This window comes from Fusibacillus kribbianus (assembly GCF_030053595.1).
In the GTDB taxonomy this organism is placed as follows: Bacteria; Bacillota; Clostridia; order Lachnospirales; family Lachnospiraceae; genus Lientehia; species Lientehia kribbiana.
On sequence record NZ_JASGBQ010000004.1, the window covers coordinates 1 to 113,973 of the forward strand.

Here is a 113,973-nt window from a genome sequence, read left to right on the forward strand (position 1 = left end):
TTTAAGGGCAGCTGAGAATGTGGTGCAGTTGGCAGACTTTCAGTGCGCCTTCCGGGCGCAAGCAGGCAACAGCCCCTTATAGGGGCAGAACAAGCCACCGGCTAAGCCGGTGGTCTTGACTTACAGATTATGAATATGGGTTTCGATCTCTCTTATTATCTCAATAAATACTTCATCGCTTTGACCCGTTGGATCCTGAAGGCCCCAGTTCTCATCAAAAGCTCTACCGATATATGGACAGCCGACATCACACCCCATTGATACTGCAATATCCGGAACCGGAATTTTATCAATCGTTTTGCTGTACTGTGTCTGCTCCATATCAATGCCGTACAGCTGTTTCATCAATCGAACCGCATCCTGATTGATCTGCGGCTTGGTTTCCGTCCCGGCAGAGTAAAAATCAAAGTCATTTCCTCTCAAATGCCTTCCGAGGGCTTCCGCAATCTGACTGCGGCAGGAATTATGGACACAGATAAAGGCAATCTTTTTCTTAGCCATTGTTGAACCATCCTTTCGTTCTGTTTGCCACCTTTCCAGGATTCAGAAGCCTAATTTACGCAGCAGTTTTTCTACCTCAGAAGCTTTCAGCACTTTACCCATAGACACAACTTTTTCATTGACTACAAGGGCCGGCATACTCATAACACCATATTCCATAACCTTTTGCATATCTGTGATGTATTCCACTTCCACCGACAACCCCATTGTATTTACAGCTTCTTTTGCATACTCATACTGCTCGTGACAGGACTTGCACCCTGCACCTAACACCTTGATACAGCAAATACCGTCTTTTGCTTCAGAGCAGCAATCACTTGTAATTTCGCTGACTTCACCTGAAGGGCAGCCGCAATTGCAGGCACAGGCAGGGGCTTTTTTTTCTTCTTCCTTCTTCTTACCAAAATGAAATAATGACATTGATTAATCCTCCTTTTTTATATAATCATTGGCTGGATCAGATTAAATAAGTATCCTATAATGATAATTCCTATTGTGCAGATTGCAATGAAGATGCCGAGCAGCTTTGGTTTTACCGCTTTGCGCAGCATAATCATCGATGGCAGAGACAGAGTCGTTACGCCCATCATAAAAGATAGAACCACGCCAAGCAATGCACCTTTTGCAAGCAAAGCTTCCGCAATCGGAATCGTGCCGAATATATCCGCGTACATAGGAATACCTGCAGCAGTCGCCAGAATCACACCAAACGGATTGTTATCGCCAAGTACGCTGACAATAAAATCTTCGGGAATCCAGTTGTGGATAATTGCTCCGATCCCTACACCGATCAAAACATACGGAGCGACCTTTTTTGCAGTTGAAACCACCTGCTCCCACGCATAGTGCAAGCGGTCTTTGAAATGCAGTTCATCCTGCAAAACATCCATGGACCGCCCATGACGGATATATTCTTCCACCTGATTTTCAAGGTGCAGGTTCTCAATGAGCGTACCGCCGGCAACGGCAATGACAAGGCCAAGCACAACATAGATAACCGCTACCTTCCACCCGAAAATGCTCATTAACAGAACGAGACTTCCAAGGTCAACCATCGGTGAGGAAATAAGAAATGAGAAGGTTACTCCAAGAGGAAGTCCTGCGCTTGTAAATCCAATAAACAACGGAATCGATGAGCAGGAACAAAACGGGGTTATGGTTCCAAGGAGGGCAGCAAGTATATTTGCCCATAACCCGTGAAATCTGCCAAGTATCTTTTTTGTTCTCTCTGGTGGAAAGTAGCTTTGAATATATGAGATAATCAAAATCAAAACACCCAGGAGAACCATGATTTTAATAGTGTCATAGATAAAAAACTGAATGCTGCCGCCAATCCTGCCTGTTGTGTCTAAGCCGCAGGCATTTAGCCCCGTACTTATAAGCCGGTTCAGCCACCCCATGCCGAGGATTTCATTTTGAAAGAATTCCCATGCTGTTTTTATTACTTCCATAAAAGCCCCTCTTTTATAGATATATTTAAATATATCTATATTATGTTTTTGGAAAAAGTCGTGCGGAAAAGTTTTGATTTCCCTTACTTTTCACAACACGACTTGTTTTCCTCTTTCCACTCGACAGTCGTCAGTTCTTTTAAACAAATCACCGCAGCCTCTGCTCCCCTGGCTGAAATCGAATAGTGCATCCATTTTCCTTCCTTGCGGCCGACCACAATGCCGGAATCACAAAGAATCTTCATATGGTGGGACAGAGTAGGCTGTGTTACATTCAATTCTTCCAGAAGTCTGCAGGCACACTTCTCTCCGCTTCGAAGCATTTTTATGATACGGATACGATTTTCATCACAAAAGGCTTTGAAGATCAACGCTGTTTTATTTTCATCCATCTGCCCGCCTCCCATAGACGTTTATCTATGTATCATTATATGCAACACATAGATATTTGTCAATAGGTTTTATTTGATACTTCGGTCGGTCGGCCGTTTCCTTTAAAAGATCGATGAGGGTAATAAATCTTGGATCGTTGGTATTTCTGTATTCCACGCGCCGTTCCTTTCCCTCCTCCTCCCAGGTCAGGGCAAAGGAAAAGCTGTCCCCTCCATCCAGCATAATGATATCCGAAACCTCTGAAAGTTTCGATACTCCGGAAGTAGCTTCCTCAAGGACCGGCAGAAACTCCGATACCGTTCTTTCCAGTTCTTTCCACTGCGCCTCTTCCAGAGGCTCCTGTTCCAGTAACACATAATCCATCTGCTCTTCAGAGAAGAATCTGGCGGAAACGATCTGCTGCGGCGTCACGTCAATAGAAAAATCACAGCCGTAAGCAGTGCCGGAGCTTACTGCATATTTGATCCGTATCAGCTTTCCGGGAGCCGCCTCAGTTGCGGTAATTTCCGTCCCGGAGGTTTCTGTCCCGGAATTTTCCGCCCCGGCAGTCTCTTTCCCGAAGGTTTCGTTTCCGGTAGCTTCCGTCTTTTCCACCGTCTCCTTCATAGGCTTCTCCTTTCCGCCGCACCCGGATAAGGCAGCGCAGCCAACCAGCAATATGACAAAAATCAGCCTTTTCCAATAATCCATCCTCACTCCCCCGCTTTCTTCTTTCCGGTACTGGCGCAGGACCCCTTAAAACCAGTAAAAGGATTTTTTCAACATGTCTCTAACCAAAGGCTCTGGTCATAAAACAGAACGGCGTCTCCTCAACCAGGAACGGATGCATCATGCCTTCGTCAAGTCCCTGATAAATCAAAAGCTCCATTCCGGTTTCGTCGATATAGATCGGAAACTGATTGGCGACCCGCTCCCCGTCTTCGGTGCAAAGCTCCAGACACAGATGGGTTAAGTCTTCCTCCGCTTCCAGATACCACCAGCCCTGATAGTATTCCTGCGATCCATCCTCGTACAGACAGGAAAAATTGGCCTCCCCATCATAGTAGTAGTAAGTGCCGTCATACAGATCCAGGAAATATTCTGCACCGGTTCCGTCCGCCCTATAGCCCTTCGTACACCAGCAGCTATCCTTCAGATCTTCCGCAGCGGGCCGGTCATATTCCATGGAATCGACGTTGAGAAGTCCTGTGGATTCATTCGAATAACAGGTAAAATCTAGGGCAAGCATCTCTCCCGCTTCAATTTCACGGCCATCCGCATCCTCTTCTGTGATCAACTGGCTCACAGTTATTTTCGCGTTTTTATCCTGCGGAACGATACAGTAAAAATCTCACAGATTCCCGACGGTCTGTTCCGTCCGGATCTCCTTCAGGAAAGAATAGGTTTCCGGAAGCTGCGGAAACAGATCTCCGATCCAGGCAGTCAGATCTGTTTCCGATTCTCCCACATACCCCAGATATGCCACCGCAAACCTTTCGTTAAGGAATATGCTTTTTCGGCCGGGCGGCATAAACGCCTCCCGGCCGAAACATACAGTTTTCCTATATCCTGTCTGTTATCCTTATTTCTTAGTCAGATTCTCATAATCTGCCGCCAGCTGGTCGGTTGCTGTAAGGTTCAAGCTTTTTCCAGAAATCGAGAAGTCATAAACCACTTCATTGTCCCAGAGTTCTAACTTGATGGTAACCTGTTCTCCGTCGATGGTATAGGTTCCTTCACCCTGGAAAAAATCGTTCTCCATCTCGCATTTGCCCTTTCCGTCAAACTTCCAGGTAACCGTTCCATAATCAGAATGGGTTCCGCTCCAGGTACCCTTTAAAGCATCGCCGCTTTCTCCTCCGCATGCGGCCAGGGTAAGAACCATAATGATACATAAAATTGCTGCTGTTAATTTTTTCATAGTATTCCTTCCTTTCTTGTAAACCCTTTTATTTTACCGGAACTGCCGGAACGCCTCCGTCAGCTCCGAAGGATCCTGTAAAAACTCTGTCTTTTAGTTTGCAAGAGTTCCGCCCAGTGCACCGATTCCTGCTTTCCTAAGTCCCATAGCTGCTGCTTCTTTCTTGTTTTATTTTTCAAAAATGTTTTATTTATTTTTCAAATACTCTGTATTTCTTTTTCAACCAGAGGACCATACACCCGCCGGCTGCGAGGAACAGAAGCATCCAGAGAACAGGATTCGTATGATCTCCCGTTACCGGAATATTCGTGGATGTGGATTTTGACGGCTCTGCTGCCTTATTATAGCTGTTAACAAACCGAAGCTCATTTAACGGGATCTGGGTGCTGATCCGGTAACCGCCCTCGGGATCTTCATCCGCGTCAAAGAAGCAAGTCTCTTCATATTCTTCCCCTTCTTGTAATTTGATTTTCCCTATGAGAATGAATACTCAGCTATCGAACAGGTTAAACAATACTCTGTACAAAAAAGACACTTGGATTTGTAACCGCGTGCCTTCAACTTACATCCTGCAACTGGCTACCATACTGTATTTCAGGTCCTATAGCTTTGCGTCATACTCTTTCGGGTATTTTGCCCAATCTCATTTTTCATCTTTCATTAATACGAAATCATGGCCAGCTCACTGCAAAAAGCAGGCCATGTACAAGGTCCCATATTATATTATATCACCTACCCACAAAAAATCAAGCTATGAACAATAATTAATGTCTGCCGATTAACAGAAATAATCTGAAAATACTGAGCTTCTGTTCCCTGTAGAGCAAACAATATGACCGACATTTCTGCCGGCCATTCTTGTAACCCAATCCTTCAAATTTCCAGCACCGACGATATCAGAAGCTTTGTATAATCATTTTCAGGATTATGAAGCACGTCGCCGCTTTTCCCTTCTTCAACGATCACGCCGTCATGCATGACCATGATCCTGTCACAAAGCCCCTGTACCAGCGCCAGATCATGGGAAATGAACAGGACAGACAGGTCCATTTCTTCTTTCAGTTCCTGTAAAAGCTCCACGATCTGAGACTGAACGCTCACGTCCAGCGCGCTGGTGGGTTCGTCCGCAAGATCAGAGATATTTCTTTTCCCCGCAGACGGCGCATTTCCTCTTCAGAAAGCTTCAAAAGCTCCCTGTCCTCATAATGGATGCTTCCACCTGTTACGCGGCCGCCTTTTCCGAGGATTCCGAGGGAGGCATAAATCGTCGTACTCTTTCCGCTGCCCGACTCGCCCACGATTCCGAGAATTTCCCCTTTATCCACCGACATGGAGCCCCCCGTAAAACGGGGGAGTCTCCGTAACAGACATCCATATTTTCGATAGTGAATAATTCCTTCATTGTTTATCAAACTTCCAAAGAATAAAGTTATTGGCATTGTCGCTGCCGAACATGGGAGTGATACCTGTAATTCCCTTGCGGACTACATTGTATCTCTGGATATGAAATGACCGTTTTCATGTGTAGCAGTTATGGTGCCGTTCCCTGATACCATATCCAGGGCATAGGGATATAAATAAAGAACAAAACAGGGAAAACCCTGAGAAACCACACAAAAATATTATGAAAAAAATATCCCGGGGGGCGGCTTGCAGACTCCGGAAACCTTCGTTAGAATTACTATGAACATTAATATTTCTCCAATCGATGAATCAGAAAATCCGAAAGCATCGGCGTCAGGTGTTTTCGGATTTTTCGCCAAAGAAGGATGGACAGGAGGAAGCAGTATGTATGTGAATCTGATCTTATACGATGATTTTGAGGAAATGGATGCCTTTGTACCGGTCAGCATTTTCGGATGCCTTCGGGATGAATTTTCTATCCGGTATCTGTCTATGACAGGAGATGTGGTGAATGGCAGCCAGGGGGCTAAAATATGGACAGATTATCTTATTCCGGAGGAAATCAGTGGGATCGTGCTGATACCGGGCGGGAAAGGCGCCAGACGCCTGCTTGCCAGGGATCAGAGATTTCTGGAATGCCTGAAACGTACCATGGAGAAAGCGGAAACCTGTCTGATGGTGGGGAACAGTTCCACACTCCTTGCACAGACGGGGCTGCTTTATCGGAGGCTGGTTGCAGAGTGCCCTCTGGACGAAAACTGGAAACGGATGTTCACGGCAGAAGTCCGGTGGATACAAAAGGTGCCCTGGATTTCTGACGGGAAATACTACTCCTGCGCTTCCAGTGCGTCAGCGGTGAAGATGACCCTTGGGTATATCGCAGATACGCTGGATGTGGATCTGGCGGAGATGGCGGCGAAAAAGCTGGGATTTTTCTGGAATCCGGAAGAAGGAGAATAAAATACAGAAAGGAGCATGTAATATGCATATGGTAACAGACGAACACGGAAATGTGATCCATGGACATCATGATCACGATGGACATGGACACACTCATACCCACGAACACGCTCATGAACATTCTCATGGAGAAGGGGACGCTGTGGAAGAGACGAGGGCCCTGGTAGGTTATATGGCGGATCACAACAAGCATCATGCCATGGAACTGGCGGAACTGGCCGGGAAACTGAAGGAGCTTGGAAAAAATGAGGCGGCAGAGCTTCTGGAAAAGAGTGTTGCGGAGTTTGACAAAGGGAACCGGTATTTAGAGGCAGCATTGGCAGTACTGCCAGGAAAAAAATTATAGAAAGCTTCTGGGTACAAAAAATAGCGATAGCCTCGTTGAAAAATGAGCTGTCGTTATTTTTTACACTCTGGGTTATGAAAAGTGTGACAACCGTTCCGGAATGACAGTGAAGGTTTTTACCGGCAATTGAAAGCTTATTCAGATAAATATATGGGATTGCCCTCCTTTGCATGATGGAGTCAAACCTGATAAGTATCAAAGCATATGACCGGCATTCCTGCCGGCCATATGCTTTGATGTAGTATTTTATTTTTAAGGTTATATAATGGGCTTCTCTTGATGACATAAGACTATCAGTTTTTTGAGAGGTCCACAAGCCTCCCCCAAGGTTATTTTTTCAAAAAAAATACAATCTGTTTCTCCGGGGATTTTCTGCTGAATTATCTTCCCTCAATCCCCATGCCCCGGATTGATTTCGGTTTTTCCGCCCGGATCATAAACATGGGAGTATTACCGTAAAGAAGGATTTCTTTCTCATCCCACATTTCTTCGATAATGCTCCTTTCAGCGCTTATATTCCAGTAACCCAATCCCTCCAGAAGCCCCATATCCCAGTCAGGGCGGCGCTTGTCCCCCAAAACATGGCTGCCTTCCATATCCTGCTTTCTTCTTTCCTTTTTATTCTTTGTCTTTTTATCAAAGGCATCTCCATAACGCTCCACACATTCGCGGTAACGCCGCATACTGTCTTCCCGCAGGGCCTCGTCCACCTTTACCAGGTGCCAGTTTGCATCAAAAATCAAAAGGACGCCGCCGGGTTTCAATACCCTGAGCCATTCCCCGTATACTGTTTTATGCTCTCTCAGCGTATGGGTCACATTGCGGCTGACTACCAGATCAAAGGTGTTGTCAGGAAAATCCAGATGATGACAGTCCATGTTTAGGAACACAGGCTTTACTCCGAAACATTCCGCTTTCTCTATTGCTTCGCTGAGCATTGCCTCTGCTCCATCCACGCCGACGACCTCATGTCCTTCGGCGGATAAGAGAATGGAGAAAAATCCGGGCCCGCAGCCAGCGTCCAGAATTTTCAGCTGCCCTCCCGCCGGCGCATTTTTCAGGATTTTTTCCCGCCATCTGTCCGGCCGGAAGCTTTTAAGCTCCTGATTGATAATATCACTGTAATTTTCCGCTCTTTCCGACCAGCGCTCGTTAATTTCTTTTTGTGTAGCCATCTCTTCCTCTTCCTTCTTTAAATCTCCAGCACCGACGATATCAGAAGCTTCGTATAATCATTCTGAGGATTATGAAGCACGTCGCCGCTTTTCCCTTCTTCAACGATCACGCCGTCGTGCATGACCAGAATCCGGTCACAAAGCCCCTGTACCAGCGCCAGATCATGGGAAATGAACAGGACAGACAGGCCCATTTCTTCTTTCAGTTCCTGTAAAAGCTCCACGATCTGAGCCTGAACGCTCACGTCCAGCGCGCTGGTAATTTCATCACAGATCAGGATCTTCGGCTGCACTGCGATGGCTCTTGCAATAGCCGCCCGTTGACATTCTCCGCCACTCATCTGATGAGGATATTTTTTTACAAATTCTCTGCCAAGCCCGGTTCTTTCCAGATACTGTACCGTCTTTTCCCGGGCCTGATCCCTGTTTCCTCCAAAATTCACCTGAATGTCGGTGATACAGCTTCCGATGGTCCTTCTGGGGTCAAAGGAATCCCGAGGCATCTGGAAGATCATCTGTACCGTTTTATAGATCTGCCTGGAAAACGGATAGGAATATTCTTTTCCATCATACAGAATCTGTCCTCCATCCGGTTTTATGAGGCCGGACAGAATCCGGGCAATGGTACTTTTCCCGCAGCCGCTCTCTCCGACCAGACCGAGAAATTCCCCCTCTTCCAGATAAAAGGAAACGTCATTCACTGCATGGACGATTCTTTCTGCCTTTCCCGAAAAAAAACTGATATCCAGGTTTTTTGCTTCCATCAGCCTCACCGTTATACTCCTCCAGTTAAATATAATACCAAACACTTCCAAAGCAATCAGACAAAAAAGCAGCGGACAAAATGCCCCGGTTCCGCTTCTTGCAGCCCCGGCATCAGTTCTTCACACTGTTCTTTTTTGCAGGAACATCCATTCCGGTAAGGACAGCCGGGCGCGCTTCTGTCGCAGGCCGCAGAGAGCACTCCCTTCGGCGCCGGTTTATCCATGGAAGGAACTGCCTGGATCAGATTCTTCGTATAGGGATGAAGGGCATTTCGGATCACCAGATCCTTTTTTCCATACTCCAGAACCATTCCCCCATACATGACTGCCACCGTGTCTGCCATATGAGAGATAACTCCCATATTATGGGAAACAAGGAAGACCGCTGTTCCAAAATCCTCACGGAGCTTTAAAAGCTCGCCGACTACCTGCTTCTGGACCGTCACATCCAGCGCACTGGTGGGTTCGTCTGCAAACAGCAGCATGGGAGAAAGCACCATGGCCATGGCAATGGAAACTCTCTGACACATTCCTCCGCTCATTTCAAAGGCATAACTGTTAAGGATCCGTTTTCCGTCCTTCAGATTGATCTTTTCCATGATGGCAAGCATCTGTTCCTCTGCTTCCTGAAAGGACAGTCCTCCGTGACATTTGATCAGTTCCTTTAACTGACTTCTGATTTTCCGGATCGGATGGAAGGATTCCACCGGGTTCTGGGCGATCAGAGATATCTCTTTTCCCCGCAGACGGCGCATTTCCTCTTCGGAAAGCTTCAAAAGCTCCCTGTCCTCATAACGGATGCTTCCGCCTGTTACGCGGCCGCCTTTTCCGAGGATTCCGAGGGAGGCATAAATTGTCGTACTCTTTCCGCTACCCGACTCGCCCACGATTCCGAGAATTTCCCCTTTATCCACCGACATGGAGACCCCCCGTAAAACGGGGGAGTCTCCGTAACAGACATCCATATTTTCGATACTGAATAATTTTTTCATTGTTTATCAAACTTCCAAAAAATAAAGTTATTGGCATTGTCGCTGCCGAACATGGGAGTGATACCTGTAATTCCCTTGCGGACTACATTGTATCTCTGGATATGAAGCAGGAACAGATGCTGATCCGCTTCATAGACCTTTTCCTGGATCTTTTTTGCCAGCTCCGCCCTCTTTGCCGTATCGGATGTTACCTTCATCTCATCCAGCATCGCGTCGACCTCCGGATCCGAGAAACCGGTAAAGTTGGAGGTTCCATCTGTATGGAATACGGGATTCAGATAATTGTAGCAGTCACCAAGGGTCAACGTGTTATAGGCATAGGTTGCAATGTTATATTCCCCTTTATTCAGATCGTCGACAATGGCATCGGAAACAACAATATCCGATTCGATTCCGATCTCCTTTAACATGGACTGAAGCACCTCGCTTAAAACGGGAAAACTGTTCCCGGAGTAGCAGGTGATATTCAAATGAACCTTCTCGCCATCCTTCTCAATAAAACCATCATTATCGGTATCTTCATAGCCGGCATCGGCAAGGATCTTCTTTGCCTGCTCCAGATTGTAACCCACCTGTCCCAGGCTGCTGTCATAAAATTCAGAGAAATCCGGGAAAATGGAAGTGGTGACGGTTCCCCGTCCGCCGTATACGCCCTGAAGGATCGCGTCGCGGTCAAAGGCACAGGTCAATGCCTCACGGACTGCCGGATCTTCCGTAAAGGTATAGCCGGGGTTCAGATACAGATAATACACACGTCCGGGATTATAGGTCAGCACCTCATAATCGGGATTATTTTCAAACAGAGGCAGATCGGAGGTCTGGATCCCCGCCCAGTCCAGTTCCCCGGACTGAAGCGCCAGGGTCTGGGCTGCCGCATCCAGATTTGCCTTCGTATGGATTTTTGCCGCCACAGGAGTTCCCTGCCAGTAATTGTCATTTCTTACAAGCTCGCAGTTGCCATCTCCATCTACGCTTTTCAGGATATAAGGGCCTGTGCCGATCACGCCGCCGCTGTAATCGTCGGAGGCCTCCGTATCAAAAATGATCGCGTTCACTTCTGTCAGAATTCTCGGCATGATTGCAACGATCCCGTTTGTCTTTAAGGTCAGGATCTGGCCGTCTGCCTCGATGGAAGCAATATCTGCCATGGTGCCGAGACGTGTATTGTTTGCAAAAATATATTCCAGCGCACTCTTGCAGGCTGCTGCATCCAGCGCTTTGCCGTTGCTGAAGGTCACGCCGTCGCGGATCGTAATGACCCAGGTCAGATCGTCAGTCTGTTCATATCCGGTCGCCAGATGAGGCTCCACCGCTTTTGTGTCATCGTTTAAGACAAACAGGGTTTCTGCGATTCCCGTGGTCACAGATTTCTGGCTCAGATAATCCACAGCCGGATCAAAGGAAAAACCGGAAGTCGTATTGCTGTTGCCAACACTCATGGTAAATTCAATATCCTTCCCGCCCTCTTCTTTTTTGCTTCCACAGCCCACCAAGGCACTGCACAGCATTGCCATGCAAAGAAGGACTGCAAGCATTTTTTTTCTTTTCATTTTACGTTTCTCCTTTCCAGAGTCTTTATATCATATTTTATTGCTCTACATTTTTTTTCAGATTCAGAAGCTCATTGATACTGTCGCCGAACATTCCCATGATCATAACCACGATCAAAATGGCGAGACCCGGGAAAATAACGGTCCAGGGCGCCGTCTGAAGCGTCGCCTTTCCGTCATTCAGCATATTTCCCCATTCAGGGAATGGCGGAGCGGTTCCCAGTCCCAGAAAGGACAGGCCGGAAAACCCCAGGATCGCGCTTCCCACGTGCATACTGGCCGACACCACCAGAGGTGTCAGGCTATTGGGAAGAATCGTTTTAAACAGAATCGCGGTCCGGCTCATTCCCGATATCCTTGCGGCGCTTACAAAGGTCTTTTCCTTTAATGTCAGCACCTGGCTTCTTGCAAGTCTGGCATAGCCGGTCCATCCAACGGCTGTCATGGCAATAATACAGTTCAAAAGCCCGCTTCCCAGCATGGCCGCCACGGAGATGGTAAAGACCATGGATGGGAATGCCTGTACCGCATCCACAAAACGCATGACTACCGTATCGAAAGCGCCTCCGATATATCCGCAGAGGCAGCCGATGGCAGTCCCGATTACAAAGGTGATCGCTACCACCGCACAGGCGGCAAAAATGGATCTGGATGCGCCCTTCACCAGACGACAGAAAATACACCTGCCGATATAATCGGTTCCCATGATATATTCCTTGCTGGGAGCCTTCGTCACCTGCAAAAGATTGACTTCCAGCGGATCATGCCGGATAAACAGAGGAGCCGCCAGTGCAAACACGGCCAGAAGTCCCACGACCGCCAGCCAAAACAGAAATCTGGCCTTCGGCGTTCTAAAGAATCCTCTTCTTTTTGGCATAACGCCGTCCACCCCCATTCTCCGCAATCAGCCTCTTTTTCACCCGCGGGTCCGCATAGGCATGTAAAATATCCACTGCCAGATTTACAAGCACATAAATCCCTGCCATCAACAGAACAAACCCCTGCATTAAAGGATAATCCCGGTTGGTGATGGAGTTTACGGCCAGACGTCCCAGCCCCTGGTAGGTACATACGATTTCAATGATCGCAGTCCCTCCAAGCAAATGTCCCACATTCATACCGATAATCGTAAACAGGGACGGAAGCACGCTCTTTAAAGCTCCGTGATACAGGATCATCCGTTCCCGGATTCCCCTTGCTTTTGCCATCCGTATATAATTTTCTTCCAGTTCCTGGATAATAGCCGCACGGATCTGGCGGATATAAGCAGGCGCCATGGTAAGAGTCAACGTCAGTGCCGGCATCCAGATTCCCTTTGCGGATCCGCTGCTTACCGTAGGGAGCCACCGGAGCTTTACTCCCAGGAAATAGATCAGCATCAGCGCCGCAAAAAAACCGGGAAGAGATCCGAAAAAGAAATTGATCACCCGGACGATGTTATCAAGGATCCCGTTTTCCCGTACTGCGCAGATAATTCCTAACGGAATAGAAAGAAGCAGGGTCATCACCGTCGCCAGCAGAGTCAGTCGGATTGTATTGGGAAAATATGCCGCAATTTCATGGGCGACCGCGTTTCCGGTGTAAATAGAAGTTCCAAGATCGCCATGGAACAGATTTACCAGCCAACGGCCGTATTGTACCCACATGGAATCATTAAGACCCAGTTCCTGTCTCAGATTGGCAACCGCCTCCGCGCTGGGAGCGTCCCCGCCCTGGGACAGATAGATCGTGGCCGGATCCCCCGGCGACAGATACATCAGAAAAAAGGCGATAAACGAAATCATAAGCATGACCGGTATCAGCCACAGCAGCCTTTTTGCAATATAACGTTTCATAACTGACAATCACTCATTTCACAGGTTTGCCGTTTCTGGCGGCAATAAAAAAGTTGGTATAGCTTCCTTCTATGATTCCGTATTTCAAAAGCACCTGAGGTCTTTCTATCTCCTCTGCAAAAATATCAAATCCAAGCTTCGGAAGTACCCGTTCGTCCCATTCTCCCGGCCGGTTCATTTTTGACAGGGGCAGCTCCAGCGCCGTATTATCGCACAGGCTGTAGTCTACAGGATCTGCATGTCCGTTTCCATGGGCACTCCCGGCCAGTTCTTCCAGCTTCTTTCGGTATCCTTCCGCTTCCTTGTCAAACAGATACAGATAATGGTTTCCATCCCAGTAAGCCAGAATCCCACCCGGCTTTAAGACCCGCTGCCACTGTAAAAGTACCGCCTCCGGATCAGGAAGGGCCCACAAAAGATTTCTGGAAATCACCACGTCAAAGGTATTTTCCTCAAAGGGCAGCTCCCCCGCCGGCGTACAGACAAAGTCCACGGACAGTCCCAGTGCCTGTGTATTTTCTCTGGCCTTTTCGATCATATTGGAACAGAGATCGATTCCTGTCACCTCATGACCAAGAAGCGCCATGGCTGCAGCCACGACACCTGTTCCGGTCCCGGCATCCAGCACCTTATGGGTGCCCTCCGGCAGATATCGCCCCGCCTGTTCTCCCAGCTCCTTAAGGATCGATCCGTTTCTTCCGAATCCAAAGCTCCTGGCCCGTTCCTGCCAGTAGGTCTTCATATTCTGCTCTGCCTGACATTTTTCCGGCTTTACTGCACAGATCTCAAAAAGAGGCGATTCCCCGTAGAGTTCCTTTTCCCACTGTTCGTAAACCTCTTTTCCGACATCTTCATGAACAGTCACCTCCATACCGAGCCGGTCCCCAAGCACCTTCACATCCCAGTCCGGCCGGATGATTCTGGTGAGCGGTGCCGACGCAAAATACGCCAGATCACCGCCGGAAACGACCTCTCTCGTACCATACTTTTCCAGATGGCGCCGCTCCCTTTCCCGGACCCGCTTCATCCGCTCTGGATCATAAAAATGCAGATGCCAGTTGGCGTCATAGATTAACAGCATTCCCTGCGGCTTTAATATCCGTTTTAATTCCGTATAAACCATCTCCGGATGCTCCAGCGTCCAGGTTACGTTTCTTGTAACAATAACGTCAAAGGTATCGTCTGCAAACTCCAGATTTCCGATATCCATTTTCAGGAAATCCGGCGAAACTCCCAGCCGCCCGGCATTTTCTGCCGCATGGCCGAGCATTCCCTCCGAGCTGTCAATGGCTGTCACATGATGGCCTTCCTCCGACAGAATGCAGGCAAAAAATCCGGGGCCGGTTCCCAGATCCAGGATCTCAAGTCCGGTGCGCCCCTTAAAATGGCTGCAGATCTGTTTTTTCCAGGCGTCCTTCCGAAAGGACGAAAGCTCCTTTGTGATATAGCTGTTGTAGCTGTCCCCATTTGCCCAGCGTTTTTCCCGTTCTTCTTTCTTCATCTTTCCTGTTTCTCCTCTTTTCTCAGTTTCCTATGGAATTTCATATAGTATACGGTCATACAGACTGCTGTCAGCGCCCAGGTGATCGGATAAGTAACGGCTACTCCTCGTACATTCCTCACCCGGGGTGCAATGAGAAACAAAAGGCAGGTCCGGATCATGCAGATGTTGACCATAATAATATACATGGGCTGTTTCACCTTCCCGGCTCCTCGCAGGCTGTCTCCCAGTATCTGCAGAATGGAATAAATAAAATAAAAAGGAAAGGTAATTCCGATGATCCGGCAGCCGGTTTCAATGACCGACGCTTCTTTATTGAAAATACGGAACAGCTGCGGACCAAACAAGAGTGCCAATACGCTGGTCACGGCAGCCAGAGCCATACTCATCGCCAGGCAGATCCACGTTCCCTCTCGCATTCTTCTGTAATTTTTTGCCCCCATATTCTGGCCGGAAAAAGCCATGATGGCCTGTCCGAAGGCCACGATGGGCAGATAGATGATCAGTTCCACCTTGAAATAAGCCGTGAAAGCGGCAATTGCATCTTCCCCGAAGGAATTGATATGATACTGGGCCATCACATTGGACAGGGTAATGACAAGAGATTGGGTACCAGCGGGAATACCGATCCGGATAACTTCTTTTAAAACAGGCCTGTCAAAGGCAACTTTTCGAAGCTTCAGGGAATAGGCCGGATCCAGTCTCATCAAATGATAAAGCGTAAAACCGGCGGCCACGGTCTGAGAAACAACCGTCGCCCAGGCAACGCCATCGACCCCGTTTTCAAACAGCCGGATAAACAGATAATCCATGATCACGTTCGCCAGTCCGCCTGCGGCCTGGGCATACAAAGGCGATCTGGAATCTCCCAGTGCCCGCAGCACACCGGAGCCAAGATTGTAAAGGAACATGGAAATCAGAGAAAGAAAATAGATTCTCAGATAGCTGACCGCACTGACCTTAAGCTCTGCCGGTGTATTTACCAGCCGCAGATATACCGGAGCAAAAAAGTACCCGATCACAAGAAGCAGGATTCCGCCTGCAATGCTTAAGGCTGCCGTATTATGTACGGCCCTGCTTAATTTTTCTTTTTCTTTTGCTCCGAAAATATGGGAGATCACCACACCGGAGCCCACACTCATTCCACCGAAAAATCCCACCAGGCAGGTGATCAGAAGACTGCTGGCCCCGATGGCCGCCGACGCGGATTTATTGATCATATTTCCCACAAAGATCAGATCCACGGTATTGTAAAGCTGCTGTACCAGGCTGGAAAGAAGCAGCGGAATCGCAAAAAACAAAAGTCGTTTCCATATGGTTCCTGTTGTCAGGTCAGTCGTCCTTGCCATAATTATCCTTCATCCTCCGCAGTCCTTTAATTTCCTGTCATTTTCCTGCTTTTATGCCGTCAGGAAAACCGATATCCAAGGGCCGCTTATTTCATGGCTATTATCATAATAAAAGTCAAATTCCTCCACAAGCCTCCCCTGAGGTTATTTTTTTTCTTTATTTTTCCACCGTTTTTCCGCCGTTTTCCACCCTCGTGAGCGAAGGAATATCCCTATGCCCCGGTTATTTATTCGTATTCTTCCCCAAAAGCAAAAAATCGGCAAAGCTTTCACACTCTGCCGAATCCTGTTTCATCTAATTTCCTGTTTTATTTTGAACTCCTATGACCCAGACAGCACCGGGGCCATCAATAAAGCTCCGGTCTTCTGTGTTTCAGAAGAGGAAGCTGTTCCCGCACCTCAGCCACCTGGGAAAGGTCCAGTTCCTCTGTAAGAATCGTTTCCTGTTCTCCTGCCTGGGAAAGGATTTCTCCCCAGGGGGAAACAATAATGGAATGTCCATAAGAAATGTAGGAAGCCGTTTCATCCGCCGCCGGTGCTGCCCCTACCATGAAGATCTGATTATCCACAGCCCGGCTCCGGAAGAGAAGCTCCCAGTGTTTAGGTCCGGTAGTCCTGTTGAAAGCCGCCGGGCAGAATACGACAAGAGCCCCCTGATCCACCATGACTCGGAAAAGCTCCGGAAAACGAATGTCATAGCAGATGCAAAGGCCCATCGGTCCAAATTCTGTGGGAAACACCGTGGCAGAATCTCCGGCTGTCAGAACAGCCGATTCTTTAAAAAACTGGCCGCCTTTGATATCAATATCAAAAAGATGAGCCTTCCGGTGTCTGGCGAGAAGCCCGCCATCTCTTCCGAACAAAAAGGAGGTATTATAAATTCTCCCTTCCTTATCGCACTCCGGAATGCTTCCTCCCACAAGATAGATCTGATGCTTCTTCGCTGCAGCCGAAAGTCTTAAAACGCTCTCCCCATCCTCCGCCTCGGCATAAAGGGGAAACCCGGAGGTCTCATAAGGACAGGCGAACATTTCCGGAAGGACTGCAAAATCTGCTCCTGCATCCGCAGCCTGCCTGATTCCGTTCTCCGCCGCAAGCAGGCTTTCCTCCTTCGTTTTCTGTACCTTCATCTGGATCAGCGAAACCTTCATTCCCTTATGCTCCTTTATTTTCACGTTGAAAACCCTCACAAACAATGTTATAATCGCCTTGACTTTCAGACAGGAGAGATTGATTCATGAAAAATCAGACGAAAAAAAACATCATTACCGTTGTCATTGATCATATTTCCAGCTGCATGGCTCCTATCATTCCCATCGTCATTGCAGGCGGGCTGGTGAAGCTCATTGTTGTCATTCTGACCATGACCGGCCTTCTTACCGAAGGAACCACCACAGAGGCCGTCCTCTCGCTCATCGGAGACGCACCTCTTTATTTCCTTCCGTTTTTCCTGGCGTATACAGCCTCCGTTCACTTTAAGGTCAATACGATTCTGGCCATCGGCGCCGTGGGTGCCATGATGAGTCCTTCCTTTGTGGAGCTTTCAGGCTCCGCGGACCAGCTGTTCTTTGCCGGAATCCCGCTCATTAAGGCCACTTATTCCTACAGCACCATTCCCGTTATCCTGCTGATCGCGGCCATGGTATGGATTGAAAAGGCTGTACATAAAATCATGCCAAAGGCCATTGACGATATCCTGTCTCCGCTGGTGATCCTGCTGGTATCGTCTCTCGTCGGCCTCCTTGCTGTGGGCCCTCTGGGCACCCTCATCGGGAATGCTCTTTCCGGCTCCATTGCCTGGCTTCAGATCCATGCCCCCTCAGCTGCCTGGACCGTCTTTGCCGCTACGACACCGCTTCAGATCATCACCGGGACCCATTGGGTCTTTGTGGCGACAGCTATCAACCAGCTGGGAAGCGTCGGAGTCGAAAACGGCATCATGGCCGGTTATTTTATCCTGGCCATTGCTCTGGGAGGAGTGGCCTTCGCAGCCTTCATCAAGGCAAAAACTCCGGAATTAAAGAAGCTTTCCTTAAGCTGCGGTCTTACGGTTCTCCTGGCCGGTGTCTCGGAGCCGACTATTTTCGGAATCTGTCTCCGCTACAAAAGGCCTCTGGTCACTGCCATCCTTGGCTGTGCCATTGCAGGCCTGTATCAGGGAATCGTGACGGTAAACTGCTATGTCTATGCCTTTCCGGCGATTCCGTCCTGCCTGATGTTTGCCAATGGGTCTGAGCCCGGCAATCTGGCAAAGGCACTGATTGCCGGAGCTATTGCCTTTGCCGCTTCCTTCCTTCTGACCATGCTTTTCGGAGGACGGTTCGACGCCGATGAAAAAGCGGCTTAATAGCCCAGGCTCTCCCCCACCAGAATCACCTTGATCCTTCCTGCAGGCCTGCAGTTTCTTGTGGTAAGGATCTGATTGCAGATACAATCCGGAGACTTGCAGTCTCCGCATACGCCGGTGACCGTGCAGGGAGTCTTTCCTTTGAATCTCTGCTGATTGAAGGGTGCGGCAACTGTCCGCGCCCGCACAAGGGCATCCTCTGCCGTCCTGACCACCTTGTTCATTCCCGCAACTACGATCACATATTTTGGTCCGAATACAATGGCTGCCACCCGGTTGCCGTTTCCGTCCACATTGACCAGCTATCCGTCCTCGCTGACTGCATTGGCACTGGTCAGGAAGTAATCGGCATGAAGCGCATCCATGGCTGCCTGTCTCTTCTCCTCCTGATTTTCCGCTTTATCCCGGTCGATCACCTTGAACTCCCCATCACTGACCGCCTTTGTAAGTCCGATATCCCGGATCGTCATGGAGCCTCCCCAGGATACAACTGTTCCCTTCTCCATCCACTCCAGAGCCTTTTCTCTTGCTTCGTCCCCAGTCCTGCAGTAGCATGCGTCAAAGCCACGGCTTTTCAGGTTTTCAACAACCGTGTTCCCTCTCTTCTCGTCAAACAGTTCTTTTGGTGTCATATTATGCTTCCTCCTCATGATAATCTTTTCCCTGCCAGAGCTCCTGCTCTTTCATATCCCTGTGAAGCCGGTTAAATACCTGCTTTTTATCTCCGCTCCAGAGCGGCGCAAGCAAAAGCTTCTTTGGCCCGTCGCCGGTGATGCGGTGTACCACCGTTTCCGGTCTGAGGCGGGCCAGCGCCGCAAACAGAAGCGATTCGTACTCTTCAAAGGAAAGTCCCCGGACTTCCCCCTTTTCATAAAGCTCCGTAAGTCCTGTTTCCTTCAGAATATGCAAAAGCTGCAGCTTGATGCCCTCCAGCTTTTGTCTGTTGATATAATCAATGGTCTCCAGAAGTTCTCCTTTCCCCTCTCCGGGAAGGCCAATGATTACATGGGCAATGACCGGAATACCGGCTCTTTCCAGCCTTTTTCTCGCTTCCGTAAAACAGGAAAGCCCGTAGCCCCGCCGGATCAGACGGGCCGTCTCCTCCTTCGCTGTCTGTAGTCCCAGCTCCACCCACACCGGCTTTTTCCGGTTGAGCTCCGAAAGAAGAGCGACGACCTTTTCCGGAAGACAGTCAGGTCTGGTGGCAATGGAAAGTACCTCCACCTCCTCGTCCTCCATCGCTTCTGTGAACAGACTTCGGAGATATTCCACCGGACCGTATGTGTTTGTGTATGCCTGAAAATAGGCAATATAACCATAAGGTATATTCTTCGGCAGCTTTCTTTCGATCCGTTTTCTGGCGTTTCTTAACTGTTCTGTCACAGAAAGGCGGCTTTCCTCGGCAAAATCTCCGGATCCCCCTTCGCTGCAGAAGATGCAGCCCCCGTAACCGATCGTACCGTCCCGGTTAGGACAGCTCATGCCGCCGTTTAAGGACAGTCGATACAGCTTTTTCCCAAAACAGTGTTTCACTTCGTAATCCAGGGAATGATAGGGCTTCCCGTCCCAGTCCTTTTTTAAAGCACCGCTCATAGCTTCAAAAGAAGCTTTTCCAGCTCCTCAACGGAATCCACGATCCTGTCGGCTCCTGCCCCGGACAGCTCGTCTAGGCCGCCGAAGCCATAGGTAACTCCTACGGAAACGATGCCTGCCTCCTGAGCCCCGAGAATGTCATGCTTCCTGTCTCCTACCATGACTGCCTGACTCGTTCTCTGTTCCCCGCCGACTCCAAACCGGTTCAGGGCTTCCTCAATGACCTCGCCCTTTTTCACCCGTTCGCCGGAAAGCTCACTACCCACGATGTGTTCAAAATATCCGTCAATGTGAAAATGACGAAGGATCGGCACCGCAAATACCTCCGGTTTGGAGGTTGCCACGCCAAGCCTCTTGCCCGCAGCCCTGAGCCTTGCAAGCATACCGGCAATTCCGTCATAGATCTCGTTTTCATACATTCCCTTCGTGCGGAACCGTTCCCTGTATTTTTCTACAGCAAATGCTGCCTGTTCTCTGGTAAAACCGCAGTATTCCATGTACATATCAAGAAGCGGAGGTCCGATAAAAGGAACCAGCTTTTCCCGGTCCGGTTCATATATTCCCAGCGCCTCCATTCCGTACTGGACACATCGTGTGATCCCTTCCTTCGGATCCGTCAGCGTCCCGTCCAAATCAAACAATAGTATCTCTGCCATATCACAGCTCCTGAACTTTTAAGGTTGAAAAGTACGCTTCGACGTCTACCCGCCGGGCTGTGACCATGCCCTGGGCCATTCTGGCAGTCCCTCCGCCGCGGCCTCCCACCGCCGCCAGGAACGCTTTGCTCTCCGTTCTCATATCGCCCTTCTGTCCCGCCATGACAAACTGATAGCTTCCCTCTGTGCCGTGAAAGCCGATACAAAGCCCTGTCCTTTTCCTGGCTGCCCCGTCAATCAGCTTCCGAAGCTCATCGCCGCTCAGCCGGTCCTCAAAAAAGCACAGCGGATCTTCCCCCTCGGGAAGCGACAGAAGCTTTTCCCCGATAAGAGCCTGCTTCCATCCGGAGATCTCCTCCTTCAGCCCTTTGACCTCCTCCTTCATATGGGCTACTGCTTCCGGCGTTTCCGCCTGCTTTGCGGAGAGAAGCGCTGAAATCCTTGCCACCGCCTCATAACGGCTTTCATAATCGAGAACTGCCCGCCGTCCGCACAGCATATGAACCCGCATTCCGCCCTTATAGCTGACAGCATCCAGGAATTTGATGATGCCGATCTCTCCGGTCGTCTTCACATGCGGGGCACAGCAGGCGCAGCAGTCATAGCCCGGAATGGTCACGATCCGGACCTGTCCGGAAATCTCTGTTTTGCTCCGGTATTCCATAGTTGCCAGATGCTCCCTGTCGGGAAACTCCTCCAGCACAGGCAGATTCAAGAAGACCGCCTCATTGGCCATCTGCTCCACCTGATTCAGCTGTTCCCTGGTCAGAGGCCCGTCAAAATCAATGGTCACATCCGTACTTCCCAGATGGAATCCCACGTTATTGTACTGAAACAGACGGTGAATGATGCCGGAGACCAGATGCTCCCCGGAATGATTCTGCATTTTGGAAAAGCGCTCGTTCCAGTCGATCTCACCACGAAGCTCCGTTCCCGGCTCCACAGGCTGATCTGTGGTATGATAAATGATCCCGTTTCGCTCATGGACATCCAGTACGGAAACCGTTTCCTCCTCCGAAATATAAAAGACACCCGTATCGGCGCTCTGTCCTCCGCCCTCCGGGAAAAACACCGTCCCGGAAAGGACCACCTCAAATCCCTTCTTCCCCTCTTCGCAGGAAAGCACAGTGGCCGTCATTTCCGTCCGGTGGCTGTCTTCATAATAATACTTTCTCGTTTCCATAGACTCACCTCCCTTAAAAAATACCATATTTTCTCCATTTCCACAATAAGCTATTGCGGCTGAATTTATATTGTGTTATGCTAGGTCCTGTCGTCTTATAGAACCTCTCTTAAGATTGGAGTATTGAGTATGAAAGAAGAAACGATTACTGCAGGTTCGGCTGGTGAAAACAAAATGGGGGTTATGCCCGTCAATAAGCTGCTCATCAGTATGTCCTTACCCATCATGATCTCCATGCTGGTTCAGGCCATGTACAATGTGGTTGACAGCGTGTTTGTGGGAAGGCTTTCCGAGCATGCCCTCACCGCCGTTTCCATGGCATTTCCCATACAGAGTCTAATGATCGCTCTGGGAAGCGGTACTGCCGTCGGCATCAACGCATATCTCTCCAGAAGCCTCGGGGAGAAAAACTTTAAGCAGGCGGACGCTGCAGCCTTAAACGGTATTTTCCTGGCTCTGCTTTCCTATGGAGCCTTCGCCCTGTTCGGTCTCTTCGGAAGCCATCTGTATTTTTCCAGCCAGATCGATATCCCTGAAATCATTCATCACGGCACCGATTATCTTCGGATCTGCACCCTCGCGTCCATCGGCCTTTTTCTGCAGCTTACCCTGGAGCGGCTTTTGCAGTCCACCGGAAAAACCCTCTATACCATGATCACCCAGGGAACCGGCGCCATCATCAATATCATTCTGGATCCGATCCTGATCTTCGGTCTTTTCGGCTTTCCCCGCATGGAAGTTGCGGGCGCAGCCGTGGCAACCGTTTTCGGACAATGCATGGCTGCCGTTATGGCGTTCTTCTTTAACCTGAAAAAGAATAAGGAGCTTCATTTTCATTTCCGCTCCTTCCGTCCTGACGGCCATATTATCGGTCAGATTTATAAAGTAGGTGTTCCTTCCATCATCATGCAGTCCATTGTTTCGGTGATGACCTTCCTTTTGAATAAGATCCTTCTGATGTTTTCCTCCACAGCCGTCTCCGTTCTGGGGGTTTATTTCAAGCTGCAGAGCTTCATTTTTATGCCTGTGTTCGGTCTCAATAACGGAATGATCCCCATTGTGGCCTACAATTACGGAGCCCGGAAGAGAAAGAGGATCACCGACACCATCAAATTAAGTGTTGTCATCGCAGTTGGAATCATGGCTGTGGGAATCCTCCTGTTCCAGCTGATTCCTGCGCCCCTGATTCGCATGTTCAACGATTCACCGGAGCTTCTCTCCATGGGTGTTCCGGCCCTTCGAATTATCAGCTTAAGCTTCGTATTTGCCGGCATCTGCATCGTATGCTCTTCCGTCTTTCAGGCCCTGGGCAACGGTCTCTACAGCCTGATCATGTCGGTGATCCGGCAGATCGGCTTTATTGTGCCGGTGGCTTACCTGTTTGCCGTCACCCTCGGACTTCCCGCCGTATGGTTTTCCTTTCCCATTGCGGAGATCTCCTCCATTCTGATGGCTCTGTTCTTCTTAAAAAAGACCTACGACAAGCAGCTGAAAGATCTGCCGGAATAACAGTTATATATTACAGTACAAAGGCGGCACAGCCCTTTACGGGACGATGCCGCCTGTTTTTTTTAGTTTCTTTATTTTTCCCACGGAATGTTGGGATGCTCGATGCTCTTATCCCGAAGCATCAGATTTTCCACTGCTTCCGATGCAGCCATTCCTTCAAAAAGCACTTTGTTGATCTCCTTGGTGATCGGCATCTGAACCTCATATTTATCGGCAAGAGCCGCCGCTGCCTTGGCGGAATACACACCTTCCACCACCATCTGCACTTCCTTCATGGCCTCCTCCATGGACTTTCCCTGACCAATAAGGATACCTGCCCGGCGATTCCGGCTGTGCATGCTGGCACAGGTCACAATGAGATCGCCGACACCACTTAATCCGTACATGGTTTCCACGTGAGCCCCCATCTTAAGTGCCAGTCTCGTGATCTCCGCCATTCCTCTGGTAATGAGCGCCGCCTTGGTATTGTCCCCGTAGCCCAGTCCGTCCGCCACCCCGGCTGCCAGAGCAATGACATTCTTTAAGGAGCCTCCCAGCTCAATGCCCATAATATCGGGGCTGGTGTACACACGGAACACCCTGCACATAAAAATATTCTGGATGTATTCTGCCGTCTTTCTGTCCCTGGCACCGACCACACAGGTGGTGGGGATTCCGCGCCCTACCTCCTCCGCATGACTGGGACCGGAAAGAACAGCCACATTGGCCTGAGGAATTTCCTCCTCGATCTGCTCAGACAGAGTCATAAGAGTCGTCTCCTCAATTCCCTTTGCCACATTGACGATGATCTGTCCCTCGGCCACGTAAGGCTTCATCTTTCTCGCCGTCTGTCTGGTAAACACCGAAGGTACCGACAAAACCATAAGATCAGCGCTTTTTACACAATCCTCCAGATCCCCCGTGATCTCCATATCCTCAGGAATGGGGACGCCCGGCAGATTCTTGTGCTCCCGCTTCTCCCGAAGCATGGCAACCTCCTCCGGAATCGCCGACCACACCTTTACCGTATGCCCTTTTTTGTATAAGAGAAGAGAAAGAGCCATTCCCCAGGTACCGGAACCGATAATACTGATATTCGCCATAACATTCTCCTTCAGAACCTCTTTGAGGTTCTATTTATTTTTGGAACCGAATCTGTTTTCCGTTCCATTGATAAGCCTTTTTATGTTAGCCCGATGCCGCCAGTAGGCAAGAGCCGTGAACACAAGCACCACGACAAAGGACTCCGTCAGATAGGGACCGGAAAGTGGCAGAAGTCCTGCCAGTCCCAGGCCGATCCACATACCGAGAAAGACCGTCACCACAAGCAGGGAACCGATGGATACGATCCTGGTAATCGCTACGCTGATCACAAATGCGGCCAGACATACAAGTGTGATTCTCCAGTCCATGGTGATGATCACGCCGGAGGTAGCTGCAATCCCCTTTCCGCCCTTGAATTTCAGATAAAAGGGATAATTATGCCCGAGCACCACGCCAAGGCCTCCGTACAGCATAAGAAGAGGAGCCATTTCCGGCATGGTCTTTCCGTAAAGGAATTTCACCAGCAGGCACAGAATGACCGCCTTCAGAAAATCCCCCAGAAACACAATGACTCCTGCTTTTTTTCCCAGTACCCGCAGTGCGTTTGTCGTTCCGGAATTGCCGCTTCCATACTGCCGGATATCCTTATGAATGATCTTTCCGTAAATGTATCCCGTTTGTATCAGTCCAAACACATAGCCGGTCAAAAGACAGATGATCCGTTCCATGATTATTCCTTTTCCTTTCTTTCTCTGGTGATAAACCGGAGAGATGTTCCGCCAAAGCCAAAGGCATCACGGATCTTGTTTTCCAGATATCTGGTGTATGAAAAATGCATCAGCTCCTTGTCGTTGACAAAGAGAACGAAGGTGGGCGGTTTTACTGAAACCTGGGTCATATAATAGATCTTCAGACGGTGGCCCTTGTCAGAAGGCGGCTGCTGCATGGCAACGGCTTCCATGAGTATCTCATTGAGCACACCGGTGGAGATCCGCAGGTTCTGATTCTCAATGACCACATCAATGTGATCAAACAGCTTCGGAAGCCGCTGTCCGGAAAGCGCTGAGATATAAAGGATCTCCGCATAGGGCATAAAGGAAAGGATCTCCCGGATCTTGGAAGAAAACTTATTGACCGTATTCGTATTCTTCTCAATGGCATCCCATTTGTTGACGGCAATGATGATGCCTTTTCCGCGCTCATGAGCGATCCCGGCGATTTTGGCATCCTGCTCGGTAACCCCCTCTGTGGCATCGATGACAAGCACCACCACATCGGCCCGCTCCACTGCAGTCACCGTCCGGATAATACTGAACCGTTCCAGCTCTTCCTTGATCTTGCTCTTTCGGCGAAGGCCTGCCGTGTCAATGAACACATATTCCTTTCCGTTGCGCTTGATGACCGTATCAATGGCATCTCTGGTGGTCCCGGCAATATCCGAAACAATGACCCGGTTTTCGCCGAGAAGCCTGTTGATGATCGAGGATTTTCCTACATTGGGTTTCCCGACAATGGCGATTCTCGGACGATCATCCTCTTCCTCCTCACCTGTCCCTTCCGGAAAATGCTTTACGACCTCATCAAGAAGATCGCCGATGCCCAGTCTGGAAGAAGCCGAGACAGGAACCGGGTCGCCGATCCCCAGATTATAGAATTCATAGACATCCGCCATAAATTTGGCAAAGCTGTCCACCTTATTGACAGCCAGAATCACCGGCTTTCCGGAACGGCGGAGCATGTCCGCCACCTTGGAATCGGCGTCCTGAAGCCCCTGACGCACATCTGTGATAAATATGATCACATCTGCCGTATCAATGGCGATCTGTGCCTGCTCCCGCATCTGAGACAGGATAATATCACTGGAATCCGGTTCAATGCCCCCGGTATCGATCAGGGTAAAATGATGATTCAGCCAGGTACAGTCCGCGTATATCCTGTCACGGGTAACACCGGGCGTATCCTTCACAATGGAAATCTTTTCCCCGGCCAGCACATTGAACAGGGTGGATTTTCCTACATTTGGGCGGCCGACGATGGCCACGATCGGTTTACTCATGGTTCACTCCTTTAGCTCATACGGCCGGTATCTGTCCGGCCCGCCGGTAAGTCCGGCGCCTGTCAGGGCGTTTACAAATTCCCGCCCGCTTGATTTTACAATATCCGTTTTTATTTGTAAAGCGGATTGTACTTCTGCGAGAGTCACATCATCGAGAAATACTTCTTCTCCGCTTTTGAACATATTGACAGGGAGAAGCAGCCGTTCTCCCAGCTCCTTTCCCTGAAGCTGGCTTACAAGATCCTGTCCGGTGATCAGTCCCGACACGGTGATGAGTTCTCCGAAATATCTGTTCTGAATGGCATATACCGTGACCTTCAAACCCGGATATTCCTTTTGGACTCTGGATGCCAGTTCTTTTATAAAAGGGGCCGCCAGACACCCGGTGGCTATGGAAACACTCCGCTCCCGCTTATCCTCGGCAGGTCCTTCTTCGGCGGATCGGGCCTCTCTGTCCTCCTCCAGCGCTTCCATAACCTCATCCTCCAGAAGCCGAAGCATTCCGACGCCGTTTTCCAGCTGCAAATACCCGTCATAGCGTTCCGCCTCCGGGAGGCTGCGTCCGCACATCAGATAAAATTCATCGCTGGCATGGATGAAATGAACACCATACCGCTCAAAAAAGATCTGCTGGAACCGTTCGATCCGTGCCAGAGCATCTTCCATATCCTCTTTCGTGAGAGGTTCAAGGGGATAAAGACCATCCCGGAATTTTGTAAGCCCTACCGGTACCACGGAAACACTCCTCATATGGGGAAGGAATTCTCCCAACGCTTCGATAGTATGCTCCAGCTCCTCCCTGTCATTGATCCCCCTGCACAACACGATCTGCCCGTTCATCTCGATTCCCGCTTCATAAAAGCGTCTGATTTTTTGAAGCGCATCGCCGGCGAACCGGTTATGAAGCATCTTGCAGCGAAGCTTCGGATTCATCGTATGAACAGAAATATTGATGGGAGCCAGATGGTACGCAATGATTCTGTCAATATCATGATCACTCATATTGGTCAGAGTAATATAATTTCCCTGAAGGAAGGAAAGGCGGCTGTCGTCATCCTTGAAATATAGGGTATCCCGCATCCCGGGCGGCATCTGATCAATGAAACAGAAAATACATTTATTCCGGCAGGAACGGTATTCGTCCATAAGACCGTTTTCAAAAATGACTCCCAGGTCTTCGTCCTCATCCTTCTCCACCTCCAGAAGCCACTCCTCGCCGTCCGGCTTTTTCACAAGCAGCTCCACATAGGTATCTTCCATATAGTATTGATAATCGAAAATATCTTCCAGTCTGTGTCCGTTGATCTCAAGGAGGATATCACCAGGCTCAAGCTCCAGCTCCTCCGCCATGGATCCCGGCTTCACACAGGTAACGACATGCTCATTTTTTTTCATAAACAGGTTCTCTCCATCGTGGCAAAAATCCGGCACTTTACTTATCATACCAACATTTCCCCCATTTGTAAAGGTTTGTGCATTTTGCACGGTCTTTTGTACTTGCGAAATATGTCAGGAAATGTTATATAATTTATGTATGAAAAATCTATAATGTCGGTGTACAGAGAGTAACACGGTCTCTGTTAACCGATACTACTTTTACGAGAGAATAAACTGGAGGATTCCCATGTCCAACGATTATGCGTTTAAAAACACGATTCCGGTGGCACCTTTAAAAATCTGTGCCCTGGAAAGCTGCAGAACTTTTGCGGAGAAGGTCAACAAGCACATCGTCACCTTCCGAAAGAATGATACGGAGGAGCTTCTTCGCCGTCAGGCAAGCGTGGAATACCGCGGATATGACTGCGATTCCTACCTGATCAATGCTTCCTGCCCCCGTTTCGGTACCGGCGAAGGTAAAGGAGTTGTAAATGAATCTGTCCGTGGCACGGATCTTTTCATCATGGTCGACGTGGTCAATTACAGCCTCACCTACACCGTATGCGGCCATCAGAATTTCATGTCCCCCGACGATCATTATCAGGATCTGAAGAGGATCATCGGTGCAACAGTTGCCAATGCCCACCGGGTCAACGTGATCATGCCCTTCCTTTATGAGGGCCGGCAGCATAAACGGACCAAGAGAGAATCCCTGGACTGTGCCTATGCACTGGAAGAGATCTCCAATATGGGCGTTTCCAACATCATTACCTTCGACGCCCATGATCCAAGAGTCCAGAATGCTATTCCTCTTCACGGCTTTGACAATTTCATGCCGCCCTATCAGTTTATCAAGGCGATCTTCAAGAAAGATCATGACCTGATCATCGACAAGGAGCATCTGATGATCATCAGCCCGGATGAAGGAGCCATGGGACGTGCCGTTTACTTTGCCAACAATCTGGGTGTCAATATGGGTATGTTCTACAAGCGCCGTGATTACTCTACGGTTATCAACGGACGGAATCCCATTGTTGCCCATGAATTCCTCGGCACCGACGTAGCCGGAAAAACGGTCATTATCATCGACGATATGATCTCCTCCGGTGAAAGCATGCTGGATACGGCCAAGGCTTTGAAGGATCGGCATGCTGACAAGGTAATCATCTGCTGTACCTTCGGACTCTTCACCGACGGCTTCGACAAATTTGATGATTTCCACAACCGCGGCTACTTCGATTACGTGGTTACCACCAATCTGAACTATCGCCCGGCTGAGCTTCTCGCCCGCGACTGGTACCTGGAAGCTGACATGTCCAAATTCACAGCGGCAATCATCAATACCATCAACCATGATCATACGCTGACAGACATCATTGATCCCACCAGCAAGATTCAGAAGCTGATCGCCAAATATAATAAAAAACGGGAAAATCAGTTCAAACAGCTGGAGCTGGAATTCAAATAAATCACATATGCTGCGCGGTATACCGTTCTTTGGATACCGCGCATATTTATTTCTCTATTTTCACGATTCTTTCCCGATACGGTCTTGACACCTCATCTGCGATCAGCCGGTCGATTACGGAAAAATCGCCCCAGAAATGCATGGGATATACCTGATCCGTATCCGTATTTCTCATAAAGTAGTCAAGCCCCCAGGAATACCGCTCCTCCTGTCTCGGATCCAGCGGGACAAAAGCCGCATCAAAGTGCCGGCCTTTTATTTTGGCGATCTCTGACTGAAAGCGGCGTGTCATATCCTCATACTCCTCTTCCGTTTCCCCGATCCAGGTCCACCAGTTGAGATCCCCGGCATGGTACAGGCATTTTCCCTCATATTGCAGAATAAATGCCACCCCTTCGTCGGTGGAGGTCAGCGTTTCCACCTTGAGCGGCTCTCCTCCTGCCATAAGCGCAAGCTCTGCATTCTTCCCTATGTATGTGATCCGTGATGCTGTCTCATCCGGGATTCCCATCCGTTTTCTGTAATTCTCACTCATCCGGATATCCTTAGACAGAATATACCGAACAGAAGGATACTTGTCCGCCAGGTCAAAAATGATCCGGTCAAAATGGTCATGATGCCTGTGGCTGGCAAAGACGATCATGTCCTTATCCCGGGGGAACTCAGGAAGCTCCCCCTCAAAATAATCAAACAAAAATACGGCCTTCTCAAACTCCACCGAAAAGCTGCTGTGATGGATATACTGAATTTTCATATGCAATCTCTCCTATCCGTAGATCGTTTCAAATTTTTCTCTCAGATACCTTGTGTAGTAAACCGGATTCAGCTCTTCTCCGGTGAGCTCCTGACAAAGCTCCTCCATATTTTTCGATGCTCCGTACCGATGAATATGCTCCCGCAGATACCCGGTAACAGGAGCAAGCTCTCCCTTTTCCAAAAGCTCCTCCACATTCATTTCCTGATTCATATGGGCGTAAATCTGGGCCGCCATGGCATTTCCAAGGGCATAGGACGGAAAATACCCAAACTCTCCCATGGCCCAATGGATGTCCTGAAGAACCCCCTCTCCGTCTGTTTCCGGACTAACACCCAGATATTCCTCATAAAGCTTCTTCCATTCCTTCGGAAGTTCCTTCACAGAAAGAGTTCCCTCCAGAAGCTGCTTTTCCAGCTCGTAGCGCACAATGATATGGAGGCAGTACGAAAGCTCATCGGACTCGGTTCTTAATAGCCCCGGTTCCGAACGGTTGATGGCTCGGACAAACTCATCCAGGGAAATATTCGATAACTGCTCCGGAAATGTCTTTGTCAGCTTTCCGTAGACCGGTTTCCAGAAGGCACGGCTTCTGCCCAGCATGTTCTCATAAAAACGGGACTGGGATTCATGAACCCCGCAGGAACCGCCTCCGATGGGAGTCTGCGTCACAGCCTCGTCATTTCCCTGCTCAAACAGTCCATGTCCGGTTTCATGTATCGTTGAAAAGATTGCACTTTCCAGATTGTTTGCGTAATAATGGGTGGTGATCCGCACATCATCCCGATGTAAGGCTGTGGTAAAAGGATGCTCGCTTTCCGCCAGGACGCCTCTGGAAAAATCGAAGCCAAGACAGGCGGCGAGCCATCGGCTGAACCGCTTTTGTTTTTCTATATCGTAATTCTGAAATAAGAAGGCAGAGGTAATCGGTTTCTTTCGATTCTGCTCTCTGACCCATTGCACCAACGGAACGATTTCCCTTTTCAGTTTTCCGAAAAAATCATCCAGCTTTTCGGTCGTAAACCCTTCCTCATAATCGGAAAGCAGGACATCATAGAGCGGTTCCCCCTCCTTCGCCCGATAGGCAGCAAATTTTTTTCGCATTTCCAGGATTTCCGAAAGAACCGGTGCAAAGGACGCAAAATCATTGTTTTTCTTCGCCTGACTCCATTTTCCCACCGACACGGCTGTCAGCTCCGAAAAGCGGCGGTATTCCTCTTCCGGAATCACAAGAAGCCTTTCCCGCTCCTTTTCCACCTGCCGCACGATGGCAGCCTGCAGCTTTGTCAGTTCATCGCATTCCTTTACCTGTTTTAACAGCTTTCCCGTATTTTCGCAGATGAGAAGCTCCTGATAGGAGGAGGACAGCACTCCTACCGCCCGCGATGTCCGTTCTGACGCCTCTGCCGGTGCCAGAGTCTCATTGTCCCAGTCAAACAGCGTAAGCGCTGTTCGAAGGGCATTTTCCTCTTCTAAAAAAGCACTGAAGGCTTTCCAGGCTTTTTGTTCCATTATCGTACCTCCCATATAAGAATAAAGAGGATACCTTCCGTACCCTCTTCCCTATTGTTGCCTGTTTTTCTTTAATCATTCCTGCTGTTCCAGAGGCTTTTCTTTTTTAATTCCAGATATTCATGATACGCCTTCTCCATGATCTGCTTTTCATTCTGAAATTTCAGCAGATGGTAAGCTTCATAAAATTTATAATATCCGGAATCAAGAAAATATTCCTCCCGCTGTGGTTTGCTGTAATAGCTGTCGGCCATCATCAGATACCAGTGGACATCCTTCTCCACGGTATCCTGGGGAATATTGAAGGAATACTGGCTTTTTCCAATGTATTTGACAATGGAAGCCTGAACGCCCGTCTCTTCTCTCACTTCACGAAGGGCCGTCTCCTCATAAGACTCTCCTGCTTCTACAGTTCCTTTTGGCAAAACCCAGCCCTCATATTTATTCTTATAATTTTTATAAAGGACGAGAATTTTGCCTCGAAATATAACCACACCGCCACAGCTCGTTGCTTCAATCATTGCAATCCCTCCTGCTCCTGGTGTGTATCTTTGATTACCTCTAGTATAGCTTATTTTGAAAGTCAGTGCAAGTGGCATATCCCATCAGCAGAAAATCAAAAAAAGCCTCCAACCAGCGGCACGTTATCTGGAAAAATAACCTTCGAAAATCTTTTTGGCGCCTTTGGTCGCCACGGAGCCGCCCGTACCGCCATTCTCATAAATAATGCTGACCACGATCTCCGGATTCTCAGCAGGGGCAAAACCCACGAACCATGCATGGCTCTCTTCCTTGTTGGAGCTGAATTCTGCAGAACCGGTCTTGCCGGCCACCTGATACGAATCTGACTGAAGGGACGGGCTGGTACCTTCATTGACCACGGCAACCATGAAATTCGTCAGGGTCGCTGCTTCATCTGCTGTCATAAGCTTCCCGGCAGACTGGGGCATAAACTGCTTGACCACCTTTCCGTCAGGACTTTCCACCCGCTCGACCAGATAAGGAGACATCATGGTCCCTCCATTGGCGATGGTCGCCGTGATCAGCGCATTGTGCAGAGGAGAGATCATCGTCCGTCCCTGGCCGATGGCCGTCTGTACCCGCTCGGAAAGACCGGAGGAACCATCCAGCACAAAGGAACTCTTTTTATATTCCATACCTTCCGGTACCGGAAGCTCTTTGTTAAACAGAAAGCTTTCACAAAGGGAATGGAAGCTGTCCAGATTCAGAGTCTGTCCAATGGTGGCAAAGGAAGTATTGCAGGAATTTGCCAAAGACAAACGCAGATCCAGAAGGCCATGAACATGGTTGTTGTAGCAGCTCATGACGGAATCTCCGTATGTCATGGAACCTTCACACTCATACTGATAATTTTCCCAGGTTCCGGGGTTTTCCCGAATGTATTCCAGAGTCGTCAGAAGCTTGAAGGTGGAACCGGGCGGATAAAGTCCCTGGGCTGCCCGGTTTAACAGATTGGCATCTGTATTTTCCTCGGAAATCAGCCATTCCCAATCCGCAGAAACCGTATTGGGATTGAAATCCGGTTTGGAAACCATGGCAAGGATCTTTCCGGTACCGGGCTCCATGATCACACAGGCGCCATTGTATTCTCCCAGCGCATCATAAGCCAGCTGCTGCAGATACGGATCCAGCGTAGTCACCACATTGTCACCGGGGTTTTTCACCTCTTCCATCTCGTTATTGACCTGATCCAGCAGGTTTAAATGGGTCGTCAGCAGATACTGACCGGCCGCTGCCTCCAGCCCCGTGATTCCGGAATCGGAATATCCAACCGCATGGGCAAAGAGATTTTCATAAGGATACTCCCGTACTTCATTTCCTTCTGAATCCTCCACCGTCCGCGCCAGTACCTCTCCGTTTTTTCCCCGGATCTCTCCCCGGACTACCTTTTCAGAGAAGGTATTCAGTCTGGCATTGTAGGAGCTGTTGATGGTATCCTTGCTTTTTACAACCAGATACCAGGAAAAATAGGCTATGGTTGCAAGAAACATCACCACAAAAAATGCTCCTGCGATCCGAATCTCCCGGTTAACCTTTTTTGTTCGTTCCTCTACCTGAAGGATTTCCTCTTCTTCCTTCTCCTGACTGACGAGGGCCCGCCGGACCTTTTCCATATCTTTGCGCGTATAAGGCCTGTCTTCTCCGTTCAAGCTGCCGTTCTTTTTCAATTCTATCAACCTCATCCTGTTTTAATATATAGAGTCCCTGAATAATTCCAAACATGATAAAAGTACTCATGATGGAGCTTCCTCCGTGGCTGACAAAAGGAAGCGTAATACCTGTGGAGGGAATAAATTTGATCACACCACCGATATTTAAAAATACCTGGGCGCCGTAAATCGCAGCCAGTCCGAAGGCAATGATCTTATAGAACATTCCGTCCATCCAGGTGGAGATCCATAAAAACTGCAGAAGACAGCTTAAACAGATCAGGATCAGTGCAATGGCAAAGATCCCGCCGAATTCCTCGGAAATTCCCGCAAAAATGAAATCCGACCGGACTACCGGCACCTTCTCCGGCATCCCCTGATAAAGTCCTGCGCCCAGCCATCCGCCGCTTCCAATGGCAAACAGCGACTGAAGGATCTGCCATCCATCTCCGTTGGCGTCCATCCACGGATCCTTCCATACCTGCACCCGGACACGGACATGGGAAAAGACCTTATAGGCGAGCACCGACGCAATGCTGCCGGCCGCCGCCCCTCCAAACAGATAAAGATAGCTTTTCGTTGCCACAAAAAGCATTAAAAGATACGCGATAAAGTAAATCAGCGCTGCCCCCAGATCCTTGGAAGCCACCAGGATCAGTACATGGGTAGCCGCCGCCACTGTGGTGACAACGACCCGCTTAAAGCTGATGCTTGTCTGGAACATGGAAGCGACGAAAAATACAAAGGTGATCTTCACAAATTCCGACGGCTGCAAAGAGAACAGATTTCCGATATCAAAGGAAAGGTAGGCACCGTGCTTTACGGTACTGAATGCAAAGATCGCACCGAGGGCGACAATGCCGATCGCAGCGTACAGCCAGCCAAACCGCCACAGATATCGCATACGTTTAACGATCACCGGCACCACCATGGCAACGGCCGCAGCCGCAGCAGTCACGATAAAATGGCGGATCGCCCGCTCCGGTCCCAGCCTTGTCAGCATGATAAAGCTGACAGCCAGGAGCATACAGGTATTGTTAATGAGAAGTCTGGATGCTTTTTTATAAAACACCCGAAAAAGCACCAGATACAACGTAAAGAATACCACCTGAGCCAGGTAAAAATAAAACATAGTATGGTCGCCCGTATAGAGAATGATAGCCAGATACCCGGTCAGATGCAGCGCATACATGCAGAAAAGCTGCATGCCACAGGCCCGGTTCCTTCCCTTATGAGTTTTTAATGTCAGATAGCGATAGGTGGCCAGGGTATACAGAAGGATCAGAACCAGCATGATATACTTTGTCACCTGAATTACAATATTTGTCACAATTTCACCTACTCCACTCCCCGCCTGTAATGTCCTCTTGTACGGCTTTCGGGTTTATAAAGATCCGGGCCTTTCTCCCCCTTGAGGAACGCCTCATATGTCCGGATCACCTTTGTGACCTCTCCCGCATCCTCCACGGTAAACTGAAGCCGGAGCATAGGCGCCTTTAAGGAGCGCACAGAAGGAATCTCATCGGCAAGCCACAGGGGTGCACTGTTATAAATCACATTGTAACAGAACCGGCAGTAATTTTTCACCGGAAACTCCATATGCTTTCTGTCACTGAGGATAAGAAAGTCCGTATGTTTTCCACAGGCCGGATCCCCGGTGGTCCTGCGGATGCACTGGGCGGAAACCATCATGGGAAGACGGCCATAGACCACCAGCTCACTGTTATCCATTCCCCTCTCCTTCAGCTCCTTTTCATTTAATTCAAGGGGCGCCGTATCCATGGAAATGCCCCGGTCAAACAATGTCTGCCTGGCGTCCCGGTTAAAGGTATAGAGAGAATAATCCGCCACATAAGAATACTGTTTTCCAAACCGTTCAATAAACGGAAGCTCATCTATGATCCGAAGAAGGAATCCATCCACCTGAGGAATGCGAAAGAACGATTCCCTGGCATAAAGCTCCTTTTCTGCCCGGTCTCTGCATATCTGGGGAAGGGCCAGATAAAACTCCTTTCCCGCCGCTTTTGTCATGTCTGCAAGCTTCGGGATCCGGTCCCACTCCACCTGATTGACTGACAGATAAATTCTCTTTACTGCCTGCTCCCTGATGGCAGCGAGCGCCTGACCTTCCTCCTCGACAAGCACAGATAACACCGGATTTCCTGCTTGATTTACAGAAAGTTCCGTTGTTTTTTTCTCTCTGCCGCGGGTCGCTTGCCTCCTGTACTTTTTCAACAGTTCTTCCGTAAGCTTCTCAACTGCGCTTCTTCGAAGCTCATTGAGTGCCCGGACCGGGAGAAAGCAGCCGGGAGCAAGATCGATCTCCAGATTTTCAAAAACAAACGGAGTCCCACCCAGCTTTTTCATCTGTTTTTCCAGATCTGATCCGGAAAGAGGACTTTTTTTGGCTTCCAGTACCGTTTCTCCTGACACACTGACCGACGTCTCACCCATGCTTAAAGACAGTGTAGCAGGTAAATCTTGAGCAATCCTTAAGTTTCCCTTGATTTTTTCTTTTATTTCTGATTCCACATACTGCCTGTCGAGATTTTCAAAAAGAGCCGCATCTACCTGACGGTAAGAAGGTTTTTCCGGGAGCGCCACCATATGACGGCCGTTTTTATCATGAAAATATCCGTTGGAAAATCCGCCCCTGTCAAAGAGCTCCAGCAAAAACTCTTTATCCTCTTTTGCCGTTTTCCAGCCTTTACTCCCCACTTTTTTATAATAATCTACATATTTTCGATATACGCTCACCACTCCGGCCGTATAACGGGGGCTTTTCATCCTGCCTTCGATTTTCAGTGAGCAGACGCCGGCATCCAGAAGCTCTCCCAGCAGATCCAATCCGCAGAGATCTTTCAGATTCATCACATGAAGTCCCTCCGGGCGGTTCCTTTTTTTCTTTCCGTCCCATACCTCATAAGGAAGCCGGCAGGGCTGGGCACATCTTCCCCTGTTTCCGCTGCGCCCTCCCACAAGGCTGCTGTAAAGGCACTGTCCCGAATAACAGTAACAGAGAGCGCCGTGTACAAATGCCTCTATCTCCACATCCACGTGATCGTGAATGGCCTTTATCTCCGGAATGGAAAGCTCTCTGGCTGTGACGATTCTGGCTGCTCCGGCTTTTTTTGCCTCCATCGCCCCATTCACCCCGGTAATCGTCATCTGGGTACTGGCATGAAGAGGCAGATCCGGAAACCAGCTGCGAACTGCCCGCCACACTCCCATATCCTGGACGATCAGAGCATCCACACCGGCCTCATAGACGGGGACGAGAAAATCATAAAGCTCCTCCTCCAGTTCCCTTTCCTTGACAAGGGTATTCACGGTCAGATACAGCTTTCTTCCGTGAAGATGGACATAATCGATGGCCTCCAGCAATCTGTTCTTTTCCGGATTTTCCGCATAGGCTCTCGCGCCGAATCTGGTTCCTCCCATATAGACGGCATCTGCGCCTGCATTCACAGCTGCCTTCATGCTTTCAAAGGAGCCGGCCGGGGCCAGCACCTCAATCACCTGTTCTTTCCCTCTATCCATATCAAAAGCCTTCCATAAAAATCGGGGGCCTGCTTCTCCTGCGCTGCCCCCGCCTGTTTCTAAACTTCCTGTTCCTTCTTCTGCCAGTGTTCCAGTTCCCGCTTCATCTCCTCAAGCTTGAGCTGAACAGTCACAAGCTGATGCTTCAGACTGTAGATCTCATTGGCCTGAGTCTCCGCCTGCTCCTCCAGTTCCTCCAGGCGTCCCACGGCCTTGAAATAATCGTCTGCCACATTAAGCTGAAGCAATATGTTCTGATAATCCGGTGTCTGTCTGAGAAATCCATCCATCTTCCGAAGCTCGCTGTTCTTCCCGTTGAGATAAGCAGCCACCTTCTGGAGATACTCTTCACTCTCATAGCCACCTAATGTATAAACCTTTCCGGCAATAATCACATCCGTGTAATTTCTGGAATTCATTCCATTTCTCCTTATGTACCTGTTCCGGCAGTCTTTTCTCTATTATAAAGGCAATCCCAGTAAAAAACAACTAGAAATATGAAACTTTGAAAAAAAGGCACAAGATATAGTATTTATCGACTGTTTTCGACATCAGAACCATAAGGGCAGGGAATCCCCAGGTGATGATAGGCCCTTTCTGTAGCCATCCTTCCTCTGGGTGTCCTGTTGATAAAACCATTTTTCAGAAGATAGGGTTCGTATACATCCTCCAGTGTCCCCACATCCTCCGAAAGAGCTGCCGCCAGGGTCTCAAGACCCACCGGACCTCCCCCGAACTTCTCCATCAGTGTAAGGAGTATGCGGCGGTCCGTATGATCCAGTCCCAATCGGTCCACATCAAGAAGATCCAGCGCATCGGAGGCAACCTGCTTTGTGATCACACCGTCGTAACGCACCTGCGCAAAATCCCGGACCCGTTTCAGGAAACGGTTGGCAAGCCGTGGTGTTCCCCGGGAACGGGAGGCGATTTGTCTGGCTCCTTCCTCTTCGATTTCTACCCGGAGGACTCTGGCAGACCGCATGATAATGGCGAGAAGCTCATCCTCTGTATAAAACTCCAGATGGTGGACCACGCCGAAACGATCCCTTAAAGGAGCAGTCAAAAGTCCTGCTCTGGTGGTCGCGCCCACCAGGGTAAAATGAGGCAGATCCAGACGGATCGAACGGGCAGAGGCCCCTTTTCCAATTACAATATCAATGGCATAATCTTCCATGGCGGGATAGAGAACCTCCTCCACCTGACGGTTCAGTCGATGGATCTCATCCACGAAAAGAATATCCCCGTCATTGAGATTGTTGAGGATCGCAGCCATCTCTCCGGGCTTTTCAATGGCCGGACCTGCCGTGATCTTAAGCTCCGATCCCATCTCATTGGCCAGGATCCCGGCCAGAGTCGTTTTTCCCAGACCGGGCGGTCCATAGAACAGCACATGATCCAGGGACTCCCCGCGGGATTTGGCCGCGTCAATATATACCCGAAGCATATCCTTCGCTTTCTGTTGTCCAATATATTCATCGAGGCTCCTCGGGCGCAGATGATTCTCAATGCCCTGATCCTCTCTGGTAAATTCTGTATTGATAATCCGCTTTTTTTCCATCAGCAGATGCTTCCTTTCCTGTCCGCGTCAGTATCCGCTTCCATTAAAACAATGTCATCTTTCTGAGAGCTGCTTTTAAAATGGCCTCCACCGAAAGCTCTTCGGCTCCCGACACCTGATTCACCGCCTTCATGGCTTCCGCTGCACTGTAGCCAAGGGCCGTCAGGGCCTGTACCGCCTCACCCTTTCTGTCCTGGATAGAAGTACCGGAAGCTTCATCTTCTCCGGACGCCACATGGCCCTTCTTAATCTCAAAGGCATCCTCCAGCTTAAACTTGTCCTTAAGCTCCAGAATCAGCTTTTTGGCAGTCTTGATACCGATCCCAGGCGCTCTGGCAATGGTCTTTGCGTCCTCTGAGAGAACGGCAAACCGCAGATCATCAGGTGATATGACAGAAAGTACCCCAAGCGCTCCTTTGGGACCGATACCGCTGACCCCGATGAGGAGCTTAAACACCTCCAGATCCTCCCGACAGGAAAAGCCATAAAGGCGAAGCGAGGAATCCTGTCCCATATGAAGATAAGTATAGACCTGTATTTCACTGCCGACGGAAACCTCCGACAGCATGGAAAGCGGAACCTGGATCTGATAACCGATGCCTCCGGTCTCCACGATCAGCGCTTCCTCATATAATTCCAAAAGCCTGCCTTTTATAAAAGAAATCATTCCGAATCCCCTTTTCCCTTTTCTCCAAAAACAGTTTATCACAGTTCCCTCTGTCTGGCAAGAGTTTTTCGCACAGGTGTTCTATTTTTGCCTTGACACCGGAAAAGACGGCTTTTATAATAAAAGTATGAAAACGATAACGAAAGAATTTGAATTCAAAAGTACATATGATCTGGCACGTCTCGGCGATCCGGAAGATCTACTTTTTTTTGATATTGAAACCACAGGTCTCTCTTCCAAAAAAGATATGATTTACCTGATCGGTTGTGTTTACGTGAGAGACGGCCGCTGGCACATGAAACAGTGGTTTGCTGAATCCCCCGACGCAGAAGGCGAGATCCTTCTCCACTTCTTTCTGTTTGCCTCCCGGTTTTCAACCTTAGTGCATTTCAACGGCACCACCTTCGACCTTCCGTTTTTGAAGGAACGTGCCGCCCGTTACCATACACCCGTTTCCGGCAGAGAACCGGAAAGCCTGGATATCTATCGAAAAGTAAAGCCTTTAAAGACCATCCTCGGTCTCCCTGACTGCCGTCAGAAAACGCTGGAGGCCTTTCTTGGCAATGACAGGGAAGATCTCTATGACGGCGGGCAGCTCATAAACTTCTACTGGCAGTATCTGCGAACCGGCGAAGCTTCCTTATACGAGGCTCTCCTTCTTCACAATGAGGAGGATGTGAAGGGCCTTCCCGCCCTGCTTTCACTGTTTTCCTATGAAGATTTCTTTTGCGGCGGCTTTCATGTTCAGGCTGAAGAGCTCTCCCACTACAGAACTGCAGACGGGACGGAAGCCCGCGAGCTCTTTGTCACCTGCAAGTGTGACTGTTTTTCTCTGCCTGTCCCCTGTTCCTTCTCTGTCGGCGACTGCAGGCTTGTCTGCCGCGGCGATATGCTGATCTTTCGTCTTCCTCTTTTCGAGGGAACGCTCAGGTATTTCTTCAGCAATTACTGCGATTACTATTATCTGCCCCTGGAAGACCGTGCCATTCACAAAAGTGTGGCCGCTTTTGTAGAGAAGACTCACAGGAGGAAGGCTACTGCCAAAACCTGTTATCAGAAACGAACCGGCTGTTTTCTCCCCATACCGGAAGCTGCTGCCGGTGAACATCCTGTTTTTTACAGAGAATATAAACAAAAACCCTCCTATATTGAATACGAGGAAGGACTTTTTAAAGATCCTGTCTTTTTACAGCAGTTTCTGCTTGCAACTCTCCCGAAATAATGCTATGATTTTACCTGTTCGCTGTCGATATCTGTCGACTATTTGGTAAATTGTCTTTTTTCACTTCGGGAGTGTTTTATGATAGATGCAAACAGCCTTTTCAAAAGGCTTTTGACTTATTATTCCAATGATTACGATGTGATCCGCCCGTATCAGCTTGACGATACGATCTATGATGCTTATGCGGCGTACAGCCATTTTAATTGTTTTGAACACGCTTTTATTCGCAGTACCCTGACTCTTTCCAAACGGGACATTCTCCGCTTCCGTGATCAGGTTACCACGATCATCGAACCCTGGATGGTCTGTGCAGGAGAGTCTTCCCCACCCCAGAACCATATCTATACCTATGTGACAGGGGTATTTATCAGCGAGAAGAGAATACGTGATGACGTTCGCCGTATTATCCGGCGCTTCCGATATTACAGGGGCTACGGCTATTATAAAAGCGGTTATTGCCAGGCCAGGATCGCTGCCTTTGACATGGAAACCGGTTCTCTGATCGTCAGCCCGGCAGCCAAAGAGCTGATGCTGGAATATCAACGGGTTCTTTGAAAAGATCCCTTCCGATTTAAAACTGTTGTTTATCAGAAAAGGCACAGGACTAATCTTTGTCCTGTGCCTCTTTCATTACTTATCCATGCTTACAAAAAACTGTTTTTAATTACTCTTCGGTCTCCTCTGCAACAGGCTCTGCTGCTTCAGCAGGTGCTTCCAGAACCTTCATACTCAGGCTGATCTTCTTGTCCTCGCCGTTGAAATCAACAACCTTTGCTTCGATTTCCTGTCCGATGGAAAGAACATCAGCAGGCTTCTCCACATGCTGTCTGGAAATCTGAGATACATGAAGAAGGGCATCAATACCGGGCTCCAGCTCAACGAATGCACCAAAGTCGGTCATTCTGGCCACACGGCCGGTTACGATATTTCCAACTGCATAATTCTCAGCAGCTCTTACCCAGGGATTCTCCTCAGGGAATTTAAGGCTCAGCGCGATCTTATCGCCGTTGATATCCTTAATGAATGCACGGATCTCCTCGCCAACCTTGAACACCTTCTTGGGATTCTCAACACGGCCCCAGGACATCTCGGAAATGTGAAGCAGTCCGTCTGCACCGCCCAGATCAATGAATGCACCAAAATCAGTGATATTCTTTACGATACCTTCTACTGTCTGTCCGACTTCGATTCTTGCAAAAAGCTCTTTCTGCATCTCAGCCTTCTTAGCTACCAGAAGCTGCTTGCGGTTGCCGATGATTCTTCTCTTTCTGGGATTGAACTCGGTAATAACAAACTCGATCTCCTGATCTGCGTACTTCTCCAGATTCTTCTCATAGGAATCGGAAACAAGGCTTGCAGGGATGAATACTCTGGCGCCTTCCACGTTTACGCTTAAACCGCCATCCAGAACCTGAACAACCTTTGCAGTGAGAACCTCACCATTGTTGAAAGCTTCTTCCAGACGCTTGTTGCCGCGGTCAACAGCCAGTCTCTTGTAAGACAGAAGTACCTGTCCCTCACCGTCATTCACCTTGAGGACCTTAGCCTCCATCTCGTCGCCAACGTGAACGGTTTCCATCAGATTCAAAGAGGAGTCGTTTGTATATTCACTCTTGCTGATGATGCCGTCTGACTTGTAACCTATATTTAAGATGATCTCATCTTCCTTAACACCGATAACAGTGCCAGTGACTACCTCTCCTGTTCTGATTGTTTTTAATGATTCTTCAAGCAATTGTTCAAAACTTAATTCTGACATTTGTATGAACCTCCTCTATGATATGATTGGGGGTAGACGCCCCCGCCGTAATACCTACACTTCGTTTTCCGTCCAGCCACTCAGCTCTGAGATCGCGGACCGTCTGAATATAGTAAGTATTGTTGCATTCTTTTCTGCAGATTTCATATAGCTTCTGAGTATTCGAGCTGTTCTTCCCGCCGATAACCAACATCACATCAACTTTGGAGGCTAACTGTCTTGCTTCAGCCTGGCGTTCATGGGTTGCACTGCAGATAGTGTTCACAACAATACTATCATAACTCTTTTTTAATATTATTTCAACAAGAACTTGAAATTTATTGTAATTAAATGTCGTCTGTGATACGATACAGAGCCTTGTTCCGTCAGGAAACTGTAATTTCTCCGCTTCCTCCGGTGTCTCCACCACAAAACCCCTGTCCTGACACCAGCCCCGTATGCCTTCCACCTCCGGATGACTTGCATTGCCCACAATGACGATGGTACTGCCCTTTTCCGATTCTTCCCGGACGATCCGGTGGATCTTTTTCACAAAGGGGCAGGTGGCATCCACCACGCAAAATCCCCGGCTCTCCAAAAGCTCATATACTCTCCGGCTGACACCGTGGGAACGGATAATGACCGTACCTCCGGAAATATCCTGAAGCTCCTCCTCGGAATCAATGACGCGGATATCCTTCTCTTCCAGATCCCGAACCACTTCTTCATTGTGAATAATGGGTCCATAGGTATAAATGGGCCGGACGGCATCTTCCTTCTCCGCCTGCTCATACACGGTATCCACTGCCCGCTTCACGCCGAAACAGAAGCCCGCAGTCTTTGCTACCACTACTTTCATGACTGTTCCAGTTCCTTTTTCGTTTTACTGCGAAGATCCGATTATCTTCCTGCTGTACGTTCCTTCAGTCTGTTTATGATGGCATCAGCCACCTCTTCGATTCCCATAAAAGAGGAATCCAGGAAAACGGCGTCCTCCGCTTGTTTCAAAGGCGAATTTTCCCGGTGCATATCCCGGTAATCTCTCTCCTCAATATCTTTTTCGATTTCTTTTATATTACAGGGAATCCCCTTATCTGTCAATTCCAGAAATCGTCTTTTTGCTCTTGTTTCCACACTTGCCGTCAGATAAATCTTCAAATCGGCATTGGGAAGAACAACAGTACCGATATCTCTGCCATCCATGACCACATTTTCACTGGCAGCCAGCTTCTTCTGAAGCTCCACCAGCTTTTCCCTTACCTTCCCGTAGCCGGAAACAGCAGAAGCCATATTGCCTGCTTTCTCCGTGCGAAGATGTTCGGTCACATTTTCTCCGTTCAAAAGTACCTGCTGTTCTCCTCCCTGATATACGATGGAAATATCTGCATGTTCACAGGCCTCATTGATGGAAGCTTCATCATCGGAAGAGATCCCCTGCCTTACAAAATACAGTCCCATGGCCCGGTACATGGCTCCGGTATCCACATAAATATAATCAAGCCGCTTCGCCACCAGCTTTGCAATGGTGCTCTTTCCGGCTCCTGCCGGTCCGTCAATGGCAATATTAATGCTCATATTCTGTCTCCTTCTTTCTGCCCGCATCAGTTCCCGCCGCATATCCGGTGGACCAGGCGATCTGCAGATTGTAGCCGCCGGTAACAGCGTCCAGATCGAGAACCTCCCCGGCAAAATAAAGTCCATTCACCAGTCTGGATTCCATGGTGGCCGGATTGATCTCCTTCACCTGAACACCGCCCTGAGTAATGATTGCTTCTTTATAATCTCTGAGTCCCGTCAGTGTTACCGTAAAATTCTTAGTAAGGGAAACAAGCCGCTCCCTCTCCTCCCTGGAGATCTCATTGACCCGTTTCTCCGGCGGAATACCGCTTCGTTTTATTATAACAGGTATCAGCTTCGAAGGGTAGAGGCCTCCGATGGAATTCTGAAACTGCCTGTTTTTTCCTTCGTCAAAATCCCTCAAAATTCTGCTGTCCAGCTGCTCCTTGCTGAGAGCAGGCTTTAAATCCACAGAAAGCATAAGGGGCCCTTTTTTTATTTTCTTTGCTGCAATGCTGCTGGCACTTAAGATGGCTGGCCCGCTGACTCCAAAATGAGTAAACAGCATCTCGCCAAATTCGCTGTACAGCTTCTTTTTTCCGTCAAAAACCGTCACCGCCACATTTCGAAGGGAAAGTCCCATAAGATCCCTGACCCAGTCCTCTTCCGCTTCAAAGGGAACCAGAGCCGGGGAAAGCTCCGTCACCCGATGGCCGGCCTCTCTGGCAAATCGATAACCGTCTCCGGTGGAACCGGTAGAGGGGTAAGAAAGCCCCCCGGTGGCAACGATCACTGCATCCGCCTCATAAAAGGAACCATCCCCGGTATACACCCCCCTGATCCCGGCAGGTTCTCCTACCGTCACCAGTCTGATTGCCTCCGTATGAAGCTTCACCTCCACCCCTGCCTCCGAAAGACCTCTGGATAAACAGGAGATCACATCCGAGGAATGGTCGGAAACAGGAAATACCCGGTTTCCTCTCTCCGTTTTAAGCCTAAGGCCCCGTTTCTCCAGAAATGCCTTCATATCCCGGCTGGAAAAGCCATAAAAAGCACTGTACAGAAACTTTCTGTTGGTAACCACATGGGACAGAAGCTCCTCCACCTCACAATCATTGGTCACATTACAGCGTCCCTTTCCGGTGATAAAAAGCTTTTTCCCCAGCTTTTCGTTTTTTTCAAGAAGCGTAACCTTCGTATCCGGCCCTGACGCCGCCAGGGCTGCCATCATCCCTGCAGCGCCGCCTCCCACAATCACAATTCGTCTCATCGGGTCTTCCTCTTCCATTACAGATGTTATTCATTATATGGCAAAACTGTCTCCCTGTCAAACAAAGACGGGAGATGCCCTCGGCACCTCCCGTCCTTATCAATATGTCTTATTCATGATTATGTAAAAGCTCATGGGCTTTGCCCTTGAAATATCCGTTGTAGAAGACATCCATCAGAGGATTCTCATTGGGTTTCCGGATAACCATGGAACCATCGGCATCATAGAGTCCCTTGGCTCTTGCTGCCTTGCTTCTGGGACCTGCAGGTATCGGCTGTCCGCCTCCCATGATGCAGCCCCGTCGACAGGCCATTACTTCGATCAGGTGATATTCCTTCTCTCCGCTCTTCACCTGCTCAAGGACCTTCCTTGCATTTGCAAGACCGCTGGCCACGCAGATCTTAACGTCGATTCCATTATACGGAACTACAGCCTCCTTGATTCCCTCCTCACCGCGGATTCCGCAGTTGGCAATGGCCTCAAGAGTCGCCGTATCATGACCTTCCGCCAGTCTTCTGAGAACTGCCTCGGTCACACCGCCGGTAACACCAAAGATCACACCGCCGCCGGAACCGATTCCGAACGGCATATCACATGCTTCCGGTTCAATCTTATCAAAGGCAATGCCGAAGTTTTTGATCATACGGATCAGCTCTGTGGTGGTGATCACGATGTCCGTATCCTTCTCGCCCTTGGTATAGCTGTTGGGACGGTTTGCCTCCATCTTCTTGGCTGTACAGGGCATAATGGAAACCACTACCGTCTTTTTCCCTTCCGCATGGGCAGGATCCCGGTAATATTCCTTAATAACTGCCGAGAACATTCCCTGAGGAGAACGACAGGTAGATACATTTTCCTTAAATTCCGGGAACTGGGTATCCACAAATTTCACCCATGCCGGACAGCAGGAGGTCAGAAGCGGCAGTTTTCCGCCGTTTGCAACTCTGTCCAGGAATTCCGCACTTTCCTCCATAATAGTAAGGTCGGCACTGTAACTGGTATCATAGACCTCATCAAAGCCCATTCTGTGAAGTGCTGCCACAATCTTGCCCATGGCATTCGTTCCCTTGGGGAGGCCGAAGGCATCTCCGGCTGCCACACGGACAGACGGTGCGATCTGTGCAACCACTCTGGTATCCTTGTCTGCCAGAGCCGCCCAGACCTCATCCATATTGGTACGAATGGTAAGCACTCCTGTAGGGCAGAATACACGGCACTGACCGCAGCTCACACAGTCAGTCTCGGAAAGCTTTTTATCAAAGCCCGGCGTCACAACGGCGTCGGTACCGCGGTTGGCGAAGCCAAGCACTCCGATGCCCTGAAGCTCGCTGCAGACACGCACGCAGTTTCCGCACAAAATACATTTGTTGGGGTCGCGGATGATGGACGGGGAACTGTAATCCACAGGCATCACTTCTTTATGATTCTCGAAGCGGACCTTATAAACATTCATACGGTGAGCCAGATTCTGAAGCACGCATTCACCGCTCTTCACACAGGTGGTACAGTCTCTGCAGTGAGCAGCCAGCAAAAGCTCCACGATCAGCTTTCTGTATTTTCTGAGCCTGTCGGTATTGGTATAGATGACCATACCATCCCTGGGCTCCTCCGAGCAGGAAGCAAACAGTTTTCCTCTGTCATCCTCCACTGTACACAAACGGCATGCGCCGAAGGTAGAAAGCTCTGAATGATAGCACAGTGTGGGGATATCAATACCAGCTTTTCGGATAATGGTTAAAACATTTTTTTCATCGGTAAATTCCACTTTTTTACCGTTAATTGTAATAAATCCCATATCTTCCCCTCCTATGCTTCAATATAGATCGCATCAAAGGCACAGTTCTCTTTGCAGGCACCGCACTTGATGCAGATGGTGCTGTCGATGGTAAACGGCGATTTCACCTTTCCGGAGATCGCATTTACAGGACAGTTCTTAGCACACTTGCTGCAGCCCTTGCAGAATTCCGGATTGATCACATATCTCCGGAGAGCTGTACAGGTCTTGGCCGCGCACTTTTTATCCACAATATGTTCCACATATTCGTCGCGGAAGGTATTCAGGGTACTGATAACGGGGAGCGGTGCGCTCTTGCCCAGTCCGCAGAGAGCCATATTCCGAATCATGGTAGCAAGCTCCTCCAGACGGTCCAGATCCTCCAGTTCGCCCTGCCCGTTTACAATTTTTTCCAGGATCTCCAGCATTCGCTTGGTGCCTTCGCGGCAGGGTACACATTTACCGCAGGATTCTCTCTGGGTAAAGCTCATAAAGAAACGTGCCACCTCGACCATACAGGTGTTGGTATCCATAACAACCATACCGCCTGATCCGACGATTGCGTTGAATTTTTTAACAGAATCAAAATCAAGCGGTTCATCCAGATGCTTCTCCGTCAGACATCCGCCGGAGGGGCCGCCGATCTGAACGGCCTTAAACTCTGCACCCTCCTTCAGGCCGCCGCCGATGTCGAAAATAATCTGTCTCAAGGTGCTTCCCATGGGAACCTCGATCAGTCCTGTATTTTCAATGGCACCGGTCAGGGAGAAGGTCTTTGTTCCTGGACTGCCTGCAGTACCGATCGTTCTGTACCAGTCGGCTCCCTGCAGAATGATCTTCGGTACATTGGCATAGGTTTCTACATTGTTGAGTACGGTAGGCTTCTCCCAAAGACCTTTTTCAACCGTACGAGGAGGCTTTACACGAGGCATACCGCGGTTGCCTTCGATCGATGCCGTAAGGGCAGAGCCCTCGCCGCATACAAATGCGCCTGCGCCTCTGTTAATATGTAAGTGGAAGCAGAAATCCGTTCCGAGAATGTTGTCGCCCAGAAGACCTCTTTCCTCCAGAAGGCCGATGGCATGACGAAGTCTTGCCACAGACATGGGATATTCTGCCCGGACGTAAATATATCCATCCCTGGCCTTTACCGCATAACCGGCAATCATCATACCTTCAATGAGTTTAAAGGGATCGCCCTCCATTACGGAGCCGTCCATGAATGCACCGGGATCGCCCTCATCACCGTTGCAGACCACATAGCGGATCTCTTCCTTCTGCCTTGCCACCTGTTTCCATTTCTTTCCGCAGGGGAATCCGCCGCCGCCGCGTCCGCGAAGTCCGGATTTATCCACTTCTTCGATAACTTCCTCTCTCGTCATCTCGAACATGGCCTTCGTCAGTGCCTCGAAGCCGCCGGCCGCAATGTATTCGTCCAGAGACTCGGCATCAAATTTTCCGCAGTTTTCCAAAACGATTCTCGTCTGCTTTGCAATGAAAGGGATTTCTTCGGGGTGGGTGTAATGGGTATCTCCCTTTGTATACAAAAGACGCTGAATCACGTTGTCACCTAATACCGTGTTTTCAAAGATCTCACGACAGTCATCCGGCTGTACCTTTACATACTGGATCACTTCGCCGCCCTTCTGAATGCGAACCAGCGGTCCCAGCTCACAAAAGCCCTGGCAGCCTGTTTTCTTCACGCCGACCTTATCATGGGCTTCTTTATCATGAGGGGCAAATTCCAGAGTGATTCCCTCGATTCCTTCCGTCAGTTCCCTGAAAATCTCATAAATTTTTCCGGATCCGGTTGCAATACAGCCGGTACCTGAGCAGACCAGGATACGACAGTCATAAGAAGCAAGCTCCGCCTGTGCTGCTTTTCTTATCTCTAACAAATCCTCTCTATTTTTAATCATCAGCCCTTACCTCTCAATTCTTCAATAACCGCAAGTGCCTTCTCCGGAGTCATGGAAGGATGAACCTCCTCATTCACCATCATGGTCGGTGCCAGTCCACAGGCTCCCAGACAGGAAACTGTTTCAACAGTAAACATCATATCATCTGTTGTGTGTTTCTTCTTGCTCAAACCGAGTTCCTTCCAGAGGGCTTCCAGAACCGGGGTTGATTTCCGTACGTGACAGGCTGTTCCATCGCATACCTTTATGACGTATTTTCCTTTTGCCTCAAAGGAGAAATTCTCATAGAAGGTAGCTACACTGTAAGCCTTTGTCTCTGTAATCCCGATTTCCTTCGCCACATAGGTGAGCAGTTCTCCCGGCAGATATCGGTATTCTGCCTGAATGTCCTGCATGATTGGAATTAATGAACCGGCTTTTCGCCCATAATGCTCAATAATCTCGTCTGTCTTGTCGTAATAAGACTTATCCAGCATGTTGGTTCCCTCCCTGTTTTTTATTTTTGTGCGAATTAACACATAACGCTATTCTAATTATACTTTTTATATGCAAACTGCACAATACACGAAATACCCATATTTTTGTATTTTCTTTTGGTTAAAATATACAGAAAATTCAGATAATTTTGTTATTATATTAACATACTATAGGATTCTTACCATTTCCCGGTTTTCTATCTGTACAAAGTATTTTTCTCTAATAAAAAAAGAGAATATCATAGTTGATACTTTTCCCATGATATTCTCTTGCTGAACATTCTGATCTCTATCCCAGTCTTTTCATCTGCTTTCTGATTTTCCGTTCCGGAATCAGTTTTTTATTTCCCTTGATCACTACCGTCAGGTTTTTTGTACGGAAGATTTCCCTGGCCATTTTTGCCATATCTTCCTCTGTAACCTCTTTAAATGCCTGTTTCTTCGCTTCCAGATCCGGATATGCCTCATCCAGAATATGGCAGTCATAGGCACGGTTCCAGTTGAAATCATTATCATCATCCAGAGCCAGCTCCGCATTATCCAGGTAAATGGCCCGCACATATTCCAGTGTCCCGGTCTTTTTCTTTAGATCAAGAAAAATATCCATCGTCTTCTCAAAAGCTTTCAGAAGCTTTCCCGGTGCCACCTGATAACAAAGCTGCAGACTCCCGATGTTTTTGTATCGTTCAAACTGATCGTCGTAACTGTAAATATATCCGGTCTTTTCAGACAGCTCCTGATAAACAGGGCAGTAATCTCCAGTAAACAACATATCAAAAAACAGGCAGAGCATTGCATTGCTGTATCTTGACGTATCTACATCGAAAGAAATGGAAACCTCTGTCTCTTCTCCCTTTGCAATGACCGGAATTCCTGTTCTAATAAAAAATTGTTCCGGCCGAGGAGCCAGATTTTCCCGACGCGGGCTTCCGTTAAAAAGCGGATATTGTTCCAGTCTCTCAACAAAATAAGAAAGTCCATTCTCGTCACACTGTCCTGTCACATAAAAGAAGAGATTTTCTGCAGAAAGAAATTTTTCACGGAATGCAGCCAGCTTTTTCACTCCTATCCGATCCAGCTTTTTCTTACTGCCAGTAATGGGAAACTTCAATGAAGTTCCCTTCCATACTGCCTGTTCCGTTCTTGCTTCCAATGATTTTTTCTTGTCACACTCCCGGATTTCAGCCTTCACTCTCTTTCGTTCAATGGAAAGCTCCTCCTCCGACAGGCAGAGAGGCTCCATCAGCCTCAGAAAAATATCTACTGCTTCTTTCCAGTGCTTCACCGCCCCGCTTATGGAAAACTGTACAAATTCCTTGTAGGTTGCTCCTCCCAGAGACAGACCAAGACGGTCAAGAAGCGGATACAGACCGCCATCCATCAATCGGTCCACATTGCGAATGACCGCATGCTCAAAAAAATGGGTGATTCCATTCTCTTCCTCCGATTCATACATAGATCCGGCCTTTACATACATGCAAAGACTGAAACTGTGCAGATGGGGATTGGTATATGAATAGACCAGAGTTCCGTTTCTGGTACGCATACATTGTTCCATTTTTCATTCTCCAATGAAAAGAGCCCGGCGTCTCTCGTCAGGCCCTTTGAAACTATTCTATTCTCGCCATGCCACACCTCAAAAGCCTTCGGCTTTTTCGTTGTACGGCAGTCGCCGTATACAAATGCCGTCTGACTGTCTTTTCTGCAAACAGCCTTCCTTGATGCATGGCCTTACTCGCCATGCTACACCTCAAAAGCCTTCGGCTTTTTCGTTGTACGGCAGTCGCCGTATGAAGCCCTCAATGGTCAGCGGAGTCTGCAAACAGCCTCCCCGCCCCTTGAGGACTTCGCATGGCTCGTTGCTTAGACAGGGTATGCTTTGCTGGCGGTGTCTGCTACAGTGGGGTCCACCTTGGTTTTCTGTGCTTCTCTGTATTTGAAGAAGTCTACAGCAACCTGAGGGAACAGTGCGTAGGACAGCACATCCTCATCCTGCTCCTTCCACTGAGCCATCTCATTCTCATACTGAGCAAGCTTGGGCTCCAGGAGATCTGCAGGACGGCAGGTGATTCTCTTCTCATCGCCGATGCATTTCTTAATAACATCAGGGTTCATGGGCTTAACAGTTTGACCGAACTCTCCGCGAAGGAGCTTTTTGGACTCCTGTGTCACCATCTTGTAACGCTCACCCATCAGTACGTTGAATACTGCCTGAGTACCAACGATCTGGCTGGAAGGAGTAACAAGCGGAGGCTCACCAAAGTCTTTTCTTACTCTCGGAACTTCCTCCAGTACAGCCTGGAACTTATCCTCTGCGCCCTGCTCTTTTAACTGAGACAGCAGATTGGAAAGCATACCGCCGGGTACCTGATACTGAAGTGTCTTGATATTTACGCCCAGCACCTTGGGATTCAGAAGGCCGCTCTTCAGAGCCTCCTCGCGAATCGGTGTGAAGTACTCAGCGATCTCAACCAGCTTGTTCAGATCAAGGCCGGTATCATAAGGAGTATCCTTGAATGCCTGTACCATAACCTCAGTTGCAGGCTGGCTGGTACCAAGAGCCAGAGGAGACATAGCAGTATCGATGATATCGCAGCCTGCCTCTACAGCCTTCATATAAGTCATGGAAGCTACACCGGAGGTGTAGTGGGTATGCAGATCGATCGGCAGAGTAGTTGCAGACTTCAGTGCAGTTACCAGCTCGGTAGCAGCCTTGGGAACAAGGAGACCGGCCATATCCTTGATACACAGGGAATCAGCACCCATATCCTCGATTCTCTTTGCAATATCCATCCAGTAATCCATGGTATAAGCATCGCCCAGAGTATAAGAAAGAGCGATCTGTGCATGGCCGCCCTCTTTCTTGGTCGCCTTCACTGCACATTCCAGATTGCGGATATCATTTAAGCAGTCAAAAATACGAATGATATCAATACCGTTTGCGATGGATTTCTGTACAAAATACTCAACCACATCATCGGGATAATGATTGTAGCCCAGAATGTTCTGTCCGCGGAACAGCATCTGAAGCTTGGTGTTCTTGAAGCCTGCACGAAGCTTTCTCAGTCTCTCCCAGGGATCTTCCTTCAGGAATCGAAGGCAGGAATCGAAGGTGGCTCCGCCCCAGCACTCTACGGCATGATAACCAACCTGATCCATCTTCTCCACGATGGGCAGCATCTGCTCCGTGGTCATTCTTGTTGCGATCAGGCTCTGATGAGCGTCACGCAGTATTGTCTCGGTAATTTTTACCGGTTTTTTTGCAACTTCTGACATGTTAGTTCCTCCTGTCCTCTCTAAATTATCTCACGCCGTATACGGCCATGAAGGTACCGGCCGCTACAGCCGTACCGATAACACCTGCTACATTGGGGCCCATGGCATGCATAAGCAGGAAGTTGGTGGGGTCTGCCTCTGCGCCAACCTTCTGAGATACACGGGCAGCCATCGGAACTGCAGATACACCGGCAGAACCGATAAGCGGATTGATCTTGCCGCCGGAAAGCTTGCTCATTATCTTACCAAACAGTACGCCGACTGCGGTACCGAAGGCGAAGGCTACAAGACCAAGGACAACGATCTTGATGGTAGCCACATTCAGGAATGCCTCTGCACTGGTGGTCGCACCAACGGAGGTACCAAGAAGAATAACTACGATATACATCATTGCATTGGATGCAGTTTCAGTCAGCTGTCTAACCACACCGGACTCCTTGAACAGGTTGCCGAGCATCAGCATACCAACCAGAGGTGCTGTGGAAGGCAGGATCATACATACAACGATGGTTACGATAACAGGGAACAGGATCTTCTCCAGCTTGGATACGGGACGAAGCTGCTCCATCTTGATCTTGCGCTCTTTTTCTGTGGTCAGAGCCTTCATGATAGGCGGCTGAATGATCGGAACAAGAGACATATAGGAATATGCAGCAACGGCAATAGGTCCGAGGATCTGCTGCTGACCCAGCTTGTTAGCCAGGAAAATGGAGGTCGGGCCGTCAGCACCGCCGATGATGGCGATAGCTGCAGATTCCTTGCCATTGAAGCCCAGAAGCATGGCACCGATATAAGCTGCATAAATACCGAACTGTGCGGCAGCACCGAGCAGGAAGCTCTTGGGGTTGGCAATCAGCGGACCGAAGTCTGTCTGAGCACCTACACCCATGAAGATCAGGCAGGGCAGGATAGCCCATTCATCCAGCTTGAAGAAGTACCAGAGCACACCGCCCTCTTCCATGATCGGCGGATAAATGTTTACAAGCAGCATACCAAAGGCGATCGGAGTCAGCAGAAGCGGCTCAAAGCCCTTGGCGATTGCCAGATAGAGGAACACGCAGGCAACTACGATCATCAGATAGTTTCCCCAGGTGAGGCTGAAGAACGCAGTCTGCTCAAGCAGGTTCCCCAATGTTTCTAAAATATTCATTGCACTACCTCCCATTTCGCATTGTGAGTGAATTCAGTTTCCGATATAAACAATGGAAATGAGTTTTAGTTCAGAGTTGCAAGAACCTCGCCGGCAGCGATATCCTGACCTACAGTCACATCAATGCTTGCAACGGTTCCATCCTCAGGAGCAACAACAGGGATTTCCATCTTCATGGCTTCGATGATGACAACTGCATCGCCTGCCTTTACAGCCTGGCCAACGGAAGCCTCAATCTTGAATACCTTGCCTGCTGCACCGGCCTTAACCTGGATGCTGCCTGCACCTGCTGCGGGAGCTGCCTTTGCGGGAGCTACCTTGGGTGCTGCCTTAGGAGCGGCCTTGGGAGCCTGTGCAGGTGCACTGCCTGCACCAGCTTCCTCTACGGTTACGTCATATGCTACGCCATTTACTGTAATTGTATAATTTTTCATTCTGATTTCCTCCTGAATTCTCTGTTTACCAATTTCTGTTCTTCGCTCTCTTAATGGAACGCACTACAAAACCATCTGTGGAAGTACCCATAGCTGCTGCCACTGCTGCAGTGATCACCGCAACCAGCTCCAGATCATCAGTCTCTTCCTCAACGACCGGTGCTGCCGGTGCAGGAGCCGGAGCTGCTGCCTCAGGTGCCTCCTTTTTCTTTCCTATTCCTTCAATCGCACGGACTACCTTGCTCATCAGTACAATTACCACGATAATGATAATCAGTACCACGAAAACCATGCCCATACCGAGGAGGGTGTTGGAAAGAGCATCCAAGAAAATATTACTTAAGCTCATATGCTCACCTCATTATTAAACTGTGCCGTGCTTCTTTGCCGGACGCTCTTCTCTCTTGGTGAAAAGCATCTCAAAGGCTCCGATCACATATTTTCTGGTATCCTGTGCATCGATAATGTTATCCACATAGCCTCTTCTTGCAGCGGACAGTGCGCTGGACTGAAGCTCTGCGTATTCCTTTGCCTTTTCATTTACCAGAACCGCACCGTTCTCAGCCTTCTCGATCTCATCAGCATAGATGATCTTCACAGCGCTCTTGGCATCCATCATACCAATGGAAGCATTCGGCCATGCAAATACCACATCGGCACCGATGGATTTGCTGTTCATGGCAACGTAAGCGCTTCCGAAGGCGGAACCTACGATCACGTTTACCTTGGGTACTGTAGCATTTGCAAATGCATAGGTCATCTCGGCCACTGCCTTTGCAATCTTTCTCTCCTGATGCATATTTGCCTTGTAGCCCTTGACATTGGTAAGGGTCAGTACAGGAATATTGAAGGCATCGCAGAACTCTACAAACTCGGCAGCCTTTCTGCAGCCGGCGCTGGTCAGAACGCCGTCAAAGGTCTCTGTCACATTGCCTTCCTCATCGCATACCTCGGAACGGTTTGCAACTGCACCGACTGTATTTCCGTTTAGACGGATAAAGCCGGTCACCATCTCCTTCGCGTATGCTCTCTTTGTCTCAAAGAAGAAATTATCATCTGAAATCATGGACAGGGCGATGGAGGTATCTCCTGCGCAGTTTTCAAGTCCGTCACATACACGGTTCAGATCGTCTGTACACTCGTCAAAGGACATATCATCCTCATTGTTTGCAGGTAAAACAGAAATCAGAGTTCTGATCTCCTCAAAAATTTCAGCCTCGGAAGCTGCCACATCCACAGAACCGATGGTCTCGCTCTGATATGCTGCAGATGCCGTATCGCATTTGGAAACAATATTTCCATCCAGTGCGTTGGGAGCATTGACAAACAGCTTTGCGTTATCCTTCTCCATAAAGGTGAAGTCCGTCAGTGCGGGAACAACACCCATGCCGCCGCCGCAGGTACCGAATACAGCTGTGATCTGCGGAATCACACCGGAAGCATCCGTCTGATTCTTATAAAGCTCACCGAAAGCCTGAAGAGCATCGGTACCCTCCTGAAGTCTCAGACCGGCACAGTCAACCAGACCGATCACGGGAGCGCCCATCTTCATGGCAAGGGCATACACATTGGAAATTTTCTTTGCGTGCATCTCACCCATGGAGCCGCCAAGTACGGAAGCATCCTGGCTGTATACATACACCAGATTACCGTCAATTGTGCCGTATCCGGTGATAACGCCATCTGCCGGAGTTTCTTTTTCCGCCAGATTGAAATCAGTGCTTCGTGCGGTTACATAGCTGCCGATTTCCACAAAGCTCTGAGCGTCAAGTAAGCCAGCGATTCTCTCGCTTGCTTTTCCTGTAGATAAATTACTCATTTTGCAGTCCTCCATTTTCATTTATAAAAAGTAAAACCATTTTCTGCCGATTTTAATTATAGCGTATAGACAATAATTTATCAAGGTTTATTTAAGAGTTTTGACATATTTCGTTAAGATTTTTTATAATCATCCAAAGTCTCTTATTTCTGCTTTTTTCCGTCAAAAAAGAGGCCCCTCGGGCCTCTCTTCCTTCCAATGTCAAAATCTGCCAGCCATAAGCTAACATCCGCAAAACAGATAATAACCTCCTGCGATGGAGGCCGCCATCAGGCAGACGGCAAAAAAGCCGTTCGGCAGCATAAGCTGTAACAGCATGCCGATTCCCAGACAGAACAGGCATAATCCAATGAGCCGCTTCACATTTTCCTCCCGCAAAGATCCTTCTGCTGTTATTCTATGCAGCGCTTCTTAAGAGGATTCCGGATTTTCTATTCCTTCGTCACCGAATCAAATACGTCCTCCGGAATGTCCGGCTCCTTCTCTTTCTTTCCCGACTTGGTAAACTTGCTGATGACATCCGGCACTATATCAAGGATCTTGGAAACGCTGTCCTGCCCCTTCACGCTGATCAGCTTGGAATGACCGTCCTGAATAACCAAAACTGCGCTGGGCGTGATCTTTCCGGTCATACCGCCGCCGCTGTTATTCTTCCCTTCACCGCCGAAGGCTCCGGCGCCCATGCCGAAGGAAACATCCACCAGCGGAAGAATAATGGTTCCGTCCAGATGAATGGCATCTCCCACTACAGTTTTCGTTGTGATAAAACCATCCATTCCCTTGAACAGGTTCTCCACAGTGTTTTCAAATGTATTTTTTTCTTTTTCTGCCATATGCTTTCCTCCTTGCATCCGGCCGGGGGTCATGCCCGGCTTATACTTTCCTTAAGCTCTCTTCCTCGTCTGAGCATTGCCCTGAATTTTTTATCAAACCAGATTCTCAACAATATTATGAGCAGAGAAAAAACTCTTATTCTGCCTTTGAAATAAAGATCTCCCTTCAGATACAGCCTGTTTTCGAAAACCGGCGTCACCTGCAGCCGCTCCTTTATGACCGGATACAGGATTCCCAGAACTGCCAGCGCCTGTCCGGTGGCGGCAGGATCCTCCAGCCCAAAGATTATGTTCCCCGAGAGCTTCCGGGGCAGAATGTGAAGAATAAGCTTCTTTCCTTCCCCTGCCACACGTCGGAATACCTCCCGGTTCTCCTCCGCTTTCAGAAACGCCCGGATCTCTCCGGCCGAATCAGCCATTTTCCTTATTTTACCACAGATTTTTTCAAAGGTACAGCGGAGGTTTCCCGTAAATCCCAGAACCGCGCTCTTTATTTTCATAAAAAGTGCTTTAATTTTCCCGATAACATCCCTGAGCTTCTCAAAAAGTCTACGAAGAGCTCCCTTCTTTGTCTGTTCGTTACCGGAATCCAGAGACTGGGCCGTCAGCATATCTCCCTCTGTTTCCGGTTCTTTCGAAGACAGCTCCGGTACAGACGATTTTATTTCCGGCGGCATCTCCGCCGACGTAACATCCGCCGCAATTTTTTCATCATGCTGTTCTTCAGGCTTCACGGAAGCTTCCAGTAAATCTTCCGCCTTCTGTTTCCCTGCTTTTTTCCGCTTTTTCTTTTCCTTCTTAGTTCCTCCGCTTCGGAGGAAGGGAATACCGAAAAGACGGGCACGCATCTTAAGTCCTTCTTTTCCTGCCCGAATACTGACGCAGACGATCCGAAGGAGCCAGGAGACCCGGGCCTTCACCAGGAAATCCGGCGACGATTCCTCCTCCTTCTCATAGCTTCCGTTACCTTTCAGCTCATAGCGCAGCGGAACAAACAGCACCAACAGAAAAATGGCAAGCAAAAGCCCCAGGATCACAAGCAGTATGATCCCGATGATCTTCAAAATGCTCCATATAATAGAAAGCATCGCATCACATCCTTACCATTCTCTGTATAACTTTTCTGAAGCAGGCTCCGGTTCCGGAAGGAAGTCGTCTCCCAGATAGGCAGCCACATCCGTTTTTCCGGTGGCCCCATAGACCTCCGTGATAATTTTCCCTGCCAGCTCCATGGCCTCCTCCTTTGTCCATGCAGCTCCAACCACATAAAGAGGAAGCCGTTTGTAATGCTCCTGCATAAGCACCGACTGAGGAAGAATATCCAGGAGATTCGCCTTATTGGATGGCAGCACAAGAAGATGCAGCCTCGAATGAAGGCCGCCCTGCAGCTTTTTCCATATGTTCTTCTGCATTCCGGCCTTCTCGCCCAGATACAGACTCCGATACCACCTGATATTATTCTTCATAGTTTACTTCTCATTTATACTGCTCGATAATGCACCTTCGCAAAAGATCCAGAGCCTGAACGACTGCCTGTTCCCTGATCTTCATGCGGTTTCCGGTAAAATGAAATTCCTTCACAAATACCTTATCGTCAATGTAGCAGGAAATGTAGGTGAGGCCCCTGGGCTCCTCCGGCGAATCCTCCGGACCGGCGAAACCGGTGACTGCCACACAGATGTCCGAATCGGCGGCAAAAATTCCTCCCTTGGCCATCTCCTTGGCCGTCTGCTCGCTGACTGCCCCGTATTTTTTCAGAGTCGCCTTGCTCACATCCAAAAACTTCCTCTTTGCCTTGTTGGAATAGGTAATAAAGCCTTCCTTAAAGCATTCGGAGGCACCGGCCACATTGACGATCCGGCCGGCCAGCAGGCCGCCTGTCATGGATTCCGCCGTTGTCACCGTCAGTCCGTACTTTCTCAGAAGACGGACAACCACATCCTCCAGGCTTTCCTCCTCATCTGTCGTGTAGATATTGATGCCAAACCGGTTCTTCAACTCCTTTACCACCGGCTTCACGAGCTTCTTTCCCTGCTCCTCGCTTTCCGCCTTGGCCGTCACGCGAAGATGGACCTCTCCGGTTTTCGCATACGTGGCAATAGTCGGATTGGTCTGGGAATTGATCAGATCCAGGATCATGGTCTCCGCCCGGCTCTCACCGATCCCGCACACCTTCACCATCTGGGAATAGATCGTCTCCGGCTGGAGGCTCCGAAGATAAGGAGCCACCTGCTCCTCAAAAAGAGGCTTCAGCTCGTTGGGCGGTCCCGGCAGAAGGATCGCCGTCTTTCCGTCCTTTTCCAGAATCAGTCCCGGTGCAGTTCCGTTGCTGTTATCAAGGACCTTTGCCCCCACAGGGACCACTGCCTGCTTCCAGTTATTCTCTGTGATATTCTTACGTCCCGAAATCTTGAAGTAACCAGCGATCCGCTCTTTTGTATGGGGATCCTCTGCCAGTTCGAATCCCATGACCTTCGCACAGACCTCTTTCGTCATATCGTCCTCCGTAGGTCCGAGGCCGCCGGTAAGGATCACAATATCGGAACGGTCGAGGGCACGGCAGATGGCATCCGTCATCCTCGTCTCATTATCGCCCACTACCGTATGATGGTATACAGAAAGCCCCAGATTCGCACATTTCTGTGACAGATACTGTGCGTTGGTGTTGGCAATATTACCCAGCAGAAGCTCTGTTCCGACTGCCAGAATTTCAACATCCATACTTATACCTCTCCTTCTTTCAGAACACGGATATTCTGTCGGATATATTCCTCCAGAGAAATCACGGTAAGCGCCAACGCCAGATAAGTAAAGATATTTTTCAGCACGCAGAGAGCTTCCAGATCCAGAATAATCAGAATGATCATGATCATCTGGGAAACGGTTTTAAGCTTTCCCCACATATTAGCAGCAATGACCACACCGTTATCGGAGGCCACCAGACGAAATCCGCTGATAATAAATTCCCTGGCCATAATGATGATCACGATCCAGGCTGCCAGCTCTCCCTTTCCCACAAAACAGATCAGGGCCGAACAGACAAGAAGCTTATCAGCCAGCGGATCCATGAATTTTCCGAAATTGGTCACCAGATGATATTTTCTGGCAATAAAGCCATCCAGAAAATCCGTGAAGCTGGCCGCGCAGAACAAAACCAGTGCAGCTATCCTTCCCGGGTATCCGAAATCCACCAGCATAAAGAACACAAAGAACGGTATCATCAGCACACGAAGTATTGTCAGCTTATTGGGCAGATTCATTTTCATCACACAGCTCTCCTATCAAATCATATTCTAATGCGCCTGTCACCCTCACACGGACAAACATTCCGCTCATAAGCTCCAGATCCGTATTAACAAAAATGTAACCGTCAACACCGGGTGCATCCATGTAGGTACGTCCCACATAGGCATTCTCATCAACTACCCGTCCTTCAATGAAAACCTCCAGTTCCCTTCCGACCATGTCCTCTCCGTGCTCCAGGGAAATATCCTGCTGAAGCTCCATGACCTGGCTGCGGCGCTCTGCCTTGATCTCTTCCGGGACCTGATCCTCCATGACGGCTGCCGGAGTATCCTCCTCCCTGGAATAGGGGAATACCCCCAGACGCTCAAATTCCATCTCATCGACAAAATCCAGAAGCTCCTCCAGATCCTCCTCCGTCTCTCCGGGGAAGCCTGTGATCATGGTGGTACGGATGGCAATATCCGGGATCTCCTCCCGAAGGCGCCGGATACGACCAGTGATCTCCTCCCGGTTCGTACGCCGCCCCATCCGCCTTAATATCCGGTCGCTGGCATGCTGGATGGGAATATCCATATAATGGCAGACCTTTTCTTCCGTTTTGATCGTTTCGATCAGTTCGTCGGTGATCTCCTCCGGATAACAATAAAGCATCCGGATCCAGTGGATCCCCGGAATTTCAGCAAGCTCCTTAAGGAGCGCCGGAAGCCGTTTTTCCCCGTAAAGATCCATCCCGTAAAGGGTAGTCTCCTGTGCCACCAGGATCAGTTCCCGGACGCCGCCCTCCGCAAGCTCCCTCGCCTCCTTGACAAGCTCCTCCATGGGAACGCTCCGGTATTTGCCCCGGACACTGGGAATTACGCAGTAGGTACAGTGCTTGTCACAGCCCTCCGCGATCTTCAGATATGCATAATGACCTCCTGTGGTGACGATCCGTCCGCCGTCTCTGGCCTTCAGAAGATCAATGTTTTCAAATTCCTGTCCTTTTTTTCCTTTCAGAGTCTCCTCCACCACCTCCACGATCTTATCGCAGGAGGCGGTTCCCAGAATTCCATCCACTTCGGGGATCTCCTTCAGGACCTCATCCTTATACCTCTGAGCCAGACAGCCGGAAACAATGAGTACTTTACATTTTCCGGTCTCCTTCTGAGCCGCCATCTCAAGGATCGTATTGATGCTTTCCTCCTTGGCGTCACCGATAAAGCAGCAGGTATTGACTACAATGACTTCCGCTTCGGTCTCATCATCGGTAAACTCATAACCGGCCCTGGAAAGAAGCCCCAGCATCACCTCAGAATCCACCAGGTTTTTGTCACAGCCCAGGGATACAAACAATATTTTCATATGGTATTCATTCCTTTTCAAGCAGACAAGGCAGGCGTACTGCGCCTGCCTGTATGATCATTCCTCAATTTCATCCTCAGGGATATCGTCTTCGCCCACGACCTTGACCTTTCCCTGATGAAGCTCTTCAACAGCGGTGGACAGCGGTTTATGGGACGGTGAATCCACAAGGGATTCCTCACCGGCAATGAGCTGTCTCGCCCGTTTCGCCGCAGCGATAACGATGGAATAACGGCTCTGAATGATCGGCTGTTCGCCGGGCTCCACTTCACTGTTAACAACATTGATCAAATCTGAATAAGAGGGGTGTAACATATATCATTCTCCTTCCACAAAGCTTGCTAAGTCTCTTCTGATATGATCGATAAGCTCCTGATTAACGGCTGCCCTGCGGTGTTCACACTCCATGATCTGATGAAGCTCTGTCACACAGGTTTCCAAATCGTCGTTGACCAGAAGATAATCATACTCTTCCATGCCCCGGGATTCCTCCACGGCCCGTTTGAGCCGTTCGGCAATGACCTCCTCAGTCTCCGTGCCGCGTCCTGTCAGCCGGTCCTTCAGGACCCTGGCGCTGGGCGGAACCACAAAAACAAGGATCGCCTCCGGGTACTTCTTTTTGATCTGGAGAGCGCCCTGGATCTCGATCTCCAGGATCATGTCCTTTCCTTCTTCCAGGCGTCCCATTACATAATCTCTGGGCGTACCGTAATGGTGTCCCACATAGCCGGCTCCCTCCAGAAGCCCGCCGTCTGCCTCCAAAGCAGCAAACTCTTCCTCGGTAATAAAGAAATACTCCCTTCCGTTTACTTCTCCCTCTCTTGGTTTTCTGGTCGTAACCGAAACGGAAAGAGCATAATTATCGTATTTCTCCATGAGACGTCTGACCACAGTTCCTTTTCCCACGCCGGAAAATCCGGAAATCACGAGGATCAGTCCCTTTTTACTCATCGTCTCCCTCCTTGTCCGAAGTCCGTTCCGGACTTCCTGATTCATTGAATCTGCCGGCAATGGTCTCCGGCAGCAGTGCCGAAAGCACCACATATCCATTGTCCATGACAATGAGCCCCTTGGTTTTTCTGCCCTGGGTGGCGTCCACACTGCGTCCTTCGTCTCTGGCAGACTGAATGAGACGCTTTCCGGGTGCCGAATCGGGACTCACCACCGCCAGCACCTTGTCCGTATGAACCACATTGCCATATCCGATATTAATCAGTTTTCCCACTGTACTCACCGTTTTCTACTCAATATTCTGAATCTGCTCTCTGACCTTTTCGATTTCCGTCTTGAGTTCAATGGCCGTACCGGAAATTTCCAGATCGTTGGCCTTGGAAAGGATCGTATTTGCCTCCCGGTTCATTTCCTGGGCAATAAAATCCAGCTTTCTTCCGACGGCACCGCCCTTTAAGAGCGCATCCTTCATGGTCCTTATGTGGCTTGTGAGACGCACCGTCTCCTCATCCACACAGATCTTGTCGGCGAAAAGAGTCACTTCAGCGGCGATCCGGTTCTCATCGATGCCGCTTCCCTCGAGAAGCTCCTTCACCTTGTCCTCCACCTTTGCCCGATATTCCTTCAGGATCTGAGGAGAACGAAGCTCGATGGCTGCAACCCAGTCCAGCATGGCATCCAGCTTGCCAACGAGATCCCGGCAAAGATGCTCCCCTTCCTTTGTTCTCTGAGCCACAAACTTTTCCAGCGCGCCTGTCAGTGCTTCTTTAAGAAGGCTCCACAGCTCCTCCTCATCCTCTTCGTTCTGTCCGGTGACAATCACCTCCGGATAACGAGAAAGGGCAGAAACCTTCACATCATTCTCAATGGAGAACTGCTCGCTCATTCTGGCAAAAATATCCATATACTCTCTGGCAAGCGCCTCGTTATAATTGAGGCTCACCGCCTTATCGGAAAAGGTCTCACAGGTGACATAAATGTCAACCTTTCCTCTCTGAATGCCGCTTTTCAGCAGATTTCTGATATCCGCCTCAAAGGCATTGAATTTCTTCGGCATCTTGATTCCCAGATCCAGATACCGGTGGTTCACCGATTTCATTTCCACGGATATTTTATAATCCTCATTGGAAACCTCACACCTGCCGAAGCCTGTCATGCTCTTAACCATTTTCTTTTTTTCCTTCCACGTAATCTAACTTATTATAATTCATTCAAAGTTACAAGTCAATGATTATGCCAATTTTCTGTGGCAGACAATCCTCACTTATGTTAGAATAGAGCCGGAGGTAATGAAAAATGGCACTTGACGGAATTGTTATTGCCTGTATGGCAAAAGAAATGAAAGAGCGCATTGAGGGCGGGCGCATCGCAAAGATCGCACAGCCGGAAGCCGATGCCCTGATGCTCACCATAAAAAACCAGAAAGACACGTCCAGACTTTTTCTCTCGGCGGGAGCCAGCCTGCCTCTTGTTTATTTTACGGAGCAGAACAAGGCAAATCCCATGACCGCCCCTAATTTCTGTATGCTTCTCAGAAAGCACATCGGCGGCGGCCGGATCCTTTCCGTAACACAGCCGGGCCTGGAACGGATTCTTGTACTGGAGATCGAGCATCTGGACGAAATGGGTGATCTGTGCAGGAAAAAGCTGATCGCCGAATTTATGGGCAAGCACAGCAATCTGATCTTCTGCGATGATCAGAACACCATCATCGACAGCATCAAGCACATCCCTCTGTCCGTAAGCTCCGTCCGGGAGGTGCTTCCCGGACGCCCTTATTTTATCCCTGATACGATGCAGAAGCAGGATCCGCTGACGGTCACAGAAGAAAATTTCTGCAGGATCCTTTCCGAAAAGCCCATGCCCCTGGGAAAAGCGCTTTATTCCAGCTTTACCGGCCTTTCTCCCGTCATGGCGGAGGAGATCTGTTATACTGCCTCTCTGGACAGCACGGTTTCAGCAGGGGACCTTGGAAAACTGGAACAGCTGCATCTGTTCGGAACCTTCCGACGGCTTATGGATGATGTGAAAAGCGGAAGCTTTATCCCCTGCATTGCATATGACAGATCAGTTCCCGTGGAATTCTCCGCTCTTCCCCTCTCCCATCTGTCAGCCTATGAACAGAAGCGCTTTGATTCCATGAGTCAGGTTCTGGAAGGGTATTATGCTTCCCGGGAAGCAGTCACCAGAATCCGCCAGAAATCTGCTGAGCTTCGCCACACCGTGCAGACTGCTCTGGAACGGAACAGAAAAAAATATGATCTGCAGCAAAGGCAGCTTAAGGACACAGAAAAGCGGGACAAATTCCGCGTCTACGGCGAACTGATCAATACCTACGGCTATGGTCTGGAGCCCGGTGCAAAAGAGCTTACTGCTCTCAATTATTATACCGGTGAAACTGTAAAGATCCCTCTGGACGACACCATGACACCCCAGGAAAACGCCAAAAAATACTTTGACCGCTACGGAAAGCTGAAGCGCACCTTTGAGGCCCTTACGGAACTCACAAAAGAAACCAGGGAGGAGATCGAATATCTGGATTCGGTCATGACTGCCCTCGACATTGCAGTCTCGGAGGAGGACCTGACCCAGATCAAGGAGGAACTGCGGGAATCCGGCTTTGTAAAAAAGCGCGGTCCCAAGGACAAACGAGCAAAGATCACCAGTACTCCCTTCCACTACCTTTCCTCTGACGGCTATCATATATATGTAGGCAAAAATAATCTGCAGAATGAAGAACTGACCTTCCGGTTTGCCTCAGGAAATGACCTTTGGTTCCATGCCAAAGGGATCCCCGGCTCCCATGTCATTGTGAAGAGCGAGGGTAAGAGCAAGGAAGAGCTTCCCGACCGGCTTTTTGAGGAAGCCGCCGCTCTGGCCGCCTACTATTCAAAAGGCAGAGGCAATGACAAGGTGGAAATCGACTATGTGGAAAAAAAGCAGGTAAAAAAAGTGAACGGTGCCAAGCCCGGCTTTGTCATCTATCACACCAATTATTCCATGGTTGCTGCACCGTGCCTTTCGGGAATGACCGAGCTCAGGTAAACACAGACGTATTCCGAATATAAAATCCCTCCTGACATCCTGACAGGAGGGATCCTTTCATTTAAACAGTTGGTTTTACTGTCCCATAAAGATTTCCGCTATAGGTGAATCCTTGGGCAGGATCAGCGTATTGTTCCCGCCGGTCAGAGAAGCTTTGGCAGCTTCCAGGGAGCGAGTAAAGGAATAAAACTCTGCCTTGCCTGCATCGGAGTATGCCTCCGCCAGAATCCGCATGTATTCGGCCTCGCCCTCAGCGATAATGCCGGCTGCCTGAGCCTTGGCATCGGAAAGCATGATCTCCACTTCCTTGTCTGTGGTATTTCGAATCTTCTGAGCCTCAGAATCGCCCTCCGCCTTATAGGTGGCGGCGATCTTTCCGCGCTCGGAGATCATTCGCTCATAAACAGCTTCCTTATTGTCCTCGGGCAGATCCAGCTGTTTGATATCAACGGTTTTCAGCTCGATACCGTAGGATCCCATGGCAGCTCCCACACCTTCCATAATGGCAGCCTGAAGCTCACCGTCCCGGGCCGCAATCACATCATTCTGAGTCATATTGCTGATAATATTCTTAGTGGCGTTGTAAACTGCCGCATCGATTCTCTGCTCTGCACTCGTCTGAGAAGAATTCAGGGTCTTTGCATACTTCAGAGGATCTGATACCCGCCACAGCACAAAGCTGTCGGCAATCATGGTCTTTTTGTCCATGGTGATCACATCCGATTCCGGAAGGTCATAGAGGAGTATCTGTCCCGGAAGCGCATCCACAGTCTCCATGAAAGGGATCTTGAAGGTGATGCCCGGATTGTCAATGATTCTGTCCACCTTACCGAACCGGCGGATCAGGCTGTATTCATTTTCCTTAGTAATGACGACTGAGGAGGCAAGAAGCACCACCGCCAGAATCGACAGAAAAATACCGATAATTTTTTTCTTCATGATCGTTCCTCCCCTTCTAGTTTCCGCTGGTTCCGGCTGAAGCTCCGGATGTACTGTTTCCGGCTGCGCCGCTTCCCGATGCACTGTCCGTTCCCGAACCGTTTCCTGCTGCAGAAGCTGCCGCACCTGCCGCCTGATCGGAAAGCTGATCCATCAGCATGGTGCTGGTGCTGTCTGTACCGTCAATGATGACCTTCAGATTGGGAAGCACCGCCTCCATGGTTTCATAAAACATTCTCTGCTTTGTCACCAGAGGGTTCTTTATGTATTCCTCATACTGGGCATTGAACATGGCCACATCGGCATACGCTTCGTTGATACGCTTTGTCTTTGAGGACTCTGCCTCCTGAAGGATCTGATCCACATCAGCCTCCGCCTTGGGAAGCTTCTCATTTCTGTATTTGTTGGCGTTGTTGATTGCTGTTTCCTTCCCCTGCTTGGCCGTCTCCACATCCTTAAAGGCTTCCAGCACCTCCATGGTGGGCGGCGTGGAATCCTGAATAGTGATATTCACAAGCTGAAGTCCGATGTCCTGTTCCTCCAGCTGGGAAAGCAGCATTTCTCTGATATTGGACTGGATCTCATTTTTTCCGGTGGTGAGAACGCTGTCCACATCGTAATTGCTGACCACCGTACGGATACAGCTCTGCGCCAGATTCCGTAAAATGTCCTCCGGCTGCCTGGACGCAAACACAGCCTTCACCGGATCGGATACCCGGTATTCCACGTAGAAATCAATGCCTACAAAATTAAAATCCGAAGTGATCATAATCGCTTCATTGGGTACCGTCTGCCCTTCACTGTCATAACCTACCTTGAAGCCCTGAATGGTGGTATCCACCTTCTTTACCTGCTGCACAAAAGGAATCTTGAAATGAAGTCCCGATTCCTTGACTGCCTTCGGCACGCCGAAGGTAGTGACAACGGCTTGCTCCTGCTCGCCGATGGTATAGGTGGCATTCATGGCGAGAATGGCGATCACTGCAACGAGAATCACAATCCCGACCACTCTGCCGCCGTTTTTCAAAACCTTTTTCCCTCCGCCGGATTTTTTCGCTTTCTTCGGCTTGTCCTTCTCCGGTTCCGGATCCGGATCCACTACTTTCGGACCGCTTCCTCCGCCGGCAAGATTTTTCATGATGTCATAAAAAATATTCCCCATTTTCTTCCTCCTTTGATTTTAAAAAAAGACTTTTACCGCAGCCTTCCGGCTGCAATAAAAGTCTTGCTATAAAACTATCTGCGGGTTACAAACCGTCATGACGCAGGATAGAACATCATCCGATGTTAGCTACTCCCTTCTATTTATGGAACTCAGTATACTCCACCGGAGCGATATTGTCAAGAAAAAAACAATTTCATTTTTATGAATAAATTGTTACACTGCAATCATCAGGCTCCCTGGTAAATTCCCTTCTGCTTGACGACCTTGGGACGATAGCCGCTCTCCTCCAGCGCCTTTACGATCTCATTTTTGTGATCGGTTCCAAAGGCCTCCATGGTGATCCGAAGCTCCACTGCATCGTTTCTGTTGATGCTGACAAACTGGTTATGCTCCAGCTTGATGACATTGCCCTGCATCTTTGCAATGATCGTGGAAACATTGACCAGCGCACCCGGCTTGTCCGGAAGGAGCACCGATACGGTAAAGATCCTGTCTCTCTGGATGAGGCCGTGCTGTACTACGGAGGACATGGTGATCACGTCCATGTTTCCGCCGCTGATGATGGACACCACCTTTTTATTTTTCACATCGAGATGCTTGAGGGCAGCCACAGTCAAAAGGCCGGAATTTTCCGCCACCATCTTGTGATTCTCCACCAGATCCAGAAAAGCCACGATCAGCTCCGTATCCTCCACGGTGATGATCTCATCCACATTTGCCTGAATATAGGGAAGAAGAAGATCTCCCGGTGTCTTGACCGCCGTACCGTCTGCAATGGTATTGACCCTGGGAAGAGTCACCACATGGCCCTGACGGACGGACTCCTGCATGCAGTTGGCCCCCGCCGGCTCCACACCGATGACCTTGATGTTGGGATTCAGAAGCTTTGCCAGAGTGGAAACACCGGTACAAAGCCCGCCTCCGCCGATGGGACAGAGAATATAGTCTACAGTGGGAAGCTCCTTGACGATCTCCATGGCGATGGTTCCCTGTCCGGTAGCCACCGTCAGATCATTGAAGGGATGAATAAAGGTATATCCGTGCTCCTCGGCCAGCTTGTAAGCATATTCACAGGCTTCGTCATAGACATCACCGTAAAGCACCACCTCAGCACCGTAGCTCTTTGTCCTGTTTACCTTCATGAGCGGCGTTGTCGTAGGCATGACCACAACTGCCTTTGCGCCGAATTTCTTCGCTGCATAGGCAACTCCCTGGGCATGGTTTCCGGCAGAAGCAGTGATCAGTCCTTTTGCCCGCTCCTCCTCGGAAAGGGTGCTGATCTTGTAATATGCGCCGCGAACCTTGTAGGCTCCTGTATACTGCATGTTTTCCGGCTTCAGATAAACCTTATTGCCGGTCTGGTCGCTGAAATATTCACTGTATACCAGCTTTGTCTCCGATGTCACTTTGCTGACGGCCTCAGCCGCCTCCTCAAATTTCTCCAGTGTCAGCATTTTTTCTCCCTCGCTTTATGATTTCCCGATTACTGCTGTTCCGCTGTCTGGAACAGGGCATTTACAAATTCCTCCGGGTTAAATTTCTGCATATCATCCATCTGCTCACCGACCCCGATGTACTTCACCGGGATGCCGAGCTCCGCCTGAATGGCTACAGCGATACCACCCTTGGCTGTGCCGTCCAGCTTCGTCAGAATAATGCCTGTAATATCAGCCACCTCACGGAACTGTCTTGCCTGCTCAAGGGCATTCTGCCCGGTAGTCCCATCCAGAACTACCAGAGTCTCCTTATAGGCCTCCGGATACTCCTTATCGATGATCCTGTGGATCTTCCGAAGCTCTTCCATCAGGTTTTTCTTATTGTGAAGCCGCCCCGCTGTGTCGCAGAGAAGCACATCCGTATTTCTTGCCTTGGCAGCCGAAACCGCATCAAAGACCACCGCTGCCGGATCGGATCCCTCCTGTTGGGCAATGATATCCACTCCTGCCCGGTTGGCCCACTCGGTCAGCTGTTCAATGGCGGCTGCACGGAAGGTATCCGCCGCTGCTAAAAGCACCTTATTCCCCTTGTCCTTAAGCTGGCCGGCCAGCTTTCCCACAGAGGTGGTCTTTCCCACACCATTGACACCGATGACCAGCACGACCGATTTCCGGTTTTCAAATTCATAGGCATTTGGCCCAAGATCCATCTGTTTTTTAATGGTATCGATGAGAAGCGCCTTGCATTCGGAAGGTTCCTTGATCTTTTGCTCCTTCACCTTCGCCTTCAGATCCTCGATGATGGCCTCTGTCGTGTGAATGCCGATGTCACCCATGATCAGAGTCTCCTCGATTTCCTCATAGAAATCATCATCAATGGCGGAAAACCCGTTGAAAATGGAATCAATCCCGGCAACGATGTTGTCCCTGGTCTTGCTTAAGCCCGCCACAAGTCGGCCAAAAAATCCTTTTTTCTCCTGGCTCATACACACGCCTCCTTAATATATTAATGTACACCTGCTGTCGCTATTCTGTCAAATAACTATAAACTAGGTCTGTCATAAGTTCCGGTTATGCCGTCTGTTCCGTCAGATCCACGGACACCAGGGTGGATACGCCCTTTTCCTGCATGGTGATTCCGTAGAGACGATCCGCCACCAGCATGGTCCCCCTTCTGTGAGTAATGACAATAAACTGGGTATTCTTTTTCAGCTTCTCCAGATAAGCCGCATAGCGGCCCACGTTGCTGTCGTCCAGAGCTGCCTCGATCTCATCCAGCAGACAGAAGGGAGACGGTTTCAGATTCTGGATGGCAAAAAGAACACTGATGGCTGTCAGAGCCTTTTCTCCACCGGAAAGCTGCATCATATTCTGGAGCTTTTTGCCCGGCGGCTGAGCGATGATCTGGATTCCTGCCTCCAGAATATCCTCTCCGTCCACCAGCTCCAGCGTACCCTGTCCTCCTCCGAAAAGCTCCTTGAATACCCGGTCAAATTCTGTCCTGATATCACGGAATTTTTCTTCAAACTGCCGCCGCATGCCTGCGTCCAGCTCCTCTATGATCCTGATCAGGCTCTCCTCCGCCTTCTTCAGATCGTCGTGCTGCCCTTTCATGAAGAAGTATCGCTCAGAAACCTCTTTATAATCCTCAATGGCATTGACATTCACGGCACCCAGCGCCTTCACTGCCTGCCTTAAGGCTGTCACCTGCTTTCGGATTGCCGATGCGCTCAGTTCCTCCTCAAATATCATTTCCGCCACCGCTGACGGCGTCAGCTCGTATTCTTCCCACAGATACCGGATCTGCTGTTCAATGAGCTCCTCACATTTTTCCTTCTGGCTTTCCAGGCGGTAATTCTCCTTATCCAGCCGGGCCAGCTCACCGGACATGGCCTCCTGCTTTTCAAACAGGCCCCTTTGTTTTTTGACACAGTCTTCACGGCTGGCCGTATCTTCTTTGATAAGATCCTGAAGCCTTGCAGCCTCCTGCGTCGTTTCTGTTATTTTTTGCCGGATGGAAAGGATCTCCGTCTTTTTCTTCCCGGATGCCTGCCGGCACTGCCTCATGCCGTCCCTGAGAGAGGCAGCTTCTCCCTCCAGTCTCTCCATTTCCCCGGAAATACGTAGAATGTTTTCCAAAATGAAGCTGTCCTTCTGAGACAAAGAAGAAAATTCCAGCTGGACGGAGCGAAGCTCCTCCCTCCGTTTCTCCCGTTTTTCCCGTTCCCGTATGGCCTTTGTCTCAAGCTTCTTTATTTCCTTTTCATATTCCTTATTTCTGATTTCCAGATCCTTTGACTCTGCCTTTAAAGCTGCCTTCCCGTCCTCAATTTCCTTTAACTGGTCAGAAAGCTGCTTTCCTTCCGCTGTGATCCCCTCGTATCCGGCCGCGATCTCCTCCGCCTTTTCCCGGGCTGCGGTGTGCCCTGTCTCCAAAGAGGAAAGTGCTACTCTGGCAGCCTGGGAAGATTCTCTGTTCTTTTCCAGGCTGCCTTTCAGCTCCTTTAACTTCTTTTCAATGGCAGATACCCGGGCCTGCACCTGATCATACTGAGCCAGAGTTTTGTTCATGGCCTGTTCCAGCTCCTCAAGCTCCCTTTTCCGGCCAAGAAGGTTGCTGCTGTTCCGGAAAGCACCTCCGGTCATGGAACCGCCGGCTGCCAGAAGCTCTCCCTCCAGCGTGACGATCCGCAGAGAATACTGGTATTTCCTTGCAATGACAATGGCATGATCGATATTGTCCACCACGAGGATCCTTCCGAGCAGGTATTCCGCCAGATTATCATAGCCTCCTTTGACCTTCACAAGGGTATGAGCAAGGCCGATAATACCCGGCTCATGAAGTGCCTCCTTCTTCTGGAAACCGCCTCTTGCCGTAATGCTGGAAAGGGGAAGGAAGGTAGCCCGTCCGAATTTATTTTTTTTCAGATAGGCGATGAGATTTTTTGCCGTTGCCTCCGAGTCGGTCACGATATTCTGTATGGAACCGCCGAGAGCCGTCTCAATGGCTGTTTCATATTCCTTCGGCGTCTCCAGAAGGTCTGCCACGACGCCGATAATGCCCGGTGTGGAGGCCTTCACCTCCATGACCTTTTTAATGCTGTTGCCATAGCCGTCGTAGCGCTCCGCCAGATTTCTCAAAGACTCCAGCCTTGTCCGCAGAGTATGATATTCCTGCTGCTTCTGATTTAAATTCTTGTTTTCCCGGTAGGAATCCTCCTCTGCCTTTTTCCAGGCTTCCGTCGTCTCTGCGTACGCCTTGGAAAGGGAGGCCAGCTCCTCCTTCTTTGCTTTGATCTCCTGTTCGATCTGAAGAACGATCTGCGCCTGTGCCTCCTCCTCGCTTTTGATTCGAAGAAGTCTGTTCTGCAGCTCACTTTTCCTCACCTGGTTCTGTTCCAGCAGCGTCTCAAACCGCTGATTCCTGGCTCCCAGAGAGGCCTTGTCATTCATGGCATTCAGGACGCTGTTCTTTTTACTTTCGAGCTCAAAATCCAGGGCACGGATCCGCTCTTCATCCTCCGCAAGCTTTTCCTGAAGCTCACTCTGTCTGTCATCCAGTTCATCCAGACTCTCGTTGATCTCACCCTTCTGCCCGGTAAATTCGCTCTTCTGAGCCTTTTTCTCTGTGAGCTCCTCCTCAATGGCCGCCATACGGTTCTTCAAATGCTCCTCATCGACCTCATCGGTGTGGATCTGTTCCTCCAGAACTTTGATCTGTCCTTCCATGGACTCTGCTGACAGGTGGCTCTCACTTAAAAGACTTCTGTTCTCCTCAAGCCTTGTATCCAGTCCGGAAATCTGCTCCGTCAGTTCATCGTAGTTTGCCTTAAGGGCCGCAGCCTCCTGCCGCTTTTCCTCCAGCCCGGCAGATACGGTCTCTATATTTTCCGCGATTTCCGAAAGCTTCTGTTTCTGCGCTGCATTTTCCAGCCGGAAGCTCTGCATATCAAGACTCTTTAACTGCTCCTTAAGCTTCAGATATTCCCTGGCCTTCTTTGACTGCTCCTCGAGAGGCCCCACCTGCTTTTCCAGCTCGGAAAGAATATCTGTGACACGCACCAGGTTCTGCTGCTCATTTTCCAGCTTCTTCTGAGCGATATTCTTTCGTTTCTTGAATTTGACGATTCCGGCAGCCTCATCAAACAGCTCCCGCCGGTCCTCCGGCTTTCCGCTTAAGATCTTATCGATCTGTCCCTGACCGATGATCGAATACCCTTCCTTTCCGATACCGGTATCGTAAAAGAGCTCGTTGATATCCCGGAGCCGGCAGGCCGTTCCGTTCAGCAGATATTCACTCTCACCGGATCGGTAAACCCGCCTGGAAACCGTGACCTCATCGTACTCAATGGGCAGGGAATGATCGGAATTATCCAGGGTAATGGCCACATAAGCATAGCCCTGGGGCTTTCTGTTCTGGGTTCCCGCAAAAATGACATCCTGCATGCTGGCGCCTCTTAACTGCCTGGCACTCTGCTCTCCCAAAACCCAGCGGACCGCATCGGCCACATTGCTCTTTCCGCTGCCGTTGGGACCCACGATCCCGGTGATGCCGTCATTAAATTCAAAGAGTATCTTATTGGCAAATGATTTAAAGCCCTGTACCTCTATACTTTTTAAAAACATAAATTTTTATTCCTTTTCCTGCAGCATTAAAATGGTTTTATACGCAGCCATCTGCTCCGCAGCCTTTTTCGTCCGTCCCTGTCCCAGTCCTGCCGGCTTTTCTCCGATCCATGCCCGGACATGGAAGGTTTTCGCATGATCCGGTCCTTCCTCTCCCACAAGCTCATAGGTCAGACTTCCCTCCATGCGGCTTTGAATCATTTCCTGAAGAATAGTCTTGCTATCATAAAAGAGCTTTTTATGCTCCAGATCATTCATGACAAACCGAAACACAAACTCTTTTGCATTAGCAAAACCACCGTCTAAATAAATGGCCCCGATGAGTGCCTCCAGGGCATCAGAAAGGATAGAATCCCGTTCTCTTCCGCCTTCCGCGTCCTCACCCTTTCCCAGGAAGAGATATTCTCCCAGTCCCAGTTCTCTCGCACAGTGTGCAAGAGTCGGCTCACACACGATGCTTGCCCGGAATTTTGTCAGTTCCCCCTCCGGCCGCTCCGGATATTCCCGATAAAGGAAATCACTGCTGGAAAGCTCCAATACTGCGTCTCCCAAAAACTCCAGACGTTCGTTGTTGTCAGAACGGCTCATTCGATGTTCATTGGTATAGGAGCTGTGAATCATGGCATGAAAAAGAAGGGACTTGTCCTTAAAGACATAGCCGGCCCGCTTTTCCAGCTTCGAAAGCTTTTCATATTCCTGTTTCATAACCGTTTTCCTTCCAAGATAGTGCCCCGCAGCACAGCAAAGCCCCGCCCGAATCCGGCAGGGCTTTCATTTTATTCCCGATTTTTATCAAAACGCCAGCCTTAATTACGGGCATTTTTGATCTGCTCAACAGCATCGCCCACGGTAACGATCTGCTCTGCAGCTTCAGTGGGGATCTCAATATCAAACTCCTCTTCGATTCCCATAATGATCTGGAAAATATCGAGAGAATCCGCTCCCAGATCATCCACAAAGGTGGTGTCCATGGTAATCTCATCCTCGTCAACGTTCATTACCTCTGCAATAATCCCCTGTAATTTTTCAAATTCCATAACTGTCACCCTTTCTGTTATTTTTCAGGCTTTTCTGCAAAAAGCGCTTTGATTTTTTCATTGATCTTCTGCTCCTTGAAGGTCACGCACTGGAAAATGGTATTTTTTACCTCCTTGGAGCTTGCATTTCCATGAGTCTTCACCACAAGGCCATTGAGTCCCAGCATGGGCGCACCTCCATATTCGGTGGCGTCAAAGGTCTTTAAGGTTTCCTTGAGGGCCGGCTTCACAAGAAGCGCTCCCATCTTGGAACGGAAGGTGGACATCATCCCTCCCTTGATCTTGCTGATCAGTGCAGAGCCCAGTCCCTCATAGAGCTTCAGGATCACATTTCCGGTAAAGCCCTCAGCCACGATCACATCAGCACCGCCGTGAGGAATCTCTCTTGCTTCAATACTGCCGGTGAAATTGATATCCTCACATTCCTTCAGCAGAGGAAAGGTCTCCTTCACAAGGGCGTTGCCCTTTTCCTCCTCCACCCCCACATTGACAATGGCGACTCTCGGTTTCTTAATGCCTATGACATGCTCCATATAAATAGAACCCATTTTTGCAAACTGTACCAGATGGCTGGCACGGGCATCCACATTGGCACCGCTGTCCACCAAAAGAGCCACACCGTTCACTGTAGGGATCAGTGTCGCAAGAGGAGGTCTCTCCACGCCGTGGATCCTGCCCACGACCAGCTGGCCTCCCACCAGGATCGCTCCGGTACTGCCTGCAGAGATAAAGGCATCTGCCTCACCGTTTTTCACCAGTTTCTGTCCCACCACGATGGAAGAATCCTTCTTCCGCCGGATGGCCATAACAGGCGCTTCCTCTGTGGTAATCACCTCCGATGCATTTACCACTTCAATTCTGTCCAGTGGATATGTGTACTTGGAAAGCTCGCCCTTCACTGCTTCCTCTTTTCCAACCAGGAATACCTTGATGTTTTCCTTCGCGTTCACCGCTTCCACCGCGCCCTTGACCACCTCACCCGGGGCATTGTCCCCGCCCATGGCATCCAGTGCGACTCTCACTGTTTCCTGCATCCTGCTTCCTCCATCTCTAATCTAAGAATTAATATACACAATATCAATCTATAAATCAATGACTTTTCTATTTTTTTAAAGCAGATTCGTAAAATGAAAAAACTGCAGTTTTCTTTTTACGGAAAACTGCAGTCTCCTAATTTCCTGCTATTCTCAGTCAACGCTTACGATCTCTTTCTTGTTGTAGCATCCGCAAGCCTTGCAAACTCTGTGAGGCATGGTCAGCGCGCCGCACTTGCTGCACTTTACTAAATTGACCTCGCCCATTTTCCAGTTTGCTCTGTGGCTGTCTCTTCTAGCTTTGGAATGTTTATTCTTGGGACAGATAGACATGGTTACACACCTCCTTAACCAATGATTTTCTTTTTCAAATTCTACTGATTCGCGTTTCTGAAGATATCACGGATAACCGCCATCCTGGGGTCAAGCTCCGTGACATCGCAGCCGCAAACCCCATGATTGAGATTTGCACCACATCTATTACAGATTCCCCTGCAGTCTTCACTGCACAGAACTTTCATAGGCAAATGCACGAACAGCTCGTCGCGGACCAACGTATCCACATCCAGGGTATACCCTTCGATATACGCCTGTTCCTCCGACTCCTCCGTATCCGCCTTCTCCTCATTGAAATCTGCCATCCGGCTGACCGTATAGGAAAAAGGGACTGTCACCTCCTCCAGGCACCTGTCGCAGGGCATCTGAAGGGAAAAGGCTGCCTCCGCCTCGATCAGAAGCTTTTTGTCTCCCGTATTTGTGACGCGGACCTTCACCGGTTTTTTATCGACAACCGGATAAGCGCTCACACCATTGTCAAACACGTCAAATTCAAGCTCTGCTTCATAAGCTTTGGTCTCCTGTTCATGGGCCAGGGAGTCCGATAAATGAATGTGCATAGTATTCTCCTAATACACACCTGTACTATTATACACAGGTGATTTTGATTTGTCAATAACTATCTTATCTTCCCTGTGCCTGTACTGCAGTGATGGCAACAACGCCGACGATATCCTCAGCAAAGCAGCCTCTGGACAGATCGTTTACAGGGAGAGACAGACCCTGAAGCACGGGGCCGTAAGCGCCGGCCTTTGCAAGTCTCTGAACCAGCTTGTATCCGATATTTCCAGCTTCCAGGGAAGGGAATACCAGGGTGTTGGCATGTCCTGCAACAGGGCTTCCGGGAGCCTTGGAAGCACCTACGCTGGGAACGAGAGCTGCGTCAAGCTGAAGCTCGCCGTCCAGAGCCAGATCCGGGAATTTCTCCTTTGCGATCTTAACAGCCTCGGCAACCTTGGTCACATCGTCATGTTTTGCGCTGCCCTTGGAGGAATAGGAAAGCATAGCGACCTTCGGCTCTGCGCCTGTCAGCATCCGGAAGGATTCTGCAGAAAGTCCGGCAATCTCTGCCAGCTTAGCGGAATCCAGATCAGTATTTACTGCACAGTCAGCAAACACAAACAGGCCGTTCTCGCCCAGTTCACAGTTAGGAACTTCCATTAAGAAGAAACCGGAAACGCTGCTGATGCCGGGCTTTGTCTTTAACAGCTGAAGAGCGGGACGGATGGTGTTGCCTGTGGAATGGCAGGCGCCGGATACTGCACCGTCAGCGTCTCCGCATTTGCACATTAAGCAGGCATAGTACATATAATCCTTTTCCATCTGCTCCTTGGCCATTTCCGGAGTAACGCCTTTTTTGCTTCTGAGCTCAACGAACTTGTCTATGTATTTCTGTTTATTGGGGTCGTTGAAAGGATCCACGATGGTAGCGCCGCTGATGTCATAGCCCTTGCTGTTCTCAGCGATCTCTTCGGGAGTACCGATGATAATAAGATTTGCGATTCCCTCTTTTAAAATCTTCTCCGCCGCCTCAAAGGTTCTCTTGTCCATGGACTCGGGAAGGACGATCGTCTTTTTGTCCGCCTTTGCGCGTGCATAAACTTCATCAATGAATGCCATAATAAATAGCTCCTTTCGTATTTATAAATTGCATATTAATCTAATTAATTATTATAGCGCATCCTCTCCCAGTTCTCAAGCAGATTTCTGTACTTTTCGAGGTGCAAATTACCATCTTGCAGTGCATGCTTGCCTTTTTTTTCGTTCTGTTTTAAGATGAAAGAAAAGATCCGGAAAGGAAGCGAGGAAGTACATGAAGGTCGTCGGTTTAATTACAGAATATAATCCGTTTCACAACGGTCACCTGTACCACATGGAGCAGGCCCGGAAGCTCACCGGAGCCGATTACTGCATTGCCGTCATGAGCGGGCATTATGTCCAGCGGGGAGAGCCTGCATGTATGGATAAATATCTCCGGACCCAGATGGCCCTTTCCTCCGGCGCCGATCTGATTCTCGAGCTTCCCGTTGCCTTTGCCACCGGAAGCGCCGAATATTTCGCCGCGGGGGCCGTTTCCATTCTGGATAAGCTGGGTGTCGTGGACTGCCTCTGTTTCGGGAGTGAGTGTGGCGATCTTCCCCTTCTTTCCTCCGTGGCTTCCATTCTTTCCGATGAACCGGAAGACTTCTCTGCCCTTATCAAAGCTAATCTTTCCAACGGAGACAGCTATCCTGCCGCAAGGAGCCGTGCACTCACCACCTGGCTTTCCCAGGGTAAAGAGGGCCGTACACTCCCTTCGGAACAGGTTTCCGCTCTTCTCTCCTCTCCGAACAATATTCTGGGTATTGAATATATAAAAGCTCTGTCGCGGAGAAGCTCCTCCATAGAACCGGTAACCATAAAACGGACTTCCAATTACCTGTCCAAAGCGCTGTCTTCTCCCTTCTGCTCCGCATCGGCCATCCGGCATGTGTTTGAATCCAGAATCGATGAGTCCGCACCGCCTACCGCGCAGGCTTTGAAATCCATCCGCTCCTGTGTGCCGGAAGACACCTATCAACTAATGGCAGAAAACTTCTGTACCAGACTTCCGATCCTTGCCGACGATTTCTCTTCCATGCTGCTTTATAAGCTTCTGGCTTCCAGAAATGCCGATCTGACCGATTACGTGGATATCTCCGAGGATCTGGAGCGCCGCATTCGTAGCCGCCTGACCGGATTTACCAGCTTCAGCGATTTCATCGATGCGGTCAAATGCCGTCAGTATACAAGGACCAGGATCAGCCGGGCGCTTCTGCACCTTCTTTTAGACATCAAGACCACGGACATGGCTGCCTACCGGGCCGACGACTTTGTATCCTACGCAAGGATCCTTGGGTTTAGGAAATCCGCGGAACCACTGCTGAAACAGATCAAAGCAAACAGCCGGATCCCTCTGATCACCAAGGTAGCCGACGCAGAAAAAAGGCTGGGAGCTACCGCCTTTGATATGTTAAATCAGGAGGTCTTCGCTTCCAACCTTTATCAGTCTGTTGTCTATCAGAAATATGGCTGCCGGATAAAAAATGAATATACGTACGGAATTATCATAAAACCGTAAGCCAGGCATCCGCAGGTTTTCAGAGTTCCGGCTCATTCCTCCGTTTTTCTGATCACCTTGGGAATCCCCGCACCCCGGTCCTGCTTATAGGTTTTTCTGTACTCGGTGGGAGACATGCCGGTATTCTTCTTAAACAGGGCGCTGAAATACAGCGGATTGTCATAGCCGATCTGCTTGGCCACCTCTGCCACCGGATAGTGAGTATTCACCAGCAGATAGCGGGCGATCTCGATCCGTTTCTTGATCAGATAGTCAATGGGCGACATCCCCATATCCTTCTTAAACTGATGGCTGATATAGGATTTGCTGATAAAGGATGCCTCCGACAGAGTATCCAGATTGATGGCCTGATGGTAATTTTTGTCAATATATTCCTTAATAAAATGGCTGTAACTTCTGGCATCGGACTTATTCTTTTCCATCTGAGAATTGAACTGCCAGATGCGGAGCACCTGAATGGCGATCACATTGGCCAGAGCCGATACTGCAGGCATATAAAGGACTTCCGGGTTTGCAGTCTCCCGCATCAGCTCCTGAAAATAAAACTGAAGCTGCTTTTTATAAGGACCGGAAGAAAAAACCGGCGTATTATCCGGCATCAGCGTATTCAGCGGGAAGGGCGGATAGGAAAAATCTGTGATTCCCAGAAAGAAGAATTCAAAATCCTCCCCGTTGTGATGCCTGGTAGCATTGGACACAAAAGGATTAAATATAGCAATATCACCCTCTCTCATTTCGTATTCCTGATCCTCAACCAGGACACTCCCGCACCCATCAATACAAAAAAGAATCTCCGCGCATTCATGAAAATGAGAGGCACATCCCCAATCCTTTTCCTTTCTCATATGACCGTTATATGTCACAGTAGGACCGCAGTTAAATGCAGCCCCATTGTTCTCATCAAAGATATTCTTTTTAAATGCCATACTTTCCCTCCCTGGTCACCAAATAACACTAGAGTTACATTTTTTGCATGACTTTCACTCTGATTTTATACACTTTTCACAAATATCTTTATCTAATCATATCAGTCTCCTCATTTTTTGTCAAGTCTGGACGAAAAAAGTCTTACCCAGGCTTTTATCAGTAGAACTCCACAGACGCTTATCCTTTCTGTACAAAAAACGAGACACAGGAACGAATTCCCATGTCTCGCATAAAATCTTTCTGTAACTCCTGAAAAAGAGTCAAAAATTATTTCTTTCTGGTGAAGCAAAGGTCGCAGCAGTCATCGCCTTCTGCAATCTTCTTGGTCAGAGCGAATTCGCAATCCATATCTCTTGCGAACTGTCTGTCACCTTCCATTGCAATGTCACAGAATAAAGCGCAGTCTTCATCAGAGAAGCCCAGCTTTCTCCATGCATTGAGAAGAGGACAGTAATGCATTTCAACGTGCATTACATCATCGGTGATCTCCACAGTCTTATTCTCGAAGGTGATGGGCTCTGCAACGAACTGAGCGCCGAATTCCTTCATGCTCATGGGATCGGTCATCTTGTCCTTGAAGTTCTCATTGATCTGGAAGCATCCGCAGCGATTGATGGCAGCGCGGCCAACCTTCTCCATGTCTCCGCCGGCCTTTCTTACTTCGTCAAGAATAAGAGCCATCCAGTATGCGCGGTGCTCAATGCAGGCACGCTTTGCTTCTACTACGGGATCACCAGTGTGTACAGGTTTGTTTTCATTGTACTTTGCCATGATACGTTACTCCTTTTTCTAATACCTTTATTACTTACTTCCGAGATAAGCCTTTCTTACCTCGTCATTGTTCTGCATTTCCTTTGCGTCGCCGTGGAACTTCACGGTACCAACCTCAAGAACATAGCATCTGTCTGCGATCTTGAGAGCCATATTCGCATTCTGCTCTACCAGCAGGATCGTTGTTCCCTGTTTGTGGATCTCCTTGATCAGGCTGAAGATTTCCAGCACCAGATTGGGAGCAAGACCCATGGAGGGCTCATCCAGCATAAGCAGCTTCGGTTTGTTCATCAGAGCACGGCCGATGGCCAGCATCTGCTGCTCGCCGCCGGACAGGGTACCTGCCTGCTGCTTCTTACGTTCTACCAGTCTGGGGAACAGATCATAAACATAATCAAAGGAATCTGCGATCTCTTTTTTATCCTTGCGGCAGTAAGCCCCAAGTCTTAAGTTATCCTCAACTGAAAGCTCAGGAAAAACTTCACGTCCCTCAGGACATAAGGTAACTCCCATTTTTACAATCTGAGGCGCAGACATACGGGTTAAGTCATGTCCGTCAAATACAATCTTACTTCCTGAAGCGGCCTTTAACACGCCTGCAATCGTCAGAAGAGTGGTCGACTTTCCGGCTCCGTTGCTTCCGATAAGCGTAACCAGCTCTCCGTCGTTGACGTCAAAGTCAATGCCCTTCAGAGCATGGATATTTCCATAATATGTGTTCATCGAATCAATCGTCAGCATCGTCTTCACTCTTTCCTAAATAAGCTTCGATTACCGTCTGGTTATTGGCAATTTCCTCAGGCAGGCCGTCTGCAATCATTCTGCCGTGGTCGAGAACATAGATCCTGTCGGAAATGTTCATAACCACGCTCATATCATGCTCGATCAGAATGATCGTAAAGCCCTTTGCCTGGAGGCCTTTGATAAATTCCAGAAGTTCTGCGGACTCCTGAGGATTCATACCTGCTGCAGGCTCATCGAGAAGAAGGAGCTTTGCACCTGTTGCGATGGCACGGGCAATCTCCAGCTTTCTCTGCTCGCCGTAAGGCAGGTTTCCGGCATAGGTATGAATATACTTGCCGAAGCCCAGGGAATCAAGAACCTCAAGGGCCTTCTCATGGGCCGCCTTCTCATATTTTCTGAACCGGGGAGTACGGAAAATCAGGTCAAAGGTGTTGTACTTGGTATTCTGATGGAAACCGATCATAACATTCTCAATGGTCCGCATGTTCTTGAACAGACGAATGTTCTGGAAGGTTCTCGCGATACCTGCATTTACAATGTGCTGTACCTTCTTATTCTGAATTTCCTCTCCGTTGAATACAATCTTACCCTCTGTAACCGTATATACACCGGTAAGGAGGTTGAAAATCGTTGTTTTACCTGCACCGTTGGGGCCGATGATGCTGACAATCTCGCCCTCTTCCACATGGAAGTCGACATTGCTTACAGCTGCCAGGCCGCCGAACTGCTTCGATACATTACTTACTTCCAGCAGCGCCATCCGGCTCACCTCCCCCTTCTTTGTTAACCTTTACATACCTGGGAAATACATAAGGCCGCTTGCTGTGGCCGCCCAGGAGACCATCGGTACGGAATACCATCATTACGATCAGAATCAGACCGTATACGATGAATCGATACTCTGCCAGGAAACGGAACACCTCCGGGAAGGCTACCAGGATTCCGGCACCGACAACCATCCCCTTGATGGAACCTCTTCCGCCGAAGATCACGATACTTAAGATCATCATTGACACATCGGAATGGAAGGAGTTTGCATCCACATAGCCGGACAGATGAGCATATAAAGCGCCGCAGCAGCCTGCCAGTGCAGTTGAGATGGTAAATGCCAGTCTCTTGTAATGGCTCAGCTCGATTCCCATTAAGGAAGATGCAAGCGGGTCATCCTGAATTGCCCGGAGCGTACGTCCCAGCTTGGAACGCTCGATGGCCACACAGAGAAGAACCATCAGCACCAGGAAAGCCAGACAGAGATAATACATACCATTGTTTGTGGTCTTTAAGGTCATACCGAATAATTCCGGCTTTGCAATATTCTGCAGGCCGTATGTACCATGGGTCAGGGATTCCCAGTTGACGATGAGAACCTTGACGATCTCACCAAAACCCATGGTAATGATCGCCAGATAGGTACCGGAAAGCTTCATAGTCGGCAAACTGAAGATCCAGCCGATGAAACCGGTAAATACGATGGCACAAAGGCAGGTCAGCAGGAAGTTCCATCCGAAGTGCTCGGACAGAAGGCCGGAAGTATAGGCACCAATGGCATAAAATGCTGCATGGCCCAGGGAAACCTGTCCCATATAACCTGTAACAATGTTCAGGCTCAGGGCCAGCATGGAATAAATGAAAATCAGGCTGATAATCCTCTGCATATATCTGCTGAGTCCAACCGCCGGAAGAGCGAGCAGGGCAACAAGGAGAACAAGCCAGAAAATTTTATCTCTCTTATCCATGTTTCACTCCTCCAATTATACTTTAGAAATCTTCGCTTTACCGAACAAACCGTTGGGCCTGATGATCAGGATGATGAACAGCAGGATAAATGCAACGGCATCACGGTAAGCGCCAGATAAAAATGCTACAGTCAAGCTCTCGGCCAGGCCAAGGATAATGCCGCCGATCGCAGCACCAAAAAGGGAACCGATACCGCCAAGCACGGATGCGGAGAAGCCCTTCAGACCGATCATGGCACCCATGGTAGGGTAAACCGTCTGATAGTAGCTTGCAAGCAGCAGAGCTGCAATTACTGCAGACATACCGCTTAAGAAGAAAGTAACACTGATAACGCCCTTCGCATTGATACCCATAAGGTCTGCAGCTCTGGAGTTCTGCTCTACTGCTCTCATGGCAAGACCTACTTTTGTCTTATTGATCAGAAGTGTCAGGCCAAGGAGAAGGATAACCGATACTACCAGAATATAAACCTGTGAAAACTGGAATTTTACATTGCCGATCTGGATCATCTTGTTTCCGAACAGTGCCGGGAAGGATTTGATCTCAGTACCGAAAATGATCTGAAGAGCATTGGTGAGGATCTGGGAAAAACCGATGGTGGTAACCAGGGCGGCAATCCCTGGCGCCTTCTTCTTTCGAAGAGTCGCCAGGATTGACCTGTCATATACTACCAGCAGCCCGCCGGTGAAAACAATACTCAAAATAACCGCAGGGAGCGTTCCCAGATTCCAGGTAACAAACATCAGAATCATATGGGCACCAACGGCGTAGATTGCACCGTGGGCCATGTTAATCATTTTTAAGATACCGAACACAAGGGAATAACCTACAGCAATCAGTGCATAAATCAATCCCATGGTCAGGCCGTTGACTAAGTATTGGACAGTCATTTCTTGCCTCCCGTCCTTTTTTTTACAGACCAGCTACAAAGTCATCCCAAATCTGAAGCTTCTGATCAGATTCAACGAACTTGCCGTCCTTAACAACATACCAAACCTGAGTCTTAACAGCATCGCCGATCTCATCGTATTTGATGGTACCGGTAACGCCTTCGAAGGTCATGTTGTAAAGCTCATCCTTGATTGCTTCTCTGTCAGCGCTGCCGACATTCTCGATAGCCTGGATAACCATCTTTACGTTCTCATAGGTCTGAGCGGACATGTTCTCGGGAACCTTGCCGTCTGCATATTCCTTGTAAGCATCTACATAAGCCTTAACAACGGGATCGGTGCTGTCTGCGTTCATACCGCCGGGGAACTGGATACCCTCTGCAGCCTCACCTGCCAGATTAATCAGCTCGGTGGTGTAAGAAGAACCTACGGAGATCAGAAGACCATCCTGGTTGATCTGACGATACTGCTTAGCGAAGGGCCCTAAAGAACCATACATACCAAGAACAACAACACAGTCACAGCCTGCCTCTTCAAACTTGGTGATGTTGGAGCTGTAGTCGGTGGTGCCGTCTACGAATTCCTCTGTAGCAACCAGCTCTGCATCAACCTTATCCTTGATCTGCTCCCAGCCAAGCATAAAGTTCTTCTCAGCACTCTCGCCCCAGTCTGTCTTTAACTTAAGAACACCGATCTTCTTAGCGCCGCTTCTAATAGCAATCTGCAGGCAGTTGGTAGCCTCAACCTTCTGAGTTACGTTGTTTCTGAAGATGTAGTCACCGATGGAGGAGTAGTCTACATGAGAGGCAGAAGCACTCATCAGAACAACACCCGTCTCCTGGTAAATCGGAGCTGCGGTCATAGCAACACCGCTGGCGAAGTGACCAAATACAGCAACGATGTCATCATCACCTACGATCTTCTCTGCGATGGAACCTGCTTCCTCTGCGGAGTTCTTATCATCGAACTCTACATACTCAATCTGGCGTCCAAGTACACCGCCGGACTCGTTGCACTCTTTGATAGCGAGCTCGAAAGCATTCTTGAATAACAGACCATACTCTGCATTGTCACCGGTAAGAGGGCCGGAATAAGCGAATTTGATGGGGTCGCCGCTGTCTTCCTTCTTGTCGCCGCCATCATCCTTCTTAGCCTCGGTAGCTTCGGCCTTTTTGGTCTCGCCGCCATCCTCTTTCTTGCTGCCGCATCCTGCCAGGCAGGACATGGTCAGCACCAGTGCCAACAGTACTGCAATCCATTTCTTCATACTTTTTTCTCCTTTCCCTTATTAGAGCTTGTCTTTATTTTTTCGAATTTTAGTGACATTGCACAAAATTCGATAAGACACTTTATTATTTTATACCATTTTCACATCATCTTCCATATACTATCCTGCATAATATATGTAATATTTTCTGTTTTTCCGGTTAAAAAAGACGCATTTTGTCGCTTTTAACGATGCCATGCGTCTCTGCTGTCATTTCTGTACTGTCACATTATTTGCCGTAAACTTTTTTCTCTTAGGAAAGATAATACCATTGATTTCCTGCACTTTCAATAGAAATTTGAGCAGTTTTTATTCAATATTCTGCATCGTTTCAGGAATTCCAGGGCTTTACCCACGGAAGATCCGAGTCCTCCACCGTGTTCTTTCCTCCGTCCACGCTTACCACCGCTCCCGTCATATAACCGAACCGGTCACTGCACATGCAGACGATCACATCACCGATCTCCTCCGGCTTTCCGGCTCTGTGAAGGGGAATCATGGACATGGTATAATCGGTCTGTTCATAAATCGCCTTGGCAGAAAGCACCGTATCGATGATGCCCGGAGCAACCGCATTGACCCGGATCCCGTAAGGAGCCAGCTCCGATGCCGCTCCGATGGTCAGAAGATTCACACCGGCCTTGGCCGCTCCATAGGTCACCCGGTAGTCCACCGGCACCTTGGAAGAGAGAGAGGAAATACTCACGATCGCTCCGCTCTTCTGTGGGATCATATACTTGGAAGCCGCCTTGATTCCAAAGAAAACCGACGTCAGATTCTGATCCACGATAAAACGGAAGGTTTCCTCCGGCAGGGTGTGCAGAGGGCCATGTATGTTCCCTCCGGCACAGTTGACCCAGATATCGATCCTTCCGAACCGTTCCGCCACCCGGTCTGCAAAAGCCTCTGTCTGTGCGTATTCCATGCCATTCACCGACTCTGCCATCACATCGTCATATCCAGCCTCGGAAGCCCTTTTTACAAAAGCCTCCACCTTCTCCTCAGAGCGGCTGCAGACTGCGACCCTGCAGCCCTCTTCCAGAAAACGAAGTGCAGCAGCAGCACCGATTCCTGTTGTTCCACCAAATACAACCGCTACCTTGCCTTTGAGTCCTAAATCCATTGTTTACCTCCCCTGTTTCTTGTTTATAAAAAATTATCATGAAAGCCTGACGCTTCCTGCCGCCAGACTCACGAATCCGATCAGTTTTTGAAGCTGTGGATCGGCGCCGGGATCCGGCCGCCTCTCTCCACAAAGGCCGCGCAGGAATAGGGATTCACTGGCATAATCGGTGCATAGCCGAGAAGGCCGCCAAATTCCACCGTATCCCCCGCCGACTTGCCCACTGCCGGAATCAGACGGACAGCCGTGGTCTTCTGATTAACCATTCCAATGGCCGCCTCATCGGCGATAATGCCCGAAATCGTCTCGGCAGAGGTGTCTCCCGGTATGGCGATCATGTCGAGTCCCACAGAGCAGACACAGGTCATAGCTTCCAGTTTTTCAAGGGTCAGTGCGTTTCTGTTGACCGCATCGATCATGCCCTGGTCTTCACTGACCGGTATAAAGGCACCGGAAAGGCCTCCCACATAGGAGGATGCCATGACTCCCCCTTTCTTAACCTGATCATTCAGCAGTGCTAAAGCTGCAGTGGTTCCGGGTGCGCCTACGCTCTCAAGGCCGATCTCTTCCAGTATCTCCGCCACGCTGTCTCCCACCGCCGGAGTGGGCGCCAGAGACAGATCCACGATCCCGAAAGGAACGCCGAGACGCTCAGAAGCCTCCTGGGCCACCAGCTGTCCCACACGGGTCACCTTGAAGGCAGTTTTCTTTATGGTTTCACAGAGGATCTCAAAATTCTTTCCGCGCACCTTTTCCAGAGCTGTTTTCACAACGCCAGGTCCGCTGACCCCCACATTGATGATGGCATCAGCCTCCGTTACGCCGTGAAAAGCACCGGCCATAAACGGATTGTCATCGGGAGCATTGCAGAACACCACCAGCTTGGCGCAGCCCAGAGAATCTCTCTCCTTTGTCTCCTCCGCTGTTTCCTTGATCACCTGTCCCATGAGACGCACCGCATCCATGTTGATGCCGGTTTTTGTAGAGCCCACATTGACGGAGCTGCATACCCGCTCCGTGCAGGCCAGTGCTTTTGGAATGGAACGGATCAGCATCTCCTCTGCAGGAGTCATACCCTTGCTGACAAGCGCAGAATAACCGCCGATAAAATTGACACGTACCTCTTTGGCAGCCCGGTCCAGGGTCTTCGCCAGAGTCACAAAATCCTCGGGGCATTTGCAGGCAGCGCTCCCCACCAGAGAAATGGGTGTCACGGAAATCCGTTTATTTACAATGGGGATCCCGTATTTTACCTCGATCTCATGGCCCACATCCACCAGATCCTTTGCATAGGAGGTGATCTTTTCATAAACCTTCTCATTTACCCTGGAAAGATCGGAATCAATACAATCGAGAAGACTGATACCCATCGTAATCGTGCGGACATCCAGCTTCTCCTGCTCGATCATTTTATTTGTCTCATCTACTTCAAATCTGTTTATCATGGCCGGCCCTCTTAAATTCTGTGCATTTTATTGAAAATATCCTCATGCTGACAACGGATCTTCACACCGATCTCTTCTCCGATCTGATCCAGCTCCTCCACGATCTCTCCGAAGGGCTTATGCGACTGGCTGGCATCCACGATCATCATCATATTGAAATACCCCTGAAGAATCGTCTGGGAAATATCCTCGATGTTGATGCGGTTATTGGCCAGGTATGTACACACCTTTGCAATAATACCGACCGTATCCTTACCTACTACTGTGATAATCGTCTTTTTCATGTTCTTTCTCCTCGTCTTTATGTTAAATATAAATTATCTCCGACATAGTGCTTCTATCTGCCACAGCAATATCAAAATCATCTCCGCAGTAAGCATTCTCTCCCATTGTAACCTCCAGCCGTACAGTCTCATAGGCCAGATCCGCATAGTTGTTTTCCTTGGAAAGATGCCCGAGAAGCGCCTTTTTAAAGCCGTCATAGAGCAGTTCTCCCAGAAGTCTTCCTGCACATTCGTTGGAAAGATGACCTCTGTTTCCCATGATCCGCCGTTTCAGATAATAGGGATACGGCCCGGTCTCCAGCATGCGGATATCGTGATTGGCCTCCAGAAGAAGTGCGTCAAGCCCCAGAAGATGATTGATGGTATACTGACTGTAATTCCCCAGATCCGTCACCACCGCTGCCGATCCTCTGCTGCAGCCCACACGATAGGCACAGGGATTGGCCGCGTCATGGTCGATGGAAAAGGGAGAGATTCTCATATCCCCTATCTCAAATTCCACATCCGGAAAAATCTCCCTGTGAAGTCCTTCCGGCATATCACCGATATTTTTTGCGGACAGAATGCCCTCGTAGGTCTCCCTTGTAGTATAAACCGGTATTTCGTTTTTTCTTGAAAAAACGCCAAGGCCTCCGATATGATCCGAATGCTCATGGGTGATCAGAATACCGGAAAGCTCGTTTCCCCTGATTCCCAGTTGAGAAAGGCCCTGTTCGATCCGTTTGGCGGAAATCCCCGCATCGATCAGAAGATGGGTGGTCTCCGTACCTATATATATGCAGTTTCCGCTGCTTCCGCTGGCAATACTGACAAGCCGCATGTTCTCAGATCCTTACTTTTCCTTCTTCTCACAGTATAATACGCAGTCACACACGCTGACGCAGGCGCCAGTGCTCTGGTGACAGCATGGTTTCTCTGCATCCAGACGCTATTTTATCATAAGGCCATCAAAGATGCAATCTGCTCTTTCGTAGATGTCCTGCTGCCTCCGTTGTTGATGACAGCCGTAGCTCTGGCAAGAAGCTCTTCATCTGCCATCTGATTGGCCATGACCTCCAGACATTTTTCCCTGCTGTAACCCCGGCTCTCCATAAGACGTCCGATCCTCGTCTCCTTGTCGGCACGGACATACCAGATTTCAGGACATATTTCTTCATATCCCGCTTCGATCAGGATTGCAGACTCTATAACCGCTGTTTTTTCCGGTTCCGTCATCCTGAGGAGTGAAAGTCTTCTCTCAATTTCCCGGCGGACCGCCGGGTGAATGATCCCATTGAGCTTCTTCAGCGCTTCCGGATCCTTAAATACGGCTTCTGCGATTTTCCCCCGGTTCAGGCGTCCGTCCTCCCCGATCACCGTTTCTCCAAAAACCTCGATCACCGGGCGAAAGCAGGCCGCTCCAGGCTCCATCAGTTCCCTTCCGATCTCATCGGCCATGAGAAGCTCTGCTCCATATTCTTCTTTCAGGACCTTCAGCACCGTACTTTTCCCTGCTCCCACGCCTCCGGTCACTCCTATGATCCTCATTCCAGACTGCTCCCGCCTTCCTTATTTTGTCTCAAACCAGCTGTTTCCCACCTTCATATCAATCTCCAGCGGCACGGAAAGACTGGCGGCACCATACATTTCCTCCTGAAGAATGGTCTTTACCTGCTCTGTTTCACCGGGAGCTGCCTCCACCAGAAGCTCATCATGGATCTGAAGGATCAGCCTGGATTTCAGTCCCTCTCTTCTCAGGCGGCGGTCCACACCAACCATAGCGATTTTTATGATATCTGCTGCTGTACCCTGGATGGGACTGTTCATAGCAACCCTCTCCCCAAAGCTTCTCTGCATAAAATTGGAGGAGGAAAGCTCCGGAACCGGCCGTCTGCGGCCATACAGAGTAGAAACATAGCCTTCCTCTCTGGCCGAGGATACCAGATGATCCAGAAAGCTCTTCACACCCGGATAGGTTTCAAAATACTGATTGATATAGTCCAATGCTTCCTTTCTGGTAATACTGAGATCCTCCGAAAGTCCAAAGGCACTGATTCCATAAACGATACCGAAATTGACTGCCTTGGCATTCCTCCGCTGGAGAGGAGTGACCTCCTCAAAGGGCGTATGAAACACCTGGGAGGCTGTGATTCGATGAATATCCTGTGCCTGGTGATAAGCCTCGATAAGCCGTTTGTCTCCGGACATATGGGCAAGGATCCGAAGCTCGATCTGAGAATAATCGGCATCCACAAACACATAGCCTTCCCTCGGTACAAACACCTTTCGTATTTCCCGTCCGAGAGCCATCCGCACCGGAATATTCTGAAGATTAGGCTCTGTACTACTCAAACGGCCTGTGGCCGTGATGGTCTGATTGAATTTTCCGTGAATCCGCCCATCCTCACAGATATAAGCCGCCAGCCCGTCCGCATAGGTGGATTTTAACTTTGTAAGCTGCCGGTATTCCAGGATCTTTGCCACCAGCGGCTGCTCCGGAGCCAGCTTTTCCAGAATATCTGCCGAGGTGGAATAACCGGTTTTTGTCTTTTTCCCATAGGGAAGCTTCAGCTTTTCAAACAGGATCACACCCAGCTGCTTCGGCGAATTGATATTGAAGGTTTCCCCTGAAAGCTCATAGATCTCTGCCTCCAGCTTCTCGATCTGTACCTTCAGCGTATCTCCGTAAGCCCGGAGGGCCTCCCGCTCCACCTGAATACCCTCCTTCTCCATATGGGAAAGGCTGTAGATTAACGGCATCTCAATTTCAAGGAACAGCTTTTCCATTCCATACTTCCGAAGTCTGTCCATAAGCTCCGGTCCGACGGCAAAAGCCGTGTACGCCATATAACAAAAGCAGCCTGCGCAGGCCTCCTTTTTCTCAGAAAGGGCTTCCCTATAGGAATGCTTCCCCAGAAAATCGTTTCTTGAGGGTACCGTAAGTCCCAGATATTCCGCGGAAAGCTCATCATATAAATAACTGCTTTTTAACGGATTCAGAAGATAGGCTGCCACGCCGGCATCCAGAACTCCCTCTGTCTCCTCGATCCCGAGGAACGGAAGCATCTCCTTTAAATCGAGGACCCAGGTGGTTTTTCCCCGAAGGCAAAGTTCTGCCGTCCGTCCTGCCAGATATTCTCCTGTCAAAAAGCCTCCCGCCTCTATGAAATAGATCTCTCCCTTACCAAAAGAAAGAGCCAGTCCCAGTATCTCCCCCTTTTCCGAGATCAGCTGAAGCCCTGCCCGCTCTGCCTTCATGGCTCTGGCAAAAATGTCCTCCGCTCCGGAAAAATCATCCACCAGCAGGAAGTCTTTCTCTATCGAATTGGTGGTCCGGCTTCCCGCCTCAAATCGTTTTAAAAGACTCTTAAGCTCCAGACGCTTCATGATCTCATAAGCCTCCGGAGTGAACAGCGCTCCCACTCTGGCTTCCTCCAGTGAAAACTCCACCGGACAGTCCCGGTCAATGGCAGCAAGAGTTTTGGAAAGCTCCGCCATTTCCCTGCCTCCCATGAGAGCCTTTTTCGCCCGTTCCGGCTTCACTGATTCCAGATTCTCATAGACCGCCTCCAGGCTGTGATAAGTCTGAATCAGGGCATAGGCTGTCTTTTCTCCGATTCCAGGCACCCCCGGAATATTGTCGGAGGAATCTCCCATGAGCGCCTTCACATCGATAAACTCCAGAGGAGTGACCCCCAGCCGTTCCTTCACATCCGTATCATAATAATCCTCAACTGTCGTGGTACCCGCCTTCGTCCGCGGAATGCGGATCTTTGTCTTCTGACTGGCAAGCTGCAGAAGATCCCGATCCCCCGAAACAAGGACCACAGCCAGATTCTGTTTTTCACATCTGGCAGCCAGCGTGCCAAGAATATCATCGGCTTCATAACCGGGAAGCTCCACGGTAGGAATTTCCATGGCACGAAGCACTTCCTTTGTCACAGGTACCTGCTCATGCAGTTCATCCGGCATTCCCTTTCTGGTTCCTTTATAGGCATCGTAAAGCCTGTGCCGGAAGGTAGGCGCCTTCACATCAAAGGCTACCGCCAGATAATCCGGCTTCTCCTCATCGAGAATCTTCAGAAGTATATTCAAAAAGCCGTATACCGCATTGGTATGGAGCCCTTCAAAGTTCGTCATTCCCGCATGAATCCCGTAAAAGGCCCTGTTTAAAATGCTGTAACCGTCAATTAGCACGATTTTTTCGTCCATACCTGTTTCCTTTTCCTTCTATTTTTTTATATGATACCCATTTCTGCGAAAAACCGAAACTGAAAAAGTACGGTTGCCACAATACACCAGAAAGCAACCGTATAGACCACATAACGGAACCCCTGAAAAAAGTGGCGGCGGCGGATCAGCATCTCCGAATGCTCCAGCTCCTCTGCCAGAGCCCCGTCCAGATCATTAAGCTCCTTCACCTCTTCATCCTCATGCTCCAGCTGCAGTATTCCAAGATACAGGGTATAATAAATATTCAGTTCCTCCCGACACTCTTCGCAGGAATTGATATGGGAAATAAACTCCTCAAGCTTATCCGGTGCAAGATTTCCTTCTATGTAATCCGTAATCTGCGACTGAATTTCCATGCAGCGGTTCATAAATACGCACCTCCGTTTATTCTTCCTGCCTCCGCCTTTCCGTCATGGCCTCATGCTCTTTTTTCAGCTCTTCATAAAGCATCAGCGAATTCCAGTGCTGATTGAAGTCGGTAAGCACCGCCTTCAAAGGAATTTTTCCAACTCCCTGTTTTCTCATCTGAAACAGGAGGATATCAAGAAGCTCTCCTGTAAACCCACACATGACCATCATCTGTTCTGAAAAACCCGGCCCCTCATACTTTTGTCCGGAGACTTTGGCATCCTTAAGCCCTGCCAGATGGCCGATGGGCTCCAGATAGCTCTCCGGCTCCACCAGGCGAATACGGACACGCATTTTCAGAAGAATGTTTTTCATTTTTTTTCCGGCCTCTGTGCCGGAAAGATTATAAAGAAGTACTGTTGCAGTCATAATCTGATCCCTTCTGTCTATCGGAATTGTTCCGGATTATCCCTATTCTACCCTTCTTTTTCCTTCAAGTCAACGTAGCTTCGGAAATAAAAAAGCGCTTGCATATTGACAGGGGATATGATACAATTAAGTTCGGTTTTGGAAGCGTCCAGCGGATGTGGCGGAATGGCAGACGCATCAGACTCAAAATCTGACGGGGGAGACCTCGTGTGGGTTCAAGTCCCACCATCCGCATGAAAAACGGCTCAGAGCAGAAAAACGAAATCCTGCTCCGGGCCGTTTTTGCGCGTAGTGAAAAAAGAGTTTCTGCAGAAAAAATCCGCAGAAACTCTTTTCTATCACTTATAACCTGTAAGCTCTGCCAGCTGTGGATAACAATCCCTGAGCTGCTCATAAAGCTTCAGATATAACGGGAACATTTTATCATAAACGGCTTTATTCTCCATATTGGGCGTATGATTTGCACCTACTTTGGCCCAATCCTTGGCCACCTGATAATCCTTGAACACACCAACCCCTACGCCTGCGGAAATGGCATCGCCGAAGGGACTCTTCGCTCCTCCCTCACACAGCAACAGCGGAGGGGTCATTTTGCAGCCGCTGCCCTTAACCAGCTCATAGTTATGGCGAAGAGCAAGGACTGCGCCTTCGGAGCAATTGTGCTGTGATAAATAGATTTTATGGGTTTTGACCATATGCACAGACGCAGCAGGGCATCACATGGGACTTCCGTTCCCCGGTCAGGGAAAGTTCTCCCGTTTCCCGGTCAATTTTAAGGACAGTCAGGCAATCCGAATCCTGGTTGGCCGCCACCAGATAATCTCCGAATATTTCTATATCCCTGGGAGTCTTTCCGCCGGAAAGATAAATTCCCATACGTTCCAGAGTGCCATTTTCCTTCAAGTTAAAAACAGCAATGCTGTCATGTCCTCTGTTGCTGGCAAAAAGAAGATTTCCTGAGATCTTTACTGCGGCTGAGATATTCCCACCGGAAAAACCTTCCGGAAGCGTATCCAGAAGCTGAACCAGCCGGTAATCCCTGTTTCCGTCATTATCCCGGAAGACAGCCACCTGCCCGGCCAGTTCACAGAGCACATAGACCATATCCGGATGAGCCGGATGGAAGGCCAGATGGCGCGGGCCGTTTCCCAGCGGCAGAGAAAGTCTCTTTCCTGTATCATTCAACATTCCCGTTTCCGTATCCAGCTCATAAAGGAATACCTTATCCAGTCCCAGATCACAGACATAAAGAATGCCTTCATGTTCCGTAGAAAAATGAACATGGGCACATTCCTGTCTGACCGGATTGGGTCCTTTTCCGTCATGCTGCTTAAAATCAGTCATGGAAACCGGAAGACCGTCCTGTGACAACCGATAAGCAGCCAGAGAACCGCTGGTATAATTGGCGGCATACAACATATTCCCATCTTCGGACAATGACAAATGACAGGGATCCGCACCGCCGGAGGATAGAGAAACACAGGGTACAAGTTCCTTTCCGATAATTTTCAAAGCATGGATTTTCCCCTCCGGCACCTGCTCCTGCACCGCATAAAGCAGTCCCTTTTCCTCCTGAAGGCAGAGATAGGAAGGATGGTAAAGGAGCGCATGACCGTCCAGCCTTGTCAGCCTTCCGTTTTCTGTATCGATCTGATATCTGGTAATACCCTCTTCTGTTTCTTTTCCATAAGATCCCACATAAAATTCACAAATCATACTGCTCCCTCCGCTCCATTTTATTCTTCCACAGCAGGGCGTCCCCATCCGGAGGTTCCTGCACTGTCTTGTCCGGCAAACCCTTCCGGCATGCCGGGCAGGATCAGGCCGCCGTCTACTCGGATTGTCTCTCCCGTAATATAAGCTGCTTTATCAGACGCAAGAAATACTACTGTATTGGCGATATCCTGGGGTGTCCCTGCCCTGCCCAGAGGAATCAGCTCTCCCAGATCATCCCAGAAATCGGAAGTTATCTCCTTTGTCTTATCCTCGTATTCCTTTCTCCAGAAATAATCGCTGGCATCTCCCGTCTTCATCGCCGCCATTTCGGCTTTAGTGCGGATCCTGGTGGCACCGGGAGCTACGTTGTTGATCCGGATGCCATAAGCGGAAACGTCCAGGGCAAAGGCCCGTACTGCATGAATAAGGCCTGCTTTTAATCCGCAGTAAACGCCGCACTCAGGATATGCCCTCTGTCCTCTGGAGGATGTAATATTAATTATATTGCCTTTTATCTTATGGTCGATCATATACCTGGACGCATCCCGCATGAGGATCACAAAAGTGCGAAAATCCAGATTCAGAAGATGATCCAGATTTTCCTCTGTAATATTCTGAATAGACTCACAGATGGTAAGACCTGCGTTGTTGACCAGCAAGTCCAGTCCGCCCAGGGCTGCAGTCGCTTTTTCAAACATTTTATGAGCAATGCCCGGCACCTCCAGGGAAGCCTGGAAAATATACGCTTCTCTGCCGTATTCCTTCCGAACAGTCTCTGCCAATTTCTCTGCCGCCTCCTTCTTGGAGGCATATGTAAAGGCTACATCATATCCCTCTGCCGCAAGAGCCAGGACAATCCCCTTTCCGATTCCTCTGCTTCCCCCTGTTACGATTGCTTTCTTTGCCATATGTTTCTCCTTTTCTCCGCCGCTTCGGTCCGTCAAAGTCCCTCCGGCGGTCAAATATCTCAAACCATTCCCTGCAAAATTGTTAAAACCGATTCCTATCGATCCAAAGCCCAATGGCCGGATTAGGAACATAAAAGATTTCTTCTCCATCCTCCATCACATTCCAACCATAGTGCAACTTTTCCGGATCATATCGTTTTACAGCTTCTTCATAATCGGCAGACCGATAGCCAACCGCCTCGATTTCTTCTCTGGCTATATCCCTGACCGCATAAGTCACTGTAAACCGACCGTCGCTGGAACCGTGGATCAGATGAGCCGACACCGCCATATTTTCTCTCAGATCCGATTCTTTCCGATAAAGCTCCAGCATCCGTAATCTGCCGCAGTACCCATATTTTCGAATCAACTCGTCACATCTGTCGTCCTCCCCAAATCTGCGGACACCGGGAGCCAGGATCAGAAGTTCTCCGCCATCGGCCATTGCCATCCTGGTCCGGTACACGGCCTTATTACCCAGCCAGGTACTGTGAAACTCCGAAGGATCCAGATAAACTACGCACTTTTTCATTCCCTTTTCCACAAAATCAATATTTTTTTTCTGGGACAGAGCCACAGCACGCTCCAGCCCATCTCTCTTTTCTCCGATGAAAAGACCGTGGGTCTGTATCTTTCCCATAGGCGCTGTGGTCACAGTCAGGACAAATACCAGAGGAAGTTCCTTCAGGAAATGCTCCAGGGCATAATCAAAGGCCTTCCGCACCGGCGTATAATCCTTCCCCATCATCCTCTCCATACCGTAGACAGCCCCCACCATATGGGACTTATTGATCATATCGCTGCCGCCGGTTCCTACAAAGATATTTTTAGAATGATTGGACATTCCCACCACCTCATGGGGAACTACCTGTCCGATGGACAGGATCAGATCATATCCTGGATCTAAGAGCAGCCGGCTGACCTCTGCCTTTAACGGCTCCTCCCACAGGCCCTCTGTGATCTCCTTCATATAGGAGGCCGGAACTTCTCCTATGGCTGTTACATCCTTCCTCCAGTGATGAACCAGCATTTTTTCATAGGGGATATCCCCATACATGATTGAAAACTGCTCCCTTGTCATGGGCTCATGGCTTCCCAATGCCGGCAGGATATCCACCTGACAGCCTTTTTCTATAAACGCATGGTAATATTCCTTTGTAATCTGTCCGGCATTGGAATAAAACCTGGTAAAATCCGGTGGGATAATAAGCACACGCTCAAGCTCTCTGTCCCGGAGAAAAGTCTCTGACGATCTTTGCACAGCTCCCTTTATCTCTTCCTCTGTCAGTCCGGATTCCCGTTCCGCTTCTAAATATAATTCCATAAGCCCTCCTTATCTGTTGAGGATATAGGGACAATCCTGCCCACTCAGCATGGCAATCAGGTTATCCACCGCCATATTGGCCATATTTTCAGTGGCTTCCATGGTATGAGCGCCTGTATGAGGCGTTGCAAGTACATTGTCAAATGCAAAGAGAGGACTTCCTGCAGGCGGTTCCTCCTCAAAAGCGTCCAGACCAAGGCCGCCCAGCTTTCCGCTTATTAATGCATCCAAGGCCGCATCCTCATCCACGATCCCCCCCCGGGAGGCATTGATCAGGATAGCCCCATCCTTCATAGAAGCGAAGACGTTCCTGTCCACCAGATGTCTGGTAGATTCCAGAAGCGGCAGATGGAGAGTCACAAAATCCGCCCGGCTCATGACATCGTCAAAGGCCATACTTTCAATTTCTTTTTGCTTACAGTACTCTTCGTCGATAAAGGGGTCATAAGCGATGACGTGCATTCCAAAACCGCCTGCACAGCGTGCCACCACCCTGCCGATGGCGCCCAGTCCGACGATCCCTAAAGTCTTTCCGTAAAGCTCTGTCCCTGTCGAGCGAACCCAGCCGCCCGCCTTTGTGGTCCGATCTAAAGGCACTAGCCGTCTGGCCAAAGTCATCATCATGCCAAAGGCAAGTTCCCCCACCGCTTCCGCATTGGCACCAGGTGTGTTGGAAACGAAGATCCCGCAGTCCTTTGCCGCCTGCAGATCGACCCGGTCATAACCTGCACCGTATCGTGATATCGCCTTTAACCTGTGACAGGACTTCAGAACCTTCTCCGTCACAAAATCCAATCCGGCCAGATAACCGTCACAGTCCTCCAGAAGCCGGCAGAGAGCGTCTTCCTCCAGAGGTTTTCCCGTGGGATTATATACAAGCTCATCTGCAAATTCTTTCAGACGGTCAAGAGCAGGATTTTCCTTTTCCGGCTGCATGGATGTAGGTGTTACAAGAATTTTCACTGCTTATCCTCCTTATATGCTGTCAGATACCGTTCATAATGTTCCAAATAATACATCCGGTTTTCCTGTCTGCAGTTCACCGGCCGGGCAGACTCGTAATCCGCTTTGAACTCATCAATATTTTTCAAAACACCTGCCGCATGAAGAGCCAGGGCTGCAGCACCCATACAGGACGCGGAAGGGAAATCCGCCACCAGAATATCGTGGCCAAAAATATCCGCCGCCATCTGTATCCATCTGGCAGAGTTTCCGATTCCTCCGGAAACTAAGATCTCCTCCGGCGCTCCATTTTCCCGGCAGAGAGTCTCATAACACTGGTACAGATTGAATAAGACTCCCATCTGCACTGCCCGGTAAAAATCAAAAACTGTGTGGGTTCCGTCTACATATCGGAAACCGCCTCTCCGTTCTCCTCTCCATCCGGGACACCGTTCTCCAAGGATAAACGGCAGAAATACCGGTACCTTTTTTCCGGGAATCTGTCCCGCCTCCAGCGTATCATAATCTGCCTTTCCTCCCAGGAATTTTTTCACAAACCAGTCAATGCAACTGCAGGCCCCTGCCACGGCAGCACCGGAAATGTAATGATCAACGCCCCGATAACACCACAGCTGATGGCCCTTCGGCAGAACAGGCCTTTCTGCCGTCATGCGGATAGCTCCGCTGGTTCCAACAGACATAGTCATTACTCCCTTTCGGTTCGCATAGCTCCCCACCTGATTCAAGGCTCCGTCCGCATGAGCCGGTACAACAGGAATCCCCGGCCGAATCCCTAACATCTCCGCACCTTCTTTTGTCAAAGGACGTACATCCTTGTAAGAACAGAGTGTTCCCAGCTGTTCACGCCGGATTCCCAGATAATCCAGGACGAAATCATCATAATCCAGTTTTTGCAGATTCAGAAGACCTGATCCGCTCTGAGTACAGCATGTCTCCAGGAATTCTCCTGTCAGCCTGAAAAAATTGTAACCGCCCTGAGTAGCCATCCTCTTTCCCGCCAGAGGAAACCCCTGATTTTTCAAATAGGTCAACACATGACGCGGATATGTATTATGAGGCATACAGCCGGTATTTTCATAAAACCGTTCCGTCATTTGACCATCCTTCAGAATTTCATCGCAAACAGGGGCTGTATCCGTAAAATTCCAGGAAAAGGTGGGCGTCACCGGAAGCATATTTTCACTTAAGACCGACAGTCCGTGCCAGGTGCCGCACAAGGCAACAGCTGCGATCTCCCTTCCCCGGGCCAGCTGCTTTCCCAGCGCTGCCGTCAGTTCATAAACGCCTTCCGTATCCGTTCTTCCCTCCTGATTCAAGGCTCCATACGTTTTCTGCACCGCTCCGACAATACCCTTCTCATTATCGTATAACAGGGCCTTCGCTGAGCTGGTGCTGGATTCCAGTGCAAGTACCAGCATCTCATTCCCCCTTTGCGATAGCCGCAGCTTCCCTTGTCAGCATTTCGATCTGATCAAATTTTCCTTCTTTTATCAGGGCATCTTTCACCATCCAGCTTCCGCCGCAGGCAAAGATTTTTGGATAGTCCAGGTACTCACGCAAATTGGCGGCACTGATACCTCCTGTGGGCATAAAACGCACCTGAGGAAAAGGTCCTGACAAAGCCTGGATAGTTTTCAGGCCTCCGTACTGAGCCGCCGGAAAAAATTTGACCACGTCAAGGCCGTATGATACAGCCGTCATGATCTCTGTAGGCGTACAGGTGCCGGGGAAAATAGGGATTCCCTCCTTAACCGCATACCGGATTATTTCCTCACTGATACCCGGAGACACCAAAAACCTGGCTCCCGCAGCTACAGCACGCCTGGCCTGTTCTGTATTTATCACCGTTCCTGCTCCCACCAGAAGCTCCGGGCAGGAAGCAGATATCCTTCGGATAGATTCTTCTGCTGCCTCTGTCCTGAAAGTCACCTCCGCCACCGGGAGACCTCCTGCACACAAGGATTTCGCCAGAGGCAGGGCATCCTCAGCCCTGTCCAGCTTGACCACCGGTACAACCCTGAGGTCTTTGATCCTCTCTCTTACCTCCCATTGTTCTGCTCCATTGACTCCCATTTCATGTTCCTCCTTGTTTTTTTCTGTCACTGCACTCAAACACACTTCCCGGGACTTTACCATTTTCTTGCATTCCAGAAGGAAATCAGCTATAATTTCTTTAATCTGAAACAGAAAGGTGATGCGCCATGTCTGAAAACCCGATTCAATCCGCCGAACGTCTTTTTGGCGTGCTGGAAGCCCTGGCCCAGGAAGATTCCATGTCTCTTACAGAATTATCAGAAACTCTCAGGCTCCATAAAAGCACTGTCCACAGACTGTTAAAGTCTCTCCTCTGCATGGGATACGCAGAGCAGGATCCCCAGACCAGCCACTACCGCCTGACCTATAAAATCCTGGCTCTTTCCAGTGCCTGCTATTCTAAAAACCGACTCATCAACCGGGTTCATCCCTATCTTGAATCCCTCAGTGCCCAATGTCATGAGACTGTCCACTTCGTCAAAAAATCCGGTCACAGGCTTCTCTATCTGGACAAAGTTGAATCCCATGAATACGTTTACCAGATGTATTCCCGCATCGGCATTTTCAACGAACTCTACTGCTGCGCCTCAGGAAAAGCACTTCTTGCAGTCCTGTCCGATGAGCAGATCCGGGAACTTTGGCCTTCTCTCCATGCAGAAGCAAGGACACCTTACACCATCACATCCCTTGACGCCTTTCTTGCGGAGCTACAGACAGTGCGTGAGAACGGGTATGCCCACGATCGCCAGGAAAGCGAAATGGGTCTCTATTCCATCGGCGCCGCCATCCCAGACTTCACCGGAGGGACAAACTACGCCGTCAGCATCACCGCCCACATCTCCAGAATCACTGATATCACTCTTACCCGAAATATCCAGCTGCTGAAAGAAACTACTTCCGCCCTCTCCCAGGAGCTGGGCTACCAGTCTCTCCGCTGAAACCGGCTCATGTCACTGGAGAAAAGTGAGTTTTTCTTTTTAGTTTCATAATGTGGAATCAGCTTTCATATTATGAAATCACAAGATTATCATAACATCGGAAAACTTTCTTGTCAATGAATCCGGGCTGTCAGACTAATTCCTTCTGTAACTCCCGGCTCAAAATAAACCGACACTAAAAATGAAAAAGCCGGCATTTCTGCCGTTTTTTTATGTTTTTTAAGATCCTGCATCCCCATGCCCCGGTTATCTCTGCTATCGAAAATGTAATCATTATGCTGCTAGCGTTGACTTCACTTCCTTCTAAAGCTAAAATACAATTAGAATCTGTAAAGAAAGGAACCCACATCAATGACACCAACCGTACTTCTCTATAATCTTTCCGGCACTGACGCCGGAAGAAAATTAAAACCCGTGCTTCTGAAGCTGCGGATCCGCATCCGTATCGTAGAACGGGAAAGTTATCTGGAGACCATCGGACATCTGGCCGGCATCGAAGGGATGGAGGCCTCCGGACAAGAATATAAGGAGGAAGGCTTTTCTGATCCCATGATGATCATGTGCGGCTTCAGCGGAGAGCTTCTGGATCTGCTTCTTGCCCAGATGAGAAAATCCGCCGTTCCGCTGATTCCCTTAAAAGCAATGCTTACGCCTCATAACATGTTCTGGAATTCTCTGGCGCTCCATGATGAGCTCACAAAAGAACATGAGGCCATGAAAACAGCCCGCCAAAACAAAAAATGATCACAACAAAAGAGGGTGCCCCCGGTCATTTCACATGACCTTGGGACACCCTCTTTATCATATCACAGGATATTCTTCAAAAATCCATTATGACGAAAACGTGATGTACATTTTATGTACTTTTTCAGCAATTAAGCCTTCTCACCCTGCTTCTTGAAGGTACCAATACCCTCAACTACCAGGAAGATAGCCAGGATTGCCATAGCGGCAGCGAAGAGAAGCTGGAACCAGTCGCCCCATGCTGCAGCAGCGCCTTCTACCATACCGCCGATCAGCTTGATCTTGTTGATAACGGTCAGTACCAGGCTGGTCAGGGTAGCAGCCAGCATGAATACCATAGGTATGTAGAACATCTTGTTGTTCTTGCCTGCATTGCCGAGCCATGCAGCTACAGCCATCAGAGCGATACCTGCAAGCAGCTGGTTTGCAGCACCGAACAGACCCCAGATCTGAGACAGACTCAAAGCACCAAGGATACTTCCGATCAGTACCATGGAAACGGTACCGAACAGAGGATGTGCAAGCACCTTGCGGATTCCGCTTGCATCCTTCCAGGTTGCCTCATCCTTCTTAAGAACCAGCTCAGAGAACATGAAACGGCTCAGACGGGTACCAGTATCCAGAGAGGTCAGTGCGAATACGGAAACAGCCAGAGTAAGCAGTGCGTAGATGGTTCCGTACACGCCGGTTCCCTCACCGCTGAACATGCTGGCAATACCTGCTGCAAATGCTGCAGAGGGAGAACCAAAACCACCCTCGGTGAACTTATTAAATACCATACCTACTGCGATCAGGGCAACGATACCAAGCGCAGACTCGATCAGCATGGAGCCGTAACCGATAACCTTTGCATCCTTCTCGCTGGAAAGCTGCTTGGAAGAGGTACCGGTTGCGATCAGGCTGTGGAAACCGGAGCAGGCACCGCAGGCTACGGTGATGAACAGGGTCGGGAACAGATAGCTTCCGGCCTTGGGAGACCAACCGGTAAATGCGGGAATGCTGAAGGTAACGCTTCCGGTAAATGCGGAAACAATGATACCAATAACTGCCAGGATCATCATTGCGTAAAGCAGGAAACTGGACAGATAGTCACGGGGCTGAAGCAGGATCCATACCGGGATCAGGGAAGCGATACACAGATATACACCGATAAATACGATCCATGCGGTACGGCTCATGGCAAAGCCAAAGTTCAGACCAAGTGCAACGATAACAACAATGCCGATGACACCGATGATGGTAGCAGGCACAGTCTTAACACCAAAGCGATGGGTCAGAATACCGTAAATGATAGCCAACAGGATGAACAGTACAGAAATCATGGCTGTTGTCTGGTTTCCGGTAGGATTGCTGGTGATACCGAAGGTCACATCTGCGTCAGCAGCGGTAAAGAAGGTACCTGCCACTACGTTTACAAAAGATGCGATAACCAGGATCAAAACCAGCAGGGCGAAGATGATAAACAGCTTCTGTGCTCTGCGGCCCATGGAATCCTTAATGATCTCACCTACAGATTTGCCCTCATGGCGAATGGAAGCAAACAGAGAACCGAAGTCCTGCAGACCGCCGAAGAAGATACCACCGATTACACACCAGAGGAATACGGGAACCCATCCGAAGATAGATGCCTGGATCGGTCCGTTAATGGGACCGGCACCTGCGATGGAGGAAAAATGGTGGCCCATCAGTACAGCTGCGGGAGCTGCAACGTAGTCAACGCCATCTTCCATCTCAATTGCGGGAGTTTTTCTCTTAGGGTCAATGCCCCACTGTTTGCACAGCCAGTTACCATAGAAAATGTAACCGATAACCAGCAGTACGATTGCAACGAGAATGATAAGTAATGCTGTCATTGTCTTTTTCTCCTTTTTCTAAGAATATTACTGCTTGAATATATTGCTGAAAAGCTTCTTCAGGTTCTGTCCCTGGCGGTTGTGGGCGATCCTTCCTGTTGAAAGCTCTATGGCAATCAGACGATACTGGCTCCAGCCGTAAAGGCTGAGGCGATAGCTTTTATAATGCCGCTGCTTTTTGATAACCGGAAACAGGCTTTCCTCGATCTTATCTGCGAGAATGATCAGGAGCACATCCGTGCTTTTATGTCCCTCTCCCGGCTGTACCCGGGACAATCCCTCTGTCCATGCCCTTTCATCCAGCTCCTCAAAGCGTTTCCTGTCAAGACTGTCCTCAACTGCAAAAAAGGCATATTCCTTTGATTCCGACTCAAAAAGCTTGGCACTCTTCACCAGAAAATAATGCTCATCATGGGTTCGGAATTCGGCTTCCGCCGCGAAGGGTTCTGTGACATCCTCCTGTTTAATGTTGTAGTATCGCTTAAAAGAAAGAAGAACCTTTTCCAGGGCTTCCGATTTGGTCATCTCAGTCCTCCTGTTTCTCTTCCGATTTTGCCGGCAGACTGAAATCAACCTCCGGAAGCTTCTCCTTCAGCACATCGATCAGCACCTTGGCTGCCTTTGTACCGGGAAGCTGTACCTGAGCGATCTCACCGGCGTCGCCGCAGATCACCAGATTCTCAACAGGCAGATCTCCCTTGCCGCAGCAAAGCTTGGCAGGAACAAGGAGAACCCTGCGGAAACACCGTCGGATATCCCCGTAGGGAATATAATAATTTTTCAGCTTGCGTCTGATAAACAGACAGCTTTCCCCTACTTTCAAAACACCAATTTCCCGTGCGGCCGCATAATCAGCTTCAAGCGCAGCCTTATCCGTCAATTCCGTAGTAAGCGCATAAAATTTCATGGGCTCCTCCTTGTCGATATTTGGTTAATTCTTAAATCTTTCTAAAAAAATCATAATTATTTTATCACTACCATACCTAAAACACAAGAGTAATTATACCTTTTTAGTATCATTTAAAAAAAAAAATTTCATGGCGCCCTTCTTTGAGGAAGCGCCATGAAATACTTATTTTTCTTTCGTCTTTTTTCTGCTTTATTTTCGATTCTTCACTTTATCAGGCAGCAGGCTCCGACTCAACCGGAACACAAACAGAGAAAAGCCGCCAGATTTCCTCTTTTACCTCCGGATGCCCTGTGGGAAAACAGCAGGGTCGGATTGCAGCAGGTGCAAAGATCCGTTACCGCCAGATGCTCCTCCCTCACTCCCGCCTCCAGAAGGATCTGGCGGTTGGCTTGCCACAGATCCAATTGAAATTTCCCATTGGGTTTTTCATCAAGAAGCAGCTCTGCCTTTTCTCCAAAGGCCTGACGAAACTCCAGCGCCACGTCAAGGCTCACCTCATAGCAGTCCCGGCAGATGCTTGGTCCCACACAGGCAAGAACCTGATCCGGCTTCGTTCCATACTCTTCTGCCATCCGGTTCAGGGTATGTAGCCCCATCCGGTTCACTGTCCCTCTCCATCCGGAATGGGAAAGTCCGATGGCCCTGTTGACCGGATCCACAAAATACAGCGGCACACAGTCAGCATAAAAGGTCACCAGAGGAAGATTTTCCACGTTTGTCACAAGACCGTCCACATCCGTATACGGCAGAGGACGCACAATTCCGTTTCCCGCGTCAGCCTCCGTCACCACTCTCACATTGGTGGTATGGGTCTGCTTCGACAGGACCATTCGTTCCATGGGCATGTCAAGAGCCGCCGCCATCCGCCGGTAATTTTCCATGACCCGTTCCCTCTCATCTCCTCTGGAAAAGCCCAGATTCATGGAAGCACAGTCACCTTCACTGACTCCTCCCATACGGGTGGAAAAGCCCTGCTTCACAAAATCGCATGCTTCCAGCAGTCCAAAGCTCAAAAAAGGAACTCCGTTTTTCTCCCGGCAGACAAGCCCGTCTCTTGTCTTTCCTCTCCGTTTCCATAAAATATCCATGATTTCTCCCGTTTATCTGATAAAGTCAAAGGCGTTCTCCACATGTCTCAGAGTGCCGTCTCCATAGACAGCAATCACGTCAAAGCGGCAGGGCCGGTCTGCTCCGTATCGGTTCTTCATGTAATAATACAGGGCGGCGCGGCATATCTTTTTTTGCTTCTGGATATCCACCGCCTCAGCCGGATCCCCGTACCGCTCTGTGCTCCGGTACTTCACCTCGCACATCACAAGCATTCCGTCCCGCTCAGCGATCAGATCGATCTCACTGCTGGGTGCCCGGAAATTCTGCTCCCGTATGACATATCCTTTGTTTCTGAGGTATCCGGCAGCCAGTTCCTCATATTTTCTTCCGGCTTCCCGATTATTTCTTTTTTCCGCCACCTGTTTCGTGTACTCCTTATCTGCCAAAAGATTTGTCCATTTTTCTCAAAGAAGATTCTTCAGAAAAGTCCTTCTGTGGATGGGTGATATCCCATGCTTCCGGATCGCTGCGATATGGTCGGCCGAACCGTAGCCCTTGTGGCCGGCAAAGCCGTACTCCGGATAAAGCCTGTCATATTCTCTCATCATTCTGTCCCTGGTCACCTTGGCCACAATGCTGGCTGCTGCGATGGAAAGGCTCTTTGCATCTCCTTTGATAATCGGCACCTGACGAATGGTGCCTGGAAGTCCCGGTATGGTCACCGCATCATTGAGGCAGACATCAGGAACAGCTGAAAGCTTTGACACAGCCTCCCTCATGGCCTCGTAGGTAGCCTGGAGGATATTGATCTCGTCAATGCGTCCGGGGCCCACAATGCCCACTCCTACGCTGACAGCCTGATCCATGATCTCATCGTAAAGCTCCTCCCTTTTTTTCTCGGAGAGCTTTTTGGAATCATTGACATAGAGGATGCGGCAGTCCTCCGGCAAAATCACTGCGGCGGCTGCCACAGGTCCCGCCAGCGGTCCCCGTCCGGCCTCATCGATCCCGCAGATCACGCCAAAGGCCCTGTTTTCCTTTTCGTAAGAGGTCATTGCCTCCAGACGGGCATATTCCGCCTCCAGAGCTTTCTGTTTCTTCTCAAAGGCTTCCAGTATCTTTTTCACGCCTGCACGGCTGTCATTTCTATATAATTCAAGCAATGCGGGTAATTCCGCATTGCCTGCCTGACTGAGCTTATATTTTATCTCCTGTACTGTCATGATATCTCCTTACCGGTGATTGATCAGTCCAAACTGATTAAGCGGCCAGAATCGGAGCCACGCCCGGCCAACAATGTCGCTTCTCTTTATGTTGCCCACCTGCGGATCTCGGCTGTCTGAGCTGTTGTTTCTGTTGTCCCCCATCACAAAATACTCATCCTCCCCGAGGACGACGGGCTCTGCCGCCCTTTTGGCATTTTGAATGGGCTCCAGTCCATAATCTTCCTCCAGAATGCTGCCGTTGATATAGATATCATCTCCCACGATCTGAACGGTCTCGCCCGGCAGACCGATCACACGCTTGATATAGAATTTTTTCCCATACCGGAACACTACAATATCAAACCGCTCCGGGTCATGAAACCGATAGCTGATCTTTTCCAGGATCAGCTGATCCCCGTCATGAAGGGTATTATTCATGGAAGGACCAGATACCCTCGTCCGCTGTCCCACAAAGGTAATGATCAGGAAGGTACAGCCGAAAACAATGGCCGCATAGACAAGAAGGCTCACAATTTCCCGGAGAATATTTTTCTCCTCCGGTTTCTCCTTCTCCTCCATCTCCTGATTTCCCTCCGGCTCAAGCTCCGCCAGCAGCTTTTCCGGAATCGAATTTTTCATTTCAACTTTTTCCTGTTTTGTCAGTTTTCTCATCACTGTACCTGCTCCGGAAGCTCCAGGGTAATGCGCCCCAGCCTTCCGCTCCTAAAATCATCAATGACCAGTCTGGCCGCCTTTGCATAATCCAGTTCATTTCCTTTGAGAAGACAGCTTCTGAGTCTTGCGATCTCTTCCAGTCCTCTCACCGGCTCCTTTATGAGAAGCCCTTCGGACATCAGCTCCTCCGGAAGCTGATACCTCTTTGTAAGCTGCTCCGGATACCGGGAGGCAGCCATGGAAAGAAGTTCCAGTGAAAGCTCCTCCACATTGAGAATATCGTCCTTCACCGAGCCCAAAAGAGCCAGACGAATCCCCACCTGCTCATCCTCAAATTTTGGCCATAAGATCCCCGGAGTATCCAGAAGCTCCACCTCCTTACTGAGGCGGATCCACTGATTTCCCCTGGTCACTCCCGGCTTGTTTCCCGTCTTTGCACAGGCGCGTCCCGCATAGGAATTGATAAAGGTGGATTTCCCCACATTGGGAATTCCAACCACCATTGCCCGAACCGGTCTGTTTTTTATTCCTCTTCTTCTGTCCCTCTCGATCTTTTCCCGACAGGCCTCCAGAATGGCTGCCTGTACCGGTCTCAAATCCCCCCGGCTTCTGGAGTCTGCCCTGACCACAAGGTAACCCTTTTCCCGAAAAAAGAGCTCCCAGGACCGGTTTGCCTCCTCATCTGCCAGATCCGCCTTGTTCAATATGATAAGCCGTGCCTTCTGTCTTCCCAGCTCATCGATATCCGGATTCCTGCTGGATAAGGGAGCCCTGGCGTCCAGAAGCTCGATCACCAGGTCAACCAGCTTTATGTCCTCTTTCATGGCCCGTCTGGCCTTTGTCATATGCCCGGGATACCACTGCACCTGCATCTTGATCCTCTTTCTATTTTACAAATCCCAGTCTGGCAAAGGGAGCGCTCCGAAACCAGACCTTTCCCTTTATCTGACTGATATGAACATTTCCCACATTGGTAAAACGGCTGTCCTCGCTGGTATCCGGATTGTCTCCAAGGACAAAATATTCGTCCTCTAAAAGACAGATCTCTCCCTCCGCCAGCCCGGGCAGAACGATCTCCCCCACCGTTTCCGGGAGCTCCGTTCTCTGTCCGTTGATATAAAGGACGCCGTCCTTAATCTGCACCTGTTCTCCGGGAAGCCCGACGATCCTCTTGATATAGGTCTTGCTTCCCCCTTCCAGGCTCTCGAATGCCACCACGTCCATACGCTTCGGCTCTGAAAAATTATACCATAATTTATCCAATAAGACAACATCTCCGTTGTCCAGGACCGGCTCCATGGACCGGCCTGACATCGTAAGCTTTGTGCCAAACATCATAACCACAAAAACAGCCAGCGTAATGACCGCCACAAGGTCAACACCCCAGCCCACAATCCTCACCAGTTTCCCCCGTCCCTGTCTGGGCTCTTCTTCCTGATAGTATGTTTTCACTTAAAGCACCCTCCGCCTTCCATAAACCTCCAAGGTAAGGAAAAGGGACAAGATACATAAGTATTTGTCCCCTCAAGTCCCATGCTTCACATTCAATTAACGAACGATTTCCTTTACCTTAGCAGCCTTTCCGACTCTGTCTCTCAGATAGAATAACTTCGCTCTTCTGACCTTACCTCTTCTTACGACCTCGATCTTCTCTACGAAAGGAGAATGTACTGGCCAGGTCTTCTCAACACCGATTCCGTTGGAATTCTTTCTCACGGTAAAGGTTTCCTTTGCTCCGCCGTTCTGTCTCTTGATAACAGTTCCTTCGAATACCTGGATTCTCTCACGGGCACCCTCTTTGATCTTGTTGTATACCCTAACGGTATCACCGACGCGGAATGCGTCTACAGACTCTTTCATCTGGCCTGCTTCGATAGCTTTGATAATGTCGTTCATCTGCGACCTCCTTATGATTGTTGGACGTTCTTAATGCCTGTGGCAACAGCGGACCATCTCTTATCTTTCACAACTTTTATACCTTATCATATTTCTTTCTGAAAATCAAGTGTTTTCAAAAGTTCTTTTTCTTTCTCGGTGATCTCCGCCTTCGCAAGAAGATCAGGCCTTGCTTTGGCTGTCCGGATCACCGACTGTTCCCTCCGCCATTTATCCACATTGCCGTGATGGCCGGAAAGAAGCACCTGGGGCACTTTCTTCCCCATAAACTCCTCAGGTCTGGTATACTGAGGATACTCTAACAGGCTGTCGTGGAAGGTTTCAAATTCCGCCGACTCGTCATTGTGGAGCACACCGGGAACAAGTCTTGCAATAGAATCAATGACCACCATGGCCGCCAGTTCTCCGCCGGTGAGTACATAATCTCCAATGGAAATATTGTCCGTCACGATCATTTCAAGAACGCGCTCGTCAATGCCCTCATAATGGCCGCATAAAAAGATCAGATCCTCTTCTTTGGAAAGCTCCTCCGCCATGGACTGATTAAAGACCCGGCCCTGGGGCGTCAGATAAATAACTCTGGGTTTTTTGGAAAGCTTATCCGCCACAGACCGATAAGCGCTGTAAACAGGCCCCGGCTGCATGACAAGACCGGCGCCGCCGCCATAGGGAGCATCGTCCACCCGGTTATGCTTATTTTCTGAAAAATCACGGATATTGACAGCCTCCAGGGAAAGGATTCCCTTCTCCTCGGCTCTCCCAAGGATGCTGGTACGAAGGCCGTCCAAAACCATCTGGGGAAACAAAGTCAGGATGTGACAATTCATGGGGTTCCTCCTTCATCCTCTCACAAAACCAATTAAAGATCCAGAAGGCCGTCCATCACATGGACCAGCACTTCGCCCTTTTCCAGATCCACGTCCAGAACACATTCATCGATCACGGGAAGCAGGACGGTTTTGCCGCCGGACATGGCCACCTCGTAGACATCGTTGGCCCCGGTCTGCAGCACATCCTTCAAAGTACCAAGCTTTTCGCCCTCATCAGTCATCACCGTAAGACCAATGAGGTCCGCAATGAAATACTCGCCCTCCTCCAACGGAACGGCATCCTCCCTGGTGACCCAGAGCTCGGCTCCCTTGTACTTTTCCACGTCATTGATATCGTCGATCCCCTTGAATTTCACAATGACAAACTGCTTGAAAAATTTGACCCGTTCCACAGTAAGCTCCAGCGTCTCCCGCTTAGCTTCCAGAATCACTTTTTTTAAGCTTTTAAAACGGGCCGGGTCATCGGTGGTCGGAAATACCTTGACTTCCCCGCGGATCCCGTGGGTGGATGAAATCACGCCTACACGCAGCTTATCTACCATAATTACCTCCAAAAAAGAGGCCCCTAGGACCTCTTTTTGCTTACTGAATCTCCAGAACTGCTTTTTTGTCCTCTCTGGAAGCCGCCGCCTTGACAACACAGCGGATTGCTTTGGCAATCCTGCCCTGCTTTCCGATGACCTTTCCCATATCGGAAGGATCCACGGAAAGTTCAAGAACGGTCTCATTTCCCTCTTCCTTCTCCAAAACGGAGACAGCTTCGGGATGATCAACCAGAGCCTTTGCAATCACTTCAACTAATTCCTTCATCGCCATACCTCCAGTACGGATTATTTCTCAATACCGGCGATTTTCAGAAGCTTTGCAACGGTATCGGTAGGCTGTGCGCCCTGAGATAACCACTTCTTTGCCAGCTCCTCGTCGATTTTGATAACGCTGGGGTCCTTGGTAGGGTCATAATATCCAACCTCTTCGATGAATCTGCCATCTCTGGGGGATCTGGAATCTGCAACGATCACTCTATAAAAAGGAGCCTTCTTCTGACCCATTCTCTTAAGTCTCATCTTTACTGCCATTTTGTATTCACCTCCTTGGGATGATTGTAATTTATTAAAAAGGAAGTTTAAACCTGCCTTTTTTTCCTGCCTTGCCCATCATGCCAGACATCTGCTTCATCATCTTCCTGCTCTGCTCATGCTGCTTAACCAGACGGTTAACCTCTGAAAGGTCCACACCCGCACCGGCTGCGATTCTCTTTTTTCTGGAAGGATTGATGATGTCCGGATTGGAACGCTCTGCCGGAGTCATGGAATAAATGATGGATTTCGTCCTGTCCAGAGCCTTCTCATCGATATTTACGTTTTTCATCTTGTTTCCCATACCGGGAAGCATACTCAGCATATCACCAAGACCGCCCATTTTCTGGATCTGGTCCATCTGCTCCAGATAATCATTGAAGTCGAACTCGGCCCGCTTCATCTTCTGTTCCAGCTTTTTGGCCTGTGTCTCATCAAACTGAGCCTCTGCCTTCTCAATGAGAGTCAGCACATCGCCCATGCCCAGGATCCTGGAGGCCATACGATCCGGATAAAACTGCTCCAGATCGGAAAGCTTCTCGCCCATACCCACATAAAGAATGGGCTTTCCGGTCACTGCCCGGATCGAAAGAGCCGCACCGCCTCTTGTATCGCCATCGAGCTTTGTAACGATGACGCCGTCAATGCCGATCTTGTCATTGAACATGCTGGCTGCATTGACTGCATCCTGTCCTGTCATGGCGTCCACCACCAGAATCGTCTGGTCAACATGGACATTTTCCTTAATTTCCTGAAGCTCTGCCATCATGTCTTCATCAATGTGAAGACGTCCGGCTGTATCTAAAATCACCACATTGTTGCCATTTTTTTCTGCATGTTCAATGGCAGCCTTTGCAATGTTGACAGGCTTGTGCTTCTCGCCCATGGAAAACACGGGCACACCCTGCTTTTCCCCGTTGACCTGCAGCTGCTTGACAGCCGCCGGACGATATACGTCGCAGGCCACCAGAAGCGGTCTCTTTCCCTTGGCCTTAAATTTCCCTGCCAGCTTGGCCGTTGTGGTAGTCTTGCCAGCACCCTGGAGACCTGCCATCATGATGACTGTGATGGCATTTCCCGGATTCAGCTTGATCTCCGTAGTCTCGGAGCCCATCAGGGAAACCATTTCTTCATTTACGATCTTGATCACCATCTGTCCGGGATTCAGACCGTTCAGGACATCCTGTCCGATGGCCCGTTCCTCCACGGATTTGATGAACTGCTTCACTACCTTGAAGCCTACGTCGGCCTCCAGGAGGGCCATCTTGACCTCCTTTAAGGCTGCCTTCACATCGGCCTCGGAAAGACGTCCCTTTCCCCGCAGTTTTTTAAATACATTCTGCAATTTATCGGATAAGCTCTCGAAAGCCACTGTTTCCCTCCGTCATTAACAAAGTGCTCCGCCCTTACCAGAGCGGCCTGCTGCTACAGCCGGCTGATCTGTGCCGAAATCTCTTCTATCTTAAAAACCAGTTCCTTGTCTTCCGTTTTCCGGTACTCCTGGGTGAGTCTGTGTATCTCCTGCACCTTCTCCTGGGTCTTTACAAACTTCTCCACAAGGCCCAGCTTTTCTTCGTAATCCTGCAGGATCCTGTTGCACCGCTTGATCATATCGTGGACACCCTGTCTGGAAATCCCACGATCCTCCGCCACCTCACTGAGGGACAGATCGTTGAACACCACATCCTCATATACCTGCTTCTGATGATCCGTCAGAAGCTCTCCGTAAAAATCATATAACAGTGCCTGTTCCACAATTTTTTCCACGGCTTTCTCACCACCTCGTCTATCATACAGGAAAGAGAAACAGCTGTCAAGTGTTTTTTCTTGACAGCTGTTGTTTTCTTTTTAAAAGGCGCCCCGGATCCCGGAGCGCCCTGTCTTTCCAATCTTATGCTCTTGATAAATACTCACCGGTTCTGGTGTCGATCTTGATCTTATCACCCTGATCTACAAAGAGAGGTACATATACAACTGCACCGGTCTCAACAGTAGCCGGCTTGGTAGCACCGGTAGCGGTATCGCCCTTGAAGCCGGGCTCCGTCTCCGTGATCTCAAGCTCTACAAACAGAGGAGGCTCAATGGAGAATACCTGTCCCTTGTGAGAGCAGATCTTAACCATCTCATTCTCCTTCACAAACTTCAGAGCATCACCGACCATCTCCTTGCTGAGGGGAATCTGATCGTAAGTATTGACATCCATGAAATAATACAGATCTCCGTCGCTGTACAGATACTGCATATCGACTCTGTCAATATGTGCATTTTCAAACTTCTCAGTGGGACGGAAGGTCTTTTCAACCACACCGCCGCTCTTGATATTCTTTAACTTGGTTCTAACAAAAGCTGCGCCTTTGCCGGGCTTTACATGCTGAA

120 protein-coding genes, 1 tRNA gene, 1 pseudogene and 1 riboswitch (1 of these 123 only partly in view) are annotated in these 113,973 nt (G+C 49.4%); of the genes and pseudogenes, 12 read left to right on the top strand and 110 right to left on the bottom strand.

Annotated features, from left to right (window positions below; all coding sequences use genetic code 11):
• Positions 1–120 precede the first annotated feature (120 nt).
• The 10 genes from QJ036_RS03940 to QJ036_RS03985 form a co-directional block, all read right to left on the bottom strand.
• Positions 121–501 (bottom strand): arsenate reductase ArsC, encoded by a 381-nt coding sequence (locus QJ036_RS03940; RefSeq protein WP_283230145.1) that lies wholly within the window; start codon positions 499–501, stop codon positions 121–123.
• Positions 502–543: 42 nt separating this feature from the next.
• Positions 544–921 (bottom strand): thioredoxin family protein, encoded by a 378-nt coding sequence (locus QJ036_RS03945; protein ID WP_283230146.1) that lies wholly within the window; start codon positions 919–921, stop codon positions 544–546.
• Between the two features lie 17 nt (positions 922–938).
• Complete coding sequence (locus QJ036_RS03950) at positions 939–1,952, bottom strand: permease (RefSeq protein ID WP_283230147.1); 1,014 nt, start codon at positions 1,950–1,952, stop codon at positions 939–941.
• An 83-nt stretch (positions 1,953–2,035) separates the two neighbouring features.
• Positions 2,036–2,344, bottom strand: a complete 309-nt coding sequence (locus QJ036_RS03955; protein WP_283230148.1) for an ArsR/SmtB family transcription factor — start codon at positions 2,342–2,344, stop codon at positions 2,036–2,038.
• 25 nt (positions 2,345–2,369) lie between these two features.
• Positions 2,370–3,035, bottom strand: a complete 666-nt coding sequence (locus QJ036_RS03960; protein ID WP_283230149.1) for a hypothetical protein — start codon at positions 3,033–3,035, stop codon at positions 2,370–2,372.
• Between the two features lie 79 nt (positions 3,036–3,114).
• Positions 3,115–3,630, bottom strand: a complete 516-nt coding sequence (locus QJ036_RS03965; protein ID WP_283230150.1) for a hypothetical protein — start codon at positions 3,628–3,630, stop codon at positions 3,115–3,117.
• A 45-nt stretch (positions 3,631–3,675) separates the two neighbouring features.
• Positions 3,676–3,855, bottom strand: a complete 180-nt coding sequence (locus tag QJ036_RS03970; RefSeq protein WP_283230151.1) for a hypothetical protein — start codon at positions 3,853–3,855, stop codon at positions 3,676–3,678.
• Positions 3,856–3,906: 51 nt separating this feature from the next.
• Positions 3,907–4,245 carry a DUF5640 domain-containing protein gene (locus tag QJ036_RS03975; RefSeq protein WP_283230152.1) on the bottom strand — a complete coding sequence of 113 codons (339 nt, stop codon included), beginning with the start codon at positions 4,243–4,245 and terminating at the stop codon, positions 3,907–3,909.
• A 567-nt stretch (positions 4,246–4,812) separates the two neighbouring features.
• Positions 4,813–4,893: riboswitch (cyclic di-GMP riboswitch) on the bottom strand.
• Positions 4,894–5,118: 225 nt separating this feature from the next.
• The gene (locus QJ036_RS03980) at positions 5,119–5,346 is read right to left on the bottom strand and encodes a hypothetical protein (protein WP_283230153.1); all 228 of its coding nucleotides are present in this window, start codon (positions 5,344–5,346) and stop codon (positions 5,119–5,121) included.
• Positions 5,343–5,576, bottom strand: coding sequence for an ATP-binding cassette domain-containing protein (locus QJ036_RS03985; protein WP_283230154.1), 234 nt, complete (start codon positions 5,574–5,576; stop codon positions 5,343–5,345). Before QJ036_RS03985 ends, QJ036_RS03980 begins: the two co-directional genes overlap by 4 nt.
• Positions 5,577–6,033: 457 nt before the next feature.
• On the opposite strand from QJ036_RS03985, the gene QJ036_RS03990 reads away from it, so the two are divergent.
• Positions 6,034–6,609, top strand: a complete 576-nt coding sequence (locus QJ036_RS03990; protein WP_283230155.1) for a DJ-1/PfpI family protein — start codon at positions 6,034–6,036, stop codon at positions 6,607–6,609.
• 22 nt (positions 6,610–6,631) lie between these two features.
• Complete coding sequence (locus QJ036_RS03995) at positions 6,632–6,955, top strand: DUF8180 domain-containing protein (RefSeq protein WP_283230156.1); 324 nt, start codon at positions 6,632–6,634, stop codon at positions 6,953–6,955.
• A 380-nt stretch (positions 6,956–7,335) separates the two neighbouring features.
• Here QJ036_RS03995 and QJ036_RS04000 read toward each other — a convergent pair whose 3' ends face one another.
• From QJ036_RS04000 to QJ036_RS04040, 9 genes are all read right to left on the bottom strand, one after another.
• Complete coding sequence (locus tag QJ036_RS04000) at positions 7,336–8,130, bottom strand: class I SAM-dependent methyltransferase (RefSeq protein ID WP_283230157.1); 795 nt, start codon at positions 8,128–8,130, stop codon at positions 7,336–7,338.
• 17 nt (positions 8,131–8,147) lie between these two features.
• Positions 8,148–8,894 (bottom strand): ABC transporter ATP-binding protein, encoded by a 747-nt coding sequence (locus QJ036_RS04005; protein WP_283230304.1) that lies wholly within the window; start codon positions 8,892–8,894, stop codon positions 8,148–8,150.
• 56 nt (positions 8,895–8,950) lie between these two features.
• Positions 8,951–9,886, bottom strand: coding sequence for an ABC transporter ATP-binding protein (locus QJ036_RS04010; protein ID WP_283230158.1), 936 nt, complete (start codon positions 9,884–9,886; stop codon positions 8,951–8,953).
• Positions 9,883–11,436, bottom strand: a complete 1,554-nt coding sequence (locus tag QJ036_RS04015; RefSeq protein WP_283230159.1) for an ABC transporter substrate-binding protein — start codon at positions 11,434–11,436, stop codon at positions 9,883–9,885. The genes QJ036_RS04010 and QJ036_RS04015 overlap by 4 nt, the downstream gene beginning before the upstream one ends.
• Before the next feature lie 37 nt (positions 11,437–11,473).
• Positions 11,474–12,313, bottom strand: a complete 840-nt coding sequence (locus QJ036_RS04020) for an ABC transporter permease (RefSeq protein ID WP_283230160.1) — start codon at positions 12,311–12,313, stop codon at positions 11,474–11,476.
• The gene (locus tag QJ036_RS04025; RefSeq protein WP_283230161.1) at positions 12,288–13,271 is read right to left on the bottom strand and encodes an ABC transporter permease; all 984 of its coding nucleotides are present in this window, start codon (positions 13,269–13,271) and stop codon (positions 12,288–12,290) included. The genes QJ036_RS04020 and QJ036_RS04025 overlap by 26 nt, the downstream gene beginning before the upstream one ends.
• A 13-nt stretch (positions 13,272–13,284) precedes the next feature.
• Complete coding sequence (locus tag QJ036_RS04030; RefSeq protein ID WP_283230162.1) at positions 13,285–14,772, bottom strand: class I SAM-dependent methyltransferase; 1,488 nt, start codon at positions 14,770–14,772, stop codon at positions 13,285–13,287.
• The gene (locus QJ036_RS04035) at positions 14,769–16,121 is read right to left on the bottom strand and encodes an MATE family efflux transporter (protein WP_283230163.1); all 1,353 of its coding nucleotides are present in this window, start codon (positions 16,119–16,121) and stop codon (positions 14,769–14,771) included. The genes QJ036_RS04030 and QJ036_RS04035 overlap by 4 nt, the downstream gene beginning before the upstream one ends.
• A gap of 347 nt (positions 16,122–16,468) precedes the next feature.
• Positions 16,469–17,272 (bottom strand): carbon-nitrogen hydrolase family protein, encoded by an 804-nt coding sequence (locus QJ036_RS04040; RefSeq protein ID WP_283230164.1) that lies wholly within the window; start codon positions 17,270–17,272, stop codon positions 16,469–16,471.
• Positions 17,273–17,358: 86 nt separating this feature from the next.
• On the opposite strand from QJ036_RS04040, the gene QJ036_RS04045 reads away from it, so the two are divergent.
• A complete protein-coding gene (locus QJ036_RS04045; protein ID WP_283230165.1) occupies positions 17,359–18,468 on the top strand; it encodes a PTS sugar transporter subunit IIC in 1,110 nt (369 codons plus the stop codon).
• Here QJ036_RS04045 and QJ036_RS04050 read toward each other — a convergent pair.
• From QJ036_RS04050 to QJ036_RS04065, 4 genes and pseudogenes are all read right to left on the bottom strand, one after another.
• Positions 18,465–19,118, bottom strand: a pseudogene (locus tag QJ036_RS04050) (lactate utilization protein). The gene QJ036_RS04045 and the pseudogene QJ036_RS04050 overlap by 4 nt on opposite strands.
• Positions 19,102–20,061, bottom strand: coding sequence for a tRNA modification radical SAM protein MnmL/YtqA (mnmL, locus tag QJ036_RS04055; RefSeq protein ID WP_283230166.1), 960 nt, complete (start codon positions 20,059–20,061; stop codon positions 19,102–19,104). Before mnmL ends, QJ036_RS04050 begins: the two are co-directional and overlap by 17 nt.
• Positions 20,058–20,717 (bottom strand): HAD-IA family hydrolase, encoded by a 660-nt coding sequence (locus QJ036_RS04060; RefSeq protein WP_283230167.1) that lies wholly within the window; start codon positions 20,715–20,717, stop codon positions 20,058–20,060. Before QJ036_RS04060 ends, mnmL begins: the two co-directional genes overlap by 4 nt.
• A 1-nt stretch (position 20,718) precedes the next feature.
• On the bottom strand, positions 20,719–21,900 hold the full coding sequence (locus tag QJ036_RS04065) for an alanyl-tRNA editing protein (protein WP_283230168.1): 1,182 nt from the start codon (positions 21,898–21,900) through the stop codon (positions 20,719–20,721).
• 129 nt (positions 21,901–22,029) lie between these two features.
• On the opposite strand from QJ036_RS04065, the gene QJ036_RS04070 reads away from it, so the two are divergent.
• Positions 22,030–23,409: an MATE family efflux transporter gene (locus QJ036_RS04070; protein WP_283230169.1), complete on the top strand. Its 1,380-nt coding sequence runs from the start codon at positions 22,030–22,032 to the stop codon at positions 23,407–23,409.
• A 71-nt stretch (positions 23,410–23,480) separates the two neighbouring features.
• Here QJ036_RS04070 and QJ036_RS04075 read toward each other — a convergent pair whose 3' ends face one another.
• The 4 genes from QJ036_RS04075 to QJ036_RS04090 are packed head-to-tail and all read right to left on the bottom strand — an operon-like array spanning position 23,481 to position 27,883.
• A complete protein-coding gene (locus QJ036_RS04075) occupies positions 23,481–24,491 on the bottom strand; it encodes an NAD(P)H-dependent glycerol-3-phosphate dehydrogenase (protein WP_283230170.1) in 1,011 nt (336 codons plus the stop codon).
• Positions 24,492–24,521: 30 nt separating this feature from the next.
• Complete coding sequence (plsY, locus tag QJ036_RS04080) at positions 24,522–25,160, bottom strand: glycerol-3-phosphate 1-O-acyltransferase PlsY (RefSeq protein ID WP_283230171.1); 639 nt, start codon at positions 25,158–25,160, stop codon at positions 24,522–24,524.
• A gap of 2 nt (positions 25,161–25,162) precedes the next feature.
• Positions 25,163–26,488 carry a ribosome biogenesis GTPase Der gene (der, locus tag QJ036_RS04085; RefSeq protein ID WP_283230172.1) on the bottom strand — a complete coding sequence of 442 codons (1,326 nt, stop codon included), beginning with the start codon at positions 26,486–26,488 and terminating at the stop codon, positions 25,163–25,165.
• Positions 26,489–26,491: 3 nt separating this feature from the next.
• Positions 26,492–27,883 carry a DUF512 domain-containing protein gene (locus tag QJ036_RS04090; RefSeq protein ID WP_283230173.1) on the bottom strand — a complete coding sequence of 464 codons (1,392 nt, stop codon included), beginning with the start codon at positions 27,881–27,883 and terminating at the stop codon, positions 26,492–26,494.
• Between the two features lie 229 nt (positions 27,884–28,112).
• Between QJ036_RS04090 and QJ036_RS04095 the strand changes: the two genes are divergently transcribed.
• A complete protein-coding gene (locus tag QJ036_RS04095) occupies positions 28,113–29,333 on the top strand; it encodes a ribose-phosphate pyrophosphokinase (RefSeq protein ID WP_283230174.1) in 1,221 nt (406 codons plus the stop codon).
• 46 nt (positions 29,334–29,379) lie between these two features.
• Here the strand turns inward: QJ036_RS04095 and QJ036_RS04100 are convergent, their stop codons facing one another.
• The 9 genes from QJ036_RS04100 to ruvA all read right to left on the bottom strand — a co-directional run bounded on the left by QJ036_RS04100 (position 29,380) and on the right by ruvA (position 39,535).
• Positions 29,380–30,087, bottom strand: coding sequence for an MBL fold metallo-hydrolase (locus QJ036_RS04100; RefSeq protein ID WP_283230175.1), 708 nt, complete (start codon positions 30,085–30,087; stop codon positions 29,380–29,382).
• Positions 30,088–30,099: 12 nt separating this feature from the next.
• On the bottom strand, positions 30,100–31,599 hold the full coding sequence (locus tag QJ036_RS04105; RefSeq protein ID WP_283230176.1) for a carboxypeptidase M32: 1,500 nt from the start codon (positions 31,597–31,599) through the stop codon (positions 30,100–30,102).
• A gap of 71 nt (positions 31,600–31,670) precedes the next feature.
• The gene (locus QJ036_RS04110) at positions 31,671–32,120 is read right to left on the bottom strand and encodes an NUDIX hydrolase (protein ID WP_283230177.1); all 450 of its coding nucleotides are present in this window, start codon (positions 32,118–32,120) and stop codon (positions 31,671–31,673) included.
• A gap of 123 nt (positions 32,121–32,243) precedes the next feature.
• On the bottom strand, positions 32,244–33,734 hold the full coding sequence (locus QJ036_RS04115) for a peptidoglycan D,D-transpeptidase FtsI family protein (protein WP_283230178.1): 1,491 nt from the start codon (positions 33,732–33,734) through the stop codon (positions 32,244–32,246).
• Positions 33,649–35,100: an FtsW/RodA/SpoVE family cell cycle protein gene (locus QJ036_RS04120; protein WP_283230179.1), complete on the bottom strand. Its 1,452-nt coding sequence runs from the start codon at positions 35,098–35,100 to the stop codon at positions 33,649–33,651. The genes QJ036_RS04115 and QJ036_RS04120 overlap by 86 nt, the downstream gene beginning before the upstream one ends.
• Before the next feature lie 8 nt (positions 35,101–35,108).
• Entirely contained in the window at positions 35,109–37,310 is a 2,202-nt protein-coding gene (locus QJ036_RS04125) for a U32 family peptidase (RefSeq protein WP_283230180.1), read from the bottom strand.
• Positions 37,311–37,369: 59 nt separating this feature from the next.
• The gene (locus QJ036_RS04130) at positions 37,370–37,729 is read right to left on the bottom strand and encodes a cell division protein ZapA (protein ID WP_283230181.1); all 360 of its coding nucleotides are present in this window, start codon (positions 37,727–37,729) and stop codon (positions 37,370–37,372) included.
• Between the two features lie 113 nt (positions 37,730–37,842).
• On the bottom strand, positions 37,843–38,868 hold the full coding sequence (ruvB, locus tag QJ036_RS04135; protein WP_283230182.1) for a Holliday junction branch migration DNA helicase RuvB: 1,026 nt from the start codon (positions 38,866–38,868) through the stop codon (positions 37,843–37,845).
• Between the two features lie 43 nt (positions 38,869–38,911).
• Positions 38,912–39,535: a Holliday junction branch migration protein RuvA gene (gene ruvA, locus QJ036_RS04140; protein WP_283230183.1), complete on the bottom strand. Its 624-nt coding sequence runs from the start codon at positions 39,533–39,535 to the stop codon at positions 38,912–38,914.
• A 127-nt stretch (positions 39,536–39,662) separates the two neighbouring features.
• On the opposite strand from ruvA, the gene QJ036_RS04145 reads away from it, so the two are divergent.
• Together QJ036_RS04145 and QJ036_RS04150 are read left to right on the top strand one after the other, a co-directional pair.
• Entirely contained in the window at positions 39,663–40,757 is a 1,095-nt protein-coding gene (locus QJ036_RS04145) for a ribonuclease H-like domain-containing protein (RefSeq protein ID WP_283230184.1), read from the top strand.
• A 78-nt stretch (positions 40,758–40,835) separates the two neighbouring features.
• Positions 40,836–41,312 (top strand): DUF8052 family protein, encoded by a 477-nt coding sequence (locus tag QJ036_RS04150; protein ID WP_283230185.1) that lies wholly within the window; start codon positions 40,836–40,838, stop codon positions 41,310–41,312.
• Between the two features lie 109 nt (positions 41,313–41,421).
• Here QJ036_RS04150 and rpsA read toward each other — a convergent pair whose 3' ends face one another.
• The 24 genes from rpsA to QJ036_RS04270 form a co-directional block, all read right to left on the bottom strand.
• Positions 41,422–42,516: a 30S ribosomal protein S1 gene (rpsA, locus tag QJ036_RS04155; protein ID WP_283230186.1), complete on the bottom strand. Its 1,095-nt coding sequence runs from the start codon at positions 42,514–42,516 to the stop codon at positions 41,422–41,424.
• Positions 42,497–43,354 carry a 4-hydroxy-3-methylbut-2-enyl diphosphate reductase gene (gene ispH, locus QJ036_RS04160; protein WP_283230187.1) on the bottom strand — a complete coding sequence of 286 codons (858 nt, stop codon included), beginning with the start codon at positions 43,352–43,354 and terminating at the stop codon, positions 42,497–42,499. The genes rpsA and ispH overlap by 20 nt, the downstream gene beginning before the upstream one ends.
• A gap of 41 nt (positions 43,355–43,395) precedes the next feature.
• Positions 43,396–44,070, bottom strand: coding sequence for a (d)CMP kinase (gene cmk / locus QJ036_RS04165; protein WP_283230188.1), 675 nt, complete (start codon positions 44,068–44,070; stop codon positions 43,396–43,398).
• Positions 44,060–45,322 carry a BaiN/RdsA family NAD(P)/FAD-dependent oxidoreductase gene (locus QJ036_RS04170; protein WP_283230189.1) on the bottom strand — a complete coding sequence of 421 codons (1,263 nt, stop codon included), beginning with the start codon at positions 45,320–45,322 and terminating at the stop codon, positions 44,060–44,062. Before QJ036_RS04170 ends, cmk begins: the two co-directional genes overlap by 11 nt.
• A 109-nt stretch (positions 45,323–45,431) precedes the next feature.
• Positions 45,432–47,117 carry a [FeFe] hydrogenase, group A gene (locus QJ036_RS04175; RefSeq protein WP_283230190.1) on the bottom strand — a complete coding sequence of 562 codons (1,686 nt, stop codon included), beginning with the start codon at positions 47,115–47,117 and terminating at the stop codon, positions 45,432–45,434.
• Between the two features lie 11 nt (positions 47,118–47,128).
• Positions 47,129–49,015, bottom strand: coding sequence for an NADH-ubiquinone oxidoreductase-F iron-sulfur binding region domain-containing protein (locus QJ036_RS04180; RefSeq protein ID WP_331487477.1), 1,887 nt, complete (start codon positions 49,013–49,015; stop codon positions 47,129–47,131).
• The gene (locus QJ036_RS04185) at positions 49,015–49,491 is read right to left on the bottom strand and encodes a complex I 24 kDa subunit family protein (protein ID WP_283230191.1); all 477 of its coding nucleotides are present in this window, start codon (positions 49,489–49,491) and stop codon (positions 49,015–49,017) included. Before QJ036_RS04185 ends, QJ036_RS04180 begins: the two co-directional genes overlap by 1 nt.
• A gap of 289 nt (positions 49,492–49,780) precedes the next feature.
• Positions 49,781–51,049, bottom strand: a complete 1,269-nt coding sequence (locus QJ036_RS04190) for a M16 family metallopeptidase (protein ID WP_283230192.1) — start codon at positions 51,047–51,049, stop codon at positions 49,781–49,783.
• A gap of 305 nt (positions 51,050–51,354) precedes the next feature.
• Positions 51,355–52,767 (bottom strand): oxaloacetate decarboxylase subunit alpha, encoded by a 1,413-nt coding sequence (locus QJ036_RS04195; protein ID WP_283230193.1) that lies wholly within the window; start codon positions 52,765–52,767, stop codon positions 51,355–51,357.
• 25 nt (positions 52,768–52,792) lie between these two features.
• A complete protein-coding gene (locus QJ036_RS04200) occupies positions 52,793–53,917 on the bottom strand; it encodes a sodium ion-translocating decarboxylase subunit beta (protein ID WP_283230194.1) in 1,125 nt (374 codons plus the stop codon).
• 65 nt (positions 53,918–53,982) lie between these two features.
• Positions 53,983–54,351, bottom strand: a complete 369-nt coding sequence (locus QJ036_RS04205) for a biotin/lipoyl-containing protein (RefSeq protein WP_283230195.1) — start codon at positions 54,349–54,351, stop codon at positions 53,983–53,985.
• 25 nt (positions 54,352–54,376) lie between these two features.
• Positions 54,377–54,700: an OadG family transporter subunit gene (locus QJ036_RS04210; RefSeq protein ID WP_283230196.1), complete on the bottom strand. Its 324-nt coding sequence runs from the start codon at positions 54,698–54,700 to the stop codon at positions 54,377–54,379.
• Between the two features lie 15 nt (positions 54,701–54,715).
• On the bottom strand, positions 54,716–56,170 hold the full coding sequence (locus tag QJ036_RS04215; protein ID WP_283230197.1) for an acyl-CoA carboxylase subunit beta: 1,455 nt from the start codon (positions 56,168–56,170) through the stop codon (positions 54,716–54,718).
• A gap of 222 nt (positions 56,171–56,392) precedes the next feature.
• A complete protein-coding gene (locus tag QJ036_RS04220) occupies positions 56,393–56,533 on the bottom strand; it encodes a hypothetical protein (RefSeq protein ID WP_283230198.1) in 141 nt (46 codons plus the stop codon).
• Positions 56,534–56,601: 68 nt separating this feature from the next.
• Entirely contained in the window at positions 56,602–57,003 is a 402-nt protein-coding gene (locus tag QJ036_RS04225; RefSeq protein WP_283230199.1) for a GerW family sporulation protein, read from the bottom strand.
• A 29-nt stretch (positions 57,004–57,032) separates the two neighbouring features.
• Positions 57,033–58,091 carry a DUF2953 domain-containing protein gene (locus tag QJ036_RS04230; protein ID WP_283230200.1) on the bottom strand — a complete coding sequence of 353 codons (1,059 nt, stop codon included), beginning with the start codon at positions 58,089–58,091 and terminating at the stop codon, positions 57,033–57,035.
• Positions 58,092–58,103: 12 nt separating this feature from the next.
• Positions 58,104–58,469, bottom strand: a complete 366-nt coding sequence (locus QJ036_RS04235; RefSeq protein WP_283230201.1) for a hypothetical protein — start codon at positions 58,467–58,469, stop codon at positions 58,104–58,106.
• A gap of 10 nt (positions 58,470–58,479) precedes the next feature.
• Positions 58,480–59,724, bottom strand: a complete 1,245-nt coding sequence (locus QJ036_RS04240) for a competence/damage-inducible protein A (protein WP_283230202.1) — start codon at positions 59,722–59,724, stop codon at positions 58,480–58,482.
• 2 nt (positions 59,725–59,726) lie between these two features.
• Positions 59,727–60,263 (bottom strand): CDP-diacylglycerol--glycerol-3-phosphate 3-phosphatidyltransferase, encoded by a 537-nt coding sequence (gene pgsA, locus QJ036_RS04245; protein ID WP_283230306.1) that lies wholly within the window; start codon positions 60,261–60,263, stop codon positions 59,727–59,729.
• Complete coding sequence (gene rimO, locus QJ036_RS04250; RefSeq protein WP_283230203.1) at positions 60,247–61,590, bottom strand: 30S ribosomal protein S12 methylthiotransferase RimO; 1,344 nt, start codon at positions 61,588–61,590, stop codon at positions 60,247–60,249. The genes pgsA and rimO overlap by 17 nt, the downstream gene beginning before the upstream one ends.
• 57 nt (positions 61,591–61,647) lie before the next feature.
• Positions 61,648–61,905, bottom strand: a complete 258-nt coding sequence (rpoZ, locus tag QJ036_RS04255; RefSeq protein WP_283230204.1) for a DNA-directed RNA polymerase subunit omega — start codon at positions 61,903–61,905, stop codon at positions 61,648–61,650.
• A 3-nt stretch (positions 61,906–61,908) separates the two neighbouring features.
• Entirely contained in the window at positions 61,909–62,541 is a 633-nt protein-coding gene (gmk, locus tag QJ036_RS04260; RefSeq protein WP_283230205.1) for a guanylate kinase, read from the bottom strand.
• Positions 62,534–62,815, bottom strand: a complete 282-nt coding sequence (locus QJ036_RS04265) for a DUF370 domain-containing protein (RefSeq protein ID WP_283230206.1) — start codon at positions 62,813–62,815, stop codon at positions 62,534–62,536. Before QJ036_RS04265 ends, gmk begins: the two co-directional genes overlap by 8 nt.
• A 15-nt stretch (positions 62,816–62,830) precedes the next feature.
• The gene (locus QJ036_RS04270) at positions 62,831–63,709 is read right to left on the bottom strand and encodes a YicC/YloC family endoribonuclease (RefSeq protein WP_283230207.1); all 879 of its coding nucleotides are present in this window, start codon (positions 63,707–63,709) and stop codon (positions 62,831–62,833) included.
• 128 nt (positions 63,710–63,837) lie between these two features.
• On the opposite strand from QJ036_RS04270, the gene QJ036_RS04275 reads away from it, so the two are divergent.
• Complete coding sequence (locus QJ036_RS04275; protein WP_283230208.1) at positions 63,838–65,586, top strand: Rqc2 family fibronectin-binding protein; 1,749 nt, start codon at positions 63,838–63,840, stop codon at positions 65,584–65,586.
• 75 nt (positions 65,587–65,661) lie between these two features.
• Here QJ036_RS04275 and hflC read toward each other — a convergent pair whose 3' ends face one another.
• The 11 genes from hflC to pta form a co-directional block, all read right to left on the bottom strand.
• Positions 65,662–66,525: a protease modulator HflC gene (gene hflC / locus QJ036_RS04280; protein ID WP_283230209.1), complete on the bottom strand. Its 864-nt coding sequence runs from the start codon at positions 66,523–66,525 to the stop codon at positions 65,662–65,664.
• Positions 66,526–66,541: 16 nt separating this feature from the next.
• On the bottom strand, positions 66,542–67,687 hold the full coding sequence (hflK, locus tag QJ036_RS04285; protein ID WP_283230210.1) for an FtsH protease activity modulator HflK: 1,146 nt from the start codon (positions 67,685–67,687) through the stop codon (positions 66,542–66,544).
• A gap of 230 nt (positions 67,688–67,917) precedes the next feature.
• Positions 67,918–69,144: a threonine ammonia-lyase gene (ilvA, locus tag QJ036_RS04290; protein ID WP_283230211.1), complete on the bottom strand. Its 1,227-nt coding sequence runs from the start codon at positions 69,142–69,144 to the stop codon at positions 67,918–67,920.
• A gap of 29 nt (positions 69,145–69,173) precedes the next feature.
• Entirely contained in the window at positions 69,174–70,112 is a 939-nt protein-coding gene (ftsY, locus tag QJ036_RS04295; RefSeq protein WP_283230212.1) for a signal recognition particle-docking protein FtsY, read from the bottom strand.
• A gap of 85 nt (positions 70,113–70,197) precedes the next feature.
• Positions 70,198–73,752 carry a chromosome segregation protein SMC gene (smc, locus tag QJ036_RS04300; protein ID WP_283230213.1) on the bottom strand — a complete coding sequence of 1,185 codons (3,555 nt, stop codon included), beginning with the start codon at positions 73,750–73,752 and terminating at the stop codon, positions 70,198–70,200.
• Between the two features lie 6 nt (positions 73,753–73,758).
• Positions 73,759–74,457 carry a ribonuclease III gene (rnc, locus tag QJ036_RS04305; protein ID WP_283230214.1) on the bottom strand — a complete coding sequence of 233 codons (699 nt, stop codon included), beginning with the start codon at positions 74,455–74,457 and terminating at the stop codon, positions 73,759–73,761.
• A 101-nt stretch (positions 74,458–74,558) separates the two neighbouring features.
• Positions 74,559–74,789, bottom strand: a complete 231-nt coding sequence (gene acpP / locus QJ036_RS04310; protein WP_283230215.1) for an acyl carrier protein — start codon at positions 74,787–74,789, stop codon at positions 74,559–74,561.
• 17 nt (positions 74,790–74,806) lie between these two features.
• A complete protein-coding gene (plsX, locus tag QJ036_RS04315; protein WP_283230216.1) occupies positions 74,807–75,823 on the bottom strand; it encodes a phosphate acyltransferase PlsX in 1,017 nt (338 codons plus the stop codon).
• A gap of 153 nt (positions 75,824–75,976) precedes the next feature.
• Entirely contained in the window at positions 75,977–76,156 is a 180-nt protein-coding gene (rpmF, locus tag QJ036_RS04320; RefSeq protein ID WP_283230217.1) for a 50S ribosomal protein L32, read from the bottom strand.
• Positions 76,157–76,197: 41 nt separating this feature from the next.
• On the bottom strand, positions 76,198–76,719 hold the full coding sequence (locus QJ036_RS04325; protein WP_283230218.1) for a YceD family protein: 522 nt from the start codon (positions 76,717–76,719) through the stop codon (positions 76,198–76,200).
• A 64-nt stretch (positions 76,720–76,783) separates the two neighbouring features.
• A complete protein-coding gene (pta, locus tag QJ036_RS04330; RefSeq protein WP_283230219.1) occupies positions 76,784–77,779 on the bottom strand; it encodes a phosphate acetyltransferase in 996 nt (331 codons plus the stop codon).
• Between the two features lie 193 nt (positions 77,780–77,972).
• On the opposite strand from pta, the gene QJ036_RS04335 reads away from it, so the two are divergent.
• Positions 77,973–79,259 carry a nucleotidyltransferase gene (locus QJ036_RS04335; RefSeq protein WP_283230220.1) on the top strand — a complete coding sequence of 429 codons (1,287 nt, stop codon included), beginning with the start codon at positions 77,973–77,975 and terminating at the stop codon, positions 79,257–79,259.
• Between the two features lie 32 nt (positions 79,260–79,291).
• Here QJ036_RS04335 and QJ036_RS04340 read toward each other — a convergent pair whose 3' ends face one another.
• The 15 genes from QJ036_RS04340 to QJ036_RS04410 form a co-directional block, all read right to left on the bottom strand.
• On the bottom strand, positions 79,292–80,185 hold the full coding sequence (locus tag QJ036_RS04340) for a helix-turn-helix domain-containing protein (protein ID WP_283230221.1): 894 nt from the start codon (positions 80,183–80,185) through the stop codon (positions 79,292–79,294).
• Between the two features lie 268 nt (positions 80,186–80,453).
• Positions 80,454–80,957 carry an L-2-amino-thiazoline-4-carboxylic acid hydrolase gene (locus tag QJ036_RS04345; RefSeq protein WP_283230222.1) on the bottom strand — a complete coding sequence of 168 codons (504 nt, stop codon included), beginning with the start codon at positions 80,955–80,957 and terminating at the stop codon, positions 80,454–80,456.
• A 30-nt stretch (positions 80,958–80,987) separates the two neighbouring features.
• Positions 80,988–81,698, bottom strand: a complete 711-nt coding sequence (locus QJ036_RS04350) for an ABC transporter ATP-binding protein (RefSeq protein ID WP_283230224.1) — start codon at positions 81,696–81,698, stop codon at positions 80,988–80,990.
• Positions 81,685–82,461: an ABC transporter ATP-binding protein gene (locus QJ036_RS04355; RefSeq protein ID WP_283230225.1), complete on the bottom strand. Its 777-nt coding sequence runs from the start codon at positions 82,459–82,461 to the stop codon at positions 81,685–81,687. The genes QJ036_RS04350 and QJ036_RS04355 overlap by 14 nt, the downstream gene beginning before the upstream one ends.
• Positions 82,439–83,437: a branched-chain amino acid ABC transporter permease gene (locus QJ036_RS04360; RefSeq protein ID WP_283230226.1), complete on the bottom strand. Its 999-nt coding sequence runs from the start codon at positions 83,435–83,437 to the stop codon at positions 82,439–82,441. The genes QJ036_RS04355 and QJ036_RS04360 overlap by 23 nt, the downstream gene beginning before the upstream one ends.
• A gap of 15 nt (positions 83,438–83,452) precedes the next feature.
• Entirely contained in the window at positions 83,453–84,328 is an 876-nt protein-coding gene (locus QJ036_RS04365) for a branched-chain amino acid ABC transporter permease (protein ID WP_283230227.1), read from the bottom strand.
• A 22-nt stretch (positions 84,329–84,350) separates the two neighbouring features.
• On the bottom strand, positions 84,351–85,595 hold the full coding sequence (locus QJ036_RS04370) for an ABC transporter substrate-binding protein (RefSeq protein ID WP_283230228.1): 1,245 nt from the start codon (positions 85,593–85,595) through the stop codon (positions 84,351–84,353).
• Between the two features lie 331 nt (positions 85,596–85,926).
• The gene (locus QJ036_RS04375) at positions 85,927–86,718 is read right to left on the bottom strand and encodes an SDR family NAD(P)-dependent oxidoreductase (RefSeq protein ID WP_283230229.1); all 792 of its coding nucleotides are present in this window, start codon (positions 86,716–86,718) and stop codon (positions 85,927–85,929) included.
• Positions 86,719–86,798: 80 nt separating this feature from the next.
• Positions 86,799–88,163 (bottom strand): PFL family protein, encoded by a 1,365-nt coding sequence (locus QJ036_RS04380; protein ID WP_283230230.1) that lies wholly within the window; start codon positions 88,161–88,163, stop codon positions 86,799–86,801.
• A gap of 11 nt (positions 88,164–88,174) precedes the next feature.
• Complete coding sequence (locus QJ036_RS04385; RefSeq protein ID WP_283230231.1) at positions 88,175–88,447, bottom strand: ACT domain-containing protein; 273 nt, start codon at positions 88,445–88,447, stop codon at positions 88,175–88,177.
• 22 nt (positions 88,448–88,469) lie between these two features.
• A complete protein-coding gene (locus QJ036_RS04390; protein WP_283230232.1) occupies positions 88,470–89,267 on the bottom strand; it encodes an MBL fold metallo-hydrolase in 798 nt (265 codons plus the stop codon).
• 116 nt (positions 89,268–89,383) lie between these two features.
• Entirely contained in the window at positions 89,384–89,974 is a 591-nt protein-coding gene (gene coaE, locus QJ036_RS04395; RefSeq protein ID WP_283230233.1) for a dephospho-CoA kinase, read from the bottom strand.
• Positions 89,975–89,995: 21 nt separating this feature from the next.
• Positions 89,996–92,638, bottom strand: coding sequence for a DNA polymerase I (gene polA, locus QJ036_RS04400; RefSeq protein ID WP_283230234.1), 2,643 nt, complete (start codon positions 92,636–92,638; stop codon positions 89,996–89,998).
• Between the two features lie 26 nt (positions 92,639–92,664).
• The gene (locus QJ036_RS04405) at positions 92,665–93,027 is read right to left on the bottom strand and encodes an anti-sigma factor family protein (protein WP_283230235.1); all 363 of its coding nucleotides are present in this window, start codon (positions 93,025–93,027) and stop codon (positions 92,665–92,667) included.
• Positions 93,028–93,043: 16 nt separating this feature from the next.
• Positions 93,044–93,436 carry a DUF3783 domain-containing protein gene (locus tag QJ036_RS04410; protein ID WP_283230236.1) on the bottom strand — a complete coding sequence of 131 codons (393 nt, stop codon included), beginning with the start codon at positions 93,434–93,436 and terminating at the stop codon, positions 93,044–93,046.
• A gap of 151 nt (positions 93,437–93,587) precedes the next feature.
• Here QJ036_RS04410 and QJ036_RS04415 point away from each other — a divergent pair.
• Positions 93,588–93,670 (top strand) — tRNA-Leu (locus QJ036_RS04415).
• 104 nt (positions 93,671–93,774) lie between these two features.
• Here the strand turns inward: QJ036_RS04415 and QJ036_RS04420 are convergent.
• The 7 genes from QJ036_RS04420 to eda all read right to left on the bottom strand — a co-directional run bounded on the left by QJ036_RS04420 (position 93,775) and on the right by eda (position 100,459).
• A complete protein-coding gene (locus QJ036_RS04420; RefSeq protein WP_283230237.1) occupies positions 93,775–94,131 on the bottom strand; it encodes a hypothetical protein in 357 nt (118 codons plus the stop codon).
• Positions 94,115–95,152: a lactonase family protein gene (locus QJ036_RS04425; protein WP_283230238.1), complete on the bottom strand. Its 1,038-nt coding sequence runs from the start codon at positions 95,150–95,152 to the stop codon at positions 94,115–94,117. Before QJ036_RS04425 ends, QJ036_RS04420 begins: the two co-directional genes overlap by 17 nt.
• Positions 95,153–95,172: 20 nt before the next feature.
• Positions 95,173–96,060, bottom strand: coding sequence for an SDR family NAD(P)-dependent oxidoreductase (locus QJ036_RS04430; RefSeq protein ID WP_283230239.1), 888 nt, complete (start codon positions 96,058–96,060; stop codon positions 95,173–95,175).
• Between the two features lie 82 nt (positions 96,061–96,142).
• Positions 96,143–97,423, bottom strand: coding sequence for a nickel-dependent putative hexonate epimerase (locus QJ036_RS04435; RefSeq protein WP_283230240.1), 1,281 nt, complete (start codon positions 97,421–97,423; stop codon positions 96,143–96,145).
• Positions 97,424–97,432: 9 nt separating this feature from the next.
• Positions 97,433–98,386, bottom strand: a complete 954-nt coding sequence (locus tag QJ036_RS04440) for a phosphoglycerate dehydrogenase (RefSeq protein WP_283230241.1) — start codon at positions 98,384–98,386, stop codon at positions 97,433–97,435.
• Entirely contained in the window at positions 98,383–99,804 is a 1,422-nt protein-coding gene (locus tag QJ036_RS04445; RefSeq protein WP_283230242.1) for a gluconokinase, read from the bottom strand. Before QJ036_RS04445 ends, QJ036_RS04440 begins: the two co-directional genes overlap by 4 nt.
• A 1-nt stretch (position 99,805) precedes the next feature.
• On the bottom strand, positions 99,806–100,459 hold the full coding sequence (gene eda / locus QJ036_RS04450) for a bifunctional 4-hydroxy-2-oxoglutarate aldolase/2-dehydro-3-deoxy-phosphogluconate aldolase (RefSeq protein WP_283230243.1): 654 nt from the start codon (positions 100,457–100,459) through the stop codon (positions 99,806–99,808).
• A 128-nt stretch (positions 100,460–100,587) separates the two neighbouring features.
• On the opposite strand from eda, the gene QJ036_RS04455 reads away from it, so the two are divergent.
• Positions 100,588–101,358 (top strand): IclR family transcriptional regulator, encoded by a 771-nt coding sequence (locus QJ036_RS04455; RefSeq protein ID WP_283230244.1) that lies wholly within the window; start codon positions 100,588–100,590, stop codon positions 101,356–101,358.
• 351 nt (positions 101,359–101,709) lie between these two features.
• Complete coding sequence (locus tag QJ036_RS04460; protein WP_283230245.1) at positions 101,710–102,102, top strand: DUF3783 domain-containing protein; 393 nt, start codon at positions 101,710–101,712, stop codon at positions 102,100–102,102.
• A gap of 131 nt (positions 102,103–102,233) precedes the next feature.
• On the opposite strand, the gene QJ036_RS04465 is transcribed toward QJ036_RS04460, so the two are convergent.
• The 17 genes from QJ036_RS04465 to efp all read right to left on the bottom strand — a co-directional run.
• Positions 102,234–103,955 carry a carbon starvation CstA family protein gene (locus tag QJ036_RS04465; protein ID WP_283230246.1) on the bottom strand — a complete coding sequence of 574 codons (1,722 nt, stop codon included), beginning with the start codon at positions 103,953–103,955 and terminating at the stop codon, positions 102,234–102,236.
• A 27-nt stretch (positions 103,956–103,982) separates the two neighbouring features.
• Positions 103,983–104,480, bottom strand: a complete 498-nt coding sequence (locus tag QJ036_RS04470) for a DUF8052 family protein (protein ID WP_283230247.1) — start codon at positions 104,478–104,480, stop codon at positions 103,983–103,985.
• A gap of 1 nt (position 104,481) precedes the next feature.
• A complete protein-coding gene (locus QJ036_RS04475; RefSeq protein WP_283230248.1) occupies positions 104,482–104,862 on the bottom strand; it encodes a hypothetical protein in 381 nt (126 codons plus the stop codon).
• Positions 104,863–105,095: 233 nt separating this feature from the next.
• Positions 105,096–105,953, bottom strand: coding sequence for a peptidoglycan editing factor PgeF (gene pgeF / locus QJ036_RS04480; RefSeq protein WP_283230249.1), 858 nt, complete (start codon positions 105,951–105,953; stop codon positions 105,096–105,098).
• A 12-nt stretch (positions 105,954–105,965) separates the two neighbouring features.
• The gene (locus QJ036_RS04485; RefSeq protein WP_283230250.1) at positions 105,966–106,361 is read right to left on the bottom strand and encodes a YraN family protein; all 396 of its coding nucleotides are present in this window, start codon (positions 106,359–106,361) and stop codon (positions 105,966–105,968) included.
• 18 nt (positions 106,362–106,379) lie between these two features.
• On the bottom strand, positions 106,380–107,138 hold the full coding sequence (locus QJ036_RS04490) for a ribonuclease HII (protein ID WP_283230251.1): 759 nt from the start codon (positions 107,136–107,138) through the stop codon (positions 106,380–106,382).
• Positions 107,139–107,147: 9 nt separating this feature from the next.
• Entirely contained in the window at positions 107,148–107,699 is a 552-nt protein-coding gene (gene lepB, locus QJ036_RS04495; protein WP_283230307.1) for a signal peptidase I, read from the bottom strand.
• Positions 107,700–107,791: 92 nt separating this feature from the next.
• Positions 107,792–108,667, bottom strand: coding sequence for a ribosome biogenesis GTPase YlqF (ylqF, locus tag QJ036_RS04500; protein ID WP_283230252.1), 876 nt, complete (start codon positions 108,665–108,667; stop codon positions 107,792–107,794).
• A 13-nt stretch (positions 108,668–108,680) separates the two neighbouring features.
• Positions 108,681–109,247: a signal peptidase I gene (gene lepB / locus QJ036_RS04505; protein ID WP_283230253.1), complete on the bottom strand. Its 567-nt coding sequence runs from the start codon at positions 109,245–109,247 to the stop codon at positions 108,681–108,683.
• Positions 109,248–109,343: 96 nt separating this feature from the next.
• Entirely contained in the window at positions 109,344–109,691 is a 348-nt protein-coding gene (gene rplS / locus QJ036_RS04510; RefSeq protein WP_283230254.1) for a 50S ribosomal protein L19, read from the bottom strand.
• An 86-nt stretch (positions 109,692–109,777) separates the two neighbouring features.
• Positions 109,778–110,518, bottom strand: coding sequence for a tRNA (guanosine(37)-N1)-methyltransferase TrmD (gene trmD / locus QJ036_RS04515; RefSeq protein ID WP_283230255.1), 741 nt, complete (start codon positions 110,516–110,518; stop codon positions 109,778–109,780).
• A 32-nt stretch (positions 110,519–110,550) separates the two neighbouring features.
• Positions 110,551–111,063 (bottom strand): ribosome maturation factor RimM, encoded by a 513-nt coding sequence (rimM, locus tag QJ036_RS04520; RefSeq protein WP_283230256.1) that lies wholly within the window; start codon positions 111,061–111,063, stop codon positions 110,551–110,553.
• 40 nt (positions 111,064–111,103) lie between these two features.
• Positions 111,104–111,331 (bottom strand): KH domain-containing protein, encoded by a 228-nt coding sequence (locus tag QJ036_RS04525; protein ID WP_283230257.1) that lies wholly within the window; start codon positions 111,329–111,331, stop codon positions 111,104–111,106.
• 20 nt (positions 111,332–111,351) lie between these two features.
• Positions 111,352–111,597, bottom strand: a complete 246-nt coding sequence (gene rpsP, locus QJ036_RS04530) for a 30S ribosomal protein S16 (protein ID WP_283230258.1) — start codon at positions 111,595–111,597, stop codon at positions 111,352–111,354.
• A gap of 34 nt (positions 111,598–111,631) precedes the next feature.
• The gene (gene ffh, locus QJ036_RS04535) at positions 111,632–112,969 is read right to left on the bottom strand and encodes a signal recognition particle protein (protein WP_283230259.1); all 1,338 of its coding nucleotides are present in this window, start codon (positions 112,967–112,969) and stop codon (positions 111,632–111,634) included.
• Between the two features lie 53 nt (positions 112,970–113,022).
• Complete coding sequence (gene ylxM, locus QJ036_RS04540; RefSeq protein ID WP_283230260.1) at positions 113,023–113,364, bottom strand: YlxM family DNA-binding protein; 342 nt, start codon at positions 113,362–113,364, stop codon at positions 113,023–113,025.
• Between the two features lie 124 nt (positions 113,365–113,488).
• Positions 113,489–113,973 carry the 3' portion of an elongation factor P gene (efp, locus tag QJ036_RS04545; protein ID WP_283230261.1) on the bottom strand. 73 nt of this gene lie beyond the right edge of the window, so the window shows 485 of its 558 coding nt (coding positions 74–558); the start codon falls outside the window, past its right edge; it ends in the stop codon at positions 113,489–113,491.

Excerpts from the sequence above, each read along its gene's own strand:
- QJ036_RS04180 (WP_331487477.1), bottom strand. The coding sequence starts at position 49,015 with ATGATTAAAAATAGAGAGGATTTGTTAGAGATAAGAAAAGCAGCACAG.
- QJ036_RS04465 (WP_283230246.1), bottom strand. The coding sequence starts at position 103,955 with ATGACAGCATTACTTATCATTCTCGTTGCAATCGTACTGCTGGTTATC.
- QJ036_RS04200 (WP_283230194.1), bottom strand. The coding sequence starts at position 53,917 with ATGAATATTTTAGAAACATTGGGGAACCTGCTTGAGCAGACTGCGTTC.
- QJ036_RS04375 (WP_283230229.1), bottom strand. The coding sequence starts at position 86,718 with ATGGATTTAGGACTCAAAGGCAAGGTAGCGGTTGTATTTGGTGGAACA.
- QJ036_RS04150 (WP_283230185.1), top strand. The coding sequence starts at position 40,836 with ATGATAGATGCAAACAGCCTTTTCAAAAGGCTTTTGACTTATTATTCC.
- ftsY (WP_283230212.1), bottom strand. The coding sequence starts at position 70,112 with ATGAGCCAGGAGAAAAAAGGATTTTTTGGCCGACTTGTGGCGGGCTTA.
- QJ036_RS04490 (WP_283230251.1), bottom strand. The coding sequence starts at position 107,138 with ATGACAGTACAGGAGATAAAATATAAGCTCAGTCAGGCAGGCAATGCG.
- ispH (WP_283230187.1), bottom strand. The coding sequence starts at position 43,354 with ATGAAAGTAGTGGTAGCAAAGACTGCGGGCTTCTGTTTCGGCGTGAAG.
- gmk (WP_283230205.1), bottom strand. The coding sequence starts at position 62,541 with ATGAGTAAAAAGGGACTGATCCTCGTGATTTCCGGATTTTCCGGCGTG.
- QJ036_RS04235 (WP_283230201.1), bottom strand. The coding sequence starts at position 58,469 with ATGAAGAATAATATCAGGTGGTATCGGAGTCTGTATCTGGGCGAGAAG.
- QJ036_RS04070 (WP_283230169.1), top strand. The coding sequence starts at position 22,030 with ATGAAAGAAGAAACGATTACTGCAGGTTCGGCTGGTGAAAACAAAATG.
- QJ036_RS04025 (WP_283230161.1), bottom strand. The coding sequence starts at position 13,271 with ATGAAACGTTATATTGCAAAAAGGCTGCTGTGGCTGATACCGGTCATG.
- QJ036_RS04065 (WP_283230168.1), bottom strand. The coding sequence starts at position 21,900 with ATGGAAACGAGAAAGTATTATTATGAAGACAGCCACCGGACGGAAATG.
- rimO (WP_283230203.1), bottom strand. The coding sequence starts at position 61,590 with ATGAAAATATTGTTTGTATCCCTGGGCTGTGACAAAAACCTGGTGGAT.
- QJ036_RS04000 (WP_283230157.1), bottom strand. The coding sequence starts at position 8,130 with ATGGCTACACAAAAAGAAATTAACGAGCGCTGGTCGGAAAGAGCGGAA.
- QJ036_RS03940 (WP_283230145.1), bottom strand. The coding sequence starts at position 501 with ATGGCTAAGAAAAAGATTGCCTTTATCTGTGTCCATAATTCCTGCCGC.
- QJ036_RS03945 (WP_283230146.1), bottom strand. The coding sequence starts at position 921 with ATGTCATTATTTCATTTTGGTAAGAAGAAGGAAGAAGAAAAAAAAGCC.
- QJ036_RS04205 (WP_283230195.1), bottom strand. The coding sequence starts at position 54,351 with ATGAAAAATTATACAATTACAGTAAATGGCGTAGCATATGACGTAACC.
- QJ036_RS04210 (WP_283230196.1), bottom strand. The coding sequence starts at position 54,700 with ATGAGCTTAAGTAATATTTTCTTGGATGCTCTTTCCAACACCCTCCTC.
- QJ036_RS04335 (WP_283230220.1), top strand. The coding sequence starts at position 77,973 with ATGAAGGTCGTCGGTTTAATTACAGAATATAATCCGTTTCACAACGGT.
- lepB (WP_283230307.1), bottom strand. The coding sequence starts at position 107,699 with ATGGAGGAGAAGGAGAAACCGGAGGAGAAAAATATTCTCCGGGAAATT.
- QJ036_RS03985 (WP_283230154.1), bottom strand. The coding sequence starts at position 5,576 with ATGTCGGTGGATAAAGGGGAAATTCTCGGAATCGTGGGCGAGTCGGGC.
- pgsA (WP_283230306.1), bottom strand. The coding sequence starts at position 60,263 with ATGAATCTGCCCAATAAGCTGACAATACTTCGTGTGCTGATGATACCG.
- QJ036_RS04340 (WP_283230221.1), bottom strand. The coding sequence starts at position 80,185 with ATGGCATTTAAAAAGAATATCTTTGATGAGAACAATGGGGCTGCATTT.
- QJ036_RS04325 (WP_283230218.1), bottom strand. The coding sequence starts at position 76,719 with ATGCACATTCATTTATCGGACTCCCTGGCCCATGAACAGGAGACCAAA.
- QJ036_RS03990 (WP_283230155.1), top strand. The coding sequence starts at position 6,034 with ATGTATGTGAATCTGATCTTATACGATGATTTTGAGGAAATGGATGCC.
- QJ036_RS04170 (WP_283230189.1), bottom strand. The coding sequence starts at position 45,322 with ATGAGACGAATTGTGATTGTGGGAGGCGGCGCTGCAGGGATGATGGCA.
- QJ036_RS04115 (WP_283230178.1), bottom strand. The coding sequence starts at position 33,734 with ATGGAAAAGGTCCGGCGGGCCCTCGTCAGTCAGGAGAAGGAAGAAGAG.
- QJ036_RS04390 (WP_283230232.1), bottom strand. The coding sequence starts at position 89,267 with ATGCGGCTTGTCAGTATTGCCAGCGGAAGCAGCGGAAACTGCATATAT.
- eda (WP_283230243.1), bottom strand. The coding sequence starts at position 100,459 with ATGGGAGTCAATGGAGCAGAACAATGGGAGGTAAGAGAGAGGATCAAA.
- QJ036_RS04460 (WP_283230245.1), top strand. The coding sequence starts at position 101,710 with ATGACACCAACCGTACTTCTCTATAATCTTTCCGGCACTGACGCCGGA.
- QJ036_RS04225 (WP_283230199.1), bottom strand. The coding sequence starts at position 57,003 with ATGGCAGAAAAAGAAAAAAATACATTTGAAAACACTGTGGAGAACCTG.
- QJ036_RS04195 (WP_283230193.1), bottom strand. The coding sequence starts at position 52,767 with ATGTCAGAAGTTGCAAAAAAACCGGTAAAAATTACCGAGACAATACTG.
- QJ036_RS04175 (WP_283230190.1), bottom strand. The coding sequence starts at position 47,117 with ATGGGATTTATTACAATTAACGGTAAAAAAGTGGAATTTACCGATGAA.
- QJ036_RS04145 (WP_283230184.1), top strand. The coding sequence starts at position 39,663 with ATGAAAACGATAACGAAAGAATTTGAATTCAAAAGTACATATGATCTG.
- QJ036_RS04425 (WP_283230238.1), bottom strand. The coding sequence starts at position 95,152 with ATGATTTGTGAATTTTATGTGGGATCTTATGGAAAAGAAACAGAAGAG.
- QJ036_RS04035 (WP_283230163.1), bottom strand. The coding sequence starts at position 16,121 with ATGGCAAGGACGACTGACCTGACAACAGGAACCATATGGAAACGACTT.
- QJ036_RS03960 (WP_283230149.1), bottom strand. The coding sequence starts at position 3,035 with ATGGATTATTGGAAAAGGCTGATTTTTGTCATATTGCTGGTTGGCTGC.
- plsY (WP_283230171.1), bottom strand. The coding sequence starts at position 25,160 with ATGGAACGGATCATCTGTCTTTTGACCGGCTATGTGTTTGGACTGATA.
- QJ036_RS04275 (WP_283230208.1), top strand. The coding sequence starts at position 63,838 with ATGGCACTTGACGGAATTGTTATTGCCTGTATGGCAAAAGAAATGAAA.
- QJ036_RS04110 (WP_283230177.1), bottom strand. The coding sequence starts at position 32,120 with ATGATTGAAGCAACGAGCTGTGGCGGTGTGGTTATATTTCGAGGCAAA.
- trmD (WP_283230255.1), bottom strand. The coding sequence starts at position 110,518 with ATGAATTGTCACATCCTGACTTTGTTTCCCCAGATGGTTTTGGACGGC.
- rnc (WP_283230214.1), bottom strand. The coding sequence starts at position 74,457 with ATGAAACAGGAATATGAAAAGCTTTCGAAGCTGGAAAAGCGGGCCGGC.
- QJ036_RS04230 (WP_283230200.1), bottom strand. The coding sequence starts at position 58,091 with ATGCTTTCTATTATATGGAGCATTTTGAAGATCATCGGGATCATACTG.
- QJ036_RS04525 (WP_283230257.1), bottom strand. The coding sequence starts at position 111,331 with ATGAAGGAATTAGTTGAAGTGATTGCAAAGGCTCTGGTTGATCATCCC.
- pgeF (WP_283230249.1), bottom strand. The coding sequence starts at position 105,953 with ATGGATATTTTATGGAAACGGAGAGGAAAGACAAGAGACGGGCTTGTC.
- QJ036_RS04105 (WP_283230176.1), bottom strand. The coding sequence starts at position 31,599 with ATGGAACAAAAAGCCTGGAAAGCCTTCAGTGCTTTTTTAGAAGAGGAA.
- rimM (WP_283230256.1), bottom strand. The coding sequence starts at position 111,063 with ATGGTAGATAAGCTGCGTGTAGGCGTGATTTCATCCACCCACGGGATC.
- QJ036_RS04060 (WP_283230167.1), bottom strand. The coding sequence starts at position 20,717 with ATGGCAGAGATACTATTGTTTGATTTGGACGGGACGCTGACGGATCCG.
- mnmL (WP_283230166.1), bottom strand. The coding sequence starts at position 20,061 with ATGAGCGGTGCTTTAAAAAAGGACTGGGACGGGAAGCCCTATCATTCC.
- rpsA (WP_283230186.1), bottom strand. The coding sequence starts at position 42,516 with ATGTCAGAATTAAGTTTTGAACAATTGCTTGAAGAATCATTAAAAACA.
- QJ036_RS04020 (WP_283230160.1), bottom strand. The coding sequence starts at position 12,313 with ATGCCAAAAAGAAGAGGATTCTTTAGAACGCCGAAGGCCAGATTTCTG.
- plsX (WP_283230216.1), bottom strand. The coding sequence starts at position 75,823 with ATGCAGGAAACAGTGAGAGTCGCACTGGATGCCATGGGCGGGGACAAT.
- QJ036_RS04475 (WP_283230248.1), bottom strand. The coding sequence starts at position 104,862 with ATGAAATTTTATGCGCTTACTACGGAATTGACGGATAAGGCTGCGCTT.
- ruvB (WP_283230182.1), bottom strand. The coding sequence starts at position 38,868 with ATGGAAAAAAAGCGGATTATCAATACAGAATTTACCAGAGAGGATCAG.
- pta (WP_283230219.1), bottom strand. The coding sequence starts at position 77,779 with ATGGCATTCATTGATGAAGTTTATGCACGCGCAAAGGCGGACAAAAAG.
- ilvA (WP_283230211.1), bottom strand. The coding sequence starts at position 69,144 with ATGCTGACACTGGAGAAATTTGAGGAGGCGGCTGAGGCCGTCAGCAAA.
- QJ036_RS04380 (WP_283230230.1), bottom strand. The coding sequence starts at position 88,163 with ATGATAAACAGATTTGAAGTAGATGAGACAAATAAAATGATCGAGCAG.
- coaE (WP_283230233.1), bottom strand. The coding sequence starts at position 89,974 with ATGAGGATCATAGGAGTGACCGGAGGCGTGGGAGCAGGGAAAAGTACG.
- QJ036_RS03975 (WP_283230152.1), bottom strand. The coding sequence starts at position 4,245 with ATGAAAAAATTAACAGCAGCAATTTTATGTATCATTATGGTTCTTACC.
- QJ036_RS04350 (WP_283230224.1), bottom strand. The coding sequence starts at position 81,698 with ATGCTGACGATTGATTCGATGAACACATATTATGGAAATATCCATGCT.
- QJ036_RS04215 (WP_283230197.1), bottom strand. The coding sequence starts at position 56,170 with ATGAGTAATTTATCTACAGGAAAAGCAAGCGAGAGAATCGCTGGCTTA.
- QJ036_RS04345 (WP_283230222.1), bottom strand. The coding sequence starts at position 80,957 with ATGGCAAAGTACAATGAAAACAAACCTGTACACACTGGTGATCCCGTA.
- QJ036_RS04040 (WP_283230164.1), bottom strand. The coding sequence starts at position 17,272 with ATGAAGGTTTCGCTGATCCAGATGAAGGTACAGAAAACGAAGGAGGAA.
- QJ036_RS04030 (WP_283230162.1), bottom strand. The coding sequence starts at position 14,772 with ATGAAGAAAGAAGAACGGGAAAAACGCTGGGCAAATGGGGACAGCTAC.
- rplS (WP_283230254.1), bottom strand. The coding sequence starts at position 109,691 with ATGAACGACATTATCAAAGCTATCGAAGCAGGCCAGATGAAAGAGTCT.
- QJ036_RS03995 (WP_283230156.1), top strand. The coding sequence starts at position 6,632 with ATGCATATGGTAACAGACGAACACGGAAATGTGATCCATGGACATCAT.
- QJ036_RS04045 (WP_283230165.1), top strand. The coding sequence starts at position 17,359 with ATGAAAAATCAGACGAAAAAAAACATCATTACCGTTGTCATTGATCAT.
- QJ036_RS04470 (WP_283230247.1), bottom strand. The coding sequence starts at position 104,480 with ATGACCAAATCGGAAGCCCTGGAAAAGGTTCTTCTTTCTTTTAAGCGA.
- rpoZ (WP_283230204.1), bottom strand. The coding sequence starts at position 61,905 with ATGTTACACCCCTCTTATTCAGATTTGATCAATGTTGTTAACAGTGAA.
- QJ036_RS04075 (WP_283230170.1), bottom strand. The coding sequence starts at position 24,491 with ATGGCGAATATCAGTATTATCGGTTCCGGTACCTGGGGAATGGCTCTT.
- QJ036_RS03955 (WP_283230148.1), bottom strand. The coding sequence starts at position 2,344 with ATGGATGAAAATAAAACAGCGTTGATCTTCAAAGCCTTTTGTGATGAA.
- cmk (WP_283230188.1), bottom strand. The coding sequence starts at position 44,070 with ATGAGCATTAATATTGCCATTGACGGACCGGCAGGAGCCGGAAAGAGC.
- hflK (WP_283230210.1), bottom strand. The coding sequence starts at position 67,687 with ATGGGGAATATTTTTTATGACATCATGAAAAATCTTGCCGGCGGAGGA.
- QJ036_RS04240 (WP_283230202.1), bottom strand. The coding sequence starts at position 59,724 with ATGGATGTTGAAATTCTGGCAGTCGGAACAGAGCTTCTGCTGGGTAAT.
- QJ036_RS04270 (WP_283230207.1), bottom strand. The coding sequence starts at position 63,709 with ATGGTTAAGAGCATGACAGGCTTCGGCAGGTGTGAGGTTTCCAATGAG.
- rpsP (WP_283230258.1), bottom strand. The coding sequence starts at position 111,597 with ATGGCAGTAAAGATGAGACTTAAGAGAATGGGTCAGAAGAAGGCTCCT.
- QJ036_RS04090 (WP_283230173.1), bottom strand. The coding sequence starts at position 27,883 with ATGAAAAAAAATGAGCATGTCGTTACCTGTGTGAAGCCGGGATCCATG.
- QJ036_RS04445 (WP_283230242.1), bottom strand. The coding sequence starts at position 99,804 with ATGCTGGTACTTGCACTGGAATCCAGCACCAGCTCAGCGAAGGCCCTG.
- QJ036_RS04005 (WP_283230304.1), bottom strand. The coding sequence starts at position 8,894 with ATGGAAGCAAAAAACCTGGATATCAGTTTTTTTTCGGGAAAGGCAGAA.
- QJ036_RS04455 (WP_283230244.1), top strand. The coding sequence starts at position 100,588 with ATGTCTGAAAACCCGATTCAATCCGCCGAACGTCTTTTTGGCGTGCTG.
- QJ036_RS04385 (WP_283230231.1), bottom strand. The coding sequence starts at position 88,447 with ATGAAAAAGACGATTATCACAGTAGTAGGTAAGGATACGGTCGGTATT.
- QJ036_RS04365 (WP_283230227.1), bottom strand. The coding sequence starts at position 84,328 with ATGACTGTCCAATACTTAGTCAACGGCCTGACCATGGGATTGATTTAT.
- ylqF (WP_283230252.1), bottom strand. The coding sequence starts at position 108,667 with ATGCAGGTGCAGTGGTATCCCGGGCATATGACAAAGGCCAGACGGGCC.
- QJ036_RS04130 (WP_283230181.1), bottom strand. The coding sequence starts at position 37,729 with ATGAATTCCAGAAATTACACGGATGTGATTATTGCCGGAAAGGTTTAT.
- QJ036_RS04430 (WP_283230239.1), bottom strand. The coding sequence starts at position 96,060 with ATGGCAAAGAAAGCAATCGTAACAGGGGGAAGCAGAGGAATCGGAAAG.
- QJ036_RS04100 (WP_283230175.1), bottom strand. The coding sequence starts at position 30,087 with ATGAAAATTCAGTATATCCATCACAGCAGCTTTTCGGTGGAGTTTGAG.
- acpP (WP_283230215.1), bottom strand. The coding sequence starts at position 74,789 with ATGGAATTTGAAAAATTACAGGGGATTATTGCAGAGGTAATGAACGTT.
- QJ036_RS04095 (WP_283230174.1), top strand. The coding sequence starts at position 28,113 with ATGTCCAACGATTATGCGTTTAAAAACACGATTCCGGTGGCACCTTTA.
- polA (WP_283230234.1), bottom strand. The coding sequence starts at position 92,638 with ATGGACGAAAAAATCGTGCTAATTGACGGTTACAGCATTTTAAACAGG.
- QJ036_RS04435 (WP_283230240.1), bottom strand. The coding sequence starts at position 97,423 with ATGGAATTATATTTAGAAGCGGAACGGGAATCCGGACTGACAGAGGAA.
- QJ036_RS04010 (WP_283230158.1), bottom strand. The coding sequence starts at position 9,886 with ATGAAAAAATTATTCAGTATCGAAAATATGGATGTCTGTTACGGAGAC.
- hflC (WP_283230209.1), bottom strand. The coding sequence starts at position 66,525 with ATGAAGAAAAAAATTATCGGTATTTTTCTGTCGATTCTGGCGGTGGTG.
- QJ036_RS04405 (WP_283230235.1), bottom strand. The coding sequence starts at position 93,027 with ATGAACCGCTGCATGGAAATTCAGTCGCAGATTACGGATTACATAGAA.
- QJ036_RS04360 (WP_283230226.1), bottom strand. The coding sequence starts at position 83,437 with ATGGATAAGAGAGATAAAATTTTCTGGCTTGTTCTCCTTGTTGCCCTG.
- der (WP_283230172.1), bottom strand. The coding sequence starts at position 26,488 with ATGAGTAAACCGATCGTGGCCATCGTCGGCCGCCCAAATGTAGGAAAA.
- QJ036_RS03970 (WP_283230151.1), bottom strand. The coding sequence starts at position 3,855 with ATGCCGCCCGGCCGAAAAAGCATATTCCTTAACGAAAGGTTTGCGGTG.
- QJ036_RS04420 (WP_283230237.1), bottom strand. The coding sequence starts at position 94,131 with ATGGTCAAAACCCATAAAATCTATTTATCACAGCACAATTGCTCCGAA.
- QJ036_RS03950 (WP_283230147.1), bottom strand. The coding sequence starts at position 1,952 with ATGGAAGTAATAAAAACAGCATGGGAATTCTTTCAAAATGAAATCCTC.
- QJ036_RS04185 (WP_283230191.1), bottom strand. The coding sequence starts at position 49,491 with ATGCTGGATAAGTCTTATTACGACAAGACAGACGAGATTATTGAGCAT.
- QJ036_RS04355 (WP_283230225.1), bottom strand. The coding sequence starts at position 82,461 with ATGGCGCTGCTGGAAGTAAGTAATGTATCGAAGCAGTTCGGCGGCCTG.
- QJ036_RS04190 (WP_283230192.1), bottom strand. The coding sequence starts at position 51,049 with ATGGAACAATGTATGCGTACCAGAAACGGAACTCTGGTCTATTCATAT.
- QJ036_RS04410 (WP_283230236.1), bottom strand. The coding sequence starts at position 93,436 with ATGACTGCAACAGTACTTCTTTATAATCTTTCCGGCACAGAGGCCGGA.
- QJ036_RS04125 (WP_283230180.1), bottom strand. The coding sequence starts at position 37,310 with ATGGATAGAGGGAAAGAACAGGTGATTGAGGTGCTGGCCCCGGCCGGC.
- QJ036_RS04370 (WP_283230228.1), bottom strand. The coding sequence starts at position 85,595 with ATGAAGAAATGGATTGCAGTACTGTTGGCACTGGTGCTGACCATGTCC.
- rpmF (WP_283230217.1), bottom strand. The coding sequence starts at position 76,156 with ATGTCTATCTGTCCCAAGAATAAACATTCCAAAGCTAGAAGAGACAGC.
- ruvA (WP_283230183.1), bottom strand. The coding sequence starts at position 39,535 with ATGATTTCTTTTATAAAAGGCAGGCTTTTGGAATTATATGAGGAAGCG.
- QJ036_RS04015 (WP_283230159.1), bottom strand. The coding sequence starts at position 11,436 with ATGAAAAGAAAAAAAATGCTTGCAGTCCTTCTTTGCATGGCAATGCTG.
- smc (WP_283230213.1), bottom strand. The coding sequence starts at position 73,752 with ATGTTTTTAAAAAGTATAGAGGTACAGGGCTTTAAATCATTTGCCAAT.